Source organism: Nocardia sp. CC227C, from assembly GCF_030767025.1.
Taxonomy (GTDB): Bacteria; Actinomycetota; Actinomycetes; order Mycobacteriales; family Mycobacteriaceae; genus Nocardia.
In genome coordinates, this window is sequence record NZ_JASITE010000003.1 from 230,687 (window position 1) to 346,029 (window position 115,343).

The following is a 115,343-nucleotide window of genomic DNA, read 5'->3' on the forward strand; positions in this document are numbered from 1 at the left end:
CCAAACTCTCCTCGGATGTCGAGGAATTGGGTTACGACGGGCTGGCTCGCACCATTACCCAGGTCGCACAGGCAGCCGCGGCCGAGGTGACGCGCAAGGCCAGCGAACTCACCGCACCGCTGTTGGACCGGCGCGCTCGGCTGCCGAAGCTCAGCGACGTCATCGAGGGTCTGCCGGACATCGATGCCGAAGTTCCGCTGGAACCCCCGGTCTCGCTGGCAGCGCCCGGATCCGAGGAACGCAGGGCCGAGGATCCGGCGATGGTCTTCACCGACGTCGAGCAGTACCGGCACGACCGCACACCCGAAAAGGGTCCGGGAGTCACCGATTCCAGCTGGTGACATGAGGTCCTGTCGACAATGGCGATAACCATCCCGCCGTGGCTGGAGTGGCTCGAATGGGTGGCGGGCACCGATTGGCCGCACGGCAATGAAGATCTGCAGAAGCAGATGGGCGAGTCCATGCACGATCTCGCCGATCGCATTCGCGACCGCATCCTCTCCGATGCCGATATCGCCGCCGCCTCGACCAAGAACGCGTACCCCGCCGGGGAGGGCGTCGAGCAGATGGCGGCAGCGCTGAAGGAGATTCGGTCGGCGCTCGGCGAACTGGCCAACGGCTATGACGAAGCCGGTGATGTCGCGATCAAGTTCGCCGCACAGATCCGCTCCAACAAGCTGAACGGGATCTTCTCGCTGGCCTGGCTGTTCGGCGAACTCATGTACGCCTGGCTGGCCGGTCCCGGCGGGCCGCTCATCCAAGCCACGGCCATCGCCAGGACCCAGTTCGTCTTCCGCTGGATGGGACAGCTGCTGGAGCGTTTCATCGGTCAGTTGCTGGCGAGGCTGGCCATGTCCGAGGCTGCCAAGCAGTTCCTGACTCGCTTCGTCTACGAGATCGTGCAGGAAGCCGTTGTCGAGGTGATTCAGGGCACCTCGCAGGAAGTCCTCGTGCAGAACATGCTCGTGGACGACGGCTTCCAGGACAAGGTCGACTGGGGAGCGGTCACGGAGAACGCCCACATCTCCGCATGGGCGGGCGCGGCCGGTGGGCTCGGTGGCCACGCCATGCACAACCTCATGAACCGGACACCGTTGGGCGACAGTGGATGGCAGGGCGCGATCAAGGGGGCGGTGACCGGTGCCGGGGCCGGTCTGGCCGGTGCCGGAGGCGCGTACCTGGCCACCGGATTGATCACCGACAATTGGGCTTTCGATCCGCGCATGCTTACCGGCGGAGCGCTGTCCGGCATGGGGCCCAGCATGATCTACGGTGCGCGCAGCCTGTCGGACTACGGGGGCGGACCGATGCCGGTCGGCCCCCGCGTCGGCATCACCATGCCCGGCTCCAATATCGGTGCCGGTGCGGGTCCCGCTCCCGGTGGGTCCGACGGCTCCGTATCCCACGGCGGTTCGCCCAGGACGACCGGCGACTCCGGCAACGGCTCCGGCGGAACGACGAATTCCGGCACGTCGGGGTCGTCCGCGAATGGCATGACGCCGACCACGCCGACGGGGAGTGGCGGCGGTTCGCCGCCATCCGGTGCCGGAGGCGGCGACACCCGGAGCAGCGGGGACGCCGCGGCCGCCGAACCGCGGTCGAGTGACACCGCCGCGCCCGGTGCACCCGGGAATCGTGCGGAATCCGGCGGCAACGGCGACGGGGCTGGCCAGAATGGTTCTGGCACAACAAATTCCGGAGCATCGACGAATTCGGCTGGCGATTCCGGATCCGATGGTTCCGGATCGGGCGACGCTCAGACCGGCGGCACGAACGGCTCCGGCCCCGATGCCCGTGGCGACGGCGCAGGCGACGGGGAATCCCGGCACTCCGCGTCGGAACGCGACGGAACCGGTGCCCGCGGTGATTCGGCGACGAGCACCGCATCGTCGGGCGACTTCGCGCCTACCGGACCAACGGGCGCGGCGGCCGGCAACGCCGACGGTTCATCCCCTCTCGCCGCGACTTCCGGCACCGGGGCATTGCCCGGAGCGGGCGCACCCGGCAGCGCCGCGACAGGCGCGGCGGGTGCGGCAGTGTCGCCGGGTTCCTCGACTCCGTCGCCCGGAAGTACCTCCGCCGGGCCGTCGTCTGCCGGCCAGCACCCCGGTGCCAGTGCGGCGCAGCCTGCGAATCGTCCGGCCACTCCCGTGACGGAGGGCAGAAGCCCTGCGGCGGAGGCCGGTTCCAGCCCGGTTCAATCCGGAACCGCACCGACGCCGCGCTCCGCGGCGGACCCCACCGCCGGTCCCCAGGCGGCTGCGCCCAGAGCCGCTGCGGCGGATTCCGCCGCGCCGCCCGGCGCTCCCGCCGATCCGGCTCCCGCCATCCAGGCCGCATCCACCGGGTCGGAAGTGCCACAGGCGCGACAGCTGTCGGCTCCCGACATCGACGACACGGGCGTGCGCGTTCCGGGGGCCGACCCCGCCGCGACATCGGAGGACGGTGCGGTCCTCCCGCCGCCTCTGGCGGCTGCCGGTCCCGTACGGACGGATGCCGCTGTTCGACAGCGAACCACGCACGGCGATACCGACACGCAGGCAGACGCCGACGTTACGACCGAACCGGACGCGTTCGATACCGACCACGATTCGGGTGACATCGGCGCGGGGAACACGACATCACCGGACACCGAAGCGGGCGCCGATACTCGACCCGACAGTGACAGCGTGCTGCCGAAGGATCACTCCCGACCCACCGGTGCCGAGCGGGACCTGGCGAAAGCCGCGCTGGCCCAGCTGGGTACGGACGCCCGTGCCGCGGACCTGCTGCACGGGAACACCGGCGCCGACACCGCCGAACGAGCGGCGGACCGCGCCCGCGACAACGCCCGCTGGTGGAACTCGCTCGACGCCGACCACCAGCAAGCCATGATTCGGACCCACCCCGACGTCATCGGCAACGCACCCGGTGTCGACCCGCCCGCGGCCGATCGGGCGAACCGGCTGCAGGTGGCTCGCGAACTCGCCGATCTGCAGGGGCGCGACACTCTCGATCGGGCGCAGCGCGCGCAGTTGCGCAATCTTCTGGCGACCGAGCGTGCACTGGCGGAGGCAGCGGCTCGGGCCGACCGAATGCCTTCGCGACCGGATGTGCGCGTGCTGGCCTTCGACTCGACCGCCTTCGATGGAAAGGGCCGTGCCGCCATCGCCATCGGCGATATCAGCACGGCCGACCATGTGTCGTGGCACGTGCCTGGCCGCGGCCAGACCGTCGGGAATCTCAGCGTGCCGTTGAGCAGTGCCCTGACGCACCACGACGCCGCGACGAGCATCTCACGCGGGGGTGATTCCGTCGCGACCGTCGCCTGGATCGGTTACGACGTGCCGAGCGCTGGACCGTTCCGCGGCATGATCCAGGTCACCCGCCTCGGTCGCGCCCGCGCAGGCGCCGAATTGCTGGTACGCGACATCGCGGCCGTCAATGCCGTCCGCACGGTCGACAACAGTGCGGGCGCACCCACCACTAGGGTCTTCGCCCATCACTACGGCGTCGATGTAGCCAAGATTGCGGGTGCTGAGGGCCGCCTCGGCGGTCTGGCCGACGACGTGGTCATGACCGGTCTGAGTAGCGCGCCGGACATCGACGCCGCACACTTCGGCGACGACGTGCGACTGCAAGTCCCGACTGCGGTCAACGGCCTCTACGGTCTGGTGACTCCGGTGCTGCCGAATCGCGAGGAACCGCCGGTGGGCGTGCCGACCAGCGCCATGTATCGCCTCGATGTGATCGCCGCCGACCAGGCCGGTTCGGTCTCGCACCCCGGCCCGGACCTGGATCCGGATGCCGCACCCAGCCGGGCGAGGAACAATTGCGGTGAACTGGCGCTGTGGAACGCGGCCGCGCGCACCGGCAATGGCGCGATCGCCGTGCCGGCAGCCGGTTCGATCGGTCCGGAGGGTATGACGGCCGATGCGGTGCAGCGGGCCGCGGGTGGCGATCTGACCCCGGTCCACGGCACCCGGAAACGCTCGGCGCATCAGATGATCGCGGATGGCCTGAAGCATATGGGCGGCAAGTCGACCGTGCTGGTGGTCGACGAGCAGGCCGGACCCGTCGACGGACCCGGTGTGGGCTCGCACGCCTACGTCATGTACCACGATCCGGACACCGGCAAGCTCATGGTGGACGACCCGAGGGTCGGGCCGCCCTTCGAATTCGATCCGGATAACGCACCGAACGTGCAGGGTACCTGGGGCGTGTTCTACGGCGCGGAAGGCGAACTGCTGCGTCCGCGTTCGGCCTTGGCCGTACAGCCCGGGGAACGGCCGGTGAGTCGCGTCGGTCAGACCGACGAGGAACAGCCTGCCGACGGCACCGTTCCCAAACCCGTATCCCCATACCGGCCACCGGATCCCGTCGCACCCCAGCCGGATGCCGTGTCGCGGTCGGCGTCGGATCCCGTCGTCGCGTCGGATCCCGAACTCGCAGCCCTGCGATCGGATCGACCTGTCACCCCGGACGAACGGGCGCTCGCCAGAGCCGCTCTGGACCGGCTGGCCCCGGGAGCCGAGCCGAACCGCCTGTTGCACGATGATCCGGGTCCCGACCTGATGCCCGCCGCTCGCAGCCGTGCCGCCGAGAACGCCCAGTGGTGGGATGCGCTCAACCCGCCGGGTGATCCCACCGGCCGGCTGTCCACCTCCCAGGAAGCGCTGGTCCGGGTGCACCCGGAGATCATCGGCTCCGCCGACGGTGTCCCGGCCACTGTTCGTGACCGTGCCAACCGCCTCGCCATCGATCGGGAGCTCGCGGAACTGCGCGGGCGCCCGCCCAAGCAGCTGGGCAAGTCCGACACACAACGTCTGGCCAACCTCGAGACCACGGTGGCCGCGCTCGCCGATGCCGATCGCATGGCCACGGAAGTCGCCCAGCACACCGGTGAACCCGCGCCAGCCGTACATGTATTGGCCTATGAATCAGGGGAATTCGGCGGCAAGGGCAAGGCGGTGGTCGCCTTCGGCGATATCGACACCGCGAATTCGGTGTCTTGGCACGCGCCCGGTGTCAAGACCAGCCTGCGCAAGCTCGCCTGGAATCTCGACTTCGCGCGCAACCACTACCAGGTGACCGCGGGCAAGTACGACGGCTCGGTGGCATCCATTGCGTGGCTCGGCTACGACGCACCGGAGTCGAAACTGAAGGCATTCCGGATCGGCCAGGCGCAAGCGGGCGGCGCCCTGCTGGCCCGGGATATCGCGGCCTTCAATGCCGGACGGGCCGCACGCGCCGCGGAGGCCGGGGTGTCCGCCGCGAGGAACCATGTCTTCGGGCACAGTTTCGGGTCCACCACGGTCAGTGCGGCCGGGGCGAATGCCCGCTTGCGCGGTGAGATCTCAACTCTGACGCTGGCGGCGTCACCCGGTGCGGCGACGGTCGATCACGCTCGTGAGTTCGGTCTCGGTGCCCGCAACGTGTACGTCGCGACCCTGGCATCGGATCCGGTCACCTGGATCGGCGGTAACCGAGCCGGATGGTTCAGCCGGGTGTTCGGCGTCGGAATAGATCCCGCTGTCGCGACTTTCGGTGCCCGCCGTGTCACCGCCGAATACCCGAACCTGCCGAAGTTCCGCGACCCCGGCCGCATTCACACCCGGTACTACGACTTCATCGATGACGCGCGCACCAGACCCACCGAGGCACTGGAGAACTTCGGTCGCATCGCGGCCGACCTCGGTGACACCGCGACCCGGGAGGCACGCCGCACCGGCGACGGCGACGCGAATGTGTTCACCCGCGTGCTGCGCGGCGTACCCAAGATCGACCCGGCCACCGACACGGGCATCGACGACGGCAGCCGCGGTCATCGCGGCACCGGCAGCACGCCCGCTCGCGCTGAGACCGGCATGCCCGCCAGGGGTCCCGGATCGGTGCTGCCGACCGACCCACCCCCCACCGATGGAGACCGTGACATCGCGCGGCAGGCCCTGGACCGGCGAGCCGACGCGGCTGGACTGCTCCCGGGCAGCTCGCCGCGAAGGCTACTGCTGCACGGTGACCACTCCGATGCCGACGTGTGCGCACCGGCGCGGGCACAGGCGCGCACGACCGTGCAGTGGTGGCAATCGCTGAGTCCGCGTCAGCAAGCGGCGGTCCTCGCGGTACACCCGGAGGTGCTCGGCAATGCGGACGGTATTCCCGCCGCCGTCCGCGATCTGGCGAACCGGTTGGCCATCGTGCGCGACCTCACCGAACTGCGCGGGCGGGATTTCGGCAAGCTGGACAAGGATCAACAGCAGCGGATCCGCAATCTGGAGACCACGGTGGCCGCGCTGGCGGACGCCGAGCGATACGCTCGCGAGGTCGCGCAGCGCAACGGCCGAACGCCGCCGCCGGTGCAACTGCTGTCCTACGACGCGGTCGTCTTCGGTGGCAAGGGCCGCGCGGTCCTCGCCTTCGGCGATGTCGATACCGCGCACTCGGTGTCCTGGCATGTCTCGGGCATGAAGACCAAGGTGCAGGAGCTGTGGTGGAACGCGAAATTCGCGCGTAACCACTACGAGGCCACCCTGGACAGTGATCCGGACGGTGCGGTGACCTCCATCGCCTGGCTGGGCTACGACGCGCCAGCGGGTTTCTCCCAGGCGTTCCGTACCACCCAAGCCGAGGCGGGCGGCGCCCTGCTGGCCCGGGATATCGTCGCCTTCAACGCGACCCGTGCCGTGGCCGCCGACCGGGGCGGGCCTACGCTGCCGGTGAACCACGTCTTCGGTCACAGCTACGGCTCCACCACTGCGAGCTTCGCGGGCCGCGACGGCCGTCTGGCCGGAGAAGTCGCCACCATCACCTTGGCCGCCTCGCCGGGCGCGGGACCCATCGGGCATGCCGCTCAGTTCGGTATCGGGCTCACCAATGTATTCGTCGCCACCCAGTCCACCGATCCGATCACCCGGTTGGGCGCCAATCGGCCGGGACCGCGGCTCGGCCTCGGCATCGACCCCTCCATCGAGGGCTTCGGCGCACGTCGGCTCGCCGCGGAATACCCGGAAACGCATCGCTTCTCCGATCCTCAGCAGCATCACAAGCAGTACTACGACGTGGTCGACGCGGCACGGGCGCAACCGACCGAGGCATTGGCCAATTTCGGCCGTATCGCGGCGGGCCGCGCCGATGCGGTCATTGCCGAGGCCCATCGTCTCGGCAGCGACGACGCACCGGTCCTGAGCCGGGTGATCCGCGGCATCCCGAAAGTCGATCCGGCCGCCACCGTCGGCAGCGACGACGGCACTCGGGGATACCGCGTGGTCCCGCACGCAGCAGCGCCGACCGCGGCCGTGCTTCCCGGCGATCCGAGCCTCACCGCACGGGAATGGCAGGACGCCGCAACGGCCTTCGCTCGCCGTGCGGCCATGGTCGGCCTCGATCCCGGCACCGCGCCCCAACGACTGCTGGTCCACCCGGACTACGACATGGGCGATATCGTGGCGGTGGCCGAACATACCGACGCCAACGCCCGCTGGTGGCAGGCACTCAGTGTTACCGAGCGGGCCGCCGTGCTGCGGGCCTGCCCCGAAATCGTGGGCAATGCAGACGGCATTCCGGCACGCGACCGCAACGACGCACTGCGCCTGCTGATTCGCCGCGAATGGGCGAGTCTCGGGTCGCAGGTCGATTCGCCGGAGTTGCGGCGTCGGCTGTTCGGCAGTACACGCGCCGGTGATCTCGATCCGGGCAGGCGGCAGATGGTGATGCGGCTGCTCTTCCAGCCCGGCCAGGAGGTGAGCGAGGCAGGCGGACGCACAATGGTGCAGGGCTCGGATGCCGAGAAGCAGCCGGGAAAGATCTTCAAGCGACCGCCCCCACTGCAGGAACTCCTGCGCGCGCTCACCGCACCGCAGCAGCAGCAGCTGCGCAATCTCATCGCTGTCACCGAAATGCTGGCCGCCGCCGGCCGCCGGGCCGTCGACCTGCCCGGTTCGCCTCCGGTGCAGGTGCTTTCATACAACTCGTCGGTCTTCCACGGCGACGGCCGCGCGGTGATAGCGTTCGGCGACGTCGATACCGCCGATACCGTATCGTGGCTGGTTCCCGGGCTGGAGACGACGATTCGGACGATGCCGTCCAGCCTGGGTGCAGTGGGCAATCACTACGATGCGGCCGCGCGTAGCGCCCCCGGCCAGCGGGTAGCCGCAGTAGCCTGGCTGGGCTACGACGCGCCCAGTGGGCGGCAGAAGTGGGCGGAGTACGCGCGGCTCGACCCCGCCGCAGCGGGCGCGCGGCAGCTGTGGCGGGATGTGGTGGCGTTCAACGCCGCTCGCCGTTTCCTCGCCGCGCGCGGCGGCACCGCCGAGGTCGGCAACCACCTGTTCGGTCACGGCTACGGATCGACCCTGCTCGGTTGTGCCGGTGTGAACGGGCTGCTGGCCGGGCAGATCGCCAGCGTCACCATGGTCGGCTCGCCGGGAGCGGGGCCGATGACCCATGCCCGGGAGTTCGGCATCGGGGCGGACAACGTCTATGTGGCGACGGCTTCGGTGGACCGATTGGCCTGGCAAGGTGCGGACAGCGCGGGCGACCTTACCGGCGCCAAGCGTCGACTTCTCGGCATCGACCCGGCCACAACGCATTTCGGTGCGGTACGGGTCCGTGCCGAACTCCCCGCCGATCCGCGGTTCGTATCCGGTCTGCAGGAACGCATCCAGTACTTCTGGTTCACCGACCGCAGTCGCACCACGCCGACCGAGGCGCTGGCGAACTTCGCCCGCATCGCCACCGGGCACGGCGATCGGGCGACCCTGGAGGCGCATAGGCCCGGGGCGCACGAGGCGACCGAGATCCACGGTCGCATCACGGACGTGCCCGCCGATCCGGCGATGGCACGCAGTGGTGTCGTCCAGCCCACGCCACAGCAGCTCGAAGCCGCCCGTGCCGCACTCGCACGGTGGGCGCCCGATGCGACGCCGGGTGACCTTTTGCCCCCGGACCCGAGCGGTGGAGCCAGGGTCGCCCAGGACGCCGCCGTGGCCGCCAGACGGCAGGGCCTCTCGGCGGCGGCCCAGAGCGACGCCGCGGTCACGGCATACGCGACGAGGGCACGTGAACAGACCGAGGCATCCCGGGCGCACGCCGATCGGATCGCACGGTGGTGGGATTCGCTCACCGACACCGAGCGCGCGGCGCTGCCGCTGGTGTACGCCGATGCGATTGCCGAGAATCAGGGGCTGCCCGCGACCGCCAGAGATCAGGCCAATCGACTGCGCATCACCCGTGACCTGGAGGCGTTCTTCGCCCGCCGCCCACCCGAGCGCGGAACCATCGAAAGTCTGCTCCTACCCGGGGAACTCAGCCCGTACGAACGCGCGCACCTGTCCAATCTGCTCGAGACCCGCAGGGCGCTCGCCGTCGCCGACGCCAGAGCGCAGTCCATGCCGGGCAGGCCCAAGGTGACTGTGCTGTCCTATGACGCGACCACGTTCGACCACCGCGGCCGGGCTGTCGTGGCGATCGGCGATATCGACACCGCGGATTCCGTCTTCTGGTTGGTACCGGGCATCAAGACCACGATTCGGAAGCTCGACGGTTATGTGAACTGGGTAGGCAACTTCCGTGAAGCCGCCATGCGCAAGGCTCCCGGAAAGGACATCGCGGGCATCGTGTGGATCGGCTACCACACCCCCGAGATCGACGCCGATACCGGCCGACCGCACCGGGCACGGGAGGGTGGTCTGCGTCTGCTCAGCGACGTCACCGGGTTCCACGCCCGCCGGGCCGCGCTGGCCGAAACGAACGGCTTGCCGTTGCCCGAGCATCGGATCGTAGGGCACAGCTATGGCACTCCGACCACCAGCTGGGCGGCCACGGGCGGCATCCTCGCGGGTGTAGTCGATCAGATAGTCCTGCTGGCCTCGCCGGGTGCGGGACCCATGCGGCACGCCTCCGACTTCGGTCTGGGTGCGGCGAATCTGTATGTCGCGACCTCCACCGCTGATCCGATCGGACGGCTCGGCGGCCCCGCCCCAGGTGTCACCAATCGGGTGGCGCGATTCGTGAAGAAGCTCGGCCTCGGCGTGGATCCCACGATCGAGGAGTTCGGTGCCCGCCGCTTCGAATCCGAGCTGCCGCGCCGACCGGAGTTCAAGGGCCTGGTCAATGCTCACCGCGGGTACTACCAGTACGACGACGGCTCGGCTGAGATCCCCACCGAGCCGCTCAACCATGTCGCCGAGATCCTCGCCGGTCGTGGCGACGATCTCCAGCTCGCGCCGTACCGGCCGAAGAAGAAGCTGCTGCAACGGGTGAAGTTCTGGGAGACTCTCGATCCGGAGAACACCCGTGAGGCGCGGCGGCAACAGCCACTGCCACCCTGGGCGGACCCTTCGATGCGGGAATCACCACAGCCGCCGCAGGTCACGGCGCACCGTGGCGGGCGTGCGCTGTGGGCAGAGAACACCCTCGGAGCCTTCGACAACGCCATGCGGCTCGGCGTCGACTCCATCGAACTCGATGTGGGCATGACCCGCGACGGTGTGCCGGTCATCCACCACGATCAGAAGATCGACGGCGGTACCGCCCGCGATACCGGCCCGGTGCGGCCGAACGACCGTGATCACCCGTACGTCGGCAAGCGGATCAGCGAGCTGGACTTCGACCAGATCCGAACCCTGGATACCGGTGTGGCACACGAGGGGTTCACGGCTACGCAGGATCCGTTGCGCGGCAGTCGGATTCCGAGCCTCGAGGAGGCGGCACGACTGGCAGTCGGGCGTGGCATCACCCTCGATGTGGAGATCAAGATAGACCCGTCGTGGAGTGACGCCCGGGTCCGGCAGCTGGTGCTGGCGACCGCCGAGATCATGTCTCAGCACGGGGTCCCGTATCGGGTGCGCAGTTTCGACTGGCGTGCACTGGCGGAGGCGGCGGCACTGCCCGACGGCCTGACACCTCCGTTGGACCGGGTCGCCCTGATCAGCCCGCGCACCGCGACACCCGCGTGGATGAACGGACTGGACGGGGGTGTTTCGCTGCTGGAGCGGGCGCGCGGGATGGTAGCTCAGCGACTGCGCCGACCGCATCCTTTCGGCGGTGACATCCCGGCCGCGGCGCGCGCAGCCGGTGCCACGCTGGTGTCCCCGGACACCAGCATGGTGACCGCGGAGTTCATGCGCCAGGCCGGTGATCTGCCTGTCTCGGTCTGGACCGTGAACAGCCGCGCCGATATGGCTCGGCTCGTGGATCTCGGTGTGGCCGAGCTGATTACCGACCGTCCCGATCTGCTGCGCGCAGTTCTCGCCGATCGTGGCCTGGTGCTGCCACCCCCGGCCGAGCCGAACAACGACTGTGCGCCCTGGGCGCTGGCGCAGGTGCGGGCGCTCACCGGCAGTTCCACCATCACGGTTCCAGAGGGGGTTGGGCCGAGTGGCTTGTCCGCGAGCCAGCTGGCCGAGCACGCCGGTGGCGCCCTCCGTCCGGCGGACGATCATCGCGCCGTCGCCGACCGGCTGTCGGCACTCGGCGATGGGGCGCAGGCCATCGTCGTCGACGAATACCACGGGGGCGCGGATCGACACGGTGTCGGCGCGCACGCGTACGTGCTGTCCAACGAGAACGGCCGGATCGTGGTCCGCGATCTACTGTCGGCCCAACCGCACGGTTTCCCACCTCGTACGCACCGCGATATCCGGGGCACCTGGGCCGTCTTCTTCGACCGCAGCGGTATCGCGGTCGATCCGAGGGACCCGGAACTCGTCGCTGCCGGCCGGCGCGATGAACCCGCACCCCGCACGCGAATCGGTGCGACCGACCCGGGCGACGGGCGGGTAGAGCCGAATGAGTCCGCGACGCACAACCGTTCGGATGAACCGGTGCGGGACGTGCTGGAGAAGGGCGAACCCGTGCGGGTGGAGCTGCTGGCCAGCGGCCCCAGTGAGCACGGAAATTCCGTCTACCGAGTCGAATTCGCCGACGGCAGCGCCTATGTGTACAAACCCTTGTCGGGGCAGACCCGCGGCGCGATCCCGATTCCGGAATCCGGTCCGGCGATCCGCGAGGCCGCCTTCTACCGGATGGATCAGCTGTTCGGCTTCGGTCTGGTGCCGCCAACCATCCTGTGGGAAGGCCCCCGCGGGCTCGGCTCGCTCATGGCATTCGTCGCCGATACCCGCCCGCGTCGCCTCGTCGACGAATATTCCCTGCCCGACCAGCACATGGTGGCCGTGCTGGACTACGTCGGCGCGAACTACGACCGCAATGGATTCAACTACCTCACCGACGCGAACGGCCGAGTCGTACCCATCGACAACGAGGCCGCTTTCCTCGTCGGCGCGGGCAAGCCGGGTATCCGTTCGGGATTCGTGGCGAAGCATCGCGACCGCGCGCTCGACCCCGATGTGCTGGCCAGCGTGCGCGCGGTCGACCACACCCGGTTGGAAGAGATCCTGACCGAATTCGGCGTCGAACCGGAGGCGGTCGCCGGCGCGGTCGACCGGCTGCGGGAGATCCAGTCCGAAGGCAGGATCACCGCATCGATGTGGCCGGGGCGGATCTCGGATGTCCCGCCCGCGATCGAAACCCCCGCGCCCGCCGAGACGGCGGCTGCCACCTCATCACAGCCGACGATCGGCGAACCCGGTGGTGCACGGCCCGCCGATCCCGGCGACACCGATCCGCGAGTACCGGACGGGCGGAAGCCGAAGGGCTGGCGGCGGCTGCTCGGCAGATTGGTGCGCGGCAACGCTGCCGACGGCATCGCCGCGCCGCCGCCCGCCGACGGATCGGCGCCACGGCAGCGCGCCGACGCCGCGCCGTGGCAGGCCGACGAGGACGCCATGGCGGCCCGAGGGCCGGTGGTCGACGAACTGCCACTCAGTCCGCACCTGCACGTTCACGAGGCGTTCCGGGTGGAATTCGCCGACGGCAGCGTCTGGGTGTACAAGCCTGGAGCGGGTGAGGACCGGGTTCGTCTCGTGGTCCCCGAATCCGGGCTGGCGGCCCGCGAGATCTTCGTCTACCGCCTCGATCGGCTGTTGCGGTTCGGACTGGTGCCCCCAACCATCCCATACCAGGGCAGTCACGGGCCGGGTTCGCTCATGCGATTCGAACCTCGTACCAGCCCCGGACGACTGCCGGGCGAGTACTCGGCCGAGCAGCGCGCCATGATGGCCGCACTGGACTACATCTCGGGTGCCAGCGACCGCAATCGCAGCAACTACCTCACCTCCGAGTCCGGTGACGTCGTCCCGATCGACCACGGACAGACGGCTCCCGTCGACGGCGACTCCTTCCACCAGCCGTCCGAATTCCTGCCCGCCGGCGCGGGTACCCTCGACCGCCACGGCATGACGTCGGAATTCGTGCTCTCCGAGCTGAATCAGCGGCTGCCGCGTTCGGTGCTGGCCCGCGTACGCGCGCTGGATCCGGCGGACCTCGCGGCCATGATGCGTGACCTCGGTCTGGAACCGGCGGCGGTCGACGGTGCGCTGGCCCGGCTGGAGGAGATCAAACGCAACGGCAGGATCACGGGGGAGAGCTGGCTCGATCTGGACCGCTCCGATCCGGAGCACGGCCTGCTGGTTCCGCGTGGGGCCGGAGCCGGGGTCGTTCGGATCGATACCGAACCGGTGACCTTCAACACCTGTGCGTGGCGCGCCCTGCATCGGCTGTTCGATCGCTTCCGGCACGAAGCGATCGACCCGCCCGACGCTCCTCCCGGTCCGGCCGGAATGAGCGCGGGCGATCTGGAGAACGCCGCGGGCGGGCGACTCCAGAAGTTCGGCTCGCACAACGATTACGAGACCCTGCTCAACGAACTGGGCGAGGGTGCGGCGGTGCTGGTGGTGGACCATCTGGTCGGCCCCGTCGACGCCCACGGTGTCGGCGCGCACGCGTACTTGATCACGAACGACGCCGACGGTCTCCGGGTCTACGACCCGGAGACCGGCCGGATCGAGCCGTTCCGTAGCTGGGGTCCCACCCGCGATACCCAGGGCACGTACGCGGTCGTGTACCACCCGGACGGCACCCCGGTTCGGCCCGTCGACGAGCACGCGCCCGCCTCCGATCGGATCGATGTCGGAATCGGCGCGACGGACCCCGGACGGCCCGCCGCGGGGAGGCCGCTGCCCGTCGAGGTGTCCGCCTTCATCGAACAACTGCGTGGATTCAACTGTGAGGCAGCCGCACTCGGAGCAGTCGCGGCGAATGTGTACCGGGCCGAACCGCGCCCGACCGCTGACATCGATCTGGTGATTCGCGCACTCGGTGACGTACCTGAACGACTTTCCGCCGCGGGTTTCCGCGTCACGACCGTCCGTGATGACGAGGGCGACATCTACCTGATCCGACTACATGGAAACGGACTGGCGGCGGATATCTTCGTGGCCAACACCCCGGTTCAGCACGCCGCCTTGGACCGTGCCGCCGACGGCGTGATCTCGATCGAGGACGTCATCATATTCAAGCTGCTGGCCGGACGCCCGAAGGACCGCGACGATATCGCTGCGGTGCTGGCGGCGGGACATGTCCTGGACACGAACTACATTCAGCGGGTCGCCGCCGAATGGGAACTCACCCACGCTTGGACCAGCGCGGCCGATACGGCCGGGGTGCAGTCGGGCGGCCCGGTGCGCCGGGTGGAGATTCCGATCACGCAGGGCGACATCACGGCCACCGCCGACTCCCGCCGGGCGATCCAGGATCTCATGGCTGACTGGTCCGATGTGGATCAGCGCGACGCCGCGGAGCTGCTGACCTCCGAGCTCGTCGGCAATGTGCCCCGCCATGCCGGGACCGACGGCCGTTTCGTCGTGAGCGTCGTCGGCGAAACCGGACATCGGGTGCTGCGGGTGGAGGTGTCCGACGAGAGTCCGACCGTACCCGCCCGGCGTGAGGCCGACCTGGACGACGATTCCGGGCGCGGCATGCAGTTCCTGGATCTGATGTCCCATGCCCACGGGGTGGATGTGCATCCGGGATCGGAATTCGCCAAGACGATCTGGTTCGAACTCCACGAATCACCCTCAGGCGGTGAGGATTCGGATGCCTCGACACCGGAAGTGGGACCCGATGCCGACGACGGCGGGAGCGCCGATCGCATGCCGTGGCGCATGAGTCCGGAGGAAACGGCGGCCCTCGGCGATATCGTGGACGAACAACCGCTGGACGACCTGGGGAATCTCTTCCGCGTCGAGTTCGCCGACGGCACGGTGCGGGTGTACCGCACCGAACTCGATTCGGAAGAGATGGCGGAGTATCGAATTCCGGCCTCCGGACTCGCTGCCCGCGAGGCAGCCACCTGGGTGCTCGACCACATGCTGGAAGCCGGTCTGGTACCGCGGGTCCGGTTGTGGCAGGGCGGGCACGGCCCAGGCTCGCTGACCGATTTCGTCCCGCATCGACCCGGTCTGCCGATCGAGGAGTACCCGACCGTGCAGCGGCAGCTCGCCGCCGTGCTGGACTACGTCACCGGACACATCGATCGGAACGCGTCGAACTGGGCGACGCTGCCGTCGGAGCCGGACGACCCCGCGGCACCGAGGCGACTGGTGTTGTTCGACAACACCGACGTGCTTCCGGAAGGACCGGAATCGTTCACGTTCACCGACGAGGTGGACGGCTCGCTCATCGGTCGCATCCGATCGCCGTTCGTACTCGCGACGCTGAACGAGTCGCTGGACCCCTCTGTTCTGGAACATGTCTCGGTATTGGATACCAGAATGCTGCGGGCGCACCTGCGGGAACTCGGCATCGAACCCGACGCCATCGAGGGCATGCTCGCCCGGTTGGACGAGATCCGGGCGGCGGGACGCATCACCGGGCACGCGTGGCCTGGGCTCGGCCTCCCGGATCCCGAACGTCTCGGCACCGTCGAACCCGGCGAACCCGGCACAGTCGGAGCCCTGCTCCCGGAAGCCGAGATCCACACCGCCGAGATCGTCGGCCAGGAACGCGGCGCCTATCTGCTGGCGGAGGAACGTGCGGCGCTGATCGATGACCAGACCTCGGCCAAGCGTCGGATCGAGGTCACGCAGGCGCGCACGGCGGTACGGCGGGCGCTGGCAGCCCTCGGGCATCCGGACTTCCCGGTGCTCAAAGGTCCCAAGCGAGAACCGGTGTGGCCCGACGGCGTGGTCGGCAGCATCACCCACAAAGACGGCTACTATGTCGCGGCGGTGGCCGACGCCCAAGATGTGCGGTCGATCGGCATCGACGCCGAAGACCATGAAGCGATGCCGGAAGCCGCGCTGTCGATGGCGACCCTCCCCGAGGAGATGGCGTGGCTCCAGGAGGTCGGCGAACACGGTGGAGTGCACTGGGACCGGGTGCTCTTCAGCGCCAAGGAAAGTGTCTACAAGGCGTGGTACCCGCTCACCGGACGTGCTCTCGGATTCCGCGACGCGCACCTGACGTTCGATATGGAGGCCGGAACCTTCCGGGTCCGTCTGCTGGTCGACGGCGCCACCCATGCCGGGCCGCCGCTGACCGAGATGACCGGCCGGTTCATCGTCCGGGACGGGCATATCCTCACCGCCGTCACGGTGCCGCACGAGCCGGTGACCACAGCCGACACCGACGACGAGACACGCACGGACACAACGGCGGCCGATCCGATCCCCCGTTCCTTCCGGGCACCCGAGCAGCAGGATCTCACCCCGGCAGCCGTACGCGCCGAGGTGCTCGACAACCTGCGCGTCGTCGTTCAAGACGGCATGCGGTGGAATCGGGAGCGGCAGTGCTTCGTAATGCCGGACCGACGTGACGCTTACGTCGGGGTCGGACCGGTGCCCGACGGCGTGGTGGCCTCGGTGCACGATCGCGCCGACGGTGGCCTCGATATCACGGTGTCGTCGCGGGCCCGGGATACGGATGTGGCGAGAGTGGTCGCCGGCCGACTGGCGCTCGCCGCTACCGGAGAGCCGCTCGCCGGACCGCTGGCCGAGCTGAAAGTGCTCGCCGCGCATGTCGATCGAGCACGATTCGATCCGTCCCGCAGCGCCGAGTTGGCCGCCGTGTGGCGGGATTCGGCGGATCTGGTCGCCGCTCTCGATCGCCATCCCGACAGCGGCGATTGGCGCGCCTCCCTCGCCGCCCCGCTGTCGCGCTGGCTCGCGCTCGAGGAAGGGGGAGTGCTGGGGGAGCGGCCCCGGTTCGGCCCCGACCTCACCCCCGAGCAGTACGACAGCGCCCGCACCGCGCACCTGGACCGGCTCACCGCGGCCCTGGCCGCCGAAGCGGATCTCGATGTGCGCCGCGCCGAATCTCTTACCCTGCACGGTCGGATGCGTGAGGAATTGACCCGTCGCATCTTCGATCCGATCTTCACGGGTCCGAACGCCGACGCGATCCGGCGACTGGTGCCCAACGAAACCCTGTACCGCGAACTCGACGCCATCAACGCGGCCGTGAACGATCCGTGGCTGGCCGGGTCCGAGCGGCTCGCCGCGCTCGACATCGCGCTGGCCGACCTCGAGCGTTCGCCGAGTCTGCCCGAGCGGATGCGTGACCTGATCGACTTCGACAGCATGCGGCTGGCGGCGGCGACCTTCGCGGTGGGGCCGGACCTCGGCGCGGCGGTGCTCGACCATGCCGACGGCCGTATCGAACTGCGTCAGGACGGACCCGGACACCGAGTCGGCGAGCAGACGACGGTGGATGAGTTCCTGCGTGGCCTCGACCGCGCCAATCAAGTTGCCGCCGAACGTGGTCTGAGCGTCGAGTACGTGGCTGTCATCCATCGGCCGGTGGACGGCAGGTCCCTGGTGGAGTTGTTGTCCCGACCGCAGCCGCAGCATCGGCTGCCCGCTGCGCGCAACGAACCGGTGTATCTCTCACCGCCGCGTCCAGCCGTTCCCGCGGCCGCCCGTGGCGCGCACACCATCGAAGTCGGCGACGGCCGTGGCGGATTCGGCGCCGAGATGCTGCCCGCCGCCGACCGCGCGGGCGGCGGTCTGCTGCTGCAAACCTTCCCCGACACGTATGTGCTCGCTGCCCAGCGCCGCCGGGATCTCGGCATCCTCGATCCCGCCCCGCTGACACCGCCCGGCTCGGTCACCGTCTTCGGCGACATGTTTTCGATCGGTGCGGTGCTGAACACCGACGACAACCGCGGCGTGGCCCGCGTATTCGTCAACAATGTGCGAGCGCGCCTCGATGATTCGGCCTACGAGTCGCTCGTGCGCACGCTCAGCGCGGTACTCGCCCCGGGCGGCCGGGTAGAGGTGCAGTGGACCATGAAACCGGCGTCTCCGGGCGGCGAACCGGGGGACCGTGGACATATTCGCGGCGATCTGCTCATGGCGGCGGTCCAGCGCATGTCGCCGGAGATCCGGGCGGCCTTCCATGTCCTGGACGCTCACGAGTTCCCCGGGCCCGGCAACCGCAACTACCTGTACACGGGCGAGGCGAGCGCACGCAATCGCATCGACCCACCGCCGGCGGATGCGACGTCGCAGCCGGATCGGCGCATGGTGATCGTCTACGATCCCGAGGGCACCCACCGTACGCCGCTCGACGACCCGGCCGGAACCGCGTACACACCCCACATTCCGCACGACCGCTCCCCAGCGGCCCTGGAACAGCCCACCGGCGACCCGAACACCGCACATCTCCCGTCGCTGCGCCAGCACTACATAGCCGAGGTCGAAGGACTACAGGCTTACGAGGACTTCCTCCGCGCCGAAGGCGCGACCGAGGAAGAGATCGCCCGCGCGCTCCAGCACGAGCGCCGCGAGATCGGCGAGTTCTACAAGGGCGAAACCCCCGAACCGCAGGCGAGTAGGATCCGGGCACGCAACTTGGAGAAGTACGGCGACCCACTGGGACCGACGGTGGAGTACCTGCGGCGGAAGGGGCTCAGTTGGGCGCAGATAATCGATGGTTCGAAACGTCCGGGCGGCGGTGATCTGGGGTTGAACAAATGATCGTTAGTTCCTTCGACAAGCACTCGCAGGTGGCCGAATTCGATCCGGAGACCGGCGCGCTGCGCGTATTCGACCGGGCGGAGTTGCCCGACGGTGTGGAGCCCGCGGGATGCTTCGGAGTACTCGGTGCCGCCGGTACCGCCGTGTTCTACCGAGGTGCCACCGGCTTGTTTCTCCACATCGGTGACGAGACGTTCGCCCTCGAACATCCCGGAACGCGAATCCATTGGGAGCAAGCGGATCCCGCTACGGCACGGTTGGATATCCATCGTATCGACGAATCTCCCCGTCGCTTCGAATATCCCACCACCCTGAACGAGCTACGGCAGGACGCGAGCTTCGGCATGTTCCGGGAGGATTTCGAGGACTTCGACTTCGGCCTGTTCGTCAGCAATGTGCTGGCGGCCCCTGGCCGACGGGTTCGGATCTTCGCCGCTGCCGAGGGACGGGAGTCCGCGGACCAGCCCGACCCGACCCGCGTCGTACTCTATTCTTACGCACGCGACCTACGCCCAGAGAAGGTCGCGGAGTTCACCTGGAACCCGACCGATGGTGTAGCACTAACAGTTCTCGACGCCGAGTGGGGCGCGCTCGCATGGGATTACTTCAAAACGGGTATCCCTGCTCCCGCAGGTCGAGTTCCCGCCTCGGCAGGACCGGGCTTCATGCGGGCGCTGTTGCGCCCAAACCGAGCGACCTACTACCGGTTCGTGGATGAAAGCAGCTGATGGGATCGATCCAACCAGCCGTTCATGTCTGGTTGGATCACTGTTATGCCGCCGGCAGACTCATCGCTGCCATCGTATTGCACCATGCCCGAGCAGTTTTCGTGCCGACGAAGCGGTTCGCCCGTTACGTGGTGGCGCCATGTCGGCCGAAACATGTCAGGATATGAAGAGCGGCAACGGCTGAGCACGCGGCCCCGATGTACCCGAGACAGTCAGGAGCACAACGTATGGCTGGCGAGAGCGCTACCAATCCCTGGCCCACGATCAGTGACTATGCGGCAGCCGGGGAGTTGGAGTTCGAACCCCAGATGGCCAAGGACGCCGCGAATGCGGCAATCGGGCTGCTGGAATCGGTGCAGGCGCTGAAGTGGTACATCGGTGTGAACGGGGACGTCCCACAACTCTCTCAGCTCAGTGATGGCGTCGCGGTTGCCGGCGTGTTCAGCGACGCCGGCGTCAGGGCGGGTGACGTTCTCAAGGAGCATGAGGACATCCTCAACGACATGATCGACACCTTCATCGCCGCTGGCAAGACGATGGAGGGTGCCGAAGAAGGCAATGAGAGTATGTTCGACGGCATCGAGAAGCCGAAGCCGTTCGACGAAGATGTGGCAGTACCCATCATGGTGGGCGGCCGGTACGGGACCCTCAGTATTCCTGGGGTGGCCGAAGGCAAGAACTCCCATGAGGATCTGGAGTGGAAAAACAACAAGCCTCCGGAAGCACACGATGTCCAGGACCAGTCCGAGGACGTGACGGACTTCGAAGGTGGTTTCTCGGAGCAGTATGTGCGGACGGTGAATCCGTACGAGCAGAAGTACGAGACCCTCTACCAACTTGGCCAGGATATGCGTCCTCACACTGTACTGAGTGTGGCGAATTCCTGGGTGTGGCTGGCAGAACGTGTCAATACGGCCTTCACGGACTTCTCGAATCTGATGACCGGTTCCAAGCTCGAGCAGTGGAAAGGCGAGGGAAAGGAAGCCGCTGATCGCGCTGTGAAAGGCTATCTCACCAGCGTCACGCCACTTGTCGAGGCCATGGACACGACCGGGCGGAGTCTCGCAGACCTTTCCGGCTGGCTGGAAGCGACGCGTGTCAGCATGCCGCAGAGTCCAACGAACCCGGCGGGAAAGGAAACCGGTCTCTATACGACCGAGGGAGGCCATTACTTTCATAAGGAGGGCGTTACATACGGCGGAACACAGGTGCCGATCCTCTACGAGGATCCGACCGGGCAGTACCAGAAGAACATGGACGAAACGTATACCCAGGGGATTTCCAAGGCCGCCAAGGCTGTGCCGGTGCTGCCGTCCCCGATCGCGTCCTTCACGAATATTCCCGAGCTGCCTCCGCTGGACCAGAAAGACGATGACAAGGGCGGTACCGGAAACGGTACCGGGTCCGGGTCCGGGGGCGGGGGTACCGGTGCGGGTGGAGCCGGTGGCTCGGGTGCGTTCACGGGGGGCGGTTCCTCCGGCGGCTCTCCGACGATTCCGGCCTTCGCGCCATCGGCGGCCTCACCATCGGGTACCAGCCCACAGCGAGTCTCCGACCCGGCGGCGGAAGCCGCCCGGCGCGAAGCGCAGCGCTGGGCTGAACAGCAGCGTCAGGCGGCCGAAGCGGCGCGGCGGCAAGCGCAACAGCAGGAGTCGCGGAACAGCGGATCGGGGTTGAACGGAGCCGAGCAGGCAGTGCAGTCTGCCATGGCGACGGGCCAGCAGGCGCTGTCGGCGGCACAGCAGGCCGCTCAACAGGCCGCACAGCAAGCCGCACAGGAGTTGGCGAGGCAGCGTGCCAGCCTGCCCACGAACCCGGGAGGGATTCCCGGCATGCCCGGTCCCGATCCGAAGCTGGCTGGCAGCGGCGGCGGGGCCGGAGGCGGAGCACCGGCTGTACGAAACCTCGAGGCTTCCAAGCTGTTCCCCCGTGCTGGTCTCGGAGGCGTCACCGCGGGTACCGCCGCGATGAGTGCGCGCGGAGTCGGCACGCCCGGCATGATGCCGGGTAGCCCCGGTCCGGCGGGTGCGGCGGGCCGAGGAGCCGGAAGTGAAGGCAAGGAGCACAAACGGCCCGCGTTCCTTGATTCCACCGAGCACCTCGAAGAAGCGATCGGCGACGCATTGCGTGTGGTCAAGCCTGTTGTCGAGAAGACCGACTGATGAACCAGACCTGGACATTGACCGGCCTCGAATTCGTGGTGGCGTGGGAGACCCTGAAGGAGAATCTATTACCGCGCCCGTTCGTCTTCCGGAGCCGAACACACTGGTACGACGATTTTCTTCGGGAGAAGCGAGAGGTTCGGGAGCGGCTGCAATCCACACTGGACACCGCAGTGTGGGAGGCATTGGAGGTAGCCGCTCGGCCGGACATCAGGATGATCATCCGGGGCCTGCACGGCGATATCCGTTCGGATCCGACGGGCAGCATTCGAATGCACGCTGTCCGTTACGGTGGTAGTGGCTACGTGCTGACGCAGCTGCCGGGGGACTCCCCAGACGACGGCGGTGAGTTCACCATCACCGAATGCGATCCATTCGCGCTGGCCGATGGGGTGGTGGCCGCACTGCCGGAGATCAAGTCCGGGCAGAAGTCTCAGATCCAACTGCCCTCGAATGCCGACGGCGCCGACCGAATGGTCCACGACGATTCGATGCTGTGGGATTCGTTCGACGATCCCGTCGGACGGGCCGGTCAGGAGTTCCTGCAGGCCGCATTCACGGGCTTGGGCGGCATCGAAATCACGCAGGGCACTTCGCGGTTCGGTCCACGCGGACGAGTGACTCGCGTCCTCGAATGGCGGGATGTCGTCGACGACGGTCGCTATCTGGTCGTCCACGACAATCCGCCCTACGCCACCGGCGTCGACGCCAAACGCATGGTCACGCTCATCAACAATGAGATCGCGGTGGTCGTCCAGGCGATCAAAGATGAGCGGGCAACGTTGTAGTGACGAGGGGCGCAACGAATGAGCGAAGTCACCGATCCTTGGCCCGCGAGCGCGCCGCCTATCTGGAATCGGCGGAGCACCTCGATGAGGCGATCGGCGGCACGCAGGTGGTGTCGCGGCGCGTCGTCGATCAGTGACGGCGTCGGCATCGGGACACCCGCATCGTGGTCACCGGCAGTGTCGACGGCGATCGGGAAAACCCGCGCAGCACCGTCCGTTTACTGACCGTTCGCCATCGTGGTGAAGGATATTCGCTGCGGCAGTTGCCCGATGAGACGGTCTGGCATGGCCGCGGCTATGTCCGTTACCGAGTACGACGCCCTGTTGCTGGGGGACGCGGTGGTCGAGGCGCCGTCGACCGCGGAGCCGGGACGGAGCGCGCGAGCGGCGACGATCGGCTTATGAACCGTCGAAATAGATTAGGGCAGTTCATGATTCGGCCCGAACGGAGTGTCGGCTCGGCGTTTGCGGTGGCGCGATATCGTCGATGACGGCAGATACGCGGTCACCGGTGACGACCCGCCGGTCGCCACCGGCGTGGACGCCGAACGCTCGACCGTGCTGGTGAATTCGGAGATCGCCGAAGTCGTGCGGGCGATCCGGAAGGAGCGGGCGTAGGGCTCACTGTGCGGACTTATACTGGCCGGTAACGACAACGATGGATGAGGGCCTCATGTCGACAGCGAGTACACGGACCGGTTCGATCACGGTCCACACCACTGAACAGGGGTTGCCGACCGGCATCAATATCGAAGCCGACGAGTTGCGAAGGCAGCCCGGAGAACTCGCCGGTGAGATTCTCCGGCTGTGCCGGCAGGCGGGCAATCGGGCGGGCATGGCGCGGCGGGAGCAGTTGGAGGCCGCCGGGATGCCGAGCGAGATGTTGGCACTGACCGGCCTGCCCAAGGCCGAGGACGTCGCGCAGCAGGAGATGGCGGAAGAGCAGGACTACGACGTCGAGCCGCAGAGCTGGTTGTGGTCGGTATGAGCGGGGTCATGGATGAAATGGAGGACCGCGCTCGGCGTCAACTGCATCGGATGCATGAGCTGAACGAGCAAATGTCCAGCATTAGAGTGCGGGAGACGTCGACCGATGGATCTGTGACCGTTGAAGTGGATGGAAACGGCATGATGTGCGATCTCGATCTGTCATCGGCGATTACTCGGCTATCGCCGCGCGAATTCGAGGAAGTGTTGGTGTCCACCGCCAAGCGGGCGGCGGCGCAGGCATTCTCGCAGCGTGGTGAGCTGATCACCGCGTTCAATGAGGAGATCGCCGAGTCGCTTTCTCGGAATCGGTGACCTCGGCGTGTCACCGTTTCTTTACGTGCCCTTCGCGTGATCTCCAGCCGATGGCCAGGAGATTGGGCGGATGATCGGATACATTGTCCAACAGACACCTTGATCGGATTGCGTGGCAGAGGTTTTCGATGAACGAGATCGTCGCAGTTCCCGAAGCGATCCGCCGCTACGGCGATGCTGCCGCAGCGATGGCCGTGGAGGTCGGCACCATGGGTGCCGCCAACCAAGCGGCCAGCGTGGCGGCCGTCGTACCGGTATTCGGTTTGATCGGGCAGGATTTCCTGGCGTCCTTCGCGGTCGCCCAGGCCAACAACCTGCTGTCGGTCAGTGAGCTCGCCGTGGTGCACGCCGCTACCGCCGCCACCGCCTACGGGGGCGCGGGTGCCTATCAGACCCATGAGGACACGACGGCCACCGAATTCGGCGCGATCGGTCGCGCATGATGGATGCGCCGCTCGATCAGTCCGTCGTCGACCTATTGCGGCAGAGTGCGATCGGGCCGATGATCGATCGCCCGGTGGGCGATGTGTTGCAGGAGATGGGCCTACCCGGGTTGCCCGACCTGACAGCCATGCCACCGCTGCCCGATATGCCGCCGCTGCCGCTGTTGGACCTGTCCGGGCTGCTGCAGCCGATCACCAATCTGGCCAGCAGCTTCGGTACCGGAGTTCTGCCCAGCGCCGCGCCCGCCCCGACCACCGACGGCAGCGGTGCGCCGGTCGGCGAGGCGGGCGCCGAACCGCAGAATACCGCCGCCCCGGTCGATCCCGCGCAGTTGCTGTCGCAGGTTTCCACCGGTATCCAGACCGTCATGCAGCTCGGTACCTCGGTCCTGCAGGCGGTGATGAGCCTGTGGCAGGGTATGGGCGCGAACGCTGCCGCCGACAAGAGCGCGCAGGCCGGCAAGGACACCGCGGCGGTGGCCTCGCAGAGTGCGGCGACCTCGGCCGGTGTGGTGGCCGCTTCCGGCACCGTCTTCCGCGGCGCCACCCAGATGTCGGCCATCATGGCCAAGTACATGGCCTCCCTCGCCGCTGCGGGCCCCTTCATCGCCACACCACCGGGCCAGGCGTTCGTCCTCGCCGCGACGACCGAGACCCTCGCCGAGGCGCTCACAGTCGTCGGCATCACCCGCGCCGAGCTCACCGCGCACAGCGCGGAGATGTCCGCCACCGGCCAGAAGGTCCCCGTCACCAATGCGCCGACGGGCGTCGACTCATCCCAGATCATGTCGCAGCTCATGTCGATCCTGCCGACCCTGGCCAATGCCGCGACCACCGGCGTGAAAGCTGTCTCCGACACCCACACCGCCCTGAATCCGCCCAAGACACCGGAGGATTCGGACGAGAAGAAGATCGGTGACATCACCGCAGGCGGCGGAGCCCCACTCGCCACCCCGGCGGTCGGCGCACTCGGTGGTGCGGCGGGTGCCGCCGCCGCGGCGCGCCCCCTCGCCGAATGGGGCGGCGGCCGCCAGGTCAACACCAGCCTCAACGCGGCCAGTGCCGCCCCGACCTCCCCGACGGCCCCCAATAATTCCACCGGCGGCCTCCGCGGGAACACCATGGCCGGCGGCCCCGGCATGATGCCCATGGGGGCGGCCGGAGCCATGGGCGCCGCCCGCGCCGGAGAAGACTCCAGTACGGACGGCCTGCGCACTCACCTGGTCACCGAACAACACGGCGACGAGGTGGTCGGCGAAATCGACAAGGCCGCAATGCCGGTGGTCGGCGCGGGGAAGCCCACCGCTGACACATCCGGCGACGACCGACCGGACCAGGCCCTGGCCCTATAACGGGCGGGACACGCTATGATCCGCAGTGCGGGGGGTGCCATGACGATGAAATCCGGAACCGGCTTGCCGACAGCTATCAGGCTGTCCGGCCCACGGCCGCCGTCACTGGTATGCGCGGTCGGCTCCAATCCTCGGATGCCCCATGCGATCCCGTCGTCCGTGCCCGGAGAGGGGTGAGTGCCCCACCTCTGTGTACGAACACGACCGAAAATCACATGACCGATAGAGCTGTCCCATAGGAGGGTGGAAAACATGAGTGGTGAAATTAACTTCGAGGCGTTCGGTGCCAAGGGCGTCGCGGAGGATATGGCCGACGCGGTCACCGCGATCCGCGTCACTATCAATCAGGTCACCGAGGCCGCCGGTGCCGTGAAGCGGGGTTGGGAAGGCACGGCGAACCAGGCGTTCGACGGTGCGGCCAGCAATTGGGAGGACGAGGCCCAGCGGGTCCAGAGCGTCCTCAACCGCCTGACGGAACTGGTCGGCGAGGGCAACACCAAGTACGAGACGATGGAAGCCGACAACGAGGACTACTTCAAGAATGCCGATGGTAACCACGGTCGCGCCGCGTCGCCGCATCTGACGAATCTCTGATAAAGATCCGCCATAGACTTTCGAAAGGATTCGACACATGAAGTACAACGAAGCGGCTCTTACCGAACTGCAGGAGTCCCTTGTCGGACTCAAGGATAAGCTGGTTGGCCAGGCGTCCGAACTGCAGACCGCTGCGACCAACCTGATGAACGCCTGGGAGGGCAACGAGGGCTTCGTCGCCTTCAAGCAGGCGAAGGATGCCTGGGACCAGGAGTTCGGCTCGGCTGATGGAGCGGAACCCGGCTCCACCATCTACATCCTCAATAAGCTCTCCGAGGCGGTCGGCAACGCGCTCGTCAATGCGAAGTCGGCTGACAAGGCTGTCTACGACGGGTTTTCAGGCGCGTAGCGCTGTCTGACCTCGTATTATGCGATGGGCTCGCCCACACTATGACGTGGGCGAGCCCCCGCCTGTCCGGACCATTCCCACCATGGCCACGCTCGAATGGTGCTCGTCGGGAACTGGTGCTGGATGGAAGCGGGGGCTGGGTGTCGATATGAACCCTGCAGAGATCACGGCGCACTCTTGTTCCTGGGCAGGACTCGGCACACGATCGACCTCCTTCGGGTGGCGGTGGGGGTTGGGGATGGGGCAAGCTGGGCGGGCCGCGTCCGGAGTGGCGGGGCCGGAAGTGGAACTGCGCAGTGGGGAGGGCCGCTCGTGGCTGGTGAAACCGTGTCGTTCGATCAATTGCAGGGCAAGGTGGCGGACGGGGAACTGGAGTTCCAGCCCAAGGCGGTTGACGATGCGCTGCGAGAGTGCGACAGCTTGATCGGGCATCTGCTGTCGGTGCGGACCACGCTGGCGAACGTCACGGGGCTGGCCGACTTCGCGGGACCCGCGGGGGTGTTCAGCTCCGGAATCCAGTGGACCCAGGGTTTTCGGGAACTGGCGCGGGATATGGAGGGCATCGTGGCCTCCCATCTCGGCATCGTGGGCGCCATGGCCGAGGTCTTCCGATCGGCGGCCAAGAAGTACCTGGAGGCAGAGGGGGAGTCCGAGGACGGGTTCCGGGCCGCGCTCGATCGCAAGATGCCCACCGAGCCGTATATCCCGGGTGTCGTGCGGACGAGTGTCGAAGAGATGTCGGGACGGGTCGTGGTGCCGGACGCGGTAGCCGCTTTCGGTACGCCGAATACCCGTGTCCTGCAGTCATATGACGCCGTGGACTACTCGAAGTACCAACCGCCCGCCGACAGTCCCCGGGTCGTCTGGCCGGAGAACCCGTTTCACAAGCAGTGGGACGCCTTCTACGGGCTGGGGCAGGCGATCAAGCCGGATATCGCTGTCGCCGCCGCCATCGACTGGGAGCTGATGCGTAAGGAGCTCGACAAGGTCTTCGGGCATTTCCGGACGGGAATCGGCACCATTCAGAACAATTGGCGCGGGCCGGCGGCGGCGACGGCGATATCCGCCGTGAACACCTACGCCGACGACACCGCGCCCTTGACCGCAGCGATGCTCGAGGTCGAGAACGGGCTGCTGCGCGCCGCGGGCTGGCTGCGTGCCACCCGCGAGTGGATGCCGGAGTCGCCGACACCGGACGTCCGGCAGTCGGGTGATATGTATCAACTTCGGTACAAGGATGTGTTGCTGAGCGACGACAGCGAAAAAGGTTGCCTGGGCTTGGCTTTGAGCAGGATTCGGAATGCCTGCGAGGTGTCGTATATCGGTGGGCTCGTCGATTACAACAGTTCCCTGGTCACGTTGCCAACGCCTACGAGCCCGGTCGGCGCCGTCCCGGCGATCGAGCCGACGCCGGAACAGCCCAGCGGCGATCCCGGTGTGCCGAATACGCCGAGCGGCGCACGGGTGACGAATCAAGATACGCCGTCAGGGGCTCCGACGACGCCGACGACGCCGACGACGCCGGCCACCCCGGCCACCCCGCAGGAGGACACCCCCCGGAACGACAGTCCGACCGACACCACCGCCGAGGATCAGCTGTCGGAATTGGCGCAGCACGCCATCGCGGCCGTGCAATCCGGCGTGGAGACCATTTCGCAGGCGGTCCAACAGGGCTTGGAATCGGTGCAGCAGACCGTCCAAGACGTCGTGAGCGATCTGACCACCCAGCCCACCACGCCGGTGCTCACCACCACGCCCTCCATTCCGGCCATCGCGGATCAAACGAGGACAGGTGGCGGGTCCCCGCTCGGCGGCTCACCCGGCGGCGTTCCGCCGACCACCAATCCGACCACCAAGCTGTTTCCGCGCGCGACCGTCGCCACCGAGACGGAGACGAGTTCCGTCGCCCGCGCGGGTCTGCCGACGACGACCACCGGGACCAACGCTTCGACGCCCATGGGTGGCGTCCCGATGGGCGCGGCAGGTCAAGGCGTAGGAGCGCAGGGGAGCGAACGCAAGTCGGCGGACTACCTGAAACGCGGCGAGCATCTCGGTGAAGCCGTGGGTGACCTGCCCGTCGCGGTGACGCCGGTCGCTGAGAAATGACGCGCTCCTGGACGTTCGGCGATCTCGAATTCGTGGTGCTGTGGGAATTGTTCGGCGAGGATCGCCTACCGCACCCGTTCGTATTCACCAGCCGGACGCCGATGTACTTCGACTATCTGCGGGAGAAGCGGGAAGTCGCCGAGCGGTTGCGTACCGGTGCGGATGCCGCGATCGCGCCGGTAGCCGAATCCATGGTGCGACCGGATATTCGCATTACCGTCGACGGCTGGGCAGGCAGGGATCCGGAACGCGCCGACGCACGTATCCGAATACTGGCGACCCGAAAGGGGGATCGCGGCTATGTGGCGATTCAATTGCCCGGTGAGACATATACGCACAGCGGGGGTTTCGTCGTCGCGGAGTGCGATCCGCTGCGGTTGGCGGATGCGATAGTCGCGGCCTTGCCGACGGCCGAGCCCGGCGATGCGACGGAAATCGCGCTGCTGCCGCCGGAAGCCGATCGCGAAGGGCTCGATTACGAGTACGGCCGTTCACCGACCCGGTTCCGGCCGGAGGAGACGCTGCCGGGCCGCTCGCGGCGCTTCCTGCGCACGACGCCGTCGCTGATCGGCACAATCGATATCGAACAGGGGATGTCCAAATTCGGTCCGCGGGGCATCACCCGCCACCGGCTGGAGTGGCGCGACCTGTCCGACGACGGCCGCTACGTCATCGCGCACGCCGCACCCTGGGTCGCGGTATCGGCCGACCACGGTCGGCTCACATCCATGATCAATGTTCGGATCGCCGACGTGGTGAAAGTGATCAGGGAAGAGCGGGACGGTCGCGGTGCCGATTCGTGAAGGCGGTGCGGCTCGGCGCATCGATGACCACCGGCGCGGCCTTATGGCCTAAGGTATTCGTACGCAGTGGTAAGGGAGGGAGTTGCGGATGACGGACGCGGGGGCGGCGAACAGTGATTCCCCGTCGGCGGAATTGCCGACGGTGACGGCGATATCGCTCACCGGAACGATCAAGGTGCGGACCACCGAGCAGGGGCTGCCGGTCGCGCTGCGGGTGGATCCGGCCGAGTTGCATCGGGATCCGGCGCATCTGGCCAATGAGGTATTGCGGCTGTGTCAGCGCGCGGCGAATCGGGCGGGGCTGGAGAAACGCAGGCAGATGGAGGCGCTCGGGGCGAGCGCCGCGACACTGGCGCTGAGCGGGTTGCCGACCGAGGCCGAGGTGCGACGGCTGGAACAGGTCGAGGAGCAGGATTACGATATGGAGCCGCGGAGCTGGCTCCGGACATTGTGAGGAGGGGGCACGTGGTCGGTTCGATGGACGAGCTACAGGCGCGCGTCCAGCAGCAGGTTTATCGCATGCAGGATCTGCGAGAGGCGATGTCCGGTGTGCGGGGACGCGAGACGTCCGAGGATGGCAATGTCACCGTGGAGGTCGACGGTAACGGGGCGTTGCGAGATCTGGCGTTCACCTCCGGTATCTCGCGGCTGACCCCCGATGAGCTCGAACGGGCCGTGGTCGGCACGGCCGCTGCGGCGGCGCGGACCGCATTCGAACAGCGGGCCGATCTGGTGCGGCGCTTCACCGACGAGCTGGCACCTTAACTGTCCTTTTAACACTCACTTAGAGCACTGTTTACGCTTTGCACTCTGGCACAGTCGTTTTCACGTCTGTACTCTTATCCAAGATCGAGATATTGGGAGGGAACCATGTCCGGTGACGTGAAGGCGGATTTCGCCGCAATCACCGCGTACGGCAGCACCGAGGCGGGGATCGCCACTCAGGTGGCGGGGGCGGCGGCCGCCGACGTGGCAACCGCGCTGGCGTCGGCGGTACCGGTGTTCGGGCTGATCGGTCAAGATTTCCTGGCGGCGTTCGCGGTCGCGCAGGGTAACTACCTGCTGTCTTCGGCGGAGATCGCGGCCGTGCACGCGGGCACGGCCACCTCGGCTTATGCGGCTGTCGGAACCTATACGGCCACCGAGGTGACCTCCGCGGCCAACTTCCTGTCGACAATCCTGTGACGGACGCGGCGAACCCGACGGTCCTCGATGTAGTGCGCGGCAGCCCGGCTGGGCCATTCCTGGATCGTCCTGTCTCGGATGTATTGCGCGACCTGGGGTTGCCACAGCTGCCGCAACTGCCGGAGATTCCGGGGTTCCCGGAGTTCCAGCTGCCCGCGTTGCCGAGCATCGACCCGACGGCACTGATCCAGCCGGTGGTCGAACTGCTGGGTGGGTTCGGCACCGGCAGCCTGGGGGAGGGATTCAATCCCGCCACGCTCCTCTCGTCGGTGGCCGACGTACTGACCTCCGCCGCGTCCCAGAGTTCCGCGGCGATGAACCAGGTCAGCAATGGCTGGGTGAGCGATGCCGCACTCGCCGCTCAGGCGAAGAGCGTCCAAGCGCAGAAGGACGCGCATGTGGTGGCCGCGCAGGGACAGCAGCAGAAGCTGATCCTGCTGGACGCCCAGCGCGTGGTGGCCCAGGGCTATGCCGAGGTCACCGCCATCATCTCGAAGTTCATCGCGCAGCTCATCGCCTCCGCGCCGCTGCTGCCCACGCCCGCGGGGCTCCCGTTCGTGATCGGGCTCGCGACGGAGGCGGCGGCCGAAGCCGGTGTCGTGGTGGCGAGGACACGCGGTGAACTCACCGTGAAGACCATGGAGATCGCCGCCGCCGGAACGAAGGTCCTGGTCGCGGGCGCTCCGCTCGCCGCCAATGCGGCGCAGCTGGCGAACGCGGTGAACGCCGCGGTGCAGCCGCTCACCAGCATCGCGCCCACGGTGGCCGCGAAGGTGGTGGAGAAGGGCACCACCGCGGTGTCCACGGCGTCGGATGTGGTCGGGAAGATCAGCAATACCGGTCAGGAGATCATCAGCGGTCTCAACCCGTCGGGCACCACGCCGACCACGACCACGACGCCGACCGGCACGAAGAACGATGAGAAGGACAAGAACGGTAAGCCGACCGAGGTAGACGGCGGTGACGGCGGTGGCGGCAGCCCCGGTGGCATGGTCGGCGGTATCCCCACCGGCGGATCGCCTTCCCAATTGAGCAATTACGGCGGACCCCGAGGCGGCCTTAGCGACGGTGGTCTCGGTTCCGGTTCACCGAGCAACCGCTCGTCCAGCACCACCGCGCAGACGCAGACGGCAAGGACCACCACCTCGCCCAGCATGATGCCCACCGGCGCCGGCGCGGCGGGCCGCGCGGGCGACGCCGGTGCGGCCGGGGCCGAACGCAGCAACACCAACCTGGTGACCGGATCGCACGGCGACGAAGTGGTCGGCGTGATCGAGGGCGTTTCGATCCCCGTGGTCGGCGCGTTCGACGATCTGCAGGAACCACCGGACAAAGAACTCACGCTCTGAAAAACTGGGTGTAACAGGAGGATTGCCATGGCCGCGAACGAATTCCACGGAGTGAGCTTCGATCCGGTGGCCGCCCGCGATGTCGCGGCGCAGCTGGATGAGCTCGCCGACCGACTGTCCGCCGGACTGCTGGGTGAGCAGGCGAAGCTCAACATCATGCCCGCCGGAGCCGATGAGGTGTCCGTCCGTGCCTCCAGCACGCTGAACGCGGTCGCCGCGACCTTCCAGGAGCGCGGGGGGCTCGGCGTCGACGAGCTGCGCAAGTTGGCCGCCACGCTGCGCGCGCAGTCCACGCGCTTCAGTGAGGCCGAGGAGCGCAGCGTCGCGGACCTCGTCGTCTGAGCGGACCATGCTGGAACCGACGAAACCCGGCTTCACCGGGACGGTCTGGGAGGCCAGGCCGCCGGAGCAGCTCGCTCGCGACCTGGCGACGGGGCGCCGGAGCCGTACCAGCGGCCGAGGCCGGTCTCGCCTGGGTACGGCTGAGTGCGGGTTTCGCGGCGGCGGCGGTCGAGTACGAGCGGATCCTCAGCCTGCTCGACAGCGCCTGGGAGTCGCAGAGCGGTCGCACGGTGGTCGACCGGGTTCGCGCTCTACGCGATTGGCTGCTCTCCTCCGCTCAGGCGGCGGCGGCGAACGCCGCTCAGGCGGAAGCTCACGCGGCCGCATACGAGATCGCGCGGCTGGCCATGCCCGATGCCGGTGAGGTCGAGGCCATTCACAATCTCCAGAAGACCTTGGAACAGGTGGGCGCGGCACTCGGCGCACCCATGCTGGCCAAGATCGCGCATGTGGACGGTGAGGCCGATGCCGCCAAAGCGGTGGCGTCGCGGGTGATGCGCACCTACGAGGCGGCGACGGAATCACTGGCCACCCCGTGGGAGCACCAGGCTCCGCCGGTGGTCACCACCGGAGAGACGCTGGCCGCCGCACCGGCGGAAAGTCAGCCGACCGCGACTCCGACGGGGATGGGCGGGATTCCGGGTGGTATCGGTCCCATCAATATCGCACCGGTGAAGACGGACTATCGCGGTCGCGCCGTCATGCCGACGACCGTGCCGTCCGGACAGCCGGTCCCGGCCACCCCGGTCACCACGGCGCAGCCGTCTGCCGCGGTGCCGCTCAGTCCCGCCGCGATGGCGCGCGGCGGACAGCCCTCTGGCGAGGAGCACGCTCCGCAGTTCAGTCCCATCGGCGCACCCGCCGCCGACAGCGACCTCGGCCTCAACGCGGGTATGCAGGTCGCACCCGCGGTGCTGGGTGGTCTCGATCCCAGCGCACAGCGGGTACCCACCGACACCGCTATCGCCGCGACCGGCACCGACGCGGAGGCGTCGCGGGGCACCGAATCCGGAACGGCCCAGGAGGCCGCCACGTGACCACACTGACCAACGACGGTGTGATCGCGCTGGCGGGGCGCCTCGAGATCCAGACGCTGCCGCTGGTACTCGACATCGGCCCGCGGCAGGACACGTACTCCGAATGGGAGGCGGCGCAGCAGCGTGCGGTCGCGGAATTGACCGCGAACCATGTGCTCGACCCACACGGTGAAGTCGACTCGGATACCGCCGCGGCGCTGTACACGCTGGCCCAACCGGATACCGAGTTGGCGATGCGTGTCTTCGGCGACAATCGGGTGCGGGTATGCCTGGCTCGACGCGGCCACAGCCACGCCGTCGCGGTCCGGCGCGGTGACCGTGTCGATGTCGCCCCGATCTGGTCCGACGGGTCGGGCTCCGCGCTGGCCCGGCCGATAATCGAGGCACTTGGTCCGTGTCCGCCCGCGGAAGTGGCGAGCTTCAGCGCGCTTTCCACCGAACTGGTCGAACGCCTCGATGCCGCGACGGAATCGGAGGACTACGCCGACGCCGTCTACAGCCTCGGCGTGGACGACCGGGACGCGACCCGCTATGGCCTGACGCTCGCGTCCTGCCACACCTACGCCGAGATCGTCGTGTACTCGCATGCGGATGGGCTCACCGACCGCTCACCCGGCGCCGTGGTGGTGTACGACACCCTGCAGGGCCGGATAGTGGCCGCCCCCGGGCTCGCATTCGACCAGCAGGTATGGTCCACTCTGACGCCCGGTACCGATCACCGGATCGCACAGGCGATTTCAGCGCTCATCGAGTCGTTGCCCGGGGGTCGGTGGCTGCCGTGATCCACGGCCACCCGCACTGCTGATGGAGGATTCGTGCCAGCACAGCTGACCACTCGTGCCCAAGTCAACGGGTACCGTTTCCTGCTGCGTCGACTCGACCATGCGCTGGTGCGCCGTGATGTGCGCATGCTGCACGACCCGATGCGTTCGCAGACCCGTTCGCTGATCGCGGGTGCGGTACTGGGCATATTGGTGGTGGCGGGTGCCGCGATCATGTCCTTCCTGCGTCCCCAAGGGGCGATCGGGGACGCGAATATCGTGATGGGCAAGGACAGTGGTGCGCTCTACGTCGTCGTCAGGGATGAGCAGGACGAGAGCAAGATGACGCTGCATCCGGTGCTCAATCTGTCGTCGGCCCGGCTGATCGCAGGCAGCAGCGAATCCCCGACATCGGTCAAGGACGGAAAGCTCGGGTCCACCGCACGCGGTCCCATGCTCGGAATCCCCGGTGCGCCCGCGGCGCTGCCGGGCTCCGCGCAGGGGGACCGATCCGATTGGACTCTCTGCGATACGGTCGAGTTGTCCGATTCTGGTAACGAGATCGTCTCGTCCGGCACGAAGACCACGGTTATCGCGGGCGAACTCGTACTGAGCGATCAGATGGCGGCGGTGGACGCCGATACCGCGCTTGTCGTTTCCAAGGGCGACAAAACCTATCTGCTCTACGACGGCAAGCGCGCTGAGATCGATCCGAACAACAATGCCGTGCGGCGGGCACTGGAGCTCTCGAAGCATCCGGCGCGGCCGATCAGCACCGGCCTACTGGATGCGGCCACCGAGGTGGCGCCGCTGACGCCGCCGGCAATCGACCGGAAGGGCGAGCCGGGGCCCGGCGCGCTCAGCTCGGTACCCGTCGGCGGGATCATCAAGGTGACGGCTCTGGTGGGTGCGGACGAGCCCGAGTACTACGTCGTACTCGCCGATGGGGTGCAGCGCGTTTCGGAGTTCACCGCACAGCTCATTCGCAATGAGGACTCGTTGCGGATGAGCGAGATCCCGTCCCTGCCACCGGATCTTCTGGACGGCATCGAGGTCGTGGATCACATGCCGGTCGGCGATTTCCCCGGTGGCATGCCGACGATCGTCGACGCTCAGCAGGGGCCCATCATCTGTATGAAGTGGTCCAAGGCTCGCGGCACCGGCATCCTGCAACCGGATGTGACGGAGGCCCCCAGCGACCGTGCCGAGATCTCCATGCTCATCGGCGTCCGCCTGCCGCTGCCCGAGTCGGCCAAGCCGGTTCAGCTGGCTACCGCGGACGGCGGCGGTGATCGCATCGACAGCGTGTACATCCGGCCCGCGTCCGGCGAGTTCGTTCAGACCACCGGAAACGAACCGGGCAGTCCGCGCCGGGGAAGCCTGTTCTATGTGGCCGACAACGGCATCCGCTACGGAGTGCCCGACCTGGAGACGGCGCAGATGCTCGGACTGGGCAATTCGCCCCGTCTGGCGCCCTGGACGATCGTCAGCCAGATGGTGCCCGGACCCACCTTGTCCAGGGACGAAGCACTGGTCAGTCACGACACCCTGCCTACCGGAAGCTGAATCCGCGTCCGCGGCATGCGGCCCGCCGCAGGGGAGGAACGAGGCGGGGCTGCGAACTCCGTTTAACGCGTTGTGATTCAGCGGCGAGCGTAGGCCGAGCCGATGAAGCGCTGTTCGGTCGGTGTGGTGACGAGCTGGGCAGTGGTCGTCGTTGCCGGGGTGCGCACAGTTACCGTGTAGGGGCTGTCGGGATCCTGGATGATCGTCACATCCGCGTCCGGCTGCCAATCGCGGGGCGGCGCGTCGAGCACCGTGACGACGGTGGCCGAGCCCGAGGGTGCACTGGACGGGACGCCGTCGAAGACCACGACGGTCGCGGCCGGATGCGGGGCCCTCGCGGTCGAGGTGCTGTGTCGGGCGTTGCCGGTGATCGAGGAGGCCAGTGCCAGCGCATGCGGCGCACCGACATTCGCGACCATGTCCTGCCAGGCGGCGGGCCTGGCGGTGTGCACAACCGCCCCGGCGCCGAGGGCGATGGCGCGCAGGATCACCTGCTGTGCCAACGGCAGGCTGCCGATGATGTCGATCCGGCGGGAACCGGACCCGATGAGCGGTACCGCGATTCCGCTGCCGGATCCGTCGGCGCCGATCAACTGCCCGCAGCCGCCGGTCGGCACCAGAGCCCCCGCGAGCGCATCCACGGGGCCGCGATAGGTGAGCGCCCGGCTCTCGCGGTCTCCGAACGGCAGGCTGTCCAACAGGGCCCACATCTGGCGTTGCCGGAGTTCCTGCAGACCGGCCACGGGCGGCGAATCCAGTTCCCGCACCGTGTCGTAGCGCACCCGCGCGTCCACCTCGATGGCATCGGTGCGGGTGTCCTTGCCTGCCAGCGGACGCAGGCGAACCGTCAGCGTGGTCGCCAGACTCGGGACCGCCCAGATCATGGCCAGGCCGTCGGTGGTGATCATCTCGCTGCCGACCTGGTAGCTGGTGAGATGGGTATTGCGGGCGATGAGCGCGGTCGGCGTCTCCTCGAGCTCCGCGACCGGGATACCGCGGATCAGCTCACGCAGCGCGCTGGTCATCTCCGACGAAGTGAGCACGGACGCGGTAATACCCTGCGCGGCCAGTCGATTGGCCACCCGGCGCGTCGCGATCGCCGCCGCGCGCAGCGTGCCCACCGCGCCGCCGCCCCGATTGTCGACGGCCTTCGAGGTCGCGAGCGGGTTCAACCGCAGCACCAGCCATACCGTCCGATGCGCGATGGCGGGCAGCGGACCGAGGATCTCCTCGTACATCCGCACCAGTGGCGCGACACTGGACGCGTACCCGGACAGGACGGCCTCGCTGCCCGCGGTCCGGGTGCCGGTGCTGATCACGTCGATGGAATCCAGTTCGATATCGAACTGCCGCAAGCAGCGGGCGATCTCGGTGAGCGGAAGCACCTGGTCGGTGCTCAGCGAGCCCCGGCGCAGCAGGGTCAGCGAGTCCGGTGGGGAGTCGATGCGCAGCATGGTGGTCAGCAGGGTGCCGTCCCACCGCAATCCGTAACTGCCGCCCTCGGGCAGCGGAACATCGATGAGCGACGCCTCCGCGGGTGGGCGGCGGCGCGACTGCCGCCAACGGAACGCGATCCAGCCGCCCAGTCGCAGGCCGATCGGGATACCGCGCACCGGCGTCAGTCCGATCAGCGCCGGAAGTGCGGCCGCGATGAGGATCGCCCACCACGGCGCGTCGACGGCGACGGCCACCACGGAGGCGGTCGCCGCCAGCAGCGCGACGGGGATCACCAAACGTAGCGGCAGCATTCGGAACAGCCACAGTTCGTCCGTGCCGAGCCGCGCGGGTTCCGGTGGCGCCGAATCCCGCCGGGTGGGTGGTCGTCCGCCGTCCGCCGTAACGTCGCCGGTTTCCCGCTCGTCGAGTAGGTCGTTCACCACTGTTCCCCCGCTCATCCGATCATGCCGCGGCGGAACTCAATCCGAGCGACGTCAGAACCGTCTGCAACGCCGCGCGCATATCCGGAACTTCGATCCGCATAAGCACCGATTCGTCCACATCGTGCAGATCGATGGAATCGTCGTTGGCGAGCCGGAACTCGCGCTCCTCCTCCGCGGCCTCGATGAGATTACGGATGAAGCGGCCGTTGCCCGCCAGATCGACACCGCGGCGTGGTTGCCCGCTCTGGTCCTTGCTCTCCATGTCGTACAGCCGCTTGCACACCTGGATCAGCAGCGCCGACGCGTCGTCGGACAGAGCTGAATCCCGCTTGCTCGCAATGACCTTGCCGATCTCACCCAGCTCCTCCGCTGTGTAGGAGGGGAACTGGAGGCGTTTGGCGAAGCGGGAGGACAGGCCGTCGTTGGCGGCCAGGAACCGGTCGATCTCACCGTCGTATCCGGCGATGATGACCACCAGCCGGTCGCGGTCGTTCTCCATGCGCGCCAGCAGGGTGTCCACCGCCTCCCGGCCGAAGGCGTCGCCGCCCGAAAGCCCGGTCTGGATGAGGGTGTACGCCTCGTCGATGAACAGCACGCCGTCCAAGGCGGTGTCGATGAGCTTGTCGGTCTTGATGGCCGTGGAGCCCAGATGCTGGCCGACGAAGTCGCTGCGCTTGGCCTCGACTACCTTCTCGGTCCGCAGGATCCCCAGGCCGCAGTAGATCTTGGCGACGATGCGGGCGATGGTCGTCTTACCGGTGCCGGGTGGCCCGGTGAATGCCAGATGCTGGCCGCGCGCGGCGCTGGACAAGCCCTTCTCCGCGCGGATCTTTGCCAGCTGCACGCTGGATTGCAGCTTGGCGACTTGATTCTTCACGGCGGCCAGTCCGATCTGCCTATCCAGATCGGCCCGGGCCTCGGCCAGGATCGCCTTGGCGCGGTCCTCGTTCTCGGCTTTCTGCTTCTCCGCGAGCGACGGCGCCGACTCTGGATCCCATTTGTCGGTCCGGGCTTCGATCACCTCCTTGGAGGTGACGGTGATGCGGTAGGTGCGATCGCGCATGGCCGCGGCATTGGCGGCGAAATCCGGCGCCTGCGAATAGACCTGTTCGAACAGTGCCTGCGCCTCATCGGCGGCGCCCGTTTCGCGTAGGCACAGGCCGCGGCAGAACATGGCGGCGGTGCGGGCGGCGGGAATCGGACCGGCCTCGGCCTGTTCCATCCGCCGGATGGCCTCCCCGAAGAGTCCCAGCTGCGCACACGCCGTGCCGACCATCACATGTGCGCCAGCGGCCAGGTAGGGATCTTCCCACTCGGCCGATCCGGACAGAATGACCATGACATCCGGCCAGCGCTGGGTGTTGTAGTGCAGCAGCCCGCGCACATAACTCGCGATACGGCCGTCGATGTCGAATTCCGGATCGTCGGAACGGCGCTGGCTGCGGTGCTTGTCCAGCTCGTCGAGCACGCGCTCGGCCTCGTCGTATTGCTTATCGGCGATCAGATGAGACGCGTACGCGAGCCAGATCTCGGTGAAGCTCGCCAGTGGATAGTCGATATACAGCCCGGGCAGAAATCGTCCCGCGAGGACACGCGGCGCCAAGCCGATCCGCCGCTGCTCGCGGCCGAGGGAGACGGTGCTCGTTTTGTGCAGGTTGTACAGCACTTCCTGCGTCATCTCACCTGCCGCGGCCAACCCCAGCCAGGCGTCGCACATCGTCGGATCCCACTCGGTGGCGCGCTGAAAGGCCAGTTTGGCGTACTCGAGATCGCGGGTCGACTCCTGCCCTTCGATGCTGAGCCCCAAGGACAGCACACCGGCGTCGAAGGCGCGCTGTGCTTGGCGAGTGTCGATCATAGTGGCCGAACCCCGAATTCGTCGATCCTGGTTAATCTTTCGTTCACAATCCCCACCACGGTGTGCGATCTCGCAGAAGCGGACTGTCGGATACATTATGGTTACCCGCCACGCGTGGGCAACTGTGAGTGAAGGCAGGAGCAGTTCAGCAAGTGACCGCACAGTCGATCAGTGGCCTCGGTGCCGCTGAAACCGAATTGTGCCGTGTGTCCGTCATCGGGGGGAACACCCAGCTCGACGTCGGTCTGCCGGCAAACGTTCCGATCGCCGTGTTCATCGGCGATCTGGTGAAGCTCATCGCTTCCCGAAATCCCGGCCTCGCGGACAGCGAGGACGGCGAGGCGGTGGTGCAGCCGGAACACTGGACCCTGGCCAAACTCGGCCGGGACGCGATCGCCTCCAGTCAGACTCTCGTCGATGCCGACGTCTACGACGGTGAACTGCTGGTGCTGCGCTCCGTTGCCGCCAAGGAAGCACCGGCGCTGTTCGACGATGTCATCGACGCGGTGGCACGGCTGACGGACACCGACTTCCGCGGCTGGTCCGCCGTCTCGGCGCGCTGGGTGGGCCTGTCCGTCACCGTGGTCACCGTGCTGCTCGCGCTGGGGCTTGCCGCGCTCAGCCGAGGGGCGGGCGACACCTTCGTGGCCCCCGCCATGCTGCTCGGCGGTGCGGTGATCGCGGGAGTGGCGGCCATGATCGCGGTGCGTAAGTACGCCGACGAGCTCACCGCGACCGTGCTCATGCTGTGCATGCTGCTGTTGACATTCGGCGGGGCAGGGTTGGCGGTACCCGGAGCGATCGGCAGTCCGCACGCACTGCTCGGCGCGAGCGCCACCCTGTTGTTCGCCATCGTCGGCTACCGCCTCATCGGCGTGGGGGCCGCCGTCGTCGCCGCGGTTGTCTCGATCATCGTCTTCTCCTGCGGTGCGGCGGCGGTGCGCATGATCTGGGATGTCGAGATGTCGAAGATCGCGGCAGGCGTGCTGATCGTCGCGATGCTGCTGCTGTCCATGACGCCGCGGCTGGCGGCCGGTCTGGCGCGACTTCCGGTGCCACCCGTGCCCACCGCGGGCGCGGCGATCGATCCGGCCGACCACGAACCCCGCCCGACCCTCGAGGGCATCGGCGCGATCGGCGCCACGGCCCTGCCGTCGGCGCACGGCCTGGGGCAGCGGGCTCGAGCCGCCAACCTCTATCAGACAGGCATCCTCGTCGGTGTCACGCTGGGCGCGATCGTAGGCGCGATCGGTGCGGCCGACCCGCTGGGCGCGGCCAAGTGGCAGGGCATCACCCTGGCGGTCGTCATCTCGATCATCCTGTGCCTGCGGGGCCGTGCGTACGCCGATCTCGCACAGGCCAGCATCCTGATCGTGGGCGGCTGCCTCACCTACCTGTCGCTACTGGTCCTGTTGGCACTGGGGGATTCCGATCAACTGCTGCTGTCGGTGGGACTGCTGCTGCTCTTCGCGGTGGGCGCGACCGGCTTCGGCGTGATCGGGCCGCACATCGAGGTGACACCGGTGACGCGGCGCTTCAACGAGATCTTCGAGTACATGCTGATCGTGTCGATCATCCCCTTGTTGCTGTGGCTCATGGGCATCTACGCGATGGCACGGAATCTATGAGTCGCCTCGCCGGGACCTGGGCGCGCACTCTCTGCGCGGCAGCGGTTCTCGGCGGTGTACTGGCCGGGCCGGCCACGCCGGCCGCCGCCCGACCGGCACTCACCGTCGCGCCGCCGAACGTCGATCCAGCACTGCTCGGCGAGGCCCAGGCGCTGAGCGGGAATCCCGGACCGCTGGAACCCACCGAACAGCAGAGCGTATGCGCCGAGCCGGCCTATCAGGGCGGGCAGCTGCGAGAGGCGCCGTTCGCGCAGCGGGTACTGGACCTGCCCGCCGCCTGGCAGTTCAGTCGGGGAGCGGGTCAGAAGGTGGCGGTCATCGACACCGGAGTGAACCCGCACCCGCGGCTGCGCGCCCTGCAGCCCGGTGGCGACTTCGTATCCGATACCGACGGCACCGTCGACTGCGACAGTCACGGCACCCTCGTGGCCGGAATCGTCGCGGCCCAGCCGAGCCCGGACGATGCCTTCGCCGGAGTCGCACCGGATGCCGAGATCCTCACCATCCGCCAGCTCAGCCTGGCCTACCGCACCAAGGAGAACCGCAACGACACCCCGCCCGGCACCATCGACCCATCCGGCTACGGCAATGTCCTCACTCTGGCTGCGGCCGTAGTGCGGGCGGTGGACATGGGCGCAACCGTCATCAACATCTCCGAGGTCGCGTGTACCAGCGCGAGTGCCACCATGGTGGACGGCGCGCTGGGTGCGGCAGTGCGCTACGCCTACGAAAGCAATGTGGTGGTGGTCGCCGCGGCCGGAAACTTCTCCGAGGGTTCCGCCTGTGGCACCCAGAACACCGGAACCGGATGGGACAAGGTGCAGACCGTGGCCAGTCCCGCCTGGTTCAGTCCGTATGTCCTCTCGGTGGCGTCGGTCGAGCCGGACGGGAGCCCGTCACCCATCAGCCTGTACGGCCCCTGGGTCGGTGTCGCGGCCGTGGGCCGCAAGATCGTCTCGCTGGACAGCAAACCCGGCGGTGTCGGCCTGGTGAACGCGGTGCAGACACAGCAGGGTATGCAGACGATCGACGGCACCAGCTTCGCCGCACCTTATGTGTCCGGACTGGCCGCGCTCGTTCGCGCCCGATTTCCGGAACTGACCGCGCAGCAGGTCATGGACCGGATCACCCGGACCGCGCACGGACCCGGCATCGGCCGTGACGACCGTATCGGGCACGGGTTGATAGACCCCGTCGCCGCGCTCACCGACCACCTGCCCGACGAGCCGGTGAGTGCGGGCGCCGATGTTCCACGCGCCTTTCCGGAGCCTCCGCGCCCGCCGGAACCCGCCCGTCTGCCGCGGCTCGTCGCCACCATCGGGTCCATCACCTGCCTGACCATCCTGGCCCTCGGTTTCGCCATTTCGATTCCGTACCGCCGCAGGCGCGACAGCGATGCGCTGCCCGAACTCGATTAGTAACGACCGGAGAAGAACCCATGGCTACCGAAGGTTTCGTGCGTCGGCCCCGCATCGCGCCGCCGCGTGCGCCCGGCGGTGAGGTCGCGCTGACCGCACCGCCCGAGATACCGCGGCCGGTCTCGACACCGCTGCTGATGAAGCTCATGCCGGTGGTGATGGTCGTGGCCGTCGTCGGCATGATCTCCATGATGGTCATGATGGGGCGGAATCTGTTCGCCAATCCCTTCATGATGATGTTCCCGATGATGATGCTGATGTCGATGGTCGGCATGTTCATGGGCTACGGCCGTAGCGGCAACAAGAACGCCGCGGAGCTGAACGAGGATCGCAAGGACTACTTCCGCTATCTGGACCAGATCCGCCGGGATGTGCGCCGCACCGGCGCGAAGCAGGCCGAGGCACTGCTGTGGAGCCACCCGGAACCGGCCGACCTGCCGTCGCTGGTCGGTACCCGACGGATGTGGGAGCGGCGACCCAACGACCCGGACTTCGGGCATGTCCGGGTCGGCGTCGGAACTCACCGGCTGGCAACGAAACTCGCGCGGCCCGAGACAGGTCCGTTGGAGGATCTGGAGCCGGTCTCCACGGTCGCGCTGCGCCGGTTCGTGCGCACGCACTCCGTCGTGCATCACCTGCCGACCGCGGTGTCGCTGCGAGCCTTCCCCGCCATCAATGTCGAGGGCCCGCCCGAGGACGCGCACATGCTGGTGCGGGCAATGCTGATGGAACTCACGGCATTCCACGGACCCGATCATGTCGCGGTCGCGATCGTCTGCGCTGAGCCGGATGGCGAGACCTGGTCCTGGGCGAAATGGCTGCCGCACCTGCAGCATCCGAAGGAACGGGACGGCCTCGGGCCGGTGCGCATGATGTACCGGTCGCTGGCCGAGCTCGAAACCGCGCTCGCTGACGACCTGCTGGAGCGGGGCCGCTTCATGCGCAATCCACAACCGACGCAGGGGCGTCTGCATCTGGTCGTGATCATCGACGACGGCTATGTCAGCGGCACCGAACGCCTGGTCGGCGAGTCCGGCCTGGATTCGGTGACGGTCATCGACCTGACCGCCCCTGAGAACGGTCTCGGAGCTCGGCGCGGACTGCAGCTGGTCGCGGCCGACGGTGATGTGTTCGCCAAGAGCGCTGCCGGTTCGGAGAAGTTCGCCACTTCCGATCGAGTGGAGCTGCCCGAGGCGGAATCCTTCGCGCGCAACCTCGCCCGTTATCGGATCGCCACCGCCGCGCAGATCGTCAACCTGGGCGACAACACCACGACCACCGATCCGGGTCTGATGGCGTTGCTGAAGATTCCGGACGCCGCGCAGATCGACGCGGCCAAAGTGTGGCGTCCGCGCGCGGGCCGAGAGCGGTTGCGAGTGCCGATCGGTGTCACCCCGGACGGGACACCGGTCGAGATCGATATCAAGGAGTCCGCCGAGAACGGTATGGGTCCGCACGGTCTCTGCATCGGCGCGACCGGCTCCGGCAAGTCGGAATTCCTTCGCACTCTTGTGCTCTCGCTGGTGACGACACATTCGCCCGATCAGCTCAACCTGGTCCTGGTCGACTTCAAGGGCGGCGCGACCTTCCTCGGCTTGGAACCGCTGCCGCACGTGGCCGCGGTGATCACCAACCTCGAGGAGGAACTCGAGCTGGTCGACCGTATGAAGGACGCGCTGGCCGGCGAGATGAACCGCCGTCAGGAACTGCTGCGCTCGGCGGGCAATTTCGCCAACGTGGTCGAGTACGAGAAGGCGCGGTCGGCCGGTGTGCCGCTCGATCCGCTGCCCGCGTTGTTCATCGTGATCGACGAGTTCTCCGAGCTGCTCTCGCAGAAGCCGGATTTCGCCGACCTGTTCGTCATGATCGGCCGCCTCGGCCGCTCACTGCACGTTCATCTGCTGCTCGCATCGCAGCGTTTGGAGGAGAACAAGCTTCGCGGCCTGGACGCGCATCTGTCCTACCGCATCGGTCTGCGTACGTTCTCCGCCAATGAATCCCGGGCTGTGCTCGGTATCACCGACGCCTATCACCTGCCTTCGGTGCCGGGTTCGGGTTATCTGAAGAGCGATGCGTCGGATCCGCTGCGGTTCAACGCAACCTATGTATCGGGCCCCTACGTCGCGCCGCGCGCCACCCGGCAGACCGGTGAGCGCACTTCGATCGAGACGCCGCGGGTGTTCACCGCCGGACCGGTCGAACTCCCGCCGGCCCCCGAACCCGCGCAGCAGTTCGATCCGCTGGCTCTGCTGCCGCCCCCGCCACCGGTGGACGAGGGCATTCCCGACAGCCTGTTGCAGGTGGTCGTGAAACGACTTGTCGGCCACGGTCGTCCGGCCCACGAGGTCTGGTTGCCGCCGCTGGACGAGTCCCCGTCGGTGGATATGCTCCTGCCCGACCCGGATTGGCGTTCGCCGGCCAACCGACATGGTCAGCTCTGGCTGCCGATCGGCGTCATCGACAAGCCCTACGAGCAGCGCCGCGATGTGCTGGTTGTCGATCTGGCCGGTGCACAGGGCAACCTCGCTGTCGTCGGTGGTCCGCAGTCGGGCAAGTCGACGGCGCTGCGGACGGTCATCATGGCCGCGGCGGCCACCCATACGCCACGGCAGGTGCAGTTCTACTGCCTCGACTTCGGCGGCGGTACGCTCGCCGGTCTCGCGGATCTGCCGCATGTCGGCTCGGTCGCGGGCCGGATGGAGGTGGACCGGGTGCGCCGTACCATCGCGGAAGTGGCAGCCCTGCTGCGGCAGCGTGAGGAACGATTCCGGGCCCTCGGCATCGAATCGATCCACGAGTTCCGCAAGCGCAAGGCCGCCCTGCACCGGCTGCCCGAGGCCGAACAGGCCACTGATCCGTTGTCGGAGGACGAGTTCGGCGACGTATTCCTGGTCATCGACGGCTGGTCCACCATCCGAGCCGAATTCGATCAACTGGAACCGGCTCTCAACGCCCTGGTTCAGCAGGGCCTGTCCTACGGCATCCATCTCATGGTGGCGGCCACTCGGTGGGCCGAGATCCGTCCGGCGGTCAAGGACCTCATCGGCACCAGGCTCGAGCTGCGGCTCGGTGATCCATCGGACTCCGAAATGGACCGGCGGACAGCGAATCTCGTGCCGCTGGGCCGACCCGGCCGGGGTCTGACCAAGGACAAGCTGCACATGCTGATCGCGTTGCCGCGGCTGGACTCCGATTCCGATGCCAGCACCCTGGCCGAAGGCGTCGGTACCGCCAAACTGCAACTCAACGAGCTGTATCCGCGGGAGCGGGCCCCGGAGGTGCGCATGCTCCCGCCGGAGATCCCCCGTGAGGACGTGGTCGCCGAGGCCCATCGGCGCGGTATGCGGCTCGGTCGCACCAGGGTCGCCATCGGCCTAGGCGAGAACGAGTTGGAGCCGGTGGTGCTGGATTTCGATTCCCAGCCGCACCTCATGGCCTTCGCGGACGTGGAGCACGGCAAGACGACGCTGCTGCGCAATATCGTGCTCGGCATCGCCGAGAACTCGACCGCCGACGAGGCCCGCGTCATCCTCATCGACTACCGGCGAACCATGCTCGGCCTGATCGAGGGCCAGCAGCTGGCGGGGTACTCGACCTCGGCGCAGACTTCCTTCGACATGATCAAGGAGGTCGGCGCCTATCTACAGAAGCGCATTCCGGGAGCCGATATCACGCCGCAGCAGCTGCGCGACCGCAGCTGGTGGAGTGGCCCGGAAATCTATGTCGTGGTCGACGATTACGACATGGTCGTGACCGGTGGCCGCAACCCCATCGAGCCGTTGCTGCCTTTCCTTCCGCAGGCCCGCGATATCGGCCTGCACCTCGTGGTCACCCGCCGCTCCGGTGGCGCGGCGCGAGCGCTCTACGACAAGGTGCTCGGCACGCTGAAGGATCTCTCCGTCGACTGCCTGCTCATGAGCGCGCCCAAGGACGAGGGCAAGTTGTACGGCGATGTGCGTGCGAGCAAACTGCCGCCGGGGCGTGGCACGCTGATCTCACGGACGCGCGATCTCGAGATGATCCAGGTGGCCTACGTCCCACCGTCGGTCTGAGTCGCGGCCCGAAAACACGGCTGATCAACCGTGGTGCCGGGCCGGTTCGACAAGGGCCGGGAGCGGTTTCGTGCGCGCGGGAGCCCAGGCGGCCGTCCGCCGCTCGAACAGCGCCCGGGACGGCCCGGTAGCTTCCGGCCCGGCGATTCGCACCAACCGGAATCCGGCGCGGTGGTAGTAGGCGTGCAGTCCATTGTTGGTGGTCCAGGCATCCAGCCGTACCCAGGCCCGATGCTTGTCCCAGGCTATGGATCCCGCGTGGGCCAGCAGCGCCTCCCCGACCCGCTGTCCCGCGAACCGCAGATCCACGATCATGTAGTGCACGATGACCGCGTCGGCCAATTCCCCTGGGCTCCAGAGTCCTTCGTCGGCGCGGTCGTTCACCGTGATGGTGCCCGCGCGTTCGCCGTCGACCTCCGCCATCCACGTTTCGCCATTGCTGATCGCTTGCGCGACCGAACCGGCGAAGGTCTCGATGGGCAGGCCGCGACCCTCGCGGGTCCACTGATCACTGCCGCGGGCCGCCAGCCATGCCGTTCGTTGGAGTCGGAGCCTACAGATGGTCCGGAGATCATCGAGGCGGGCTGGGCGGATGCGGAGCGTCATGGTGAGCCGGGTAGCAGGGAGTTGCCGAAGGAGTGGGAATTGGCGGGTGCCGAGGGGACGCCGAGGACGCGGCGGATCATCTCGGTGCCGCTGTCGTCGCCGAGTTCGTAGGCGAGGCGGTTGCGCGCCGCAATGGAACGATGCCTGGTCACTCGGGTGACACGATCGTGGTTGGCGCCGATGCGCAGATGGTCGAGCAGGAAGGTGCCGGGGCCAACGCCGAGCACGGCGGCCTCCTCCGAGGTCGCCGGGCGGGCGACGACACTGTCGCGGTGCGCCGTCTCGGCCTGACCGCGGTCGGCGAGTCTGCGCGTGGTGCCCTCCGGTATGTCGTAGGGACAGTCGATGCCGGTGGCCTCGGCCAGGTCTCTGGGATAGAAGCTCACCTCCCAGGACCACGGTTCATTGTCCAGATATTGCACGACTGTACGCGCCACCACCCACGAGTCCTTCACGATCCCCAGCCAGTGCGCCACCTCCGCGCTCGCCGGCTCCATACGGGCGGTGAACTGCTTCGATGGCTCGCGTCCGGCGGCGCGCGCGATCTCCTCGAAGATGTCGTGCGCCGCCCGGGGGCGGTCCGGGCGGATGTGGTTGGTGACAACCGATTCCAGCACCTCCTGGCTGCGCACGATGGTGCCGCGGGAAGTGGCCGTGTAGACCAGGTTCTCGGCGACGAGGACCTGGATGGCGTTGCGGGCGGTCGTGATCGACACCTGCATCTGCTCGGCCAACTCGTTGTGGCTCGGTAGTCGATCACCGGGCTTCCACTTGCCGCCTCGGATCTCCTCGCGGAGGAGGTCTGCGATCCGTTGATACCTCGGACCGTCCGCCATCTCGCTCCTCGGTTGTTGCTTCAAGGCATCGAAGTCTACTCCGCCCCACGAACCGCCGTGTGAGGCTTGACACACGCATTTCTCGGTTTATTGTAATGAACGTCCTGAATGCGTGTTGGTCAGCGATGAACGCGAGGCAACGTGGCAGTTTCGGAGACATCCAATACGGTCGTAGTGGCCCTTCCCGACGTTCCGGGTTATTCGGACGCCGAGTCGCAGCCCCTGACGGCGGGCCTATTGCCGCCCTCGGACCTACTCCTGCGTGCATGCCGCGGCCACCGCGTCATCGGCGGATCACTGCTGTGGTTCGCCCATGACCTGGCCGTATTGCATGAGAAGCGCCTAGTTGGGCGGGGCGGCACCGGGCCGGATACGGACCCAACCTCCATCGTCGAGAACAAACGACGCCGAATCGAATTGGTCATGGCGATCGACGACTGGGTCGTGCGCAATCTGCCCCAACATCGGCTGGGGGCGACTCTACACACCGAAACGGTCGGTTCGGTGATCGACAGGCTGGCGGAAGCGTCGGTGCGAGCACATCACGCGTTGATGACGCTTGACGCCAATGACGAAATTCTGCATTCCGCTTGGCACCATTTGGCCGAATTGTCGGACGCATATGATGATTTGGTACGGGATGTGCTGGCGGGGCGGCGGCGGTTGCCCGCCTGGTAGCCGAATACGGCCGCCCGCACCCGAGGTGTGGGCGGCCGTCCGTTCCGGTCTAGCTCGGCAGCCGGTCGATCGCCGTGCGGGCGGCGGACTCCGCGGTGGCGCACACCGACTCGTTCGGGCTGTCGCTATTGCCCTGCACCCTCACCTGCAGGACCTCGTGCCACCGATCGGTTGCTCGGAACACGTACTCGCGCTCACAGATCGACGCCACGGTCGACGTCGGCGCGATGAGCTGCCGCCCACCACCGAGGTCGATCGTCGGATCGTCGGTGCCGACACCTCCGGTGCGGCGGGTGGAGATCTCCACCGATGCCGAGCCCTCCCAGGTACAGGAATGCGCGAACACCTCCGCCGGGGATTCCGGCACCGCGCCGATGAGCGGGAGCAGGCTGGCGGGGTCGGCGAGCGCGCAAGGGTCCACCGCCGCCAGCGAGGCCGTCGCGTCCGGCAGGCGCGGGATCTCGTCTACGGCCGCGAGCCGCAGCAGGATGTATTCGGCCTGGTCGCAGTACCTCGCGCTGGTCGAGACCGACAATCCCCACCCGTTCAACTCGGGTGTCGTGATCGCGCGGTGGCAGGTGGAGGATGCTTCCTCGTCCCCCAGGATCGGCCGACCCGCTCCATAGGAGCCCTCCGGGACGGTTACGGCCATCACGTCCGTCGGGGTCAGGTAGCTGTCCGGATCGAAGTTCAGATAGAAGGCCCGCCCGCTGGCTTCCATCGTGCAGCCCCAGCGGTACCAGTCGGGTGCGAAGCTCCAGGCCGATACGTCCGCAGGGAAGTTCTGCGCGATCTCATTCGGAATCGGCTCCGCCAAGGCCGCTTTCAGCCACGCGCAAGTATCCGCCGCGCGTACCTGGGCGAGTGTCAACACTCTGGGGGCTGCCGTTGCGGGCGCGCCGCCGCCACGCATCCAGACCGCGGCCGACACCGCGATCGCGACCACCGCCAGCACAGCGAAGCCGATGAGGGCGGCGGTGCGGGTGCCCCGCTTTCGTCGCGGAAGTGCGATATCGACCGGGGGACGACGACCAGAACGATGGAAGCGTCGCCCGCCCGGCAATACCGAGGTCGCGTTGGGATCCGCGGTGAGCGCCACCAATTCGGTGTGTTGCCTGTCGATTTCCCGATGCACCGGCTCCGGCCACGGCGTCCCGTGCCGCAGCGGATCCCCGAGGAAGTCCAGGATCTGTGCCGGAGTGGGCCGAGCGTTCGGGTCCTTGTGCAAGCAGGGCTCGATCAGGGTCCGCAATTCCGGGGGCAGCGCTTCGAGGTTCGGCTGTGTATGCGCGATATTGAACAGCGTGTAAGCCAGCGAGGCGGCGGTGAACGGGGCCGTACCCGTTGCCGCCATGACCAGCACCGAGCCGAGCGAGAACACGTCGCTGGCGGATGAGAGCGGTTCGGACAGCGTCTGTTCCGGCGACATGTACGCGGGAGATCCCAGCACCGAACCGGTTTCGGTGAGACCGGCCGGATTCTCGGTCATGGACGCGATACCGAAATCGATGACCCGCGGACCGTCCGCGGCCAACAGGACGTTGGCGGGCTTGAGATCCCGGTGGATCAGCTCGGCACCGTGGATCGCCCGCAATGCGGATGCCAGCCCCGCGGCCAGCCGCAGCACCGCCTCCGGCGGCAACGGCCCGTACGCCGAGACCGCCTTGTCGAGCGGCAGGCCGACGACGAAGACCGACGCGAGCCATGGAATCTCGGAGTCGACGTCGAAATCGATCACCGGTGCGGTGAACGAACCGGATACCCGCGTCGAGGCTTCGACCTCACGACGGAACCGGGATCGGTACTCCACCTCGTGCAGCAGATGCGCGTGCACCTGTTTAACGGCCACCAGTCGGCCATCCGGACCTGTGCCCAGCAGTACCCTGCCCATACCGCCGGAGCCGAGTTCACCGACGATGCGATAGCGGCCGACGAAGGGCGGATCCTCGGGGGCGAGCGGGCGTACGGTCATTTCGGCAGCCCGGGTAGTACGGCGGACAGCGCGCGCTCGGCCCGGTCACACGTATCCGGTACGCCATCCCGCCAGGCGCCCATCGAGATCGTGACCACCTCGGCTTGATCATCATGGGTCGGACGGGCCATGTACGCGAGATCGCAGATACGGCCGCCGCTGTCCTGCAGATACGCGGTCGCGCCGTCGACCTGGACAGCGCTGTTTCGCGAATTCCGATCCGGGCGGACATGCTCGTTCAGAGTGAGCGTGAGGTTGTAGTCGTCGCCGGACCAGTGGCAGGACGTCGGTCGGACCGTGCGTCGAACGGAGGGCCCGACGAGTTCGGACACCAGATTCTCATCCAGCAGCGCGCACGGATCCAGCGGCCGAATCGAATTCTCCGGCAGCGAGAGTCGCGGTGGATTGACGGCCAGTCGGTTGACCACCGCACGCAGACCCCGCTCGGCCACCGGACATCCGTTGCCGCTCGTCTCCGAGGTCTTCGCCGTCAGTTCGACCGAGACCAGGGGGCGATTCTGCGTGACCACCGTGCGCGCACAGGATCTTTCGTTAGTGAACAGCCCGAACATCGGCATCCATCCCGCGACCTCCCCGGAGGGCTTCCACAGGTTGTCGTTCATGACATCGTCGGAACCGATCTCCAGTTCGAAGGCCACTTCTGTGCCGGAGGAGTCGGTGAAGGTCGTGCCACACGAATTCAGGATCGCATTCGAGAAGTCGCCGGTGCGGGCGCCGAACTCCGGACTCAGCGAGTTCTCGAGCAGGGCACAGATATCCAGGGTTCGCCACTGCTCGCCGGTTACCGCCATCGACAGATCGCTCGCGGGAGCGGCGTGTCCCGGCTGTTCCGCCCACTCCTGGGCCGCGAAAGCGGTGCCGGCGACGAAGACGAGCGCCCCGACCGCCGCGGCGGCCGTACGCAGGGTCCGGCGGCGGCGGTCTCTCAGATCGGCCAGTTGCGCCTCGTACCGTGCGTGCTTCGCGGTGGTCTCCGTCCACCATTGCGAATCGGCACGGTGGCCCGCGACCAGGTCACGTACCGCACCCGGCCAGACCGGCTCGGCCTCGATCCGCCCCGCGGCCTCGAGCAGCTGTTCCGGGGTGGGGCGTTGTGCGGGATCCTTCGCCAGACAGTGCTCGACGATATCTCGCAGCGGCGGCGGAACCCGGGAGACATCGGGTGCGGAGTGGATGACGCTGTAGAGCACCTGCGGGGTCGCGGTGCCGGAGAACGGGCTGTCGCCGGTAGCGGCCATGGCCAGGATCGCGCCGACGGAGAACACGTCGGCGGCCGGGCCCAACGGCTGGCCCTGCGCCTGCTCCGGAGACATGTAGGCGGGTGAACCGACGACCGAGCCGGTCGCGGTCAGTTGTGCGTCGCCCTCCAATGCCCGCGCGATGCCGAAGTCGATGACCCTCGGACCGTCGACGGTCAGCAGGACGTTGGCCGGCTTGAGGTCGCGGTGTACCAGACCGGCGCGGTGAATCTCGATCAGTGCCGCGGCCAATCCTGCTGCCAGCAAACGCATTCCGCCCAGGGACAGCGGCCCGGTCTCCTCGATCACGGTCCGCAGATCCGGACCCGGAATGTATTCGGTGGCGAGCCAAGGGCGCTCGGATTCGGTATCGCTGTCCACCACCGCCGCGGTGTACGCGCCGGTAACCTGGGCACTGGCCGTGACCTCACGGCGGAAGCGCTCCCGGAACTCGGTGTTTCGGGCCAGGGGACGGTGAATCTGTTTGACCGCCAGCAGCCTTCCGCTCGGTGCCTGTCCGAGAAGTACCCGCCCCATGCCGCCCTGACCGATGACGGCGATCAGGCGGTTGCGGCCGAGCCGGCGTGGATCGTTCGAGCTCAAACCCTTCATGCGGATCCCTCCCTGCGCCCCGTATGGTTGCCGAGCCACCGCGCCGTTCTCATTCGCTGTCCTTCAGCAGCGCGTGCTGGGCCGCGGCCAGATGGCGCACATCGCGGTCCTCGTGGCTGAAGACTTCTGCGATCAGATTGTCGTGCCGGACCAGGCAGCGGTATCGGCGTGCCTGCGATTCGGTGCGATTCGGCGCGGTGGCCTGGAAACAGGAGATGTCGTCGACACCGCGGACCCCGGCCATCTCGACGTACTTCGACACCGTCGGTGACTCGGCCAGGTAACCGGCGAAGTTCTCGGCGGCGGCGGCATCGGGCAGTTCGAACAGGTATTTGTTGTCCGAGACGGCAATCGCGGAGACGCCGCGCGCTTTGTACTCCCGCGCCGGCTCGGCGGGGTCGGTACTGGTCAACAGCGCATACGTCCGTGGATCGTAGACCGCGAACCTACGGGCGTCCGGCCGACTGTCGCCCGTGCTGACCAGGCGGGCCAGCAGCCCACCAGGATCCAGCGGCAGTGTGTCCAGATCCGCAGGTGGAACGGGCTCGAAGTTCTCCAGCCTGCGGACCTGCTCCCGGTAGGCCGTGGACAGTAGCGCGGTCATCCGGTCGAGGTTGGGCTCCCGCGCCTGAACGAGGACGTGGATGACGACCGATCGGTACGCCATCCAACTGCCGATGTCGGCGTAGGTGGGGATCCAATGGCTCAGTGCCGCAGGATAGCCGGGTAGCGCGACAGGAGTATTCGCATCGTTCAGTGCGAAATCCGAGGAAGACATCGCCGCAGCGGCCGCGGCGGCGGACTGGTCATCCGGAAACGCGGTGAGGACGACCTTGACCGCGGGATGCTTCAGGTGTTCACCCAGATACGGGGTCTCCGCGGACTCCGACATGAATCCGGCATACGGGTTGAACGGTGCCGCGGCCATCATCTGGTGAGCCTGAACACCCGACCACATGCCGTGCTCGTCGACAATCGAATTGGCATAGCGCTGCGAAGCCACTGCGGGGTCGATGTCACTGCCGAAGACGATATGCTCGCCCAGGCGCAGCGACTCCACGATCCTGCCGCGCGTTCGATTGGGACCGCTGTCATAGCTGTGCGCCGTAGGCGTCGGCGAATACGGGCCGAAGTCGGTGGCCGCAATACTGTCCGCTGTCGAACCGTCACCCCCGCCGCATCCGGCGGCCGCACACGCCGCTATGGCGGCCAGCGCCACCGCGGCGATCCGGTGGAACCGGAATCGCATGTACCCCCCTCGTCCCGCCGCCTGCTCGCGGACGGTGTGTTCAGATCTGCACCGCTACCGGTGGTCGAGGCCATCCGGTCGGGCGTCAATCTAACACTGCGAACCGGATCGAACCACTCGCGGGCGTCCGCACCTGGTTGTCGCGGATGTGTTGCTACCTGCGGTGATACCTGGTGGCCGCAGGTAGCGGTCGCTCATCCCCGATAGCGGCGGTGTTCGGCGGTGAAGTCGTCGGCGACGGTTGCCGCGAGTTCGACCAGGGCGCGCTTGGTGGTTTTGTGCAGGCGGGACAGGTCGATTTCGGCGCCTTCGGAGAGGTGTTGGTCGAAGGGGATGATGTGGACGGCTCGGCAGCGGGCGAGGAAGTACTCGCGGAGCTGTTGGATGCCGACATTGGGGGAGCCCTGGCGCGGGAGGTTGATGACCACCACCGCGTTGCGGACCAGGTGGTCGTGACCGTGCAGGGAGAGCCAGTCCAGGGTGGCGGCGGCGCTGCGAGCGCCGTCGATGGCCGAGGACGAGATGAGGACCAGGGAGTGGGCCAGGTCCAGGACGCCCGCCATGGCCGAATGCATCAGGCCCGTACCGCAATCGGTGAGGATGATGTTGTAGAAGCGCTGCAGGATGCGGGCTACGGCGCGGTACTCCTCCTCGCTGAAAGCCTCCGACGCGGCCGGGTCCCGTTCGCTGGCGAGCACTTCCAGGCGGCTGGTGCCCTGGGAGGTGTGGCGGCGGACGTCGGAGTAGCGCTGGATGTGCTCGTCCAGCAACAGATCTCGCACCGTCGAGCGGGTCTGGAGGGCGACGCGCTGGGAGAGGGTGCCGAAGTCGGGGTTGGCGTCCACGGCGATCACACGGTCGCCGCGGATGGAGGCGAAGATGGAACCCAGGCCCATGGTGGTCGTGGTCTTGCCGACACCGCCCTTCAGGGACAGCACGGCGATGCGGTAGTCGCCGCGCACGGGCTGGCGGATCCGCGCCACCAGCTCCTGCAGGCGGCGCTCCTCGGCGGACATGCCCGGATTGATGGCGCCACCGGACATGTGGTGAACGGCCCGCCGCCACCCCGAGCCGGGAGCCTTCTTGGCGCGCCGCAGCGGGACGTCATCCAGTGAGGGCATCGGGTTGCCCTGTGCGGCACCGGGATTGCCGTACCGGTGCGCACCCCCCGCGGGACCGTAACCCTGCGGCATAGGCGCGCCGGGCTGGCCGTAGCCGACCTGGTTGTAGCCGGGCTGGCTGTGGTTGGGCTGGTCGTAGCTGGGCTGGGGTGCGTAGCCGGGGCCGGGCTGGCTGTGGTTGGGCTGGTCGTAGCCAGGCTGGAGTACGTAGCCGGGGCCGGTTTGAGAGTGGCTGGTCTGGTTGCCGTAGTCGGGGTCGGGCTGAGGCTGGTTGGTCCGGCTGGCGTAGTCGGGACCGGGCTGAGGTTGGTTGGTCTGGTTGCCGTAGTCGGGGTCGGGCTGGGACTGGCCGATCCGGCTGGCGTAGTCGGGCTGGCCCTGGCTCGGCGGCTCGGGCCGTGCCCGAGCCGGATGTCCCTGATCGGGATGTGCGGTGGAGTCGGGCTGCCCGTACGTGGAGTACGGCTGCGCCGGAGCCGGGGCGTAGGGGGTCGGCGCGGACGTCTGGGGGTGCACGGTCGGCTGTTGTTGCTGCCGGTGCTGTTCCGGCTGGGCGGCATGCTCCGAGGCCATCGGTGCCCGCGCGGGCGGATAGGGCGCGGCGTATCCATGCTCCGCAGCCTGCTGCTCGGGTTGGAACCTCGTCGCATTCGGTTGCGGCGCACCGTCGCCCGGTCCGGCATTCGGCGAAATCGCAGGCGCGGTCGCCGCGTCAGGTGCCTGCTGGCCGGGTTGCTGCGCGTAGCGCGAGTGTGGTGCCTGCGGGCCGGCTGGCTGCGGGTGAGCCGCGTATGGGGACCGAGACTCGGGCGCGGTGTCGGGCCGAGTCTCATGCGGTGCCGGATGCTCGGTCGGGGGAGCGGCCCAGTGCTGTTCGGCGGCGGGTGCGTGCGGCCGAGCGGGGGACGGGATCCCTTCGGGGGCAGTGGGATGCGCTGCGCCGGGGTGCTGCGGGTCGCCGGTCTGGGGCGTGCCGTAGCGCACCGTGGGTGTGCTCTGCGGTGGGGTGGACGGGGCGCGGTGCCTGCCACCGGACGGCGGGTCGGGGACCGGCTCGGCGGTTGGTGCGCGGTGGCCCGAAGGAGCGGCGGGCAGGTCGAACCGCTGCGTGGGGGGAACGGCGGTCGAGGTGTCGCGGGTCGCCGGTTCCGGTGCGGCGGAATCCTGCGACGTCGGACCGCCCGCTGGTGTGGTGCGAGCCTTGGGAGCCCGGCGGTGCGGGGCGGCGGGAGCGGACGCGGCGGGCACGGCCGAACCGTCGGCATCGGCGTTCGGCGCGGCGGAGTCGACGGCACCATCGGCCGACGAGGGCCGCGGTGCGGGAACGGCACCATCCGGAACCGACGTGGACCGTCGTCCCACCGCATGCGAGTCGGCCGCCCCCGTGGAGTCGGTGGCGCTCGGGTCCGTGGCCCCGTCGGTCGACTGCCGCGACGAAGCCGCGGAATCCTGTTGCGGTGCGGAGGGACCCATCCGCTCGGCACCGTCATCGCCACCGGCCGCCGTACGGTCGGCGGAAGGAGCGCCGGTCGCGGGGGCGGTCACATCCGCGAGCGGCCGCGGCGGCGTGGAGCGATCCGGTGCGGCGGCACCGCTCGCACCGGAGGTCGCGGGGGTTCCCGCCGGCCCGGTGTCGGGCAGCGGCGGACGCTGCGCCGGGGAGGTAGGCGCTGGCGGGTGTTCGCCGGTCGGGGGCGCGGTCAGGGTGTCCGGCCGTGACGTGCGTTCCACGGCGGCCTGTCGGTCCGCATCGGCCTGCGAGTGTCGTTGGCCGGGGTCGTTCGCCGAGGGGGCGTCCGGCGGCGGTGGGCGGTGCGTCGCCTGCCGAGCCTCGTCGGATGGCGGAGAGTGCTGCCCGGGCGGGGCTGGAACGGGCGTGGGGGCGGTTCCCGGCGTCGAGGTCGGGGAGGCCGTCGGGGGTGGGTCCGGGAGGGGTGGCCGGGGCGGGAGGGGTGGACGTGTCGCGGTGCCGGGGGCCGGAGTGGGGCTCGGCGCTCGGCCCGGTGTGGCGGGGTGCGCGGGAGCCGACGTCGGCATGGAGTGCGGTGCCGACTGGGTGTTGGAGGTCGGTGCGGTGCCGGGAGTCGGTGCGGTGCCGCCGGGGGTATCGGGAGACGTCGGCGGTGGGGTGGGCTGGGCCGTCTGTGCCGGGGCGGGGCCGTTGGTGGCGGGCGTTGGTGCCTCGGTCGAGCCCGGGTGCGCGGTGGGTGTGGGAGGCCGGGTGAAATCCCGGCTCGGGGCGGGCGTCGGGTGCGCGGGGGAGTTCGGGGCAGGGGACGGGCTCGTGGGGGAGCTTGGGGTCGACGCCGGGCTCGTGGGGGAACTCGGGGTAGAGGCGGGGCTTGGGGGCGAGTTCGGGGCAGGGGCCGGGTGCGCGGGGGAACTCGGGGCAGGGGTGGAGCTCGGGGGGAATGCCGAGTTCGGTCCGCCAGAGGCGAATTCCGTGTTCGCAGGGGCGCTCGGGGCGTGCGGTGTATCCCGGTGCGGTGCGGGTGGCAGCGGGAATCGCGGCGGTGCGGCGTGCTGCTGTGCTGGCGGGAGCGGTGCGTCCGGCGCGGTCTCGCCGGGGGTGCGGTTCGGCGGTTGCGCGCTCGTCGGCGCGGTGGGAATCGGTGGGTGCGCCGGAGCCGACGGGTGCGCTGGAGCTGCTGGGTTGACTGGCACCGCCGGGTGGGCTGGAGCTGCTGGGTTGACTGGTGCCGACGGGTGGGCCGGAACCGCCGGGTGGGCCGGAGCCGACGGGTTGGCGGGACCTGGGAGCGGTGGGCGTCCGCTCGCCGCACCCTCGTGCGGAGCGCTCTCCTCCAGGGGCGGCAGTCGCCGGGGGGCGTCTCCGGCGGATTCGTACCGCGGCGAGGGGGTTCGATCGGTGTCCGGCTGCCCCGGCGCTCGGTTGTCGCGGGGCCGCGGCACCCGGTTGCCGCCGGGCAGCGGACGGTGTGCCGCCTCGCCGGGCCGCTCGGGCGTGCTGTGCTCGCTCCGCGTCCCCGGCTCGCCGTGCTGGCGAGTGTCGAAGCCGTGGGCGGGGGCGGGCAGTTGGTCGCCGGGGTGGTGGCCGGATGCCTGGGGGGTGCGGCGGGGGAGGCCGGTGGGCGGTTCGGATTCGGGGGCGTGCGCGTCGTTGGGGGACGGGTCCTGGTTCCAGGCGGGGGTCGGGGGGATGCGGACCGGTTCGCGCTGGGGGATGGGGTCGGGCTCGGGGGCGTCCTTGTCCTTGCGGCCCTTGCGGCGGCCGAACAGGCCGCCGCGGGCGGACTTCTTCTCGGGAATGAGTTCGTCGTGCGGGAGGTTCTCGACGGGAGCCTCGTAGCCGACCTCGGTGACTTCACTCTCGGAGAGCCACGGCGGCAGCATCGGGAGGCCGTCGTTGTTGCGGCTCACATGTCCCCCTGAATGCTGGACCGAACTGATACAGGACAGCGCAGAGTTTAGCGATCCAGACGAGGACGTGTCGGGGGCAGTCGGTTCCGCGAGGGCGGACGACCGCCGGGCGCGGGCTCTGCTCCGCACATCACCGGGGCTCTGCTCCGCACGTCACCGGGGCTCTGCTCCGCACGTCACAGTGCCCCGTATTTGGCGCGAACTGGGAAGACGAGTAAGCTTGGTCGGCGGTGCGCCTACACGGTGGCAGTGGCATGTCCTCATGCCGTGTCCCGTGAGTATGGCACCGGGTCGACTGGAGTGCACGACAAACCAGTGATCGCACAGCTAGCCGAGAGCGCTGCAACCAACCAGGTTCAGCCTAAACGGGATCGCGGAGGATATGGCGAAGAAAGACGGGGCCATCGAGGTCGAGGGTCGAGTTATCGAGCCGCTCCCGAATGCGATGTTCCGGATCGAGCTGGAGAACGGTCACAAGGTTCTCGCGCACATCAGCGGCAAGATGCGGCAGCACTACATCCGCATCCTGCCCGAGGACCGCGTGGTCGTCGAGCTGTCGCCCTACGACTTGTCGCGGGGCCGCATCGTCTACCGCTACAAGTAATCGCCCGCGGCGATTGCCCCTAGATTTCCCCGGCCATACCGGCCGGGGAACAACTGTGTTCACGGCCAGTGGACACCGACCCAGATTGGATCTGACGTGAAGGTTCAGCCGAGCGTCAAGAAGATCTGCGAGAAGTGCAAGGTGATCCGCCGCAACGGACGGGTCATGGTGATCTGCGACAACCTGCGCCACAAGCAGCGCCAGGGCTGATTTCGGCCGGAAGGCCGGGCTCGCCGGGAGCAATCCCGGTCGCTCACCAGCCAAGCACCGAACGCAGTTCGGATTGGCAACACAAGAAGACCTCCCAGCGCCAGTCGCCGTTGTCGAGCCCCGTGCGGGGCGGATGGCGGCCCACCCCCGGTACGGAGGCCGGGGCCCCATACGAGGGGACGGACAGGGAGCAGACCTCCGAACAGAAAAGGAATCGCCACCATGGCACGTCTGATGGGCGTCGACCTCCCGCGTGAAAAGCGCATGGAGATCGCGCTGACCTACATCTTCGGCATCGGCCGTACCCGCGCCAAGGAGATCCTGGAAGCCACCGGCGTCAGCGCCGACCTGCGCTCGAAGGACCTCAGTGACGACGACCTGACCAAGCTCCGCGACTACATCGAGTCGCAGGACTTCAAGGTCGAGGGTGACCTGCGCCGCGAGGTGCAGGCCGACATCCGTCGCAAGATCGAGATCCAGTGCTACCAGGGCATCCGCCACCGCCGCGGCCTGCCCGTGCGTGGCCAGCGGACCAAGACCAACGCTCGCACGCGCAAGGGTCCGAAGAAGACCGTCGCCGGCAAGAAGAAGTAGGGATAGCGCATGCCTCCGAAGAGCCGGGCCGCTGGCCCGAAGAAGACTCAGAAGTCGCGTCGCCGGGACAAGAAGAACGTCCCCCACGGCAACGCGCACATCAAGAGCACGTTCAACAACACCATCGTGTCCATCACCGACCCGCAGGGCAACGTCATCTCCTGGGCGTCCTCCGGCCACGTCGGTTTCAAGGGCTCGCGTAAGTCCACCCCGTTCGCCGCGCAGCTCGCTGCCGAGAACGCTGCCCGCAAGGCGCAGGAGCACGGCGTCAAGAAGGTCGACGTGTTCGTGAAGGGCCCGGGTTCGGGCCGTGAGACCGCGATCCGATCGCTGCAGGCCGCTGGCCTCGAGGTCGGCACGATCTCCGATGTCACCCCGCAGCCGCACAACGGCTGCCGTCCGCCCAAGCGGCGTCGCGTCTAGCGGGAAGGAAGGTAGAGAAACATGGCTCGTTACACCGGCCCCATTACCCGCAAGTCGCGTCGTCTGCGTGTCGACCTCGTCGGAGGCGACCAGGCGTTCGAGCGTCGTCCTTACCCGCCCGGCCAGCACGGCCGCGCGCGGATCAAGGAGTCCGAGTACCTGATGCAGCTGCAGGAGAAGCAGAAGGCTCGCTTCTCCTACGGCGTCATGGAGAAGCAGTTCCGCCGCTACTACGAAGAGGCGAACCGCCAGAAGGGCAAGACCGGCGACAACCTGCTGCGTCTGCTCGAGTCGCGGCTCGACAACGTCGTGTACCGCGCCGGTCTGGCCCGTACCCGTCGTCAGGCTCGTCAGCTCGTCTCGCACGGCCACTTCACCGTCAACGGTGTGAAGGTCGACGTGCCGTCGTTCCAGGTCTCCCAGTACGACATCATCGATGTCAAGGAGAAGTCGGCCGGCTACCTGCCGTTCCAGATCGCGCGTGAGACCTACGGCGAGCGTCCGGTTCCGGGCTGGCTGCAGGTCGTCCCGGGCCGACTGCGGATTCTGGTGCACCAGCTCCCCGAGCGTGCGCAGATCGATGTTCCGCTGCAGGAACAGCTGATCGTCGAGTTCTACTCGAAGTAGGCGCTCACCGCGCCGCTGGTGGGGGGCCGCCGCAAGTCGGTCCCCCGCAATCCATGTCGTGAGCGTCAAATAGCGGGCGCTCTTGAAGGAGGAACAGTCCATGCTGATTTCACAGCGACCGACGCTGACCGAAGAGGTCGTTTCCGAGAATCGCTCCCGGTTCACCATCGAACCGCTGGAGCCGGGCTTCGGCTACACCCTCGGCAACTCGCTGCGCCGCACCCTGCTCTCGAGCATTCCGGGTGCCGCGGTCACCAGCATCCGCATCGACGGCGTGCTGCACGAGTTCACCACGGTTCCGGGCGTGAAGGAAGATGTCACCGACATCATCCTGAACCTCAAGGGCCTCGTGGTGTCGTCCGAAGAGGACGAGCCGGTCACCATGTACGTGCGCAAGCAGGGCCCGGGCACCGTCACCGCCGGTGACATCGTGCCGCCGGCCGGTGTGACCGTCCACAACCCGGATATGCACATCGCCACCCTGAACGACAAGGGCAAGCTGGAGATCGAGCTCGTGGTCGAGCGCGGTCGCGGCTACGTCCCTGCCGTGCAGAACAAGGCGTCGGGCGCGGAAATCGGCCGGATTCCGGTGGATTCGATCTACTCCCCGGTCCTGAAGGTGACCTACAAGGTCGAGGCGACTCGTGTCGAGCAGCGCACCGACTTCGACCGGCTCATCCTGGATGTCGAGACCAAGAACTCGATCTCCGCGCGGGATGCGCTGGCGTCGGCCGGTAAGACCCTGGTCGAGCTGTTCGGCCTGGCTCGTGAGCTCAACGTCGAGGCGGAAGGCATCGAGATCGGGCCCAGCCCGGCCGAGGCCGACCACATCGCGTCCTTCGGGCTGCCGATCGAGGACCTGGATCTGACCGTGCGGTCCTACAACTGCCTCAAGCGCGAGGGTGTGCACACCGTCGGCGAGCTGGTTGCCCGCACCGAGTCCGATCTGCTGGACATCCGCAACTTCGGACAGAAGTCCATCGACGAGGTCAAGGTCAAGCTGCATTCGCTGGGCCTCTCGCTGAAGGACTCCCCGGCCTCCTTCGATCCGTCCAGCGTCGTCGGCTACGACGCCGCCAGCGGCACTTGGAGCGACAGCGGCTCGTTCAGCGACACCGACAGCGGCGAGCAGGACTACGCCGAAACCGAACAGCTCTAAGGCCGCGCGGGGTGTAGCGCCCCGAGCCGGCCTTCAACACAGGAGATTCCAACAATGCCCAAGCCCAAGAAGGGTGCCCGCTTCGGCGGGTCGGCGTCGCACCAGAAGGCGATCTACGCCAACCTGGCGACGGCGCTCTTCGAGCACGGTCGGATCACGACCACCGAGGCCAAGGCCAAGGCGCTGCGCCCCTACGCCGAGAAGCTCGTCACCAAGGCGAAGGCCGGCACTCTGGCCGACCGTCGCGAGGTCATGAAGGTGATCCGCCGCAAGGACATCGTGCACGCTCTCTTCGCGGAGATCGGCCCGTCCTTCGACGGTCGCGAGGGTGGCTACACCCGCATCGTCAAGACCGTCCCCCGCAAGGGTGACAACGCGCCGATGGCGATCATCGAGCTGGTCCGGGAGAAGACCGTGACCAACGAGGCCGATCGTGCCCGCCGCGTCGCCGCCTCGCAGCAGAAGGTCGCGGAGACCAAGGTCGAGGAGAAGGTCGAGGAGGCCGAGACCGAGGCCGTCGCCGAGGCTCCCGCGGAGGAGAAGAAGGAAGACTGACGTCTTCGTTCTTCCGAAGGGATCGGGGGCTCTGCCCCCGCACCCCCGTGTGAGTCGGCTGCGCGAGGGGATCGGGGGCTGTGCCCCCGGCACCCCCGTGTGAGCCGGGTGCGCGGCGGATCTGAGGCTCCGCCCCCGCACCCCTGGGAGCCGGGGTACGCCCCGGTGCCCCGATAGTCGGACTCATGTCGAGCCCGTCGTCCCTTCGGGGCGGCGGGCTCGACTCGTGTCGATCAGGAGGTCGCTGTGGTGGTGGAGGATTCGGGCTCGGACGTGGTTCGGGTACGGCTGGATATCGGCTACGACGGGACCGACTTCATCGGCTGGGCCCGCCAGCCCGGGTTGCGCACCGTGCAGGGGGTGCTCGAGGAGTCGCTGGGCAAGGTGCTGCGGGAGCCGGTGCAGCTGACCGTGGCCGGACGCACCGACGCGGGGGTGCACGCGGAGGGGCAGGTCGCGCATTTCGACACCCGCGCCGAGGTGGACGGGCCGCGGCTGGTGCATCGGCTGGCGCGGTTCCTGCCGAAGGACGTGCGGGTCAAGTCGGTGAGCTTCCCGCCCGCGGAATTCGACGCCCGCTTCTCCGCCGTTCGCCGCCACTACGCCTATCGCCTCACCACCGCGCCCTACGGCGCGGAGCCGCTGTCGGCGCGCAGCGTGGTCGCCTGTCGCTCCGACGTCGATCTGGAGGCCATGCGGGCCGCGTCGCGAGAACTGTTGGGGCTGCACGATTTCGCCGCGTTCTGCCGCCGCCGCGAGGGCGCCACCACGGTGCGCGAACTACAGCGCTTCGACTGGGAGCGCGACGGCGATCTGCTGACCGCCCACGTGAGCGCCGACGCGTTCTGCTGGTCCATGGTCCGCAGCCTGGTGGGCGCGGTGCTGGCGGTCGGCGAGGGACGGCGCACGCCGGAGTGGGTGGCGGGCCTGCTGCTCGAACGGGAGCGTTCCAGCGCGGTGACCGTGGCTCCGGCGCACGGCCTGAGCCTGGTGGCGGTCGACTATCCGCCCGACGCCGAGCTGGCCGCCCGCAACGTTCAGACGCGCGAACTGCGCACCGTGCCCGGCGCGGAGGGCTGCTGCGGCAGTTGAGGATCCGCGCAGCCGTCGGTTCGGGAGATGAGGAGTTGGTGTTGTCGGCCGTCCATGTCGTGACGACCGTGGCCGCGGCGTCCGCCGCCGGAGGGAGCGGTGGACGGTGACCGGCCGGGTGCCGGATATCCGCGAGGTCGAGATTCGCTCCGGAACCGAGGTCTCGTCGGGGGAGGCGTTTCAGCGCTGGGAAGCGCATATGAGCGAGACGTACTTCCCGCTGGCCGTATCGCCCACCGCGCCGAATCACTTCCACGGTTGGATCAGCCACGGCAGTTACGGCGGGGTGGAACTGTCGGCGGTGGGTGCGACGCCGCAGCGGGTGCGCCGCACCGCGCGGGCGGTCGCCGACGCCGAGGACGAGTATCTCCTGGCCGGAATCTTCGTACGCGGGCAGGGACGCCTGCATCAGGGGGATCGCGTCGCCGAGCTGCGCCCCGGCATGATGGTGCTCTACGGCAGCGGGGAGCAGTATCACTGGGAGATCGAGGGCCGGTGGGAGAAGGCGGTCGTGCAGGTTCCGCTGAGTCGATTGCGCGAGCACAGCGGGATCACCCTGGACGAGGTGCCGACCGTGGTGGCGCTGCCCGGCGATTCCGCGGCCGGCGTGGTGGCTCGTTACTTCCGGGGCCTGGCCGGAATTCAGCGCACCGATCCGCGGCAGGCGGCCGTGCTGGCGGCTCCGGCCATGGACATGCTGGTCTCCGCGGTGCACCTGGCCGTCGGCGGTGAGCGGTCCACCCCGGACGCCGTCGTTCGGGAGCAGGTGCTGGACTACATGCGCGCCCACCGCACCGATCCGGGCCTCACCGTCGATCGGATCGCCCAGGGCTGTCTGATGTCGCGGCGCACCCTGTACCGGGTCTTCGACGAGATCGAGGGCGGTCCGGCGGCGGTGCTGCGACGGATGCGGGTGGACTACGCGTGCGAGCTGCTGACGAAATCGGCGCTGCCCATCGCGGCGGTCGCGCGCGCGTCGGGTTTTCTCACCGAGCGGCATTTCTACCGGGCCTTCCGGTTGGAGAAAGGTGTCACCCCGGCGGCGTTCCGGATGTCCGACCTCGCCCGAAGCGCGCCCGATTTGTCCGAACCAATTCGCTTGTCTGCGAATGTGAAGCGAGCGAACTCATAGCGTCGATCGGAATGCTGGGAGTTTCGGCCCACTCGGTGGGAAGATAGCCGTGTGGGCCGACCGATTGCCGCCACCGCCGAGGTCATATCGACCTCGGACGTTTCGCCGCGCCAAGCCTTCGAACAATGGGAAGCCATCGTCGCCGACACCGTGGTGCCGGCAACCGTCGCGCCGCTGGCCCAGGGGCACTGGCACGGCCAGCTGAGCTGCACCCAGTTCGAGCGCTCCAGCGTGACCCTGATGCGTGCCAGCGCGCAGCGGGTGATCCGATCGCGCAAGCAGGTGGATCAGTCCACCGACGAGTTCTTCCTCGCCAACTTCGTCGTCGACGGGGTCAACTGGACCGAGCAGCAGGGGCGGCGCGCGGAGACCGAGACCGGGTCCATCGCCTTCTTCGACAGCGGACGGCCGCTGGTCAGCCTCACCACCGACAACGCGCTGTCGGTGATCGTGCGTGCCCCCATGGACCAGTTGCTCGAGCACTCCGGCCTGACCCGCGACGAACTGCCCATCGCCACGGCGATGCCCACCGACGGCGCGCTCGGCGTGGTGACCGGGTTCTTCCGGGGGCTGGCCGAACTGCCGCCCGGTGAAAGCGACCGGGCGGCAAACGTACTCGGCACCCAGTGCGTGGAGATGCTCGCCTCGGCGGTGCTGCTGGCCACGGGCGGCAATACCGTCGCGCCCACCGACTCGATCTACACCCGGCGGCAGGTGCTGGCCTACCTACGCCGCCGGTTCACCGATCCGGACCTCACCATGGACGAGGTCGCGCACGCCTGCCTGGTCTCGCGGCGCACGCTCTATCGCGTGTGCGCCGGGTTCGGCGGACCCGCCGCGCTGGTGCGGCGCATGCGGATCGAGCACGCCCGCAAACTGTTGCGCGCCGATCCCTCCCGGCCGCTGTCGGCCATCGCGTTCGCCTCCGGCTTCGGCACCGAGCGGCACTTCTATCGCGCCTTCCGCGACGAGACCGGGATGACGCCGGGCGAATTCCGCACCGGTCTCCACCGCGACAGCTAACCAGGCACACACGGTCGGTAGCACGGCACGAGATGTCGGTGTGCCCCGGCACTCACCTGGCGAAGGGTGATTGCACCGTCAATCAACGGTGAGTGTCGAGGGGAGGCGCGGTGCTTTCGAAAGTGCGAGTCGCGGCGGTGCAAGCCGAGCCGCGCTGGCTGGACCTGCGCGCCGGCGTGGAGCAGACCGTGGAACTGATCGCGGAGGCGGCCGCCGGCGGAGCGCGATTGGTCGCCTTCCCCGAGGCGTTCCTGCCCGGATACCCGTGGTGGCTGTGGTTGGACTCGGTCGGTCGGGGTCCCGGGTTCCTCGCCCGCTACCGGACCAATTCGATGATCGTGGACCGCGCCGAATTCCGCCGTATCACCGATGCGGCGCGGCGGAATCGGATTCACGTGGTGGTGGGGTTCAGCGAACGATCCGGCAACGACCTGTACCTGTCGCAGGGTTTGATCGACGATCGCGGCAATCTCATCGGACTGCGGCGCAAACCGGATCCGACGGAACTGGAGGCGATGATCTTCACGCCCGGAGATCGGTTGCAGCCCTATGTATTCCGCTCCGCGATCGGGCGGATCGGAATGCACGGTGGCTCCGAGCAGTTGCGGCTGCCCGCTCGCCAGGACCTCGAGCGCGCCGGGGCACAGCTGCACGTGGTGTCCTGGCCGGGGTTCATTGTCGCCAAGGAGGTGGGCTGGGGTGTGCGCGTGAACACCGCGGCCACGCTCTGGTACGCGGTGGTGGGCGGCATGTTCGTGATCGCGCCGTGCGCCGTCATGGATGTCGCGGGCAGCGAGCAGCACCGCGGCCCCGACGCGGGCAAGCGGCTGGTGCGCGGGCCGGGCGGGCACACCCGGATCTACGCACCCGGCGGGCGGGAGCTGGCCGCGCCGTTGGCGGGCGGGGCCGAGGGCATTCTCTTCGCAGATATCGAACTCGATCTCAGCGCGGTGCACGCGGCCTGAGCGGCGGGGGCGGCTACGGCGGAATAGCCGCGTGTGCCGACGAGTTCGCTCTCGGTATGACGGAACTCGGAAGAATTGGCGTATGGCGTGCCTACGGGGGGTTCACACCGGAGGAGGCACGGGAGCTGGAAGGGCTGGGGTACGGGACGCTCTGGCTCGGCGGATCGCCGCCCGCCGAACTGCCCGGCGTGGCTGAGCTGCTCGCCGCGACCGAGACCATCCACGTGGCCACCAGCATCGTGAACGTCTGGTCCGCCCCCGCCGCGGAAGTGGCCGAATCCTTCCATCGCCTCGACGCCCGCTTCCCGGGACGGTTCCTGCTCGGCCTCGGTGCGGGCCATCCGGAGATGACCGGCGAGTACCGCAAGCCCTACGAGGTGCTGGTCGAATACCTCGACGAGCTGGACCGTGCGGGGGTGCCGAAGGAGCGTCGCGCCCTGGCCGCGCTCGGCCCGCGGGTGCTGAAACTGGCCGGTGACCGCACCGCCGGTGCGCTGCCCTATCTGGTCACCCCCGAACACACCCGCCGTGCGCGTGCGACGCTGGGACCGGACGCGCTGCTGGCCGTCGAGCACAAGGTGGTGCTGGACACCGATCCGGTGCGCGCCCGTACGCAGGCGATACCGCGGGTGGAGTTCTATCTCGATCTCCAGAATTACACGAGCAATCTGCGGCGGTTGGGATTCGAGGACGCCGATCTGGTGAAACCGGGCAGCGATCGACTGCTGGACGCCCTGGTAGCGCACGGAAGCGCGAAATCGGTTGTGGAGCAGCTGGTTCACCACCTCGACGCCGGCGCCGACCATCTCGTGCTGCAAGTACTCGACGATGATTCGCTGTCGACGCTGCGTACGCTCGCGCCACTGCTGCACGCTTCATCGTGAACGGAAGTCGGCCGTAAGCGCGGTCATTGGGATCGGTGCCGGGAATCTGAGAGACTGCAACGCAATCATCGACGTACACCAGGTGCAAGGTGAGTGCGGAATTGAATCGGTTGGCGCTCGAACGAATCGAGCTGCGATCCGGTGCCGACGAGTCGGCGGCGGAAGTATTCGAGCAGTGGGAGGCACTGCTCGGAGACAGCTATGTGCCGCTCGCGTCCGTACCGCTGCCGTCCGGGAGTTTCCACGGGCGGATCGATCTCGGGCACTACGACGACGTGGACCTGTCCACCGTCGGATCGACGCCGCAGGAAGCGCGGCGCACGAATAGCCTGATCTCGGGGGCGAGCGACGAGTATCTGCTCGCCACCGTTCAGCTCGGTGGGCGCGGGCGGCTGTATCAGGACGGCCGGATCGCCGAGGTAGGACCCGGGTCGCTGGTGTTCTACAACACCACCCGGCCCTATCGCTGGATGATTCCCGAAGAATGGGAAATGGCGGTCGTGCGGGTGCCGCTGGCTCGAATACGGGAACTCACCGGGCTCGCCGACGACGAATTGCCCACCGCCACCGCCGTATCGCGCGACAGCCCCGCCGGTGTGGTGGCGCGGTACTTCCGGGACCTGGCCGACCTGCAGAGCCGGGAACCGGAGCAGGCGCGATTGCTCATGACGCCGGGACTGGATCTGCTCGCCTCCGCCGTCACCCTGGCCGCCGGCGGGGCGGAGTCCGAGCAGTCCGCCGACGCCTTCGCCCGCCAGCGGGTGCTCGACTTCATGCGTGGCAATTGCACCGATCCCGAGCTCACCGTCGATCGAATTGCGGACGGCTGCGCGATGTCGCGCCGCACCCTGTACCGCGTGTTCGACGATTGCGAGGAGGGTCCGGCCGCGGTATTGCGGCGAATGCGGGTGGAACACGCCTGTGAAATGCTCGCCCGAGAACCTATGCTGCCCATAGCGGTTGTCGCCGCGGCATCCGGATTCCTCACCGAGCGGCATTGCTATCGGGCCTTCCGGGTCGAAAAGGGTGCGACCCCCGCCTCATTCAGGGTGGGCGGACGCACTGGCACGGACGGTCGGTAGCCGGGCACGGATAGGCATTGTGCGACAACCCGTTCCTACAAAGAATGCGAAGATGAAGGGGTTTACGCGGGAGTTGCCGAGGGAGAGAAAGTGCGGGTCGCTGTCGTTCAAGCAGAGCCGAAATGGCAACTGCGCGCCGGAATCGAACATATTGTCGAATTGATGGGCGCGGCCGCCACGGCTGGTGCGGAACTGATCGCGTTTCCCGAGGCTTTCGTACCCGGCTACCCGTGGTGGGTGTCGCCGGATGGGCGTGGTGCGGCGGAATCCGTTGCGCACTACCGCTCCAACGCCATGACGCGCGACGGCGCGGAAATGCGTGCGGTGCTCGCCGCGGCCCGGGAGCATCGAATACACGTGGTGTTCGGATTCGTGGAACGGTGTGATCGCCGCGTATTCATGACACAGGCCGTCATCGACGACGGCGGGGCGGTGCTGTCGCTGCGCCACAAACCCGGGCTCAACAGCCAGGAGCGGCGCGTATTCAGTGCGGGTACGCCGGGTCTGCCGACCGTGCACCGCAGCCGCATCGGACGTTTGGGCGCGCTGTCCGGGCAGGAGAATTCGCGGCCGCTGTTCACTCGCGCCATGCGCGCCGACGGACAGCAGATTCACGTCGCGGCCTGGCCCGGGTTCCTCACCGCCGGCGATACCGCCGGAATCGGCGCGCCCACCACGGCGAGCCGGTTGTACGCCATCGAGGGCGGGGCGTTCGTGCTGGCCCCGTGTGCGGTGGTGGGGTCGGCCGGACTGTCGGTGCCGGGGGTGAACGCACGGCTGGCCCGCGGTGGGGGTTACGCGCGCATCTTCGGCTCGGACGGAGCCGAATTGGCCCACCCGCTCGCAGAGGACGAGGAGGGCCTGCTCTACGCCGACCTGAATCTCGGCGTGGACCGGGTCGATCCGCCGCTGCGCGATCTGCTCGGCGCGCCGCCGGTGGACCCGGCCGACGCCCCGGCCGCCACGCGCCGCCGCGGCTCCCGCGATACGGCGACCGCGGCGGGTGCCGATCGCGGCCCGTCCCGCACCGAGCGCATCCGTCTCGTGGGCCGCGAAAGCGCCTAGCGCCGCGCCCACACCTCGGGCACGATGTCGTCGCGCGGGCTCAGCTGCGGACCAGGCGGGCGATGGCGTCGGTGGCTTCCTTGATCTTGGCTTCGGCTTCGGGGCCGCCCGCGACGGCGGCGTCCACCACGCAGTGGCTGATGTGATCCTCGAGCAGTCCCATGGCGACGGCCTGGAGGGCCTTGGTCATGGCCGAGACCTGGGTGAGGATGTCGATGCAGTACTTCTCCTCCTCGACCATGCGCTGCAGGCCGCGAGCCTGGCCCTCGATGCGGCGCAGGCGCTTGAGGTAGTCGTCCTTGGCGGTGATGTAGCCGTGCGTGGCGTGATCGTGGCAGGATTCGCCCGCCTCGACGGTGGTGTTCTCCTCGGTCACCGGCATACCCTCGCTCCCGGCCGTGTCGGCCCTTGCCCGCAAATACCCCCCTAGGGTACACGTGCGGGCGGGGCGTCACCACCTGACACCGACACTCATGCACGGATACGCAAGAATCGGGGCATGAGTTCGGATCCTCGGGCCACGCTGGCCATTATCGGCGGCAGCGGGTTCTACGACTTCTTCGATGACGACGCGACCACGGTCGAGGCCGAGACGCCCTACGGTGCGCCGAGCGCCCCGATCACCATCGGCACGGTGGCCGGGCGGTCGGTGGCCTTCCTGCCACGGCACGGGCGTAAGCACGAGTTCTCACCGCATACGGTGCCCTATCGCGCCAATATGTGGGCGCTGCGCTCGCTCGGCGTGCGGCGGATCTTCGGCCCGTGCGCGGTGGGCAGCCTGCGCGCCGACTGGGGGCCGGGCACCGTCGCCGTGCCCGACCAACTGGTGGACCGCACCTCCGGACGCGACCAGACCTTCTTCGACGCGGGCGGGGTGCACGTCGCCTTCGCCGATCCGTACTGCGCCGAACTGCGTGCGGCCGCCGTCTCGGCCGCCGTCACCGAACTCCCCATGAAGGACCACGGCACCATGGTGGTCGTCCAGGGGCCGCGCTTCTCCACCCGCGCCGAGAGCCGCTGGTTCGCCGGACAGGGCTGGGAACTGGTGAACATGACCGGGCACCCGGAGGCCGTACTCGCCCGGGAACTCGAAATGTGCTACAGCGCAATCGCTCTGGTCACCGACCTGGACGCCGGTCTGGAGTCCGGCGATGGCGTCTCCGCCGCCGCCGTCTTCGCCGAGTTCGAACGCAATCTGGTTCCGTTCAAGTCCCTGGTGCGCCGCGCCGTCGCCGCCGTCGACCGCGACGACACCTGCGACCACTGCCGCGTGCACGCGGGCACGGGCGTGCGGCTGCCGTTCGAACTGCCGTAACCGATTGCCCGGTCCGCGGGGCCCGGTGGCGGACGCGCTCGGCGGGCGTGAGTCCGCGTGGGAAGCGCCGACCGCTGTTCACGCGACCGCACGTGGAGTTCCCGGACCGGGACCGGCCGGTTCGAGTGCCGCACCGGCGACGCCGGATGCGACACGGTGTCGTCTCATGGGCCGGGTGATCGCCCGATTCGGGGTGTTGCCGTTCGCTTACGCTGGGAGACATGAGCGTGGGTGTCGAGCCGGGGGAGCGGTCACGGGTGCTGGTCACCGGGGCGGCCGGGTTCATCGGGGGGCATGTGCGGCGGGCGCTGACGGCGGCGGGGCACGAGGTGATCGCGGTCGACAGTATGTGGGAGACCGTGCACGGAGCGGATGCCGAACCGCCGCAGGGGGTTTCGGTGGTGGACGTGCGGGACGCGGACGCGCTGGCGGAATTGCTGCCCGGTGTCGACGTGGTGTGCCATCTGGCGGGCGCCGGGCCGGGCGTGGTCGATGCGGAGGCGGTGGAGCCGAGCCGGGTGCCCGGCGGCACGGATCTCATGCGGGGCGCGTCGGTGTTCGTGGCGCACAACGACGGTGGGACCGCGGCCTTGCTGGCGGCCATGGAGCGGGCGGGGGTGCGGCGGCTGGTGCTGGCCTCGTCGGTGGCGGTCTACGGGGAGGGGCGGTACCGCGGGATGCGGGGTGGGGTGTTCCATCCGGGGATGCGGCGGCGGCGCGATCTGGACCGGGGGATGTTCGACCACCGGGCCCCGCGCACGGGGGATCTGCTGACCTGGGAGCCGGTGGGTGAGGACGCGCCCGTGCGGCCCCGGAGCGCCTATGCGGCAAGCAAAGCCGCGCAGGAGAACTACGCGCTGGCCTGGGCGGCGCAGCCGGGGGTGTCGGCCACCGTCTTGCGGTACCACCACGTGTACGGCGAGCCGGTGTGCCCGGTGCGGACGGCGGAAACCGGTGTGGTGGCGCGCTTCCGCGCCGAACTCGCGGCCGGACGCGCCCCGCACCTCTTCGAGGACGGCGGCCAGACCCGGGATTTCGTGCACGTGCGCGATGTCGCGGCCGCCACGGTGGCGGCCGTCCGCCACGATCTGCCCGGCTTCGTGCCGCTGAATATCGCCTCGGGGCGGCCTATCACCGTCTGGCAGGTCGCCTCCCTGCTGGCCGAGGCCCTCGGCGGCCCCGACCCCGTCGTCACCGGCCGGTACCGCGCCACCGATGTCCGCCACCTGGTCGCCAACCCCGGACGCGCCCGCCGCGCCCTGGATTTCACCCCGCGCATCCCACCCGCCCGGGGCCTCGCCGCCTACGCCACCGGCACCCACCCCTGACCCGCCGCACCGATGGCGCACCCGGCTCCCGCTCGGGGTTAGGCTGCGCGCATGGGTGATCCGGTGCGGCTCGAGGTGATCGTGGCCAGTACGCGGCCGGGGCGGTTCGCGCCGGTGGTGGCGGAGTGGTTTCTGCGGGCCGCGCGGGCGGACGGGCGGTTCGACATCGGTGTGGTCGATCTGCTCGATACGCCGCTGCCCGTGGATCTGAGCGAGACGCCGGAGGCGGCAGCGTATCGGGAGCGGGTGGCGGCCGCGGATGCCTTCGTGGCGGTGACGTCGGAGTACAACCACGGATATCCGGCATCGCTGAAGACGGCGCTCGATTCCGCCAAGCGGGAGTGGCGGGGCAAGCCGATCGGCTTCGTCAGCTACGGCGGACTGTCGGGCGGATTGCGCGCGGTCGAGCAGTTGCGGCAGGTGGTGGCCGAGATCCACATGGTGTCGATTCGCGAGACCGTGAGCTTCCACGAGGCCAAGCGGAAATTCGACGCGGCGGGCGAGACCGGGGACGGTGCGGCCGTCGACGCCGCCGGACGGCTGCTGCGCCAGCTCGACTGGTGGGGCCGGCACCTGCGGGCCGCTCGGGCGGCCGAACCGTATCCCGGCTGAGCCTCACCGGGTGCGGGCGTGCGCCCCGCGCGGACGGCCGATGTAGGTGGTCTCGTTCGGGATGGACACCAGGGTCAGTTCCTCCCGGGTGGTGCCGGTGCGCAGGGTGATTCGATTGCCGACGGCCCCCGGCTGGTGGATGGACAGCTCCGGCCGGGTGTCCGGCCAGCCGAGCGGGTCGCCGGTGAGATAGACGGTGGTGATGCCCGCGTGCGGTGCGGGTGCGAGCACGCCGTCGACGACGGTGGCGGTGAAATCGGCGTCGGGCTGATGGGTTTCGGTGGCGATGGTGAGGCGCTCCGGATTGCCGATGGTGGTGACGAGGTGCTCCCAGGAGTGCGGCCGGTCGGTGCGGATCAGCACCCGTTCCCCGATGGCCAGCGCACGGAAGATCAGCTGCTGGGCGAGATAGAGTTCGCCCGCCACGTACACGCGCGAAATCCCCTGTCCGACCAGACGGATGGCGACGCCGCGGCCATCGGCGTCGGATCCGAGCAGCTGCCCGCATCCCGAGGAGGGCAGCCGCAGCGCGTCGAGGTCGGCGACGGGGAACTCGTCGGTCGGCACCGCTGCCTCGACGCCGGGCACGGCCAGCGGCAGGTGCGCGAGCAGTCCGTCGCGGTGGCGTCCGTTCATCGAGATCATGTGCGGCTGTAGCGGTTTCTCGGGCAGCTCGCGCATGGTCAGCCGCCACGCCGCCCCGACCCGCACGGTGTGCTCCGACCGTCCCGGCCGCAACCGCACCACCACGGTGGTGCCCCGGGTCGGCGGCACCCAGAGGCTGTCGAGCACGTCGGTGCCCAGCCGCCGGGGATCGACCGCCGCACCGATGTTCACGCCGTTGCCGACCTCGGCTCCCCGCCACTGCTGGGTGAGTTCGCGCGGGTCCAGGCCGCCGGTCACCTGCACCGCCGCCTGCCGGATCTCGGGTGCGGTGAGAATGCGTGCCGTGCAGCCGGCGTCGGCGAGGGTGCGCACGACGCGCTGGGTGGCGATGCTCACCGCGCGGCAGGCTCCGGTCAGTCCACCGCCGCGGCGGCGCGCCGCCTGCGGGCACCGCAGCGGGTCGAAGGCGATGGCCAGCCACACCGTGCGGTGTGCGGTGGCGGGCAGCGGTCCCAGCAGCTTCTCGTAGCTGGCACCGGCGGGAGTGCCGGAGCGGCTGCGGAATCCGTGCGCGACGATATCCATCCCGGCGAGCCGGATGTCGTGCTGCCGCAGGCAGGCCGCCAGTTCCGGCAGGGGCAGCAGATGAGAGGCGTGCACGGTGCCGCTGCCGAGCCGGGTCAGTCCGCCCTCGGTGGCGAGCACCTCCACGACGGCCACCACCCGGCTGCCGTCGCGGTAGATCCCGGGGGAGCGGCCGTCGGCGGCGCGGAAGTCGAGGGTGTCGCCGATGCGGTAGGCGCGCTGTCTCCGGTAGCGCCACCCGGTGGCGAGCCAAGAGGAAACTGGTCGTTTGCCCAATGGAATCAGCAGGGCCGCCGCGACCACCGGGCCCACCGTCGAAGCCACCCACCACGACGCGCCGCAGGCGAATGCGGCCAACCCCGCCGCCAGTCCGGCCAGCTGCGCGCTGACGAGGTCCGGCAGGGTGATCCAGCCGAGCGGTGGGCGGCCCGGCGGTGGTGGCGTCGGCGGCGGAACGGCAGGCGACGCTGTCTCGCCAGGTGCGGCCATCGTGGTCCCCACATCCCGTCGGCGACCGCCGGCGGCGGCCGAATTCGGACAAAGACCAGGTGCGATAGGAATCTGCTTTCGGTGGAACTGTACTGTGTCGAGCGAACTCGATGACCCGTCGGGGGAGAATTCATGCCTTCCAAACCGACCACGCGCTGGCAGGTGAGCGGCTACCGCTTCCTGGTCCGCCGCATGGAGCACGCACTGGTGCGCCGGGATGTGCGAATGCTGCACGACCCGATGCGCTCGCAGTCGCGCGCGTTCACGGTCGGCCTGGTGCTGGCCCTGGTCGCCCTGGCCGGTTGCGGAGTGTTAGCCCTCCTGCGACCGCAGGACAAGATGGGCAACAGCGCCATTCTCATCGGCAAGGATTCCGGTGCGGTCTACGTGGTCATCGACGGCATCGTGCATCCGGCGCTCAATCTCGCCTCGGCCCGGCTGGCGGCGGGCGAGGCCGCCGCACCCGCCACCGTCAAGGAGTCGGAACTGGGCAAGAAGCCGCGCGGCCAGCTCATCGGCATTCCGGGCGCGCCCGCCTCGCTGAACTTCGACGACAGCGGCCACGGCCGCGCCTGGACCGTCTGCGACACCTTGGCCAACGACGGCAGCGGTGAGCTGACCACCGCCGTACTGGCGGGTGATCCGGAACTGGCGGAGCAGGCGGGTCCGCTGGCCTCCGGCCGGGCACTGCTGGTGCGTGGGCGCGAGGCCACGTACCTGGTGTACGACGATCGGCGGGCCCGGGTGGACATGAACGATCGCGCCGTCGTCGACGCCCTCGGTATTCGTGACATGACGCCGCGCCCGATCAGCGAGGGTCTGCTCAACGCCATCCCCGAGGTGCTGCCCATCGTGCCGCCGACCATCGCGGATGTCGGTGCGGCACCGGGCTATTCGCTCGGCGATCACCGAATCGGCGATGTGGTGCAGGTGCGCACCGACGGCAGCCACTATGTGGTGCTGGCCGACGGCCTGCAACCGGTGTCGGAGCTGACCGCCGATATCGTCCGCAATACCTACCGCGCCACGTCGACCGATACCTATATCGCCCAGGCGGATCGGACGGCGGCCCCCGTCTCGTCGGCGCTGCGGGTCGCGGACTATCCGGAGGCCGCCCCCGAGATCGTCGACGGCAAGGACCAACCCGTGGAATGCCTGTCCTGGCAACCCGTTCCGGTCGCCGACAAGTCCGAGGGCAGCAGGCGTGCGGAGCTGACGGTGCTGACCGGGCACACCGTGCCGATTCCGGATCGCGCGCGGCTGGTCTCGCTCGCCCAGGCCGACGGTTCCGGGCCGAACGCGGACGCCTTCTACATGCGGCCGGGTGCGGGCGCGTACGTGCAGTCCACCGGCATCGAGCCCGACAGCGAGCGCCGCGACAGCCTCTTCTACATCTCCGATTTCGGGGTGCGCTACGGCATCGTGAATCTCGAGGCGGCGAAGGCGCTCGGCATGGACCCCGACGGCGTCCGCCCGGAGCGCGCGCCCTGGCAGCTGATCGGCCTGCTGGCGCCGGGCCCGGCCCTGAGCCGGGCCGCCGCCATGGTGGCGCACGATGGCGTCGCCCCGGACGCCAATCCGGCGAAAGAGCCGGTGAAGACGCAGAATTGAGCCGGAGCCGGATGGGGGCCCGACCCCGGGGTCGACTACCTGGATGACGCAGTGGGCGTGCGCGCCGCCGAGACTGTAGGAGCTCACGCCCGCCCGACGGGGAGCGCCGCCCGGCCGGCACCGTGGTCGCCAGCAGGTGATGGTGTCCCCGGTGTGGGTACCGCCGCGCGAGGCGCGCCCTGCGATCGCCCGGCGCTCTCCCACTCAGCTGCGTGTGCCTCGGCCGCGTGTGCCTCAGCTGCGCGTGCCTCGGCTGCGCGTGCCGAGGCGGCGGCGCAGTGGAAAGGACGCCAGCCAGCCCAGGGTCAGTAGCAGGGCGATCACGCCGGTGCCGACGAGTGCGGTGTCGCGGGCCGTGGTGTCGGGTGGGGGCGGTGGCGTCGGGAGGGGGAGTTGTTCGCTGCGGGCGGCGCTGGAGTGCTTGGGCGGCAACTGATCCGGCACCTCGGCGGTGAGGGCGGCGACGGGATCGACGGCGCCGTAGCCGATGTAGGGGTTCCAGCCCTCGGCCGGTGCGTGCGCGGTGGCCTGGATGCGCCCGATGACGTCCCGCGCGCTCAGCTCTGGGAAGCGCGCTCGCACCAGCGCGGCCACGCCCGCCACGTACGGCGCGGCGAAACTGGTGCCGCTGTAGGGCGTCAGCTGGCCCTGCCTGGTGAACTTGGCGGTGGTGAGGCCGGTATTGCGTGGATCCAGGGAGATGATGTTCTCCCCGGGGGCGGCCACGCCCACCCAGGGGCCGGGAACGGTGAAACCCGAAGGCTGGCCGAAGGAGTCGACCGAACCGACGGAAAGCACGTACTCGTCCCACAGCGCCGGGGCCACATAGGAGACGACGGTGTCCCAGAGGTCGCGGTCGGGATGCAGCGGGTCCGGACCCGGGTTGCTCGCCCGGCAGGTGTCGGTGTTGCCCGCCGACGTGACGATGACCGCGTCCTTCTCCAGCGCCGCGTACTGCACTGCCGCGCCGAGCATTCCGGCCTCCCGGCTGTCGGGTCGGGTGGTGGGGCAGGCCACCAGGGAGATATTGATGACGTGCGCGCCGGCGTCGGCCGCGCGGCGCACCGCCGAGGCCAGCGCGGAGATCTTGCCGTAGCCGTCCGGCATGTCGTCCGGACCCTTGTCGCGCCCAGCGCCTTTCGCCTGGTACAGCGCGCTGGTCTGGCGGATGGTCAGAATACGCGCCTCCGGTGCGACACCCGCGAAGCCCTGACCCTCCACCCGGGTGGCGGCGATCAGTCCGGCGACCAGGGTGCCGTGGGCGTCGCAGTCCTCGGTGCCGTCGCCTCCGATCGCCACGTAGTCACCGCCGGCGATGAGTCCGGGCAGCCGCGGATGCGGGGTCACCCCGGTGTCGATGACGGCCACCAATTGCCCGGCCCCCCGGGAGAACCGCCAGGCGTGCTCCAGCTCGAGCGACCGCTGCGCGGGTGGGATGGTCGGGCCCCCGCCCCCGGCCTGGGTGCTGATACACGGTGCGTTGGGCGGATGCTCCGTCTCCGTCGGCGGTGCGGCGGGGCCTCCGGCGGGCAGCAGCCCGGCATCGATCGCGGGCGGCCGCTCCGCCCGCACGGGCCCGGCGGTGACCCCGCTGCCCGCCGAAAGGCTCAGTGCCAATACGGAAACGGCGGCGACTATCCGGACCGCGTTCCCGCACCGCCCTGTTCGCGAGTCGGCGGCGATGCGTGGTGCGGCGGATGCGGCGGTGCACGGTGGGATGGGTGCGGTGGTGTGTGGCGGGCTGGGTGCGGCCGTGCGGGGTGCGGCAGCCGAGGCTGTGTGCGGTCGGGTGGGTGTGGCCGTACATGCTGCGGCAGCCGAGGCTGTGTGCGGCGGGTCGGGTGCGGCCGTGCGGGGTACGGCGGGCGGGCACCCTCGGTCGGGCGCGGCGGCCGCGCGGCCGGGTCGGAAGGTGCTGGGCGACATGCGGGCCCGCTCAGAGGCCGCGGACGAGGGCGAAGAGCTGGGTCACCCAGAAGACCAGCGGGATGACCGCCGCCACGAAGGCGTACTCGAGCAGTTCCGCCGCCCGCCGCATGGGCGGTGTGGCCTGCTGATGGGGCAGGATCATGCCGAGCACCAGTGCGGCACTCAGGATGACCATGGCCGCTCCGAAGACCAGCAGGGGCTGCTGCATGCGCAGAGCCACGCCCGTCAGGATCAGCAGGACGATGGCCGCGCCGCCCGCGACGAGCGGTACCGCCTGCGCCGCGCCCGCGTAGGTGCGGCTGCGGAACATGAGCACCGCCGCGCATACCAGTGCCAGCGCCAGCCCCGGCCAGTAGACGCCCGTGCCCGCGGGGTCGGCGGCGGCCAGCGCGCCGCTCACCGTGACCAGTGTGGTGGCGGCGACCAGGCCGGTGAGGCAGCGGCGGGCGGCCTCGGATGCGGCGCGCAGCGCCTCCAGGCTGGGCAGTGCGCGATGGTCGTCGGGATCGTCCTCGGTGGGGTCGATGGGGGTGCCCGGCGCGGGGACCGGCGGCAGCGGCAGTCCGGCCAGCAGCATGGACAGCCGGGGCGCGAGCGCCAGTCCGGCCAGCCCGAGCCCGGCCGCACCCGCCCCGATGGAGCGCACCGGCAGCTCGGTGAGCAGTCCGACCAGTGCGGCCGGCACCGCGTACGCCGTCACCGTGGCGACGCCGAGGAACAGCCCGGGGCCCACTCCGGTCCCGCGCCAGGCCAGGATCGCCACCGCGCCCAGCAGGGCCGAGCCGAGCAGCGGATTGGCCCACCCGTAGTGGTCGGGCACGATGAGCATGCCCGCCGTGGCCGCCGGCGGCAGCGCGCATCCGCCCAGCACCACCGCGGTCCCGCCGTCGTCGTACAGGCGCGCGAGCACCGTGCTCGCGGCGACCAGCAGCACGGTGACGAACAGCGCCACCGCACCGCTCACCCAGCCCGGGATCGCGTCGGGCGCGGCGAGCAGCCCGAGGCAGCCGACGAGCATGGTGGCGACCGCCAGCACCGCCCCGGTGAGCCGGGCCGTGCGGGGCGTCCACCCTCGGTAGCGGTCGGCGTCGGCGATGGCGACGTTGTACATGATGTCGTCGAACAGCGGTGTGGGAGCGATGTGTTCGGCGCTCTCCAGCATGAGCAGCTCACCGTCGCGCACCCCCTGCTCGGTCAGGCTGAGCGAGTTGGCCAGGGGCGGCTGCCCGATGCGGGCGAGCACCCATTCGTGCGGCTCCACATCCTCGCCGTCATGGTCGAAGTCGTTGGCGCGGCTGTGCTGGGCGATCATGTCGACGACGCTGGGAATGACGAGCGCGACCGGCACATCGAGTGGAATGGCCATATCGACCTGGGTGTGTTTGGCCAGGATGGTGACCCGTGCCAGGTCGGGGGCGCGGACGGTACCGCGGGCGTCGTCGAGTTGATCCATTCGCGCGTTCACGCTGTCGCCAACTTTCGCTGTCACCTCTTTATCGGCGAGTTCGCCGATTCGCGGCGACGCCGTGATGTGCGGAATTGCTGCCCGCACTGTACGTCATATCGGATGCCGGCCGTACACTGAGGCCGAATTCGCCAGTCTGGTCACGAACCCTATGGGGGATTTCCGTCAGATGAGCACCGTCCGGTTTCAGCGCCGTCCCCGCCGGGAGATTCCGCGTTCTCCGGGCGGTGAGGTGACATTGCAGCCGCCGCCCGAAATTCCCCGGAACATTCCCGCGAATCTGTTCACCAAACTCATGCCGCTCGTCATGGTCGTGGGCATGCTCGGCATGGTGGTGCTGCTGTTCACCTCCGGCAGCGGGATCGCCGCCAATCCCATGACCCTCATGTTCCCCATGATGATGATGGTGTCCATGGTCGGCATGTATGCCGGGCAGGGCGGCAAGGGGCAGAAGGCGGCCGAGGCCGACGAGGACCGCAAGGACTACCTGCGCTATCTGGACCAGGTGCGCCGGGACGTGGCCGAGACCGCCGCCCGCCAGCGGGCCGCGGTGGAGTGGAGTCACCCCGAGCCCGGCCTGGTCTGGATGCTGGCTGGGACCACCCGCATGTGGGAGCGCAGGCCGGGCGACAAGGACTTCTGCCATGCGCGCATCGGTGTGGGCGGGCAGCGGCTCGCCACCCGGCTGGTCGCGCCGGAGACCGGGCCGGTGGAGGAACTCGAGCCCATCGCCGCGGTCTCGCTGCGGCGGTTCGTGCGCACCCATTCCACCGTGCCGGACCTGCCGACGGCCATCGCCGTGAAGGGTTTCGCGAGCATCCAGTTGGGCGGCGACCGGGCGCAGGCACGGGATATGACGCGCGCGATGCTGTTGCAATTGGCCATGTTCCAGGGTCCTGACCAGGTGTTGATCGCGGTGGTGTGCGGTCCGGACACCGCGCGCGAATGGGAGTGGGTGAAGTGGCTGCCGCACAGCCAGCATCCGGAGGTGTGTGACGGGGTCGGTTCCGAGCGCATGGTCTACGGCTCCATCCGGCAGGCGCACGCGGGCCTGCATCCGCTGCTGCACAACCGGGTTCGCTACTCGCGCAACCAGTCGCCCGACCCCGCCCTGGTACAGGTGGTGGTCGTGGTGGACGGCGGGCTGCTGGAGGCCGACGAGGATCCGCTGCGGGAGACCAGATTCGAGGCCGTGACCATCGTCGACCTGTGTAATTACGCTCCGCGACTGGCGGTTTCACGCGGGATACAGATGGTGGTCGAGGACGGTGAGTGTTCCGGCCGGGGAGCGACCGGGGCCATGGAGCGCTTCGCGCGGATCGACCGGGTCACCGCGCGCGAGGCGGAGCGGGCGGCGCGACGGCTGGCCCCGTACCGGCCGGTGGTGCGGCGCGGAAGCGAACCCACCGAGGGGGAGGGCGAGGTCATCTCCTCCTGGGCTCAGCTGCTCGGTCTCGGGGATCTCGGCGGCTTCCATCCTGAGCAGGCCTGGCGGCCGCGCTACGGGCGGGAGCGGTTGCGGGTGCCGTTCGGGGTGGGAGCCGATGGATTGCCGGTGGTGCTCGATATCAAAGAAGCCGCCGAGGGCGGAATGGGTCCGCATGGATTGTGTATCGGCGCGACCGGTTCCGGCAAATCGGAATTTCTTCGCACATTGGTTCTTTCGCTGATTGCCACCCATTCGCCGGATCAGCTGAACTTCGTCCTCGTCGACTTCAAAGGCGGCGCGACATTCCTCGGATTGGAGGGGGTGTCGCATATCGCCGCCATCATCACCAACCTCGAGGAGGAAGCCGATCTGGTGGACCGCATGCGCGACGCCCTGGCGGGTGAGATGAATCGCCGTCAGGAACTGCTGCGCGCGGCCGGGAATTTCGCCAATGTGTCCGAATACGAGAAGGCGCGGGCGGCCGGTGCGGATCTCGACCCCATGCCCGCGCTGTTCGTGGTGCTGGACGAATTCTCCGAACTGCTCTCCCAGCATCCGGACTTCGCGGAGTTGTTCACCATGATCGGGCGGTTGGGCCGGTCGCTGCACGTGCATCTGCTGCTGGCCTCGCAGCGGTTGGAGGAAGGGCGGCTCAAGGGGCTGGAGAGCCACCTGTCGTACCGGATCGGCCTGAAGACCTTCTCGGCCAACGAGTCCCGTCAGGTGCTCGGAGTGCCGGACGCCTACAACCTGCCCAACAATCCGGGCGGCGGATACCTCAAGTCCGATTCGGGGGAGATCGTGCGCTTCCAGTCCGCGTACGTGTCCGGACCGTATGTGGGCGGCGGATCGCACCGCGAGCCGAGCGGCGGCGGCCGGTCCCCGGCTGTCGATGTGACGGCGCGGCCGTTCACCGCCACACACGTGGATTTCCGTGCGGCCGATCGTCTTCCGGCCGCGCCGGAGCCGGCGCCCGACGAGCCCGCGCCCGATGCCGAGCAGATCTCGAACCTGCAGATGCTGGTGTCGCGGGTGCGCGGGCACGGGCGGGCGGCGCACGAGATCTGGCTGCCGCCCCTGGATCACGCCCCGACCCTGGACCAGCTCATACCCCGGTCGGTGCGCACCGGCGAGCACGTTCCGGTCGCGACACTGCGGGCCTCGATCGGCATCGTGGACCGGCCCTACGACCAGCGGCGCGATCCGCTGGTGGTGGACCTGTCCGGATCGCGCGGGCATGTGGCGGTGGTCGGCGGACCGCAGTCCGGCAAGTCGACGGCGCTGCGATCGCTGATCATGGCCATGTCGCTCACCCACACCGCCGAGCAGACACAGTTCTACTGCCTGGATTTCGGCGGCGGCACCCTGATCGGATTGGAGGGGCTGCCGCAGGTCGGTGCGGTGGCGAGTCGGCTCGACGCGGACAAGGTGCGGCGCACCGTGGCCGAGATGGTGACCCTGGTGCGCCGGCGCGAGGCGCGGTTCCGGCAGCTCGGCATCGAGTCGATGGCCGAGTTCCGGCGGCTGCGCGCCGACGATCCAGCGGCCAGCCCGGCCGCCGCCGGCGCCCAGGAGGATCCCTTCGGCGACGTCTTCCTGGTCATCGACGGCTACGGCACCTTCCGCCAGGAGTTCGAGGCGCTGGAACAGACCGTCATGAACCTCGCGGGGCAGGGGCTTTCCTACGGTGTGCACGTGGTCATCACGCTGGCACGGTGGCCGGAGGCGCGGCCCGCGCTCAAGGATCAGATCGGCACCCGTATCGAATTGCGCCTCGGCGACCCCATGGATTCGGATCTCGGGCGCAAGTTCGCCGCGCTGGTGCCCATGGGGCGTCCCGGTCGCGGCATGACGCCGGACTGCCTGCACATGCTCACCGCGCTGCCGCGGGTCGACGGCGTCTCCGATCCGGTGACCCTGGGCACCGGGGTGGCCGAGGCGGTGGCGGCGATCGCCGCAGCCACCCCCGGGCGGGCCGCACCGCCGGTGCGCATGCTGCCCGCGCGGTTGCCGCGCGCGGACCTGCTCCGAATGGCCGGGGACTGGCCCGCCGACGTGGACCCGGGAGCCAAGTGCCTGCGCTTCCCGATCGGCATCAACGAGTCCGAGCTCGCCCCCGTCTACCTCGACTTCGCCACCAGCCCGCATTTCCTGGTCATCGGGGATTCGGAGTGTGGGAAGACCACGCTGCTGCGCTCCCTGGTGCGGTCCATCTGCGCCGCGAACACTCCCGATCAGGCGCGGCTCATCGTCGGCGACTACCGGCGCGGCATGCTCGGCACCATTCCACAGGGCTACCAGGCCGGATACGCCTCCACCGCACCGCAGTTCACCCAGAACGCCACCGATCTGGCCGCCTATGTCGCCCAGCGCGCGCCCGGTCCGGACGTCACGCCGCAGCAGCTCAAGGATCGCTCCTGGTGGTCGGGGCCCGAGCTGTACGTCATCGTGGACGACTACGACCTGGTGGCCACCTCCTCCGGCAATCCGCTGCACGCGCTGGTGGATCAGCTCGCGCACGCCCGTGATCTCGGCTTCCACCTGATCGTCGCGCGGCGGTCCGGCGGTGCGGGGCGCGCCATGTACGAGGCCACGCTCAACCGCATGAAGGAACTCAATTCGGCGGCGCTGATCATGAGTTGCAGCCGGGACGAGGGCACGCTGGTGGGCTCGGTGCGCCCGTCGCCGCAACCGCCGGGACGGGGCACCTACGTCACCCGTGCCGCCGAGGAGCTCATTCAGCTCGGCTGGCTGCCGCCGGTGTGATGACCATCGACCTGATAGTCACGGACACGCGCCTGCGGGCCTGCACGCGCGAAATGTGTTGGGACGGACCGCCGACCGTCGCCCCGGCCAGCGCCGGAACCGGTCTGATGGCGGGTGTGCCGCAGAGTCTGGGCGTCTCGATGGTCACCTTCGCCGACTCCGATCGAATTGCCTTCGCGCACCGGACCGTCGCGGACCCCCGGGGGCACGCGAGCCGCGGTGGATACGGTATGCCGACCGTGACGGACGCCTGGGCGGCGCTGCTGCGGCACGTGCTGGCGAGCCTGCGGCTATCCGGCTGCCGACGGATCACCGCGGCCTGCCCGACGGCCTGGGGCGCACGTCCCCTGGCGGCCTTGCACGCGGCGGCCGGGCGGTGCGGCGCGGCAATCGAATTCGACACCCTGGCCGCTCGTGCCGCCACCGCGGATCCCACCACCGGCTATGAGCAGCGGGTCCTGGTGCTCGAGGTCGGCTCCACGTCCACCACGGCGACCCTGGTCGCTCGCACCCCGGGCACCGCCCGGATCGAACGCTGCGCGTACGAACCGTCGGGCGGCGCGGCCGAACTGTTCGAGCCAACCGCCGCGGACCGGCTCGCGGCACTGCTCGAACGGGCGGTGGACGACTGCCCGCCGACGCGCACCGTCGTACTCGGCACGAGGGAAGCGTTCCCGTCGCGGACCCTCCGCGCCCTCCTCACGACCGGTCGCCGACCACCCGATATCCGCTGGCTGGAGGCGGCCCGACTATCCCGCGACCCGGGCGTCTAGCTACCGCCGAACGATCCGGTGCTTCATGGAAACCGCGCGGCGCGGATGCCGAAGCGGTTTCGCTCGGGGCGCGGATTGTCCACCGAGTCCGGCGCACCTCGGTAGCGGCCGGAGCGCCGCGGTACAGCCTGGTGTGCCGCGGTGCCCGGCTGGTGTGGGTGTGCCCCGGCGGTGGACCGGGGCACACGCGGGGGCGTTTGCTCAGAACAGGCCCGCGAGGGCGGTGTCCTTGGCCTGGAGTTCGGCATTGCCGGTGCGGACCAGGGTGGCGGCGCCGGAGAGGGTTGCGTTGAGTTGGTCGGTGTGCGAGCGCCAGGTGCGCTGGAGGTCGGCGAACGCCTCGTTGGCGTCACCCTTCCAGTTGTTGGCGACGAACTCCTCCACATTGCGGTGGAAGGCCTCGAGCTGGTCGCGCAGGTTCTCGGCGCGCTTGATGATGGTGTTCGCGTTCTGCTCCACGCCCGCGAACTGGGCGGAAATGATCTGACCCATGGAGCCTGCCATAGCTGTGTCCTAACTCGGGAGGTCGAAACTCGGGGAGGTCGAAGAGGCCGGGCTGTCTACACCGGGGGCAGGTCGAGGCTGGAGACCTGCGCCTTCACCTGGGCGGCGTAGTCGAGGTCGTGCTCCTCGTAGTTGGAACCGGCCTTGATGAGGCTCTCGGCGGTCTGCATCAACTTGTCGTTGAGCCGGTCGGCCTGGAAGTAGTAGCGCTCCATGAAGGCGTTGAAGGCGTCGGCCGCGCCGCCCTTCCAGTTGGAGCCGGTGGTGATGGCGTCCTCATCGGCCTTGAGCTGACGGATCTGGCCCATCAGCATCTCGTGCGTCTTCTTGAACTCCTGCGCCTTGGCCTGGATGAGCTCATTACTGGCCTCGAATGCACCTGCCACGGTGCCTCCTTTCGATTCGCGGGCGGACGACCCGTACGCAGTCTTGGACGCGGGTCACGGCCCTGCGGTTCCACCCCTGTTTCAGCAATTTGTCAGCACCCTAGCCGACGTGCAGGGTGTCTGACCAGCCCTGATGTCTGAATCTCGGGCGGTTCGGCGCGAGACGAATCCCACATCGGAGTCGACCGACCAGCACCTGATCGCGGTGCGCGACTACCAGCTATTGGCCAGCGTCGCGTACTGGGCGGCGGCTCGCTGATGCGCGTCCGCGAGCTGATCGCCCTCCACCGTGGCCACGTACCGGCGATAGCTCACCGCGCACCGGAACCGCTTGACGTCGTAGTCGTCCTCGATCGGACTCTCCCCGCACACCGCGTTCGGAATCTCGGCGGGAGCGTCCGCCGGTCTCGGATACGCCTTGTCCAGGATCACCGTGACGAGCGTGTCGGCGGCCGCGGTATCCCGGGTGCGGAACAGCATCGAAGCGCTCGACATGGAACTGGTCACCGCGAACCGGTCCACCCCGGCCTCGGACACGATGGGCGACCAGTGCTGCTGATCCTCGGCGAGATGCAGGAACCCGCGCGCACCCACCGTGAATTGAGTCTTGGTATCCGGGTGGCCGAATCCATCGGGATTGAGGGTGCGCCGCAGCATGCCGTCGGTGTCGTACTCGAGGCGCAGGATGTCCTCGCGGCTCAGCGGCGGCAGCTCGTCCAGTAGTGGCAGCTGGGCGTCGAGCACCTTCTCGCTCAGCGCGGTGAGCTGGCCGAGGTCGGGATCGCGGACACGCAGCAGCAGATTCACCACATAGTTCGAGCGCGCCACCGTCGCTCCGATACTGGATACGCCGGGGCGCCAGTGCGCGTGCGCCTCGGGGTATTTCGGCAGTGTCACCGGTTCGTTCTCGGCGGCCGCCACCGCGAAGTCGGCCGCTTCGATCTCCTGGGCGGCCGCGGCCGCCGCCGCGTCGCTCGGGAACTGGAGCACGGTCATGGTGACCGCGTCGGCGTCCTTCGGGGTCTTGTCGTTCTCGTCCTTGTCCTGGGAGGCGTGGCCGACCGCGTATCCGTACAGCAGGCGATGAGTTTCCAGTATCGGCTGGGTGACATCGGCGAGGAGTTTGGTGGCGGTCTCGGCGTCGGCGATGGCCAGCGTGCCGGTCGTGTAGGTGAAGCGGTCGTCGATCTCCAGCCCGTTCGCCACCTGCCCGGCCAGTCGCATGACGGCCAGCTGCGTGCCGCCGCTGAGGCTGTTGTAGTAGGTGTAGCGCATATCCAGCGGTTCGGTCGGGTAGGTGCCGACATCGAGGGTGCGCACATCGACTTCGCTCGCCGTCGCGGTGCCGTCGACGGCGGCGCAGCCCGCCGCCGCGCAGGCCGCCGCTACCAGGGCGGTGAGCCGAATACGTCGTGAAAGCATGGTGGTCCTCGGCATGGTCTCGTCCGTCGGCGTCGTCATTCGCTGTTGACGAGCAGGGCGTACTGCGCGGATATGCGCTGCTGGGCGTCGAGCAGCTGATTGGCCGCGACCTCGGCGGCATAGCGGCCGTAGGAGACGTAGCAGTAGTAGGCGATCTCGAAATCGTTCGCGGTGACCGCGTGGCGGCACTGGGCGTTCGGCAGTCCGGCCGGTGCGTCGACGCGGACGAACTTCCGGGTGGTCTCGGCCCGGTCGGCGACGAACTCCCGAGCCGCCGCGGCGTCGCGGGTGCGATAGACGTACGAGCCGCGCCACGCCACCCGGTCCACCCCGGTCCGCTCGAACAGCGGTGCGTCGAGTTCGGGCGCGATGGAGATGTGCAGCCCGCCCTGTCGCTCGTACACGCCGGGGATCCCGCGCTGCGCAGTGTCGTCCAGCACGGTGAACAGCGAGCGCGCCAGTACCCCGTCGGGGTCGACCGGCAGCCCGATCAGCTGATCGGCCGGGGTGACCGGGAATTCGGCGACCCGCGGCGAGATGGTCTCGATACTGCGTTCCACGCGTTCGATCAGCTTGGCCTGGTCCGCCTCCTCCAGCGCGGCCATGATCGAATCGAAGACGTAGGTGAAGATGACGAATTGTCCGGTGGCGTACCAGGATCGAATCTGCCCGGGGCCGGAGATATCGTCGGTGGTGTAGGCGACGGCCTCCGGATAGCGCGGGATCGTCACCGGTGTGTTGTCCTCCGCCGCGGCCATGTCCAGTTCGCCCAGCGCCCTGGCGGCGGCCGTGGCGGCCTGCTCGTCGGAGAAGATCATGACCAGGTTGTCCAGCTCGTACGACAGGCTCGGCATGTTGTCGGACCGGCCGGTGGTCACGAATCCCGCCACGAATCCCGGCGCGGCGGCGTGCATGGCGTCCTTGTCGGCCGTGGTGCGCGTCCCCACGGCGGCGGTGTCGAAGCCGATGAATGGGCGGATGGCCCCGCCCATGGCGGACGCCGCGTATTTCGCCTCGGGCATGATCTCCCACGGCAGCGGCAGGTAGTTGGCGAGCCGTTCGGCCTCGACGAGTTCGGCCAGTTCGAGTTCGTCGGCGGTGCCGTAGGGCTTCGGTTCGGTGGTGAAACCGCCGACGTCGAGGGCAGCCAGGTCGACGGCAGGTTCCGGGGGCTGCGATGCCTCCGGCTCCGATCCGCAGGCGCTGGTCAGCGCGACGGCCGCCACCACAACGGCGGCGCACAGCGCGCGCTCGAGTAGGCGCATGGGGCTCCCCTCCCTATACCGGATCGCGAGTGACGCGCGCGACTCGGCTGCTGACAACGCGCCTCACCCTACTTCACGCGGCTCTGGAGCACAGGTACGAGTTCGGCCAGCAGGACGCGTTCGGAATCCGCCGTCCAATTGCGCACGGCCGCCACCGCCGCCGGGGTGTCCAGCGGAATCACCACCGCCCGCGAGCCGGTGATCTCGTGCGGCAGACCGAGAAGCCCACCGCCACCGGCCTTCTCGTCGCTGCGCACGGCGATGATGTAGGAGTCGGCGGGCGTCTTCAGCGCGCCGTACTCGGTCGCCGGCCGCGGTGAGGGCTCATCGCCCTGCCGGGTGAGGTCGAGGTTGTAGACGAAGCCCAGATCGGCGAGGAACTGGGTCTGCGGCGTGCCGCCGAGGTAGATGGAGAACTTCCGCGATTCGGTGACGTCCACCATGGTGATGGTCTTGCCGTGGAAGGCCGGATTCGCCTCACGGGCCTGCTCCAGCGAGGTCAGCGCGATCGCCGCCGTACTGGAAGCCGCTGCCGCCGTGGATGTTCCGCTCCCGGCCGGGGGGTCGTCCCGCAGTGACCAGACACCGATCCCGGCGGCGAGAGCGGCCACCACCGTCGCGGCACCGGCTCCGAGGAGCAGACTCCGGCGGCGCTTGCCGGACGAGCCGACCACCCGGCCGGGCTGGGAGACCTGGGTGGCCATATGCGGCCCGGACTCCGGTGGCCCCGCCAGCACGCCCGGCGGGGCGATCTGCACCGGATAGGTGGGCGAGGTGGTGGTGCGCACCGGCTTGTAGCCGGGGGTGAGCGCATCGGCCGCCGCCTCGGCGAGTTCACGGCAGCTGCCGTAGCGCTGCGCCGGATTCTTGGCCAGCGCCCGGGCGATCACCTGGTCGATGGCCTCCGGCAGGTACCGGTTCACGGTCGTGGCGCGCGGCGGCGGCTCGTGCAGGTGTCCCATCATGACCAGCGCGGGTTGCGTTGCCGGATAGGGGTTCTGGCCGGTGAGCAGCTTGTAGAAGGAGCAGGCCAGACTGTAGATGTCGGCGCGGTGGTCGAGCGGCTGCCCGGCCAGCTGCTCCGGCGGCGCATAGGCGATGGTGGCGACGAAGCTGCCGGTCTGAGTGAGTTCGATGGTGTCCTCGGTGGACTTGGCGACACCGAAGTCGGCCAGCAGGGCGCGTTCCTCCTCGTCCCCGCCGACCGAGGAGAGCAGGAAGTTGGCGGGCTTGACGTCGCGGTGCAGCAGGCCCTTGCGGTGCGCGTAGTCCAGGCCGCGGCCCACCTGGGCGATGATGTTGAGCGCGCGCAGCGGGGTCATGCCGTGCGGGTCGCGCTTCTGTTCCGCGGAGGCATCGGTGCCCTCCACGTACTGCATGGCGATCCACAGCTGGCCGTTCTCCTCGCCGCGGTTGTGGACCGACACGATATTCGGATGGTCCAGTCCCGCGACGATATTCGCCTCGCGCTCGAAACGGCCACGGAATTCGCGGTCACGTGACAGATCGGCGCTGAGGACCTTGAGCGCGTCCATCCGCGGCAGTTGCGGATGTTTGGCCAAGTAGACGGTGCCCATGCCGCCGGAGCCGAGCACCCGTTCGATCCGGTATCCGCCGACGATGGTGCCGGGGCTCATCGCCATAACTCGCGAACTCCTGGTCGACTCGGGGCCTTTGGTGCTGTCCGGAGCATACTGGACGGCTTCGCGAAGAGGCTCGGTAAGGAAATCCGGTCCGAACGGGACAGCGCGAGGCCACGTAACCTGATGCTGTGCTGAACCTCGTCCGCCACCCGTCGCCGCGGGGCCGATCGCTGTGATGGATCGGCAGGTCGAGGTTGTCGCGGGCAATCATGTGCTCACCCGCGCGGCGGGTGCCGTCATTCTGGTGGCGCATCGGGAGAGCGGCAGGCTGACATCCGAATCCCGGGCCGCCGTCGCTGCCCGGGCACTGACCGATCTGGTCACCGAGGCCACCGAGCAGGCCCCCGACGGACCCGGACGGCTGGTCGCGCGGCAGGCCACCCGGTGGCTCATGAAGGAGGCCGAGCGCATCTCGCCGGGACAGTCCGTGGACTTCGGCATACTGTCGGCCGCCGATACCGGGGGTGTTGCCATCTTCCTGCACGGTGCGGTGACCGCGGTGTTGGCGGGCCGGTCGGTCGAGTACTACCGGGGCAGCGACGCGGCCTTCACGGTGGACCGGGTCGCCGAGCATCCGGCGCTGGCCGCGGCGCTCTACATCGACGATGGCCGGGGACGGGTGCCGGAGCTGCCGGAACGGGGCATAGGTTCGCTCGTCGAGGGCATCGCGCAGGCGAGCGGTGCGGTCGTGTGGTTCGCGGGCGAGCCGCTGCCGGTGCGTTGGCGGGCGATGCCGTCGCACGGTCGGGCAGTGCCGTCGCGCGGCGTGGAATCCGGGGCCGGCGGGCGGCACAGCGCGCCGGAGGCGGACGAGACGCCCCGGGGTCGGCATGCCGCGCCGCCGCCGACTGCCGCCTTCGATCCGGTTACCGATCGCGCGGTGCCGGAATACGATCCGGATCTCACGCCGACCCGCACCTCGACCCAGCTGCCCGCCGAAGTCGACCTCGCCGGGGGCACGCCATCGCCGCCGGGCACGCACACCGACACGGATTCCGGTGCGGGCGGCAGCCACGGCCGGGGTCCGATCCCCGGATCGGACCCCGAGTTCGCGCCGCGCCTCGACCACGCCGGGGCGCGGTCGGCTCCGGGCGGCCCGTCCGCCGATACCGGTGACTTCGATCCGCATCGCGCCCCGACCGAGCTGGGCGGCACCAACCCCGCGCCCAAGCCGGACCCGGATCTACAGCGCCGTCTGGATGCCACGGCCAAGGCCATGGCGCTCACCGTGAAGGTGCTCGGATTCAAATGCGCGCGTGCGCATCCCAGCGATCCGCGCTCGGCGTTCTGCACGGTGTGCGGGATGCCGGTGGATCAGACCCAGCCGTTGGCCGAGGTGATCCGGCCACCGCTGGGCATGCTGCTGCTCGACGACGGCATGACCTACATGCTGACGGCGGATGCGGTGGTGGGGCGCGATCCGGAGCAGTCCGACGCGGCGCGGGCGGGTCTGGTGCCGCTGCGCGTCGACGACGCCTCCGGGGGAATGTCGCGCGCGCACGCCGAAATCCGTTTGGTGAACTGGGATGTCACGGTGGTCGACCGCGGCTCCACCAACGGCACCCGCGTCCGCCTGCCCGGCTACCACGACTGGGTGCGCCTGCAACCCCACCAGCCCATGGCGCTGATCTACGGCGCGGAGGTGCTGCTCGGCAACCGCGTACTGCGCCTGGAAGCCGTCGCGCCGCCGCCTTTCGGGTAGCGCGGCCGCCGCTAGCTGTAGCGCGAGTCGCAGGTGTTCCGGCTGCCGAGCACCCCGGCGCGGAACGCGTCCACCCGGGAGAATCCGCTCGGCACGGTCTTGCCCTCGGTATCGCTGGCCGCCAGACCGTCGGTGAGCAGGCCGGATACCGCCTCATCCAGATCGCCGGGGGAAAGGCTGATGCTCGATCGGGCGTGCGTGCCCGGGTCGGCCAGCTCCGCCGTGATCACCCCGGCCAGGCAGGCGGCCCGCAAGCCGGTCTTCGCGCCGGTGAGCCGCTGACCGGCGGCGTGCTGCACGGCCAGCGCGTAGCGGGAGATGAAGACCACGTAGGCGTTGTAGTCGCCGGTCAGCTTGACCGGAAGTCCGTCCTGGTCTTCGTCATTGGCGGCACCCCGATCGGCGAGCGCGGACAGGTCGGTGCCGATGGTGTTGGTGTCCGGGCAGTAGGTCACCGGCACGGTGTCGGCGCCGTTGCGGCAGTTCAGGTTCGCGGTGTCGTAGTCGTATGCGGGCTCGTCCGGGATCGGCATGAAGGCCGCCATGGCCTTGGCCAGTTCGGTGAGAGTGCCCTGGCCGACCTCGGATTCGCCGTGGTCGGCGTCATCGCCGAAGTCCTGCGGCAGTTTTCCGCGGCGGCTCTCGATCTCGGCCATATCGATGGCCTTGCAGCTCTTGGCCCCGTCGGTGAAGCCGATCTGCACCGCCGTCACGCGTTCGAAGGCCGAACCGTGCACGCTCTTCGGATCATCCGGATCGGAATCCCGGATGGCCACCGTGGCGGCCAGCACCGAATTCAGGCCGTCGGAGGTGTTGATGGTGAAGTGCTTCGACTTTCCCTCGGCCACATGCCGGATGAACGCCCCGGCGAAGCAGTCCGCCTGTTGTTCCTTGACGATCACCGGGTCCTTGCGGCCGACCAGCTTGGCCATGGTCTGAATGGCGTGGCCGTACTCGTGGGCCGTCACCATCACCACCGACATCTGCCCGAAGGTGTCCTGCATGGTCGGCAGCAGCACCGCGCGGTCCCAGCCGATGGAATTGTCGAGCCGGCAGTACGCGGCATTGACCAATCGGTAGGTGGTCTCGTCGCAGAATCGCACCGCCTGGGCGCGCGGGGTCCGTGCGCTCCAGGACACGAAGGTGTCCACCGGGGTGAACTCGTTGCCGAACTCCTTCGGATACTCCTGCTGCCAATAGGTCTGGATATCCTCGAGGGCATTGAGGACCAGCGTGTCGATGGCGCCGCCGTCGGAGTTGGTGGCGGTGAGGGTGGAGTCGGGCACGCCGGCGCGGGGACCGCTGGGGCCGCTGGTGGTGGGCAGACCGGCCACTTGGAACGGATCGTCGTAGATGGATACGGCACGACCCTCGACGGTGAATGTGCATCCGGCCAGCAGCGCGGCCACCAGAGTGAATACGGCCAGAGCCGCCGCTGTCCGGCCGCCCGATTCGATCCGTCGCGAGAATCGGCCGGTCGTACGGCGCATCGACACATCCACTCCCTTGCCAGCCGACCAGTTCACCGCCCGTGGGCAGACAGCTCGCCGCTCGGGGCTCCGCCGAAATCCGGGCAATCGAATAGTATCCGCAGTATTCCAGCTTGACGGCATATGTGCAGGTCAAGCAGCCCTGCCCTATGCCCCAGGGCTCCATTCCGTAACTTTCCCGGAGTTTTGGGGGGTTCAGCCACTCCAGAGCCAGCGCGACAAAGCTCCCGGTCGACTGGGCCGGAGGCTTCGTTCCTCGAGCGGTCAGGATCGTTCGATCATCGCCCGGAACTCGTCAGCGTTCGGGCCGCTGATCTCGTACGTGACTGCTGCAGGCTCGGCCGGGCCAACCCCGGCCGGTGACGGCCCAGGTACCCACTCGTCCACGAACTTTCGGAACTCGGGGTAGGTCAGTGCGGCTGACTCGCCTTGAAGCTCGGGCGTCAGCATGCGCCCTTCGGCGTCGAGCCCGATTCCGCCTTTCCATCCTCGGGTGATGCGCGGCTTGCCGACGCGGGGCCACCAGACGGGAGGGTGGCCGTGTTCCTCGTCGTGGGCGACAACCGCCGCGAACATATCCTCCACGCCCACCCAGTTGCGGCCGTGGTCGGCAGCGATACGAGCGGCGGACCGGAACAGCGCCACCAGGGAGGGCGCTACCCCGTCGATGGTTACCCGGCATTCGTCGTGTTCGCTCGTCATAGCCGCAACCCTAGGCATCAATCTCGAGGCCGGTGCAGGTTATTGCCATCGGGGCACCGGCAACGACGATGACGTGTGGCCCGAACACGTCCTGCCCGTCGTAGAAGCCGCCCCGGCACGTACACACGGCTTTGGTGGGGTCGTCCGGCTTCAACACCCAGCGGACCTCTCCGTCGCTCTCCTGCTCGCACTGCTGCGGCGTGACGGCGGCGGCTGAACCAGTGCTCAGTGCAACAGAGGCGAAGACGGCAGCGACGAACACGAGTACGCGGATCATTTTGTGCAGCATGGCAATTCTTTCTATTTAGGTGTTCTTCTCTTATTCCGGCTCGCTCGACTCGTCCCAGGCGAAGAGACGCCAGGTCGGCAGTTCGGGCGGCAGGTCGTCGCCGGATTCGATGTCCTCGACCTCGATCCGGTAGTCCGGATTCCACTGGCGCAAAGCAGTGGCGAAGCGTGCGATAACGTCGGCGGGCTCGGTGTAGCTGACTGCGGGATGCTTTGGGCCGCTTCCGAATCCGACGTGCATGACCACTCGTTGCGGCAAGGTCGGTAAGTCGTCTGTACTCACAGCGCCCCCTGATGCGAATGCTTGGGAGCACTCGCCGCCGGGGTCGTTCGGCGCGGGGTTCATCCCGGCGGCGGGTGCATGGTTGAGCCTGATCGCCGAGCGTTGGTCTCGGAACCGCAACTTCGGCCCGCGAGTTCAGGCGAACGAAGTCGCGGGGTGTTGATCCGCGATACCTTCTGAGTAGATGTGGGGAAGGGCATCCGATGAGCGAACCGTCAAGGGAGAACCTCCGATTCGATCGGCTAATGGAGGAACGGGGCTGGAAGCGGACCGAGGTTGCGGCGATGGTGAACGCCGCTTACGAAGTCATCACCGGTAAAGAAGGCTGCTACGACGCCGACAAGATCCGGCAAATCGCCCGCGGCACGCTGATGTGGCCGACAAAGGGCTACCGCTTGGCGCTAGAGAAGGCCTTCGGTGTCACTGCTACTGAGCTGGGGCTCTACAACCCCCGCGCTGCGACCGCGAAACCGTCGCAAACTGGTACGAGTGTTCATGCTGACCTACTCTTGGGGTGGGGAGGCGAGGAGGTTGACGAGGTGCAGCGTCGAGAGCTTTTGAGGGCTATCGCCGTACTCACGGCGTCGTCGCCAGCGATCGTGGCCGCACTGAACGCCGACGAGCTGGAAAGAACCATCCGCGCTGCGGCTTCCCCGAATCGAGTGGACGGGGCCGTTCTGGACAACGTTCAGGCCATCCTGAACGCCGCACGGTTGCAGGACGACTTGCTTGGCCCGCAGGCAGCGATACGGACAACGCTGACGCAGGTGGACATCACCGAAGCCTTGCTCCGGGGCTATGAGGGGTCGCTCGCGTCACGCCTTATGTCGTTGCGGAGCAAGGTGAGCACGTCTGCGGGATGGCAGTTATTCGACCTCGGCCGGAAGGAATCGGCCGTAGATCATTTCGAGAAGGCGCGAGACGTGGCCGACGAGGCTCGCGACTATGCGGCAAGCGCTATGGCCCTCGCTGAGTGGTCGGGTATGACCGAGGAAGTTGGTAGGCCGATCGAGGCAGCCGACCAAGCCGCCGCCGCAGAGTTCCGCGCTGCCCGAACCGGTGACCCGCACCTACAGGCTCACGCTGCCGGTATCTCAGCTTTGGCCTTGGCGAAGTCCGGACCGGAGTACCACGCGGACGCACGAGCGGCGCTCGCTCGGGCAGACAGTTTCGATGTCAGCACTACACGGACGCCTGATGAATCTCTCGCGTACTTCTGCACGCCGGGACATATCGCCCGGATGAGAGCGAAGGCGCTTCGTCAGATAGGCGACCTGCCAGCCGCCATCGACGCGGCTAGGGAGTCGCTGAGACTTCAAGCGGTTCGCGACCGCGCCGCCTCACATATCCTGCTCGGCACGATCTATGTCGATGCCGGTCAACTGGACGCAGGAATTGAGTCGATCTCGACGGGTGCGGAGGTCGATGCCGACAACGGTTCGGCGCGGCTGTCCGGGCAACTACTCGATGCCCGAAACCTGGTCCACGTCCGCGCCCCTGGGTCGACTTCGGCCCGCAGGCTCGATGCCCGGCTAACGCAGCTTCAGATCGTCTGACAGGCGCACAGGACGGCCCCGGAGCCACTCCCGCTCCGGGGCCGAGGTCTATCGCCGATTCTGCGACTCGATGTAGATCGCATAGGTGATGTCGCCGATGCCCATCGTGAAAGAAACAGCCACAGGTGCACCCATCCGGATTGCTTGCGGTGCTGGTAATTCCGATAGCGGCGGACGGCCGCCGGGGCTGCGGCCCGAGCCCGCCACGTACGGTCGTCCGATTCCAGTCGCCGGGCTTGCCTAGATCTCGCGGCATGGCGGAGCGTTTCCCCCTTGGTGCTCAGGACGAAGATCAAGCGGAGCGTAACCGGGTGCACTGACATACCGAGACCTACCACGTAGGTGTGATCTCACCCACTGTCCATGATTGTGTGTGGGGCGTAGCTGCCTGGTCGCTGGGCTGGAACACTCGGCGGCGTGTCGCTCCGGGAAACGGCGACCGGATGGCGTTGATGATGAGGGACTCGGAGCAATCATCAGGGAATCAGACCGTAATTCTCACCGTCAGTCTCAATCGAACCGGAGCGGTAGGGAGAGACGCCTAGAGAACCGGTCGATCGCTGAAATTGCCTGCATGGCGGGGGTTCTGGCGGGTCATCGGGGAAATCCGAGATTCCTAGAGTGACCTGGGTTTTTACCCCCGCTGATACTATCCGCAGCATGTCTTTACCGGGGGCGCAGCAGATCACCGTGCGTCATGAAGGAACCGATCGGGTCTTCGACGCGAGCCAACAGGTCACCATGGGCCGGGCACCCGAGGTGGCGCTGTTCGTGGACAGCCCTCTCGTGTCGCGCGTACACGCCACACTGTCGTTTCAGGGCGGCGCGTGGGTGCTCGCCGACAACGGCAGCACCAACGGCGTCTTCGTGGACGCCCGCAGGCTGACCATGCCACTGGCCATCCACCGGCCCACCCAGGTGCGCCTCGGCGATGCCATCACGGGGCCGCTGTTGCAACTGCTGCCACAGGCCGCCCGCGGGGGGAGCGGGCCGATGCCGAACCCGGCGGCACCGCCGCAGCAGTGGCCGCCGCAGCAGCGACCTCAGGAACCGCGGCGCACCCCGCCGCCGCAGCAGCAGCGGCCCCAGCCGTACGCGCAGCCGCACGCCTTCCGGCAGCCGACGAATCAGCCGCCGCAGCATCGGCCGCCGTCGTCGCCGCAGCACCAGCCGCCCGCGTATCAGCAGCCGCAGCACCGACAGCCCTCCCACCAGCCGCCGCAGCATCAGCCGCCGCAGCATCGGCTGCCCTCGCAGTCGCAGCAGATGCAGCGGCCACCCTCGGCTCCACATCCGGAGGCGCGGCAGCCGTCGATGCCACAGCCCGACCTGCGCCCGCCGTCGATGCCGCAGCCGGAGGTGCGCCCGCCCGCCGCCGCGCAGCCCGAGGTGCGTCCGCCGTCGTCGCAGCCGGACGTTCCGCTGCACGCGGGCGCTCCGGATGTCATGAATATGACGGCCAAGGCCGATGTCTCGGCACTGCCGCCGGTGCGCGCCCGGGCCTCCGAAGGTCCGGTGGCGCGGGCCGATCGGCTGCCCTCGGGCGGTCTGAATATCGGTCGTACGCCCGACAATCAGATCGTCGTCAACGATCCGCTGGCCTCTCGCAAGCACGCCCGCCTCATCGCGGGCAGCCAGGGCGGGCTGACCATCGAGGATCTCGGGTCGGCCAACGGCACCTTCGTCAACGGCCGTCGGCAACAGCAGGTCGAGCTGCGCGAACGCGATATCGTCACCATCGGCAATGTCGATTTCGTCGTCAAGGAGGGCACCCTAGTCCACCGGCAGCGGCCGGTCGCCGAGCAGGGCCTGCACGTACACGGCATCGGATTCACCGTCGAGGGCAACCAGCAACTGCTCGTCGATGTGAACATGCAGGCCGGGCGTGGATCGCTGACCGCGCTCATCGGGCCGTCCGGTGCGGGCAAGTCCACGCTGTCCAAACTCATCGCGGGCGCCACGTCGCCGTCGGCCGGTGTGGTCACCTTCGAGGGCCGCAATCTGCACGCCGAATACGACGCGCTGCGCTCCCGTATCGGCATGGTGCCCCAGGACGATGTGCTGCACCGCCAGCTCACCGTCAAGCAGGCGCTGGGCTTCGCCGCCCAGCTGCGCCTGCCCCCGGACACCACCAAGGAAGACCGCAAACGCGTGATCGACGGTGTGCTGGCGGAACTTTCGCTCACGCAGCACGCCGATACCCGCGTCGACCGGCTCTCGGGCGGTCAGCGCAAACGCGCCTCGGTGGCGATGGAACTGCTGACCGGTCCCTCGCTGCTGATTCTCGACGAACCCACCTCGGGTCTGGATCCGGCGCTGGACCGCCAGGTCATGACCATGCTGCGTGAGCTCGCCGACGCGGGCCGCACCGTCATCGTCGTCACGCATTCCGTTGCCTGCCTGGATATGTGCGATCAGGTGCTGCTGCTCGCACCCGGCGGCAAGACCGCCTTCTGCGGGCATCCGGGCGGGGTGCAGGATTTCCTCGGCACCAGCGACTGGGCGGAGATCTTCTCCCGGGTCGCCGCCGATCCCGATCGCGCCTTCGCGAATTACCGGTCGCGCCAAGCCTTCGCGCCGCCGCCACCGGCGGTAAAACAGCTCGAACCGGTGAAGCCGCCGAAATCCAGTGGTTTCAAACAGTTCTCGACGCTGGCGCGGCGACAGGTGCGGTTGATCCTGGCCGATCGCGGCTATCTGATCTTCCTGGCGGTGATGCCGTTCGTGCTCGGCGGACTGTCGCTGGTGGTGCCGGGCAAGAACGGCTTCCAGCGGGGCGCGCTCACCCAGATGCCGGACGGCTCCTTCATGGTCGTCGGCGGCAGCGAATCCCAGCAGCTGCTGGTGGTGCTGGTACTCGGCGCCTGCTTCATGGGATCCACCTTGACGGTGCGAGATCTGGTGGGGGAGCGCGCGATCTACTTCCGTGAGCGCGCCGTCGGCCTGCGCTCGGGCGCGTACCTCATGTCGAAGGTGGTCATCTTCAGCATTGCCGCGCTGCTGCAGGCGGCGGTCATGCTGGGCATCGTGCTGGCGGTCAAGAAGGCTCCCAGCGCCGGTGCGGTCATACCCAGCGGCAGTATCGAGCTGTATGTCGATATCGCGTTGACCACGGTGACCTGTGTGGTGCTCGGTCTGCTGCTGTCCACGCTGGCCCGATCCAACGAGCAGGTGATGCCGCTGCTGGTCGTCGTCATCATGTGTCAGCTGGTGATGGCGGGCGGCATGATCCAGGTGACCGACCGGGTGGTCCTGGAGCAGGTCTCCTGGCTGTTCCCGGCGCGCTGGGGCTATGCCGCCGGTGCGTCCACGGTGAACATCCGTGAGCTGTTCGCCGCCGCGCAGCCCGACGAGCTGTGGCAGCACGAACCCCGGATCTGGGTGCTGAACGTGAGCATGCTGGGCGTGCTGGCGCTGGTCTTCGCGCTGCTCACCTGGTCTCGGCTGCGGCTCAAGAAATCGGCCGCGTGACGGGCGCGGCGCGCGTGCCGACGGGTGAACAGGCAGACTGGTGGCTGTGACGGCTCGAGTTGGGGCAGTGCATCTCGGGTGGGATGTGGTGACGGCGGCCGCCGGTGGCGGCGGCACACCGATCCGCCCGGTGCAGGTCGAAGGCACATACACACCGCCCGCGTACCTATTGGCGGATTCATCCGGTCGGCTGCACACCGCCGGGGTGGACCGGCGTCCCGACGTCGGTATCGCCATCTCGGATGTGCGCGACATCATCGGTCACCCGCAGATCGTGGTGGCCGGCGCGACCTGGCCCGCAGAACTGGTGTTCCGGGCCCGGCTGTTCAATCCGCTGGCGGGTATCGGCAAGCATCTGGGCGGGGCGCCCGCGGTGGTGGCGCTGCCGTTCCCGGACGACTGGCCCGACCCCAAGGTCGACGAATACGCGCGCCTGGTCGAGCAGCTCGGCGTGATCGTGGAGCCGCTGCCGGAATCGGTGGCGCTGTCGGGATACGTGCGTGCGCTGAACCTGGTGCGCGGTCCCGAGCCCGGCCCGGTGGTCGGCGCGACCGGGGTCTACTCCGACGGTCGCGGCTGTCTCGTCGTGGCCGTGCACGGTGACGACGAGGAACCCACCGAGTCCATGGGCCTGACCATCCACCCGCAGGCCCTGCACGACGCTCGCGCCGCCGACAATGTGGTGATCGAGGTCATGGCCGCCGCCCGCACCATCGGCGCGGACACCTCCACGGTGCTGCTCACCGGGAACATCGCCTTCAACGACGCCCTGCGCCTGGCCTTCCAGAATCATCTCGGCCACCGTCTCCAGGTCGCCGACCATCCCATGCACGCGCTGGTCCTGGGCGCGACACATCTGCTGGCCAATGACATCGAGGACGACCGGTACGCACCGGACCCACGCCTCACCCCACCCGGACAGCCCGGGTACGCGCAACCGGGCGGCGCGGCCGGTCAGCAGGCTGTAGCCGCCGCTGACCAGCAGGCCGGGGCGGCCGTGGCGGGGCAGGTCGGGCGTGGCGCGGCGGCGAATTCCGCTGCCAAGGGTGCCGCGGCGGACCGCGTTGCCGAGGGCGATGCGGCGGACCGCGTCGCCCGAGGTGCTGCGGCGGACGGGGCGCAGGCGGCGAGCCGCGGCGGGGGTGCGCAGTCTGCGTCCGGTGGGATCGACCCCGCCGAGGGGCAGACGCGCCGGATGACCCAGGCCGAGGCCGCGCAGCTCGCGGCGCAGGGACATGCGGCCGCCTCGAATCCACCCAGCGGGGAGGTGCCGATCGCGTCGACGCAGGGGCTGCCGCCGGGGCTCGCCACCGTGGGCGGGCGGTTCACGCGGCCACCGGGGACACCCGCCGACGATCGGATGACCGCCGCGGTCGAACGGCAGCCGCAGCCCGGTCAGGCTGCGGGGCAGGGCGATTCGCCCACCGGTAGCGGCGGGCAGTCGGGTGGTGGTGCGAGTGGAACTGCCGAGCAGGGCTATTCGGGCCAGCCTCAGCCGGGCTCCGGCGATACTCCTGTGGGACAGGGCTATTCAGGACAGAACTATGCGGACCGGAGTGCGGGGCCGTACTCGCCGGGCTCCACCGCGCCGGGGCAGAACACCGGTCCGCACCGACAGGTCCCCGCCACTCCCGGACAAGGTGCCGCTCCGTATGGACAAGCTCCCGGCGCGCCGGGACAGAGCGGCCCGTACGGGCAGGGTGCGCCTGGCCAGGGCACCGGATCCCACGGGCAGGCTGGCCCGGGGCAGGGCACGGGGCCGCACGGGCAGGCTGGGCCGGGGCAGGGATACGGCTCCGGTGGTGCTTCCGGCGGGTACGGGCAGCCGCAGTACGGGCCGGGTGGCGGGGGATACGGGCCCGGCGGTACGTCCGCTGGAACCGGGGCGGGCCAGGGCGGAGCGAGGTACGGTGGACCGATGCCGTCCAGCGGGCCGCAATCCCCCTATCCGCTATCGCCGGACCGCGATGCCGACAGCTCGGATCGCGATGCGGCCGAGGGCGATCGCAAGCGCAAGGGCTTGTGGCGCAAGATGAAGGGCAAGCGCTGATGCGCAAGCGCTTCGGAGCCCCCGCCATCCTGGGTGCGGCCGCCTTCGCCGCTGTCACCCTGCACTCCACCGGACACCCCGCCGACGATCTCGCGGCGACCGCCCCGGGGGCCGGAACCACAGGGGACTCCGACGCCGCGTCATCCGGGTTCGGTGCCGCCGACGCGTCATCCGGCACCATTGGCGTCTCTTCCGGCACCTCTGGCATTGTTTCCGGCACCGCTGATGTGTCCTCCGGCGCTGATGTGAACCCGACCGCCGCCGAAATACCAGGTTCCGTCGCATCGGCAGCGGCGGCCAGTCACTTCGACATTCGCTCGGCCGAGTACGACATCCCCGCGCCCGCCGTTCGGCAGGTGGGCGACTTCGGCTCCTGGCCCGCCGTGGAGCGGGCCGCCGAACCGGCCGGGGGCTCGTGCGCCGTGATCCCCTTCGCCACCCTCCCGCCCAGCCCCGGCATCGCCGCCATCAACGGATCCGGGGCGGTCGAGTGCACTCCCAGCGGCATCGACACCCTGCGATACTCCATCCCCGGCCCGATCCGGGGCGCGGACCCGGGCCCGCCCATCCAGATCTGACCCGCGCTGCCCGGCCGCGGATCACTCGGTCGTCCCGTTCGGCCCGAGGGGACCGGTTCGCTGCCTGACGTGGCTTGTGACCGGTTGACTGCCGGACCCGGCCCGAGACCGGGTCGCTGTCAGCCCCCGCCGGAGACCGGTTTATGGTGATCGGCCCGCCCCTGGTATCGTGGCCCGTTGGCGTGCGGTACCGCCGGGCAACCGGTGTGTCCCACGAGCCCCCGGGTCTCCACCGGCCGCCGGGATCGGCTCGATCGCATGCTTGGCTGGCAACACCGACGACAGACAGGGAAGCACTGTGCCTACGTACAGCCCCAAGGCTGGTGACGTGACCCGCAAGTGGTACGTCATCGACGCCACTGACGTACGGCTCGGCCGCCTTGCCGTGCAGGCAGCGAATCTGCTGCGTGGCAAGAACAAGCCGACCTACGCTCCGAACGTCGATGGTGGCGATTTCGTCATCATCATCAACGCCGACAAGATCTCCATTGCCGGCAACAAGGCCGACCGCACCTTCATCCACACCCACTCGGGCCACCCGGGCGGTCTGAAGACCCGGTCTGTCCGCCAGGTGCTCGAGACCCGCCCCGACCGGCTGGTCGAGCGTGCCATCAAGGGCATGATCCCGAAGAACAAGCTGGGCAACCGCATCGCCGGCAAGCTGAAGGTGTACGCGGGCCCGACCCATCCGCATGCCGCTCAGCAGCCCATTCCGTTCGAGATCAAGCAGGTGGCCCAGTGACCGCTCCTGAGGAATTCAACGACGACCTCGTCGTCGAGGACACCACCGTCGAGGTCGTCGACGAGGGTGCCGGCTACGACGCCGAGTACACCGCCGAGCCCTTCGCCCCGGTCGTCATCGACCGCCCGGTGCAGACCGTCGGCCGCCGCAAGGAGGCCGTCGTCCGCGTCCGCCTGGTGCCCGGCTCCGGCAACTTCGTGCTCAACGGCCGCACCATCGAGGACTACTTCCCGAACAAGGTGCACCAGCAGCTGGTGAAGTCCCCGCTGGTCACCGTCGAGCGCACCGAGACCTTCGACGTGCACGCCCGCCTGGTCGGCGGCGGCCCGTCCGGTCAGGCCGGCGCGCTGCGTCTCGCCATCGCCCGTGCGCTGATCGAGGTCACCCCCGAGGATCGTCCGGCCCTCAAGCGTGCCGGCTTCCTGACTCGTGACCCCCGTGCCACCGAGCGCAAGAAGTACGGCCTCAAGAAGGCCCGCAAGGCGCCTCAGTACTCGAAGCGCTGATATTGCGCCGTACGGCTCTACCGTGCCCGGCTCCGCGAAGGGCCGGGCACGGTATTGTCTGGTGCGGCGATTCGTACGGGTATGGCGCGGCGGGACCGCGTGTTCCCCGCATGGCGGGGGCGATCCCCGGTACGAAAGCAGGCTTCCGGCAACGGTTTTCGGACCGGCCGGGCGCCTGCTTTTTGCTATGTCAATAGACCAGGGGTGAGGTATGGGACGTTTGTTCGGCACCGACGGAGTCCGCGGGCTCGCCAACGAATCATTGAGTCCGGAACTGGCGCTGCGGGTTTCGGCCGCGGCGGCACAGGTTCTGAGCCGGGGCAAAAAGCGCGCGCTGGCGGTGGTGGGACGTGATCCGCGGGCGAGCGGGGAAATGCTGGAGGCGGCGGTCACCGCGGGGCTGACGTCGGCCGGGGTGGACGTGCTGTCGGTCGGCGTGCTGCCGACTCCGGCGGTCGCGTATCTGACCGGCGTGTACGACGCGTGCCTCGGCGTCATGATCTCGGCATCGCACAATCCCATGCCGGACAACGGAATCAAGATCTTCGCCGCGGGTGGGCACAAGCTCGACGACGCCGTGGAGGACCGCATCGAGGCGCTCGTCGCCGAGGGCTCCTTCGCCCGGCCCACCGGCGCTGCCATCGGACGGGTCCTGGGTCGTCCCGGCCTCGGCGGGCAGGTCTTCCACGCCGACGACGCCTACACCCTGGAGGGCACGCACGAGCGCTACGTGGAACATCTCGTGGAGGCCACCGGGCGGGACCTGAGCGGACTGAAGGTCGTGGTGGACTGCGCCAACGGCGCGGCCTCCGAGGTGGGGCCGACCGCGTACCGCGAGGCGGGCGCGACCGTCATCGCCATTCACGCCGACCCGGACGGGCGCAATATCAACGACGGGTGCGGTTCGACGCATCTGGACCAGGTACGTCGCGCGGTGCTCGAACACGGCGCGGACCTGGGGCTGGCACACGACGGTGACGCCGACCGCTGCCTGGCCGTGGACGCCACCGGCGCGGTCGTGGACGGCGACGCCATCATGGCGATCCTGGCGCTGGCCATGCGCGATAGCGGCGAACTGGTCGACAACACGCTGGTGGCGACGGTCATGAGCAATCTGGGCCTGCACATCGCGCTGCGGGCGGCCGGAATCACGGTGCTCACCACGGCGGTCGGCGACCGGTACGTCCTGGAGGAGCTGCGGCGCGGCGGCTATTCGCTCGGCGGCGAACAGTCCGGACATGTGGTGTTCCCGCGCTTCGGCACCACCGGCGACGGCATTCTCACCGGTCTGAAACTCATGGCGCGCATGGCCGAAACCGGCTGCGGCCTGGCTGATCTGGCGTCCGTGGTGCAGGCCGTGCCGCAGGTGCTGGTGAATGTCCCGGTCAGCGACAAGTCGGCCGTCGCGTCCGCGTCCTCGGTGCGGGAGGCGGTTTCCGAAGCCGAACGCGTCCTCGGCGATACAGGCCGAGTCCTGTTGCGTCCCAGTGGAACCGAGCAGCTGGTCCGCGTCATGGTGGAGGCCACCGATCTGGACCAGGCCCAGCGGCTGGCCGGTGACCTCGCGAAACTGGTAGCGGCCGTGTAGAACTCAGCCGTCGTGTCCGTGGCTCGAGGGCGGGCGTGAAGCGGAGTGATCGGCCCCTCGTTGCCGCAGCGCGTCAGTGGTCCTCGATCAGTCGGCCGCGCTCCATGCGCCAGCGGCGGGTGGCGCGCACGGTGTCGAGCATGCGGCGGTCGTGGGTGACCAGCAGCAGGGTGCCGTCGAAGGATTCCACCGCCTGCTCCAACTGTTCGATGGCGGGCAGGTCGAGGTGGTTGGTGGGCTCGTCCAGCACGAGGAGATTGACCCCGCGTGCCTGGAGTAGGGCCAGGGCGGCGCGGGTGCGCTCGCCGGGCGACAGGGTGTCGTTGGGGCGCAGCACGTGCGGGCCGCGCAGACCGAATTTCGCCAGTAGAGTGCGGACTTCGGCCTCCGGCCAGTCGGGCACCTCGGCGCTGAAAGTATCGGCGAGCGCGGCGGTTCCGCGGAACAGCCCGCGGGCCTGATCCACCTCGCCGATGGCGACGCCGGAGCCCAGAGTGGCGGAACCGCTGTCCGGCCGGGTCTTTCCGAGCAGCAGGGACAGCAGCGTGGACTTGCCCGAACCGTTGTCGCCGGTGAGCACGATGCGGTCACCGAAGTCGATCCGCACGGTGACCGGCCCGAGCGTGAAGTCGCCGCGTGTCACGGTGGTATTCGACAGGGTGGCGACCACCGTGCCGCTGCGCGGTGCGGCCGCGATGGCCATGCGCAGCTCCCACTCCTTGCGCGGTTCCTCCACCGCGTCCAAGCGCTCGATGCGCTTGAGCGTCTGCTTGATCTTGGATGCCTGTTTCTCCGTGGACTCCGCGCGCATCTTGCGGCCGGCCTTGTCGGAGTCCAGCTTTCGTGGGTCCTTGGCCTTGCGGCGGGCGGTGCGCACACCGTGCTCCATCCAGTTGCGCTGCATGGTGGCACGGGCCTCCAGCCCGGCCTTGGTGTCGGCGTACTCCTCGTAGGTTTCGCGGGCGTGGCGGCGGGCTATCGCACGCTCGGCCAGATACGACTCGTAGGAGCCGTCGTAGACGTCGACTCGCTGCTGGGCGAGATCCAGTTCGACGATGCGATTCACGGTGCGCGCCAGGAACTCCCGGTCGTGGCTGACGACCATGAGGGGAGCGCGCACGCCCGCGACGAACTGCTCCAGGCGTTCCAGGCCGTCCAGATCCAGATCGTTGGTCGGCTCGTCGAGCAGCAGAATGTCGAAGCGCGACAACAGCACCGAGGCCAGTCCGGCGCGGGCGGCCTGGCCGCCGGAGAGCACTGTCATGGGCGTGTCCAGGCCGTGCGGCAGGCTGTCGGCGAGGCCGAGTTCGGCGGCCACCTCCGCGGCGCGCTGTTCGAGATCCGCGCCGCCGAGCGCCAGCCAGCGCTCCAGGGCGGGGGAGTACTCGTCCGCGCCGCCGTCGGCTAGCCGAACGGCTGCCGCGTCCATATGCCGCTGTGCGTCCGCGACACCGGTGCGGCGGGCCAGGAAGGCGATGACCGTCTCGCCCGCCAGGCGCTCGGGTTCCTGCGCGAGGTAGCCGACGGTCGCGTCGGGTGGACTGAGCGCGATGGTGCCGTCTGCCGCCCGACCGGCGGCGAGCATGCGCAGCAGGGTCGACTTTCCGGCCCCGTTCACGCCGACCAGGCCGATCACGTCGCCCGGTGCGAGAACCAGATCGAGGTCGGCGAACAGGGTTCGTTCGCCGTGTCCGGCCGATAGCCCGCGGGCGTGCAGAGTTGCGCTCACGGGGTGCAGTCTGCCCTGTTCAGGGTTGGACCCTGAGACGGGGGCGGCGAAAAGTCAGGGTCCGAATCGGGTGTTGGACCGATGCGCACGCGGGGCCGCGCGGGGAGAGTTGAGGTATGACAACACCGACTCCCACCCGCCGCCTCACCCGCTCGACCAGCGACAAGTGGATCGCCGGAATCTGCGGTGGACTTGCCGAGTACTTCGGTTGGAACGCCAATCTCATCCGCGCGCTGTTCGTGCTGTCCTGCCTGCTGCCGGGACCGCAGTTCGTCATCTACCTGGTGCTCTGGCTGGTGATTCCGAAGAACAAGGGACCGTACGTCGCCCAGGGATAGCAGACCAGGGTTATCCACACCCGGCGAGTCATCCACAACTCGAGAGTAAGTCCCCCGGGCCGCCGCCCCGGGTGCGAGGATGATGGGCACGTCGCAGTGAAGGAGTGCACATGGTCGCATCCGGTGATCTGCCCGGTCTGGACTTGCCGAATCTCGACACCCACTCGGAGCTGGGTGCTTTGGGCGCGGTGGAGCTAACCCATCCCCTTCAGGACATCGACGGCGACGGTCGCCTGGACACCCTCACCACCAATGGTGACCGCGCCATGCACGTGTGGACCGATCTGGACCACGACGGTTACGCCGACCACGTCACGGTCGTCGACGAGGGCGGCGACTACGCCGCCTGGGAATTCCGCCACAACACGGACGGCACCAGCGAATGGGTGCGCACCGACGGCGGCAGCCTGGGCGGATGAACGCATCGGCCGGGCTCGGTCAACCGCCGGACTCGTTCGACAGACTCGGCACGGCGGTCCCACACCTACCGCGACAGCGGGCCTCCAGCCGTAGCGGCTGAGCCGTTCGGGGCTTGGCGGCCGAGTGAGCTTGGGGCTTGGCGGCCGAGCGGGCTTGGGTCGTGACGGCCGAGCGTGTTCAGGTCGTGCCTGCGGACCGGGCGTGAGAGGTTGCTGCGCCCCGGGCCGGGGGGCGACTTACCCGCCCCCTTGCGGCCGTTCGATTCCGAACTCCATGGCTGCGGGGACATGGGCGGGATGGCCCGACCGAAGGTGGACCACGAGGTCGGTGGGTGTACCGCGCGTCGGCAGTGAACCGCGCGGGCGTGTGCACGTGACCGATGAAGGACGTCGGTGAACCCGTGGCGGTCGAATGCCGTCGGGGCCGTCGTCGAACGGGTGACCGACGGTAGCTGAACCCTGCCGCCTTGGCGGCGGAACACGAAAGGGGGACATATGGGTGGCGGGGCCGACGGCTTCGCGGTGGATATCGCCGCGCTGCGCATCGCCGCGGGAACCTTGCGCGACTCCGCGGAATCGCTACGCCTACAGGCGCGGCGCATCGACGAGCACATGTTCGGCATCGGCAACGACGAAGCCGGACGGGACTACGCGGAGCAGGGCATAGCGGTGCATCGAGGGCTCGAACACCTCGCGGGCTGGCTACGCGACTGGGCCACCGCCACCGCCGCCACCGCCTCGGGCCTGGATACGGCGGTCGCGGAGTACGAGCGCACCGACCGGGAGCGGGCCGAGCGCACCCCACGGTAGCCGCACGGGTCGGACACGATTGTGTGCGGCGCAGGTCGGACCGGAGCGTGTGCCACCCGAGTGAAGTCGGCTCGCGTGCCGAAAGACAAGGCCCGGATGGCCCGCCACCGGCGGAGCCGGTGCGCGTTGGGCGCGAGTACGGCCGGGCTGCCGTGCACAGGCATCCGGCAGGTTCGTGTGTTGATCGAAAAGGTCCGGTACGTGTTTCCCGCGAGTAGCGCTCGAGCCGAGATCGCACCGGTGCGGTCGCACGGGAAACAGCACCCGCGTGGTCGCAGTGGGTGGACTGGAGATACATGCCGTACGACACGGCGGGATGGCAGGGGGGACTATGACTTTCGATCCGGCGGGAAGGTCCGTCGACGAGATATTGGATTACGGGGCGGTCGGGCTCGAGTACTGGGAGCGGTTCCTTCCCCTGTACGAGCGGGCCTTCGGTGCGCTGCCCGGTGTCGGGGAGCGGGAACTGCAAGCCCGGTACGACGAGCAGCGGGGGCTCGATCTCGGCAAGCTCGACGCGGCACGGAATGCGCTGGCCGATGCGGTCATCGGGGCCGAGCGGCAGTGGATGGGCCAGCTGGGTGTCGCGCGACGACTGCCGGATGTCTGGGCGGGGCGCGGCGGCGCGGCCGCCCGCGAGGTGGTCGACGGTCAGCAGCGGCGGGCGCGCGGTGATCTCGATGTCGCCCAGGCCGTGGTGGCGGTCATCGACGGCGTGCTCGACCCGCTGCGGCAGGCGGTATTCACGAAAGCCGTACGGACGATGGGGCTTCTCGAACGGCGCGGGGGCGATGGCAGCGCCGTCGCCATCGGCGGCAAGTCGTCCGGCGATATCGAAGCGATGCTCGACACCGCGGACGATGCCGCCACCGCGTGGCTGCGGGAGACTTTCAAACCGGATGTCGAACGCAAACATGCCGAGTTCACGGCAATGTGCGCGGACATCGACCGCATCGTGGTCGACAACTATCGCGCCATCACGACCGCCATGGCGGCACTCCAGGACGGCCCCTATCCCCGCCCCGTAGCGCCTTTCGAGCCGCCGCTTCCCGCGAACGAAACCGCAACAGCGCCAGCGCAATCCACGGGCCCGGTCGAACCGGGTGCCGCAGCGGGAACCGCCCCCGCGACGGCTGGGTCGGCCGCGAGTCCACCCGGTACACCACCAGCTCCCGCCGCATCCTCGGGTGCCCCGCCGAGTCCTGCGAGCACCGCGCCTCCGAGTGAGTCGCCGAGTCCTGCGAGCACCGTTCCTTCGGGTGAGTCGAGCCCGCCGAACGCCGCACACCCGGGTGCGCTGTCGGGCACCCCGGCTCCTGGTGCACAGTCGAGCCCGGCAGCCGCCGCACCTGCCACCGCCTCGCCCTCCAACTGGGCGGGCACTCCGACGGAACATCCCTCGGCCTCGGTCGGTGCCGGCCGAACCACGTCCGCGCTCGGGCAGCCCGCGCCGGGCGGGCAGGCCCAGCCGCTCGGCGCGAACACCACCGGCCACTCGCCGTCGGACTCCTGGTCCGACACCCATCCGGGCGAAGACACCGGCGCACAATCTGATCCGCTACAGCTCGGTTCCCTGCTCGCGGGCGCGGGCTCCGCGCTCACCGACCTCCTCGGCAATATCACAGCGGGCCTCCAGACCGGCGTCGAATCGGTCCTCGGGAGCCTGAGCGACCTGACCAACCCCGACCAATCCGACTATCCGGCAACGGAACCCAGCGCCGACGTCGACCCCGACAACGGTGATCCCGATCCGCCCCCAGTCACCGACCAGCCAGGTGAGAAAGCCGAATTCGAGCTGGGCCGACACGACCTCACCATCGAGCAGACCACGGACGGCGCCCTGAGCGTCGTCCTCACCGACCCGGCCGGTGCCACGACCACCTTCACCCTCCGCCTGAACGAGCACGGCATACCGGTCCTCACCGCCGAACCCGAAACGCCGGCCACGCCCCCGGAACCTGATACCCCACAGCCCGATTCGTATCGACCCGACCCCACCGCACCCGGGGATTCGTCCACATCGCTGCCTGACGCCCCACCCACACCGAATCCCGGCGAGACCCCGAATTCGTCAGACAGCCCACCACCCGAGGAACCCACCTCACCCGACTGCCCGCAACCCGCTCCGGAAAGCACCCAACCGCCCGCCCCACCCTCGGAAAGCCCCCAGGTCTGCCCCGCGCCGGACCCAGGCGATCCGGATCGAGATGCAGCGTGTCGAGATGCCACCGACCGAGATGTCCCGGGCCAGGACGCCTCCGACCAGGAAGTCCCGGGTCCGCCCGTCCCGCATCGAGACGACCCCGAACACGGTTCCACGCAGCAGTACCCCCCGATGCCTCCCGGATCCCCGAATGACCTTTCACCCGACTCACCGATGCCCGACCCGCCTGGAACGGACTCGCCGCCGACCTACCCGGGCATTCCGCCCCTGGACCGACAATCGGCCCCGGACAGCGGGGCGACCGGTGTTCCGGTGGAACCGATCCCTCCACTCCCGGATGCGCCCACACCCTGACCTGCCACGCCATTCCCGGCGGACGCGTGCCGGATTCGTTGAGTTCGGCGCGTGCGGGGTTGGGCAACGGAGCTAGATCCGAGTTTCAATCGCTTTCCGGATCAGCTCCCGACCAGGTTCGCCGTAGAGGGCCTGTTCGGACAGCGATGCGAACAGCTTGGCGTAGAGCGCTATCTCGCGCGGCTGGTTGATTCTCAGCTCCGCGCTCACCGTCTCAACCAGCACCAGCCGGTTGTCGTACATGACGAACCCATTGATGGCTGGACCATCCAGGGCGGCCTGTTCGGGCACGATCCCGAGCACCAGTCGTGGCAAGGACATCGTCGCGAGAAGGTATTCCAGCTGCCCCAGCATGATCGATTCGTTTCCGACCGTGGTCTGTAGAGCTTGTTCGGCGATGACGAACGAGAACCTGCGATTGCCGTGGTGCAAAATCTTCTGGCGTTCGACACGGGCCTCGACTCCATCGTCCAGATCGTCGGGAATTCCGTAGAACTTGATCATTCTACGGAGCACCGCCTCGATGTAGCCGGGAGTCTGCAACAGGCCCGGAATGAGAAGTGGCTCATACCAACACAATCGAGTGGCCGCCTGTGCGACCCGGTCCAACCTGCGCTGGTGCCGACGCGTGCCGATCCCGAGCGCTCGTCGCCACTCCATATAGGCGGCTTCGATGTTCCGCAACGTCGCGATCAGATCGGGTAGCTGATCACGGCTGCCCGTATGGTCACACCAGCTTCGAAGATCTTCCTCCGTGGGAGTCTGCCGACCGTACTCCAGCTTGCTGATCTTCGACTCCGGCCAGTTCGCCGATTTCGCCAGCGCGCGGCCGGTCAAACCGGCATCACGGCGAAGCTCCCGGAGCCGTAGCCCGAGAGCTTGCCGTTGTTCATGTACAGCGCTGGTCACTGTGTCTGGAGAGCGGCGTAATCGGCATACGGCACAGCCGCCGACCAGACGTAGTCTCGAACCTCCTGACAGTGAGCAATGATCCGCGGGTCGTGCGTAACCGCCGCGCCTGCGAACCGGCCACTCGTCTCGAACGTTGTGAAGATCACGGTCTCATCGTCCAGTAGCCACCAGTCGTCGGTTGACAATCGGCGTGAGTCGGCCAGATGTCTCGCCAGGTACCGAACGTCCTCGCCAGCAGCGACATTGTTCACTGTGATCTCCAGCATCCACCGCTGATAGTCCGTCATCGGAACCGTGACCACTCGTGCCCGACGCATTACCGCCCCCCGCGCGGTGAAGTCCCGCACCAGGTTCAGCCAATCCTGGAACCAGGCGAAATCGTCCGCCGGGCCACCGGCCACCCAGTTGCGGTACGGCTCATCCCCATCTGGCGACTCATAGTCGTCCTGTAGCTCGAGGTGGAAGGCTTCGCGCCGACTGCTCCGGATCAGGTCATCGAATGCGTCACCCTGTAACAGCTTCACCGTAGAATCTCCTCTCCCTCCTGGGTACTTCTACTGCCGCCTCATTCGGTGCTATTTCCAGCTGCGCCAATATGTTCGGGTCCGTGACCGGCGTGCCGCTCAACAGGAAGGTGCCTCTTCCGCTGTCGACGAGCGGAGAGCCGAGATAGGTCTCCGGATCGGTGTAAACCAGTAGCACATGGGGGATTTCGACAGTTCCGGAAGTGTTTGTGCGCCACCCCTGCGCTACGAAGCTGTCTTCGGTCTCGTACAGCGTCGGACAGGTATTGCCCGGCGAGCCGTTCCTACCCAGAAATCGCAACCGCTTGCTCATGATCCAGTCCTCCCGCTCGAGCGCGTGCCGGATTTGTCACGCCCCACCAATGGTCCCGTTCAGGGGCCGATTCCGGAGCTGAACGACATTCAGCTAGAAAACTCGAGAAAACTTCTGGAGTTGCCGTTTGTCGCCCACATAGCGTCTTTCTCAGGTGCTCGGGGGCGGTGCGGTCGTCCCGCCCCCGGTCGCCGACCACCATCGAACCAAGGGGAGCGGGATGGGCAGGCGGACCAGGCTCGGAGAGTTCCCCGGCGGTGTGCTGGAAATCAACGCTTACGACGATGACGCGGTCGATGGTCATCCTGGGGTGTGCCTGGAGATCTACCACGCTGCCGACGACGCACAGCGAGGAGATGAGATGCGCTATCGGGCAACGGCAATCGGGTATCTGCGGACCGATGTGTCGGGCGCGGCCCAGTTCCGGGACGAGAGTCGGATCCGCGAGTTGGCGGCTCGGCTCGGCTACGACTTCGCCGACATGATCGTCTAGGACCCGAAATTCGGGCGGCCGCCGCTGGCCCGGCTGAAGGGCCGAGCCACGCGGCTGGACGCCGGAGCGGTGATCGTTCCCGGGATCGAGCACTTCGAGGGCGGGCGGGTGCCCGGATCGCTGGTGGAACAGGTGGATGTGATCACCGTGACGCCGGAGGAAACGTATGCGCGGCATGTTCCGCGACCCTTGCCGGATCCGCCGCTCGGCAGGGCGAACGGGGCCTGAGCGAACTCCCGCCCGCGTGGGTCTGGCCGCAGGAGTTCGAGAACTGGTGTGGTGGAGCTACTTTCGCAGGGTCTGCACCAGTTGTAGCAGCGGGAGTTTCTGCGGTTCCGGTTCCGGTTCCTCGTCGACCGCGTGCGGGTCCACCAGTTCGGTGTGCGGGATGACCGCTTCGGGGTCGGCGAAGAGTTTGTAGGTCTTGTCGCCGAGCAGGGTGTAGTTGAGGTAGCCGACCAGCAGGGCGCGGGTGAGGCGTTCGGTCTTCGGTTCGTGCTTGCCCGCGCCGAGGGCGGCCAGTGCGCGGCGGCCCTCGACGATGCCGTTGTGCGTGGCCTTCTCCACCGAGCGGAGGATGGCGGGGCCGCCCCAGGCGGCGGCCAGCGGGACGGCGTTGGAGCTGACCGAGTCGATGTCGGAGGCACCGGCCAGGATGAGTGCGGGGGTGTCGATATTCGGGGCCAGCGCCTCACCCGACGGGGCGGTCGGCGCGGGATAGAGGGCGGCCACGGCGGCGACCGCGCGCTGGGACGCGGCGATGATGGCAGCTCCGGCACCCATCCCGTGCCCGGCCAGGGCCAGTTTGTCGGGGTGCACGCTGATGTCCCCCTTGCCCAAGCGCACGCCGGTGCAGATGTCCAGGGTGGTGAGCAGGTCGGTGGCCAGGTTCAGATGCGAGGGGATCGGCCCGCGTTCGGTGTCGGGTGCGGCCGCGACGTACCCCCACGACGCCAGATGCTCGAGCAGGCGCCGGTAGTTCCCGGCCCCGGTCAACCACCCGTGTCCGAAGGCCACCGCGGGTAGGTTCAACCCCTTCTCCGGGGTGAACACCACTCCGGGCTGCCCGGCGATACCGAGATTGCCGCGCAGCACCGTGTGCGGACCCTTCACGGTCAAGGTGCTCAATAGCGATTTCACTGACGCCGACACGCAGTTGAACTTACAGCCTGTCGAGGGACCTGGGTGCTCGGGTGATTCAACAGCGTCCTTCTCGGGCGTCGCGCACTCACATCGGCCCGATCAGCCGGACCGCCCGGCGTGATTCGCGACTCGCCGTGGCAAGTCCGGAGGAATCGGGCGAACCGCCGAGGCGGGCGGTCTCGAGGGCGCGGAAGGGGCGAACCACCGGGCGAAGTGCCCCTCCCCAACCCAGTACTCTGAGGCCCCATGTGCGGAATCGTGGGGTACGTGGGGTATCGGGACGCCCTCGCTGTAGTGGTGGACGCATTGCGCCGCATGGAGTATCGCGGCTACGACTCCGCGGGGGTGGCCATCCTGGACGGAGCCGGCGGCCTCGCGGTGGAGCGCAAGGCCGGGCGGCTCGCCAACCTGGAGGCGGAACTGACCGAGGCCGGGCGGGCACGATTCACCGGAACCACCGGCATGGGACACACCCGCTGGGCCACGCACGGCGCGCCGACCGACCGCAACGCCCACCCGCACCGGGACCTCGACGGCCGGGTGGCCGTCGTGCACAACGGCATCATCGAGAACTTCGCGCCGCTGCGCCGCGAACTCGAGGACGCCGGGGTCGAACTGCGCAGCGATACCGACACCGAGGTCGCCGTGCATCTGGTGTCGCGCGCCTACGCCGCCGGTGCGACCGCGGGGGACTTCGTCGCCAGCGCGCTGGCCGTGGTGCGCCGCCTCGAAGGCGCGTTCACCCTGGTGTTCACGCACGCCGACCATCCGGGCACGATCGTCGCCGCACGCCGCTCGACCCCGCTGGTGGTCGGGGTCGGGCAGCGGGAGATGTTCATCGCCTCCGATGTCACCGCGTTCATCGAACACACCCGCGAGGCCGTCGAACTCGGGCAGGACCAGGCCGTCGTCATCACCGCCGACAGCTACACCGTCACCGACTTCCACGGCGCCACCGAGGGGGTGCGCACCCGGCCCTTCACCATCGACTGGGATCTCGCCGCGGCCGAGAAGGGCGGTCACGACTACTTCATGCTCAAGGAGATCGAGGAGCAGCCCGCTGGCGTGGCCGACACCCTCATCGGCCACTTCGCCGACGGGCGGATCGTGCTCGACGAACAGCGCCTCGTCGACCAGGAGTTGCGCGAGGTCGACAAGGTGTTCGTAGTCGCCTGCGGCAGTTCGTACCACGCCGGGCTGCTCGCCAAGTACGCCATCGAGCACTGGACCCGGCTGCCCGTGGAAGTGGAGCTGGCCAGCGAATTCCGTTACCGCGACCCGGTTCTGGACCGCTCCACCCTCGTCGTCGCCATCTCTCAGTCCGGGGAGACCGCCGACACCCTGGAGGCGGTGCGGCACGCCAAGGACCAGAAG

Annotated in this window: 87 protein-coding genes (2 of these 87 running past the window's edge); 61 read left to right on the forward strand and 26 right to left on the reverse strand. The window is 68.6% G+C overall.

Features of this window, described 5'->3' with window-relative positions:
* From QMO76_RS06980 to eccB (QMO76_RS07085), 22 genes are all read left to right on the forward strand, one after another.
* Nucleotides 1-341, forward strand: the 3' portion of a protein-coding gene (locus tag QMO76_RS06980; protein WP_306360359.1) for a YbaB/EbfC family nucleoid-associated protein. The gene continues 166 nt to the left of window position 1, outside the view; 341 of the gene's 507 nt are visible here — the last part of the coding sequence; its start codon lies beyond the left edge, outside the window; it ends in the stop codon at nt 339-341.
* An 18-nt stretch (nt 342-359) separates the two neighbouring features.
* Nucleotides 360-18,854, forward strand: coding sequence for an alpha/beta hydrolase (locus QMO76_RS06985; protein ID WP_306360360.1), 18,495 nt, complete (start codon nt 360-362; stop codon nt 18,852-18,854).
* A gap of 29 nt (nt 18,855-18,883) precedes the next feature.
* Nucleotides 18,884-19,582 carry a hypothetical protein gene (locus QMO76_RS06990; RefSeq protein WP_306360361.1) on the forward strand — a complete coding sequence of 233 codons (699 nt, stop codon included), beginning with the start codon at nt 18,884-18,886 and terminating at the stop codon, nt 19,580-19,582.
* Nucleotides 19,583-19,809: 227 nt separating this feature from the next.
* Nucleotides 19,810-21,744 (forward strand): hypothetical protein, encoded by a 1,935-nt coding sequence (locus QMO76_RS06995; protein ID WP_306360362.1) that lies wholly within the window; start codon nt 19,810-19,812, stop codon nt 21,742-21,744.
* Complete coding sequence (locus QMO76_RS07000; protein ID WP_306360363.1) at nt 21,744-22,532, forward strand: ESX secretion-associated protein EspG; 789 nt, start codon at nt 21,744-21,746, stop codon at nt 22,530-22,532. The genes QMO76_RS06995 and QMO76_RS07000 overlap by 1 nt, the downstream gene beginning before the upstream one ends.
* Nucleotides 22,533-22,997: 465 nt before the next feature.
* Nucleotides 22,998-23,150, forward strand: coding sequence for a hypothetical protein (locus QMO76_RS07005; RefSeq protein ID WP_306360364.1), 153 nt, complete (start codon nt 22,998-23,000; stop codon nt 23,148-23,150).
* A gap of 55 nt (nt 23,151-23,205) precedes the next feature.
* Complete coding sequence (locus QMO76_RS07010) at nt 23,206-23,520, forward strand: hypothetical protein (protein WP_306360365.1); 315 nt, start codon at nt 23,206-23,208, stop codon at nt 23,518-23,520.
* An 8-nt stretch (nt 23,521-23,528) separates the two neighbouring features.
* Nucleotides 23,529-23,834: a YbaB/EbfC family nucleoid-associated protein gene (locus tag QMO76_RS07015; RefSeq protein WP_306360366.1), complete on the forward strand. Its 306-nt coding sequence runs from the start codon at nt 23,529-23,531 to the stop codon at nt 23,832-23,834.
* 128 nt (nt 23,835-23,962) lie between these two features.
* A complete protein-coding gene (locus tag QMO76_RS07020; protein WP_306360367.1) occupies nt 23,963-24,277 on the forward strand; it encodes a type VII secretion target in 315 nt (104 codons plus the stop codon).
* 59 nt (nt 24,278-24,336) lie between these two features.
* Nucleotides 24,337-25,629 (forward strand): hypothetical protein, encoded by a 1,293-nt coding sequence (locus tag QMO76_RS07025; RefSeq protein WP_306360368.1) that lies wholly within the window; start codon nt 24,337-24,339, stop codon nt 25,627-25,629.
* Nucleotides 25,630-25,881: 252 nt separating this feature from the next.
* Nucleotides 25,882-26,223 carry a WXG100 family type VII secretion target gene (locus tag QMO76_RS07030; RefSeq protein ID WP_306360369.1) on the forward strand — a complete coding sequence of 114 codons (342 nt, stop codon included), beginning with the start codon at nt 25,882-25,884 and terminating at the stop codon, nt 26,221-26,223.
* A 37-nt stretch (nt 26,224-26,260) separates the two neighbouring features.
* Nucleotides 26,261-26,572, forward strand: a complete 312-nt coding sequence (locus QMO76_RS07035) for a hypothetical protein (protein ID WP_306360370.1) — start codon at nt 26,261-26,263, stop codon at nt 26,570-26,572.
* Between the two features lie 312 nt (nt 26,573-26,884).
* Nucleotides 26,885-28,678 carry a hypothetical protein gene (locus tag QMO76_RS07040; RefSeq protein WP_306360371.1) on the forward strand — a complete coding sequence of 598 codons (1,794 nt, stop codon included), beginning with the start codon at nt 26,885-26,887 and terminating at the stop codon, nt 28,676-28,678.
* Nucleotides 28,675-29,481: an ESX secretion-associated protein EspG gene (locus QMO76_RS07045; protein ID WP_306360372.1), complete on the forward strand. Its 807-nt coding sequence runs from the start codon at nt 28,675-28,677 to the stop codon at nt 29,479-29,481. The genes QMO76_RS07040 and QMO76_RS07045 overlap by 4 nt, the downstream gene beginning before the upstream one ends.
* Nucleotides 29,482-29,569: 88 nt before the next feature.
* Nucleotides 29,570-29,935, forward strand: a complete 366-nt coding sequence (locus QMO76_RS07050) for a hypothetical protein (protein ID WP_306360373.1) — start codon at nt 29,570-29,572, stop codon at nt 29,933-29,935.
* A gap of 11 nt (nt 29,936-29,946) precedes the next feature.
* The gene (locus QMO76_RS07055; RefSeq protein ID WP_306360374.1) at nt 29,947-30,246 is read left to right on the forward strand and encodes a YbaB/EbfC family nucleoid-associated protein; all 300 of its coding nucleotides are present in this window, start codon (nt 29,947-29,949) and stop codon (nt 30,244-30,246) included.
* A 105-nt stretch (nt 30,247-30,351) separates the two neighbouring features.
* On the forward strand, nt 30,352-30,666 hold the full coding sequence (locus tag QMO76_RS07060) for a hypothetical protein (protein WP_306360375.1): 315 nt from the start codon (nt 30,352-30,354) through the stop codon (nt 30,664-30,666).
* An 83-nt stretch (nt 30,667-30,749) separates the two neighbouring features.
* Nucleotides 30,750-32,015, forward strand: coding sequence for a hypothetical protein (locus QMO76_RS07065; protein WP_306360376.1), 1,266 nt, complete (start codon nt 30,750-30,752; stop codon nt 32,013-32,015).
* A gap of 27 nt (nt 32,016-32,042) precedes the next feature.
* Nucleotides 32,043-32,357 carry a PE family protein gene (locus tag QMO76_RS07070; RefSeq protein WP_306360377.1) on the forward strand — a complete coding sequence of 105 codons (315 nt, stop codon included), beginning with the start codon at nt 32,043-32,045 and terminating at the stop codon, nt 32,355-32,357.
* 140 nt (nt 32,358-32,497) lie between these two features.
* Nucleotides 32,498-33,394: a PPE domain-containing protein gene (locus QMO76_RS07075; protein WP_306360638.1), complete on the forward strand. Its 897-nt coding sequence runs from the start codon at nt 32,498-32,500 to the stop codon at nt 33,392-33,394.
* A complete protein-coding gene (locus QMO76_RS07080) occupies nt 33,391-34,176 on the forward strand; it encodes an ESX secretion-associated protein EspG (protein WP_306360378.1) in 786 nt (261 codons plus the stop codon). Before QMO76_RS07075 ends, QMO76_RS07080 begins: the two co-directional genes overlap by 4 nt.
* Nucleotides 34,177-34,209: 33 nt before the next feature.
* Entirely contained in the window at nt 34,210-35,721 is a 1,512-nt protein-coding gene (gene eccB / locus QMO76_RS07085) for a type VII secretion protein EccB (RefSeq protein WP_306360379.1), read from the forward strand.
* Nucleotides 35,722-35,798: 77 nt separating this feature from the next.
* Here the strand turns inward: eccB (QMO76_RS07085) and eccE (QMO76_RS07090) are convergent, their stop codons facing one another.
* On the reverse strand, nt 35,799-37,616 hold the full coding sequence (gene eccE, locus QMO76_RS07090; RefSeq protein ID WP_306360380.1) for a type VII secretion protein EccE: 1,818 nt from the start codon (nt 37,614-37,616) through the stop codon (nt 35,799-35,801).
* A 4-nt stretch (nt 37,617-37,620) separates the two neighbouring features.
* Nucleotides 37,621-39,459, reverse strand: coding sequence for a type VII secretion AAA-ATPase EccA (gene eccA, locus QMO76_RS07095; RefSeq protein ID WP_306360381.1), 1,839 nt, complete (start codon nt 39,457-39,459; stop codon nt 37,621-37,623).
* 206 nt (nt 39,460-39,665) lie between these two features.
* On the opposite strand from eccA, the gene eccD (QMO76_RS07100) reads away from it, so the two are divergent.
* The 3 genes from eccD (QMO76_RS07100) to eccCa (QMO76_RS07110) are packed head-to-tail and all read left to right on the forward strand — an operon-like array spanning nt 39,666 to nt 46,557.
* The gene (gene eccD, locus QMO76_RS07100; protein WP_306360382.1) at nt 39,666-41,087 is read left to right on the forward strand and encodes a type VII secretion integral membrane protein EccD; all 1,422 of its coding nucleotides are present in this window, start codon (nt 39,666-39,668) and stop codon (nt 41,085-41,087) included.
* Nucleotides 41,084-42,505 (forward strand): type VII secretion-associated serine protease mycosin, encoded by a 1,422-nt coding sequence (gene mycP / locus QMO76_RS07105; protein ID WP_306360383.1) that lies wholly within the window; start codon nt 41,084-41,086, stop codon nt 42,503-42,505. The genes eccD (QMO76_RS07100) and mycP (QMO76_RS07105) overlap by 4 nt, the downstream gene beginning before the upstream one ends.
* Before the next feature lie 20 nt (nt 42,506-42,525).
* Nucleotides 42,526-46,557, forward strand: a complete 4,032-nt coding sequence (gene eccCa / locus QMO76_RS07110; protein ID WP_306360384.1) for a type VII secretion protein EccCa — start codon at nt 42,526-42,528, stop codon at nt 46,555-46,557.
* A gap of 24 nt (nt 46,558-46,581) precedes the next feature.
* On the opposite strand, the gene QMO76_RS07115 is transcribed toward eccCa (QMO76_RS07110), so the two are convergent.
* Nucleotides 46,582-47,163, reverse strand: coding sequence for a GNAT family N-acetyltransferase (locus tag QMO76_RS07115; protein ID WP_306360385.1), 582 nt, complete (start codon nt 47,161-47,163; stop codon nt 46,582-46,584).
* Complete coding sequence (locus QMO76_RS07120) at nt 47,160-47,999, reverse strand: GntR family transcriptional regulator (protein WP_306360386.1); 840 nt, start codon at nt 47,997-47,999, stop codon at nt 47,160-47,162. The genes QMO76_RS07115 and QMO76_RS07120 overlap by 4 nt, the downstream gene beginning before the upstream one ends.
* Nucleotides 48,000-48,173: 174 nt before the next feature.
* On the opposite strand from QMO76_RS07120, the gene QMO76_RS07125 reads away from it, so the two are divergent.
* Nucleotides 48,174-48,677, forward strand: coding sequence for a DUF4254 domain-containing protein (locus tag QMO76_RS07125; protein ID WP_306356493.1), 504 nt, complete (start codon nt 48,174-48,176; stop codon nt 48,675-48,677).
* 49 nt (nt 48,678-48,726) lie between these two features.
* Here QMO76_RS07125 and QMO76_RS07130 read toward each other — a convergent pair whose 3' ends face one another.
* From QMO76_RS07130 to QMO76_RS07145, 4 genes are all read right to left on the reverse strand, one after another.
* Nucleotides 48,727-50,649, reverse strand: coding sequence for a serine/threonine-protein kinase (locus QMO76_RS07130; RefSeq protein ID WP_306360387.1), 1,923 nt, complete (start codon nt 50,647-50,649; stop codon nt 48,727-48,729).
* Nucleotides 50,646-52,520: a serine/threonine-protein kinase gene (locus QMO76_RS07135; RefSeq protein ID WP_306360388.1), complete on the reverse strand. Its 1,875-nt coding sequence runs from the start codon at nt 52,518-52,520 to the stop codon at nt 50,646-50,648. Before QMO76_RS07135 ends, QMO76_RS07130 begins: the two co-directional genes overlap by 4 nt.
* A 49-nt stretch (nt 52,521-52,569) precedes the next feature.
* On the reverse strand, nt 52,570-53,769 hold the full coding sequence (locus tag QMO76_RS07140; protein WP_306360389.1) for a hypothetical protein: 1,200 nt from the start codon (nt 53,767-53,769) through the stop codon (nt 52,570-52,572).
* 194 nt (nt 53,770-53,963) lie between these two features.
* Nucleotides 53,964-55,463, reverse strand: coding sequence for an AAA family ATPase (locus tag QMO76_RS07145; protein ID WP_306360390.1), 1,500 nt, complete (start codon nt 55,461-55,463; stop codon nt 53,964-53,966).
* Nucleotides 55,464-58,653: 3,190 nt separating this feature from the next.
* On the opposite strand from QMO76_RS07145, the gene infA reads away from it, so the two are divergent.
* The 14 genes from infA (at nt 58,654) to QMO76_RS07215 (ending at nt 69,686) form a co-directional block, all read left to right on the forward strand.
* Nucleotides 58,654-58,875 (forward strand): translation initiation factor IF-1, encoded by a 222-nt coding sequence (gene infA, locus QMO76_RS07150; protein WP_003886926.1) that lies wholly within the window; start codon nt 58,654-58,656, stop codon nt 58,873-58,875.
* Between the two features lie 96 nt (nt 58,876-58,971).
* Nucleotides 58,972-59,085: a 50S ribosomal protein L36 gene (rpmJ, locus tag QMO76_RS07155; protein ID WP_025347279.1), complete on the forward strand. Its 114-nt coding sequence runs from the start codon at nt 58,972-58,974 to the stop codon at nt 59,083-59,085.
* Between the two features lie 222 nt (nt 59,086-59,307).
* Nucleotides 59,308-59,679, forward strand: coding sequence for a 30S ribosomal protein S13 (gene rpsM, locus QMO76_RS07160; RefSeq protein WP_029923716.1), 372 nt, complete (start codon nt 59,308-59,310; stop codon nt 59,677-59,679).
* 9 nt (nt 59,680-59,688) lie between these two features.
* Nucleotides 59,689-60,102, forward strand: a complete 414-nt coding sequence (rpsK, locus tag QMO76_RS07165; RefSeq protein WP_029923717.1) for a 30S ribosomal protein S11 — start codon at nt 59,689-59,691, stop codon at nt 60,100-60,102.
* Between the two features lie 21 nt (nt 60,103-60,123).
* Nucleotides 60,124-60,729 (forward strand): 30S ribosomal protein S4, encoded by a 606-nt coding sequence (rpsD, locus tag QMO76_RS07170; RefSeq protein ID WP_029923718.1) that lies wholly within the window; start codon nt 60,124-60,126, stop codon nt 60,727-60,729.
* Between the two features lie 100 nt (nt 60,730-60,829).
* Nucleotides 60,830-61,888: a DNA-directed RNA polymerase subunit alpha gene (locus QMO76_RS07175; RefSeq protein ID WP_029923719.1), complete on the forward strand. Its 1,059-nt coding sequence runs from the start codon at nt 60,830-60,832 to the stop codon at nt 61,886-61,888.
* A gap of 54 nt (nt 61,889-61,942) precedes the next feature.
* A complete protein-coding gene (rplQ, locus tag QMO76_RS07180) occupies nt 61,943-62,443 on the forward strand; it encodes a 50S ribosomal protein L17 (protein ID WP_306360391.1) in 501 nt (166 codons plus the stop codon).
* A gap of 246 nt (nt 62,444-62,689) precedes the next feature.
* Nucleotides 62,690-63,535 (forward strand): tRNA pseudouridine(38-40) synthase TruA, encoded by an 846-nt coding sequence (gene truA / locus QMO76_RS07185; RefSeq protein ID WP_372341913.1) that lies wholly within the window; start codon nt 62,690-62,692, stop codon nt 63,533-63,535.
* Between the two features lie 106 nt (nt 63,536-63,641).
* A complete protein-coding gene (locus QMO76_RS07190) occupies nt 63,642-64,667 on the forward strand; it encodes a helix-turn-helix domain-containing protein (protein ID WP_306360392.1) in 1,026 nt (341 codons plus the stop codon).
* A gap of 51 nt (nt 64,668-64,718) precedes the next feature.
* Nucleotides 64,719-65,690, forward strand: a complete 972-nt coding sequence (locus QMO76_RS07195; protein ID WP_306360393.1) for an AraC family transcriptional regulator — start codon at nt 64,719-64,721, stop codon at nt 65,688-65,690.
* A 110-nt stretch (nt 65,691-65,800) separates the two neighbouring features.
* Entirely contained in the window at nt 65,801-66,655 is an 855-nt protein-coding gene (locus QMO76_RS07200) for a nitrilase-related carbon-nitrogen hydrolase (protein ID WP_306360394.1), read from the forward strand.
* 56 nt (nt 66,656-66,711) lie between these two features.
* Nucleotides 66,712-67,539 (forward strand): LLM class F420-dependent oxidoreductase, encoded by an 828-nt coding sequence (locus tag QMO76_RS07205; protein WP_306360395.1) that lies wholly within the window; start codon nt 66,712-66,714, stop codon nt 67,537-67,539.
* An 89-nt stretch (nt 67,540-67,628) separates the two neighbouring features.
* Nucleotides 67,629-68,621, forward strand: a complete 993-nt coding sequence (locus QMO76_RS07210; protein WP_306360396.1) for an AraC family transcriptional regulator — start codon at nt 67,629-67,631, stop codon at nt 68,619-68,621.
* Nucleotides 68,622-68,711: 90 nt separating this feature from the next.
* On the forward strand, nt 68,712-69,686 hold the full coding sequence (locus tag QMO76_RS07215) for a nitrilase-related carbon-nitrogen hydrolase (RefSeq protein ID WP_306360397.1): 975 nt from the start codon (nt 68,712-68,714) through the stop codon (nt 69,684-69,686).
* 40 nt (nt 69,687-69,726) lie between these two features.
* Here the strand turns inward: QMO76_RS07215 and QMO76_RS07220 are convergent, their stop codons facing one another.
* Nucleotides 69,727-70,062: a metal-sensitive transcriptional regulator gene (locus QMO76_RS07220; RefSeq protein WP_372341914.1), complete on the reverse strand. Its 336-nt coding sequence runs from the start codon at nt 70,060-70,062 to the stop codon at nt 69,727-69,729.
* A gap of 123 nt (nt 70,063-70,185) precedes the next feature.
* On the opposite strand from QMO76_RS07220, the gene QMO76_RS07225 reads away from it, so the two are divergent.
* The 3 genes from QMO76_RS07225 (at nt 70,186) to QMO76_RS07235 (ending at nt 72,941) form a co-directional block, all read left to right on the forward strand.
* Complete coding sequence (locus QMO76_RS07225) at nt 70,186-71,001, forward strand: S-methyl-5'-thioadenosine phosphorylase (protein WP_306360399.1); 816 nt, start codon at nt 70,186-70,188, stop codon at nt 70,999-71,001.
* 221 nt (nt 71,002-71,222) lie between these two features.
* Nucleotides 71,223-72,329 carry an NAD(P)-dependent oxidoreductase gene (locus QMO76_RS07230; protein WP_306360400.1) on the forward strand — a complete coding sequence of 369 codons (1,107 nt, stop codon included), beginning with the start codon at nt 71,223-71,225 and terminating at the stop codon, nt 72,327-72,329.
* A 51-nt stretch (nt 72,330-72,380) separates the two neighbouring features.
* Nucleotides 72,381-72,941 (forward strand): NADPH-dependent FMN reductase, encoded by a 561-nt coding sequence (locus tag QMO76_RS07235; RefSeq protein ID WP_306360401.1) that lies wholly within the window; start codon nt 72,381-72,383, stop codon nt 72,939-72,941.
* Nucleotides 72,942-72,944: 3 nt separating this feature from the next.
* On the opposite strand, the gene eccE (QMO76_RS07240) is transcribed toward QMO76_RS07235, so the two are convergent.
* Nucleotides 72,945-74,621 (reverse strand): type VII secretion protein EccE, encoded by a 1,677-nt coding sequence (gene eccE / locus QMO76_RS07240; RefSeq protein ID WP_306360402.1) that lies wholly within the window; start codon nt 74,619-74,621, stop codon nt 72,945-72,947.
* A gap of 132 nt (nt 74,622-74,753) precedes the next feature.
* Here eccE (QMO76_RS07240) and eccB (QMO76_RS07245) point away from each other — a divergent pair, with 132 nt between their 5' ends.
* Nucleotides 74,754-76,232 carry a type VII secretion protein EccB gene (gene eccB / locus QMO76_RS07245; protein ID WP_306360403.1) on the forward strand — a complete coding sequence of 493 codons (1,479 nt, stop codon included), beginning with the start codon at nt 74,754-74,756 and terminating at the stop codon, nt 76,230-76,232.
* Between the two features lie 234 nt (nt 76,233-76,466).
* On the opposite strand, the gene mycP (QMO76_RS07250) is transcribed toward eccB (QMO76_RS07245), so the two are convergent.
* Entirely contained in the window at nt 76,467-77,849 is a 1,383-nt protein-coding gene (gene mycP, locus QMO76_RS07250; protein ID WP_306360404.1) for a type VII secretion-associated serine protease mycosin, read from the reverse strand.
* A gap of 319 nt (nt 77,850-78,168) precedes the next feature.
* Nucleotides 78,169-79,650 carry a type VII secretion integral membrane protein EccD gene (gene eccD, locus QMO76_RS07255; protein ID WP_306360405.1) on the reverse strand — a complete coding sequence of 494 codons (1,482 nt, stop codon included), beginning with the start codon at nt 79,648-79,650 and terminating at the stop codon, nt 78,169-78,171.
* Between the two features lie 145 nt (nt 79,651-79,795).
* On the opposite strand from eccD (QMO76_RS07255), the gene eccCa (QMO76_RS07260) reads away from it, so the two are divergent.
* Together eccCa (QMO76_RS07260) and QMO76_RS07265 are read left to right on the forward strand one after the other, a co-directional pair.
* Complete coding sequence (gene eccCa, locus QMO76_RS07260; protein WP_306360406.1) at nt 79,796-83,821, forward strand: type VII secretion protein EccCa; 4,026 nt, start codon at nt 79,796-79,798, stop codon at nt 83,819-83,821.
* A gap of 230 nt (nt 83,822-84,051) precedes the next feature.
* Nucleotides 84,052-84,594, forward strand: a complete 543-nt coding sequence (locus QMO76_RS07265) for a hypothetical protein (RefSeq protein ID WP_306360407.1) — start codon at nt 84,052-84,054, stop codon at nt 84,592-84,594.
* A 201-nt stretch (nt 84,595-84,795) separates the two neighbouring features.
* Here QMO76_RS07265 and QMO76_RS07270 read toward each other — a convergent pair whose 3' ends face one another.
* The 5 genes from QMO76_RS07270 to QMO76_RS07290 all read right to left on the reverse strand — a co-directional run bounded on the left by QMO76_RS07270 (nt 84,796) and on the right by QMO76_RS07290 (nt 89,814).
* Complete coding sequence (locus QMO76_RS07270; RefSeq protein ID WP_306360408.1) at nt 84,796-85,098, reverse strand: WXG100 family type VII secretion target; 303 nt, start codon at nt 85,096-85,098, stop codon at nt 84,796-84,798.
* A 56-nt stretch (nt 85,099-85,154) separates the two neighbouring features.
* On the reverse strand, nt 85,155-85,484 hold the full coding sequence (locus tag QMO76_RS07275; protein WP_186000594.1) for a WXG100 family type VII secretion target: 330 nt from the start codon (nt 85,482-85,484) through the stop codon (nt 85,155-85,157).
* Between the two features lie 213 nt (nt 85,485-85,697).
* Nucleotides 85,698-86,945, reverse strand: a complete 1,248-nt coding sequence (locus QMO76_RS07280) for a hypothetical protein (RefSeq protein ID WP_306360409.1) — start codon at nt 86,943-86,945, stop codon at nt 85,698-85,700.
* A complete protein-coding gene (locus tag QMO76_RS07285) occupies nt 86,942-88,171 on the reverse strand; it encodes a hypothetical protein (RefSeq protein ID WP_306360410.1) in 1,230 nt (409 codons plus the stop codon). The genes QMO76_RS07280 and QMO76_RS07285 overlap by 4 nt, the downstream gene beginning before the upstream one ends.
* Nucleotides 88,172-88,239: 68 nt before the next feature.
* Nucleotides 88,240-89,814: a serine/threonine-protein kinase gene (locus tag QMO76_RS07290; protein ID WP_306360411.1), complete on the reverse strand. Its 1,575-nt coding sequence runs from the start codon at nt 89,812-89,814 to the stop codon at nt 88,240-88,242.
* A gap of 175 nt (nt 89,815-89,989) precedes the next feature.
* Here QMO76_RS07290 and QMO76_RS07295 point away from each other — a divergent pair, with 175 nt between their 5' ends.
* Nucleotides 89,990-91,516 carry an FHA domain-containing protein gene (locus QMO76_RS07295; protein WP_306360412.1) on the forward strand — a complete coding sequence of 509 codons (1,527 nt, stop codon included), beginning with the start codon at nt 89,990-89,992 and terminating at the stop codon, nt 91,514-91,516.
* 11 nt (nt 91,517-91,527) lie between these two features.
* On the opposite strand, the gene QMO76_RS07300 is transcribed toward QMO76_RS07295, so the two are convergent.
* The 4 genes from QMO76_RS07300 to QMO76_RS07315 form a co-directional block, all read right to left on the reverse strand.
* Nucleotides 91,528-93,006 (reverse strand): metallopeptidase, encoded by a 1,479-nt coding sequence (locus QMO76_RS07300; RefSeq protein ID WP_306360413.1) that lies wholly within the window; start codon nt 93,004-93,006, stop codon nt 91,528-91,530.
* A 264-nt stretch (nt 93,007-93,270) separates the two neighbouring features.
* Nucleotides 93,271-93,708, reverse strand: coding sequence for a hypothetical protein (locus QMO76_RS07305; RefSeq protein ID WP_306360414.1), 438 nt, complete (start codon nt 93,706-93,708; stop codon nt 93,271-93,273).
* Between the two features lie 10 nt (nt 93,709-93,718).
* A complete protein-coding gene (locus tag QMO76_RS07310) occupies nt 93,719-93,997 on the reverse strand; it encodes a hypothetical protein (RefSeq protein WP_306360415.1) in 279 nt (92 codons plus the stop codon).
* A 30-nt stretch (nt 93,998-94,027) separates the two neighbouring features.
* A complete protein-coding gene (locus QMO76_RS07315; protein ID WP_306360416.1) occupies nt 94,028-94,237 on the reverse strand; it encodes a hypothetical protein in 210 nt (69 codons plus the stop codon).
* A gap of 245 nt (nt 94,238-94,482) precedes the next feature.
* Here QMO76_RS07315 and QMO76_RS07320 point away from each other — a divergent pair, with 245 nt between their 5' ends.
* The 7 genes from QMO76_RS07320 (at nt 94,483) to glmM (ending at nt 104,770) form a co-directional block, all read left to right on the forward strand.
* Nucleotides 94,483-95,835: a M48 family metallopeptidase gene (locus QMO76_RS07320; protein ID WP_306360417.1), complete on the forward strand. Its 1,353-nt coding sequence runs from the start codon at nt 94,483-94,485 to the stop codon at nt 95,833-95,835.
* A gap of 660 nt (nt 95,836-96,495) precedes the next feature.
* Nucleotides 96,496-99,306 carry an FHA domain-containing protein gene (locus QMO76_RS07325; RefSeq protein ID WP_306360418.1) on the forward strand — a complete coding sequence of 937 codons (2,811 nt, stop codon included), beginning with the start codon at nt 96,496-96,498 and terminating at the stop codon, nt 99,304-99,306.
* A 46-nt stretch (nt 99,307-99,352) separates the two neighbouring features.
* Nucleotides 99,353-101,356: a hypothetical protein gene (locus QMO76_RS07330; protein WP_306360419.1), complete on the forward strand. Its 2,004-nt coding sequence runs from the start codon at nt 99,353-99,355 to the stop codon at nt 101,354-101,356.
* Entirely contained in the window at nt 101,356-101,934 is a 579-nt protein-coding gene (locus tag QMO76_RS07335) for a hypothetical protein (RefSeq protein ID WP_306360420.1), read from the forward strand. Before QMO76_RS07330 ends, QMO76_RS07335 begins: the two co-directional genes overlap by 1 nt.
* A gap of 298 nt (nt 101,935-102,232) precedes the next feature.
* A complete protein-coding gene (rplM, locus tag QMO76_RS07340) occupies nt 102,233-102,676 on the forward strand; it encodes a 50S ribosomal protein L13 (RefSeq protein WP_029923748.1) in 444 nt (147 codons plus the stop codon).
* Nucleotides 102,673-103,182 (forward strand): 30S ribosomal protein S9, encoded by a 510-nt coding sequence (gene rpsI / locus QMO76_RS07345; protein WP_306360421.1) that lies wholly within the window; start codon nt 102,673-102,675, stop codon nt 103,180-103,182. Before rplM ends, rpsI begins: the two co-directional genes overlap by 4 nt.
* A 211-nt stretch (nt 103,183-103,393) precedes the next feature.
* Nucleotides 103,394-104,770 carry a phosphoglucosamine mutase gene (glmM, locus tag QMO76_RS07350; RefSeq protein ID WP_306360422.1) on the forward strand — a complete coding sequence of 459 codons (1,377 nt, stop codon included), beginning with the start codon at nt 103,394-103,396 and terminating at the stop codon, nt 104,768-104,770.
* A gap of 73 nt (nt 104,771-104,843) precedes the next feature.
* Here glmM and QMO76_RS07355 read toward each other — a convergent pair whose 3' ends face one another.
* Nucleotides 104,844-106,499 carry an ABC-F family ATP-binding cassette domain-containing protein gene (locus tag QMO76_RS07355; protein ID WP_306360423.1) on the reverse strand — a complete coding sequence of 552 codons (1,656 nt, stop codon included), beginning with the start codon at nt 106,497-106,499 and terminating at the stop codon, nt 104,844-104,846.
* 116 nt (nt 106,500-106,615) lie between these two features.
* Here QMO76_RS07355 and QMO76_RS07360 point away from each other — a divergent pair, with 116 nt between their 5' ends.
* From QMO76_RS07360 to QMO76_RS07375, 4 genes are all read left to right on the forward strand, one after another.
* Complete coding sequence (locus QMO76_RS07360) at nt 106,616-106,837, forward strand: PspC domain-containing protein (protein WP_306360424.1); 222 nt, start codon at nt 106,616-106,618, stop codon at nt 106,835-106,837.
* Between the two features lie 110 nt (nt 106,838-106,947).
* Nucleotides 106,948-107,256 carry a DUF6802 family protein gene (locus QMO76_RS07365; protein ID WP_306360425.1) on the forward strand — a complete coding sequence of 103 codons (309 nt, stop codon included), beginning with the start codon at nt 106,948-106,950 and terminating at the stop codon, nt 107,254-107,256.
* 495 nt (nt 107,257-107,751) lie between these two features.
* Nucleotides 107,752-108,066, forward strand: a complete 315-nt coding sequence (locus QMO76_RS07370) for a hypothetical protein (RefSeq protein WP_306360426.1) — start codon at nt 107,752-107,754, stop codon at nt 108,064-108,066.
* Nucleotides 108,067-108,397: 331 nt separating this feature from the next.
* Complete coding sequence (locus tag QMO76_RS07375) at nt 108,398-110,584, forward strand: hypothetical protein (RefSeq protein ID WP_306360427.1); 2,187 nt, start codon at nt 108,398-108,400, stop codon at nt 110,582-110,584.
* 72 nt (nt 110,585-110,656) lie between these two features.
* On the opposite strand, the gene QMO76_RS07380 is transcribed toward QMO76_RS07375, so the two are convergent.
* The 3 genes from QMO76_RS07380 to QMO76_RS07390 are packed head-to-tail and all read right to left on the reverse strand — an operon-like array spanning nt 110,657 to nt 112,333.
* On the reverse strand, nt 110,657-111,493 hold the full coding sequence (locus QMO76_RS07380) for a helix-turn-helix transcriptional regulator (protein ID WP_306360428.1): 837 nt from the start codon (nt 111,491-111,493) through the stop codon (nt 110,657-110,659).
* Nucleotides 111,490-112,020: a DUF6879 family protein gene (locus QMO76_RS07385; protein WP_306360429.1), complete on the reverse strand. Its 531-nt coding sequence runs from the start codon at nt 112,018-112,020 to the stop codon at nt 111,490-111,492. The genes QMO76_RS07380 and QMO76_RS07385 overlap by 4 nt, the downstream gene beginning before the upstream one ends.
* On the reverse strand, nt 112,001-112,333 hold the full coding sequence (locus tag QMO76_RS07390; RefSeq protein ID WP_306360430.1) for a hypothetical protein: 333 nt from the start codon (nt 112,331-112,333) through the stop codon (nt 112,001-112,003). The genes QMO76_RS07385 and QMO76_RS07390 overlap by 20 nt, the downstream gene beginning before the upstream one ends.
* Before the next feature lie 220 nt (nt 112,334-112,553).
* On the opposite strand from QMO76_RS07390, the gene QMO76_RS07395 reads away from it, so the two are divergent.
* Together QMO76_RS07395 and QMO76_RS07400 are read left to right on the forward strand one after the other, a co-directional pair.
* A complete protein-coding gene (locus QMO76_RS07395) occupies nt 112,554-112,826 on the forward strand; it encodes a hypothetical protein (RefSeq protein ID WP_306360431.1) in 273 nt (90 codons plus the stop codon).
* 69 nt (nt 112,827-112,895) lie between these two features.
* Nucleotides 112,896-113,054, forward strand: a complete 159-nt coding sequence (locus QMO76_RS07400) for a hypothetical protein (RefSeq protein ID WP_306360432.1) — start codon at nt 112,896-112,898, stop codon at nt 113,052-113,054.
* A 57-nt stretch (nt 113,055-113,111) separates the two neighbouring features.
* Here QMO76_RS07400 and QMO76_RS07405 read toward each other — a convergent pair whose 3' ends face one another.
* Nucleotides 113,112-113,978, reverse strand: a complete 867-nt coding sequence (locus QMO76_RS07405) for a dienelactone hydrolase family protein (RefSeq protein ID WP_306360433.1) — start codon at nt 113,976-113,978, stop codon at nt 113,112-113,114.
* A 237-nt stretch (nt 113,979-114,215) separates the two neighbouring features.
* Here QMO76_RS07405 and glmS point away from each other — a divergent pair, with 237 nt between their 5' ends.
* Nucleotides 114,216-115,343, forward strand: partial view of a glutamine--fructose-6-phosphate transaminase (isomerizing) gene (glmS, locus tag QMO76_RS07410; RefSeq protein ID WP_306360434.1) — the 5' portion only. It continues 741 nt past the right edge of the window; 1,128 of the gene's 1,869 nt are visible here — the first part of the coding sequence; its start codon is at nt 114,216-114,218; its stop codon lies off the right edge, out of view.

Coding starts and splice junctions, on each gene's coding strand:
- QMO76_RS06985 (WP_306360360.1), top strand. CDS start 360: ATGGCGATAACCATCCCGCCGTGGCTGGAGTGGCTCGAATGGGTGGCG.
- QMO76_RS06995 (WP_306360362.1), top strand. CDS start 19,810: ATGGCTGGCGAGAGCGCTACCAATCCCTGGCCCACGATCAGTGACTAT.
- QMO76_RS07000 (WP_306360363.1), top strand. CDS start 21,744: ATGAACCAGACCTGGACATTGACCGGCCTCGAATTCGTGGTGGCGTGG.
- QMO76_RS07010 (WP_306360365.1), top strand. CDS start 23,206: ATGTCGACAGCGAGTACACGGACCGGTTCGATCACGGTCCACACCACT.
- QMO76_RS07015 (WP_306360366.1), top strand. CDS start 23,529: ATGGATGAAATGGAGGACCGCGCTCGGCGTCAACTGCATCGGATGCAT.
- QMO76_RS07020 (WP_306360367.1), top strand. CDS start 23,963: ATGAACGAGATCGTCGCAGTTCCCGAAGCGATCCGCCGCTACGGCGAT.
- QMO76_RS07025 (WP_306360368.1), top strand. CDS start 24,337: ATGATCGATCGCCCGGTGGGCGATGTGTTGCAGGAGATGGGCCTACCC.
- QMO76_RS07030 (WP_306360369.1), top strand. CDS start 25,882: ATGAGTGGTGAAATTAACTTCGAGGCGTTCGGTGCCAAGGGCGTCGCG.
- QMO76_RS07035 (WP_306360370.1), top strand. CDS start 26,261: ATGAAGTACAACGAAGCGGCTCTTACCGAACTGCAGGAGTCCCTTGTC.
- QMO76_RS07045 (WP_306360372.1), top strand. CDS start 28,675: ATGACGCGCTCCTGGACGTTCGGCGATCTCGAATTCGTGGTGCTGTGG.
- QMO76_RS07050 (WP_306360373.1), top strand. CDS start 29,570: ATGACGGACGCGGGGGCGGCGAACAGTGATTCCCCGTCGGCGGAATTG.
- QMO76_RS07060 (WP_306360375.1), top strand. CDS start 30,352: ATGTCCGGTGACGTGAAGGCGGATTTCGCCGCAATCACCGCGTACGGC.
- QMO76_RS07070 (WP_306360377.1), top strand. CDS start 32,043: ATGGCCGCGAACGAATTCCACGGAGTGAGCTTCGATCCGGTGGCCGCC.
- eccE (WP_306360380.1), bottom strand. CDS start 37,616: ATGAGCGGGGGAACAGTGGTGAACGACCTACTCGACGAGCGGGAAACC.
- eccA (WP_306360381.1), bottom strand. CDS start 39,459: ATGATCGACACTCGCCAAGCACAGCGCGCCTTCGACGCCGGTGTGCTG.
- mycP (WP_306360383.1), top strand. CDS start 41,084: ATGAGTCGCCTCGCCGGGACCTGGGCGCGCACTCTCTGCGCGGCAGCG.
- eccCa (WP_306360384.1), top strand. CDS start 42,526: ATGGCTACCGAAGGTTTCGTGCGTCGGCCCCGCATCGCGCCGCCGCGT.
- QMO76_RS07115 (WP_306360385.1), bottom strand. CDS start 47,163: ATGACGCTCCGCATCCGCCCAGCCCGCCTCGATGATCTCCGGACCATC.
- QMO76_RS07120 (WP_306360386.1), bottom strand. CDS start 47,999: ATGGCGGACGGTCCGAGGTATCAACGGATCGCAGACCTCCTCCGCGAG.
- QMO76_RS07130 (WP_306360387.1), bottom strand. CDS start 50,649: ATGACCGTACGCCCGCTCGCCCCCGAGGATCCGCCCTTCGTCGGCCGC.
- QMO76_RS07135 (WP_306360388.1), bottom strand. CDS start 52,520: ATGAAGGGTTTGAGCTCGAACGATCCACGCCGGCTCGGCCGCAACCGC.
- QMO76_RS07140 (WP_306360389.1), bottom strand. CDS start 53,769: ATGCGATTCCGGTTCCACCGGATCGCCGCGGTGGCGCTGGCCGCCATA.
- QMO76_RS07145 (WP_306360390.1), bottom strand. CDS start 55,463: ATGGCCTCGGAGCATGCCGCCCAGCCGGAACAGCACCGGCAGCAACAA.
- infA (WP_003886926.1), top strand. CDS start 58,654: ATGGCGAAGAAAGACGGGGCCATCGAGGTCGAGGGTCGAGTTATCGAG.
- rpsM (WP_029923716.1), top strand. CDS start 59,308: ATGGCACGTCTGATGGGCGTCGACCTCCCGCGTGAAAAGCGCATGGAG.
- rpsK (WP_029923717.1), top strand. CDS start 59,689: ATGCCTCCGAAGAGCCGGGCCGCTGGCCCGAAGAAGACTCAGAAGTCG.
- rpsD (WP_029923718.1), top strand. CDS start 60,124: ATGGCTCGTTACACCGGCCCCATTACCCGCAAGTCGCGTCGTCTGCGT.
- QMO76_RS07175 (WP_029923719.1), top strand. CDS start 60,830: ATGCTGATTTCACAGCGACCGACGCTGACCGAAGAGGTCGTTTCCGAG.
- rplQ (WP_306360391.1), top strand. CDS start 61,943: ATGCCCAAGCCCAAGAAGGGTGCCCGCTTCGGCGGGTCGGCGTCGCAC.
- QMO76_RS07205 (WP_306360395.1), top strand. CDS start 66,712: ATGACGGAACTCGGAAGAATTGGCGTATGGCGTGCCTACGGGGGGTTC.
- QMO76_RS07225 (WP_306360399.1), top strand. CDS start 70,186: ATGAGTTCGGATCCTCGGGCCACGCTGGCCATTATCGGCGGCAGCGGG.
- QMO76_RS07230 (WP_306360400.1), top strand. CDS start 71,223: ATGAGCGTGGGTGTCGAGCCGGGGGAGCGGTCACGGGTGCTGGTCACC.
- QMO76_RS07235 (WP_306360401.1), top strand. CDS start 72,381: ATGGGTGATCCGGTGCGGCTCGAGGTGATCGTGGCCAGTACGCGGCCG.
- eccE (WP_306360402.1), bottom strand. CDS start 74,621: ATGGCCGCACCTGGCGAGACAGCGTCGCCTGCCGTTCCGCCGCCGACG.
- eccB (WP_306360403.1), top strand. CDS start 74,754: ATGCCTTCCAAACCGACCACGCGCTGGCAGGTGAGCGGCTACCGCTTC.
- eccCa (WP_306360406.1), top strand. CDS start 79,796: ATGAGCACCGTCCGGTTTCAGCGCCGTCCCCGCCGGGAGATTCCGCGT.
- QMO76_RS07265 (WP_306360407.1), top strand. CDS start 84,052: ATGCCGACCGTGACGGACGCCTGGGCGGCGCTGCTGCGGCACGTGCTG.
- QMO76_RS07270 (WP_306360408.1), bottom strand. CDS start 85,098: ATGGCAGGCTCCATGGGTCAGATCATTTCCGCCCAGTTCGCGGGCGTG.
- QMO76_RS07280 (WP_306360409.1), bottom strand. CDS start 86,945: ATGACGACGCCGACGGACGAGACCATGCCGAGGACCACCATGCTTTCA.
- QMO76_RS07285 (WP_306360410.1), bottom strand. CDS start 88,171: ATGCGCCTACTCGAGCGCGCGCTGTGCGCCGCCGTTGTGGTGGCGGCC.
- QMO76_RS07290 (WP_306360411.1), bottom strand. CDS start 89,814: ATGGCGATGAGCCCCGGCACCATCGTCGGCGGATACCGGATCGAACGG.
- QMO76_RS07295 (WP_306360412.1), top strand. CDS start 89,990: ATGGATCGGCAGGTCGAGGTTGTCGCGGGCAATCATGTGCTCACCCGC.
- QMO76_RS07300 (WP_306360413.1), bottom strand. CDS start 93,006: ATGCGCCGTACGACCGGCCGATTCTCGCGACGGATCGAATCGGGCGGC.
- QMO76_RS07305 (WP_306360414.1), bottom strand. CDS start 93,708: ATGACGAGCGAACACGACGAATGCCGGGTAACCATCGACGGGGTAGCG.
- QMO76_RS07310 (WP_306360415.1), bottom strand. CDS start 93,997: ATGCTGCACAAAATGATCCGCGTACTCGTGTTCGTCGCTGCCGTCTTC.
- QMO76_RS07315 (WP_306360416.1), bottom strand. CDS start 94,237: ATGCACGTCGGATTCGGAAGCGGCCCAAAGCATCCCGCAGTCAGCTAC.
- QMO76_RS07320 (WP_306360417.1), top strand. CDS start 94,483: ATGAGCGAACCGTCAAGGGAGAACCTCCGATTCGATCGGCTAATGGAG.
- QMO76_RS07325 (WP_306360418.1), top strand. CDS start 96,496: ATGTCTTTACCGGGGGCGCAGCAGATCACCGTGCGTCATGAAGGAACC.
- QMO76_RS07335 (WP_306360420.1), top strand. CDS start 101,356: ATGCGCAAGCGCTTCGGAGCCCCCGCCATCCTGGGTGCGGCCGCCTTC.
- glmM (WP_306360422.1), top strand. CDS start 103,394: ATGGGACGTTTGTTCGGCACCGACGGAGTCCGCGGGCTCGCCAACGAA.
- QMO76_RS07360 (WP_306360424.1), top strand. CDS start 106,616: ATGACAACACCGACTCCCACCCGCCGCCTCACCCGCTCGACCAGCGAC.
- QMO76_RS07365 (WP_306360425.1), top strand. CDS start 106,948: ATGGTCGCATCCGGTGATCTGCCCGGTCTGGACTTGCCGAATCTCGAC.
- QMO76_RS07370 (WP_306360426.1), top strand. CDS start 107,752: ATGGGTGGCGGGGCCGACGGCTTCGCGGTGGATATCGCCGCGCTGCGC.
- QMO76_RS07375 (WP_306360427.1), top strand. CDS start 108,398: ATGACTTTCGATCCGGCGGGAAGGTCCGTCGACGAGATATTGGATTAC.
- QMO76_RS07390 (WP_306360430.1), bottom strand. CDS start 112,333: ATGAGCAAGCGGTTGCGATTTCTGGGTAGGAACGGCTCGCCGGGCAAT.
- QMO76_RS07395 (WP_306360431.1), top strand. CDS start 112,554: ATGGGCAGGCGGACCAGGCTCGGAGAGTTCCCCGGCGGTGTGCTGGAA.